General features: G+C 67.8%; 102 protein-coding genes (2 of these 102 cut by a window edge). 62 read left to right on the forward strand and 40 right to left on the reverse strand.

The annotated features are described in order from the left end of the window. A protein-coding gene (gene cysK, locus ACP7AB_RS00595) for a cysteine synthase A (RefSeq protein ID WP_425987872.1) crosses the window boundary here: on the reverse strand, positions 1–864 show its 5' portion. The gene continues 114 nt to the left of window position 1, outside the view; only the first 864 of its 978 coding nucleotides appear in the window; the start codon lies at positions 862–864; its stop codon lies off the left edge, out of view. Positions 865–1158: 294 nt separating this feature from the next. Between cysK and ACP7AB_RS00600 the strand changes: the two genes are divergently transcribed. The 4 genes from ACP7AB_RS00600 to ACP7AB_RS00615 all read left to right on the forward strand — a co-directional run bounded on the left by ACP7AB_RS00600 (position 1159) and on the right by ACP7AB_RS00615 (position 4255). Further along, positions 1159–1779: a LuxR C-terminal-related transcriptional regulator gene (locus tag ACP7AB_RS00600; RefSeq protein ID WP_425987874.1), complete on the forward strand. Its 621-nt coding sequence runs from the start codon at positions 1159–1161 to the stop codon at positions 1777–1779. A 160-nt stretch (positions 1780–1939) separates the two neighbouring features. Continuing rightward, a complete protein-coding gene (locus ACP7AB_RS00605) occupies positions 1940–2713 on the forward strand; it encodes a bacteriorhodopsin-like (RefSeq protein WP_425987876.1) in 774 nt (257 codons plus the stop codon). Between the two features lie 71 nt (positions 2714–2784). Then, the gene (locus ACP7AB_RS00610) at positions 2785–3714 is read left to right on the forward strand and encodes a Brp/Blh family beta-carotene 15,15'-dioxygenase (protein ID WP_426046053.1); all 930 of its coding nucleotides are present in this window, start codon (positions 2785–2787) and stop codon (positions 3712–3714) included. Between the two features lie 25 nt (positions 3715–3739). Further along, complete coding sequence (locus ACP7AB_RS00615; protein ID WP_425987882.1) at positions 3740–4255, forward strand: CBS domain-containing protein; 516 nt, start codon at positions 3740–3742, stop codon at positions 4253–4255. A 253-nt stretch (positions 4256–4508) separates the two neighbouring features. On the opposite strand, the gene ACP7AB_RS00620 is transcribed toward ACP7AB_RS00615, so the two are convergent. After that, the gene (locus ACP7AB_RS00620; RefSeq protein WP_425987885.1) at positions 4509–6038 is read right to left on the reverse strand and encodes a hypothetical protein; all 1530 of its coding nucleotides are present in this window, start codon (positions 6036–6038) and stop codon (positions 4509–4511) included. Positions 6039–6207: 169 nt separating this feature from the next. Between ACP7AB_RS00620 and fliI the strand changes: the two genes are divergently transcribed. Genes fliI through ACP7AB_RS00635 form a run of 3 tightly spaced genes read left to right on the forward strand, consistent with a single transcriptional unit; the run spans position 6208 to position 9044 of the window. Then, positions 6208–7551 carry a flagellar protein export ATPase FliI gene (gene fliI / locus ACP7AB_RS00625; protein ID WP_425987887.1) on the forward strand — a complete coding sequence of 448 codons (1344 nt, stop codon included), beginning with the start codon at positions 6208–6210 and terminating at the stop codon, positions 7549–7551. A 16-nt stretch (positions 7552–7567) separates the two neighbouring features. Continuing rightward, a complete protein-coding gene (locus ACP7AB_RS00630) occupies positions 7568–7978 on the forward strand; it encodes a flagellar export protein FliJ (RefSeq protein ID WP_425987889.1) in 411 nt (136 codons plus the stop codon). A 13-nt stretch (positions 7979–7991) separates the two neighbouring features. Then, entirely contained in the window at positions 7992–9044 is a 1053-nt protein-coding gene (locus tag ACP7AB_RS00635) for an endo-1,4-beta-xylanase (protein WP_425987892.1), read from the forward strand. A 19-nt stretch (positions 9045–9063) separates the two neighbouring features. Here ACP7AB_RS00635 and ACP7AB_RS00640 read toward each other — a convergent pair whose 3' ends face one another. Next, a complete protein-coding gene (locus ACP7AB_RS00640; protein ID WP_425987894.1) occupies positions 9064–9348 on the reverse strand; it encodes a hypothetical protein in 285 nt (94 codons plus the stop codon). A gap of 252 nt (positions 9349–9600) precedes the next feature. Between ACP7AB_RS00640 and ACP7AB_RS00645 the strand changes: the two genes are divergently transcribed. Then, positions 9601–10239 carry an SOUL family heme-binding protein gene (locus ACP7AB_RS00645; protein ID WP_425987896.1) on the forward strand — a complete coding sequence of 213 codons (639 nt, stop codon included), beginning with the start codon at positions 9601–9603 and terminating at the stop codon, positions 10237–10239. 102 nt (positions 10240–10341) lie between these two features. Here the strand turns inward: ACP7AB_RS00645 and ctrA are convergent, their stop codons facing one another. Continuing rightward, positions 10342–11055, reverse strand: coding sequence for a response regulator transcription factor CtrA (gene ctrA / locus ACP7AB_RS00650; RefSeq protein WP_303695213.1), 714 nt, complete (start codon positions 11053–11055; stop codon positions 10342–10344). A 341-nt stretch (positions 11056–11396) separates the two neighbouring features. Between ctrA and ACP7AB_RS00655 the strand changes: the two genes are divergently transcribed. Together ACP7AB_RS00655 and ACP7AB_RS00660 are read left to right on the forward strand one after the other, a co-directional pair. Then, a complete protein-coding gene (locus ACP7AB_RS00655; RefSeq protein WP_425987898.1) occupies positions 11397–11762 on the forward strand; it encodes a chromosomal replication initiator DnaA in 366 nt (121 codons plus the stop codon). Then, positions 11759–12475 carry a DUF6456 domain-containing protein gene (locus ACP7AB_RS00660; protein ID WP_425987900.1) on the forward strand — a complete coding sequence of 239 codons (717 nt, stop codon included), beginning with the start codon at positions 11759–11761 and terminating at the stop codon, positions 12473–12475. Before ACP7AB_RS00655 ends, ACP7AB_RS00660 begins: the two co-directional genes overlap by 4 nt. Before the next feature lie 86 nt (positions 12476–12561). Here the strand turns inward: ACP7AB_RS00660 and ACP7AB_RS00665 are convergent, their stop codons facing one another. Beyond that, on the reverse strand, positions 12562–12990 hold the full coding sequence (locus tag ACP7AB_RS00665; protein ID WP_425987902.1) for a SufE family protein: 429 nt from the start codon (positions 12988–12990) through the stop codon (positions 12562–12564). A 189-nt stretch (positions 12991–13179) separates the two neighbouring features. On the opposite strand from ACP7AB_RS00665, the gene ACP7AB_RS00670 reads away from it, so the two are divergent. Next, positions 13180–14883, forward strand: coding sequence for a sensor histidine kinase (locus ACP7AB_RS00670; RefSeq protein WP_425987903.1), 1704 nt, complete (start codon positions 13180–13182; stop codon positions 14881–14883). Here the strand turns inward: ACP7AB_RS00670 and ACP7AB_RS00675 are convergent. Continuing rightward, the gene (locus ACP7AB_RS00675; RefSeq protein WP_425987905.1) at positions 14880–15752 is read right to left on the reverse strand and encodes a hypothetical protein; all 873 of its coding nucleotides are present in this window, start codon (positions 15750–15752) and stop codon (positions 14880–14882) included. The genes ACP7AB_RS00670 and ACP7AB_RS00675 overlap by 4 nt on opposite strands. 55 nt (positions 15753–15807) lie before the next feature. Here ACP7AB_RS00675 and ACP7AB_RS00680 point away from each other — a divergent pair, with 55 nt between their 5' ends. The 3 genes from ACP7AB_RS00680 (at position 15808) to ACP7AB_RS00690 (ending at position 18235) form a co-directional block, all read left to right on the forward strand. Further along, the gene (locus ACP7AB_RS00680) at positions 15808–16134 is read left to right on the forward strand and encodes a DUF1491 family protein (RefSeq protein WP_425987907.1); all 327 of its coding nucleotides are present in this window, start codon (positions 15808–15810) and stop codon (positions 16132–16134) included. A gap of 114 nt (positions 16135–16248) precedes the next feature. Continuing rightward, on the forward strand, positions 16249–16629 hold the full coding sequence (locus ACP7AB_RS00685; protein WP_303695206.1) for a hypothetical protein: 381 nt from the start codon (positions 16249–16251) through the stop codon (positions 16627–16629). A gap of 76 nt (positions 16630–16705) precedes the next feature. Next, entirely contained in the window at positions 16706–18235 is a 1530-nt protein-coding gene (locus ACP7AB_RS00690; protein ID WP_425987909.1) for a hypothetical protein, read from the forward strand. A 5-nt stretch (positions 18236–18240) separates the two neighbouring features. Here ACP7AB_RS00690 and ACP7AB_RS00695 read toward each other — a convergent pair whose 3' ends face one another. Continuing rightward, positions 18241–18402 carry a hypothetical protein gene (locus tag ACP7AB_RS00695; RefSeq protein WP_425987911.1) on the reverse strand — a complete coding sequence of 54 codons (162 nt, stop codon included), beginning with the start codon at positions 18400–18402 and terminating at the stop codon, positions 18241–18243. A 181-nt stretch (positions 18403–18583) separates the two neighbouring features. Here ACP7AB_RS00695 and ACP7AB_RS00700 point away from each other — a divergent pair, with 181 nt between their 5' ends. Together ACP7AB_RS00700 and ACP7AB_RS00705 are read left to right on the forward strand one after the other, a co-directional pair. Continuing rightward, a complete protein-coding gene (locus ACP7AB_RS00700) occupies positions 18584–20215 on the forward strand; it encodes a peptide chain release factor 3 (protein ID WP_425987913.1) in 1632 nt (543 codons plus the stop codon). A 52-nt stretch (positions 20216–20267) separates the two neighbouring features. After that, on the forward strand, positions 20268–20966 hold the full coding sequence (locus ACP7AB_RS00705; RefSeq protein ID WP_425987916.1) for a hypothetical protein: 699 nt from the start codon (positions 20268–20270) through the stop codon (positions 20964–20966). Here ACP7AB_RS00705 and ACP7AB_RS00710 read toward each other — a convergent pair whose 3' ends face one another. Next, a complete protein-coding gene (locus ACP7AB_RS00710; protein ID WP_425987918.1) occupies positions 20967–21578 on the reverse strand; it encodes a YczE/YyaS/YitT family protein in 612 nt (203 codons plus the stop codon). A gap of 59 nt (positions 21579–21637) precedes the next feature. Between ACP7AB_RS00710 and ACP7AB_RS00715 the strand changes: the two genes are divergently transcribed. Beyond that, the gene (locus ACP7AB_RS00715) at positions 21638–23071 is read left to right on the forward strand and encodes a PLP-dependent aminotransferase family protein (RefSeq protein WP_425987920.1); all 1434 of its coding nucleotides are present in this window, start codon (positions 21638–21640) and stop codon (positions 23069–23071) included. 4 nt (positions 23072–23075) lie between these two features. Here the strand turns inward: ACP7AB_RS00715 and ACP7AB_RS00720 are convergent, their stop codons facing one another. Next, the gene (locus ACP7AB_RS00720) at positions 23076–24173 is read right to left on the reverse strand and encodes an alkene reductase (RefSeq protein WP_425987922.1); all 1098 of its coding nucleotides are present in this window, start codon (positions 24171–24173) and stop codon (positions 23076–23078) included. 161 nt (positions 24174–24334) lie between these two features. Here ACP7AB_RS00720 and ACP7AB_RS00725 point away from each other — a divergent pair, with 161 nt between their 5' ends. Further along, on the forward strand, positions 24335–25585 hold the full coding sequence (locus ACP7AB_RS00725; protein ID WP_425988276.1) for a hypothetical protein: 1251 nt from the start codon (positions 24335–24337) through the stop codon (positions 25583–25585). Here ACP7AB_RS00725 and ACP7AB_RS00730 read toward each other — a convergent pair. The 3 genes from ACP7AB_RS00730 to cysQ all read right to left on the reverse strand — a co-directional run bounded on the left by ACP7AB_RS00730 (position 25582) and on the right by cysQ (position 28737). Continuing rightward, positions 25582–26727 (reverse strand): hypothetical protein, encoded by a 1146-nt coding sequence (locus ACP7AB_RS00730; protein WP_425987924.1) that lies wholly within the window; start codon positions 26725–26727, stop codon positions 25582–25584. The two genes, ACP7AB_RS00725 and ACP7AB_RS00730, sit on opposite strands and share 4 nt — an antisense overlap. Then, the gene (locus ACP7AB_RS00735; RefSeq protein WP_425987926.1) at positions 26724–27863 is read right to left on the reverse strand and encodes a cache domain-containing protein; all 1140 of its coding nucleotides are present in this window, start codon (positions 27861–27863) and stop codon (positions 26724–26726) included. The genes ACP7AB_RS00730 and ACP7AB_RS00735 overlap by 4 nt, the downstream gene beginning before the upstream one ends. A 91-nt stretch (positions 27864–27954) precedes the next feature. Next, complete coding sequence (cysQ, locus tag ACP7AB_RS00740) at positions 27955–28737, reverse strand: 3'(2'),5'-bisphosphate nucleotidase CysQ (RefSeq protein WP_425987928.1); 783 nt, start codon at positions 28735–28737, stop codon at positions 27955–27957. A gap of 97 nt (positions 28738–28834) precedes the next feature. Here cysQ and chpT point away from each other — a divergent pair, with 97 nt between their 5' ends. The 7 genes from chpT to recA all read left to right on the forward strand — a co-directional run bounded on the left by chpT (position 28835) and on the right by recA (position 35678). After that, complete coding sequence (gene chpT, locus ACP7AB_RS00745; RefSeq protein ID WP_425987931.1) at positions 28835–29515, forward strand: histidine phosphotransferase ChpT; 681 nt, start codon at positions 28835–28837, stop codon at positions 29513–29515. Positions 29516–29603: 88 nt separating this feature from the next. Next, positions 29604–29975, forward strand: coding sequence for a response regulator (locus ACP7AB_RS00750; protein ID WP_425987934.1), 372 nt, complete (start codon positions 29604–29606; stop codon positions 29973–29975). Positions 29976–30007: 32 nt separating this feature from the next. Further along, positions 30008–30823, forward strand: coding sequence for a CheR family methyltransferase (locus ACP7AB_RS00755; protein WP_425987937.1), 816 nt, complete (start codon positions 30008–30010; stop codon positions 30821–30823). A 61-nt stretch (positions 30824–30884) separates the two neighbouring features. Further along, positions 30885–32768 carry a M20/M25/M40 family metallo-hydrolase gene (locus ACP7AB_RS00760; protein ID WP_425987939.1) on the forward strand — a complete coding sequence of 628 codons (1884 nt, stop codon included), beginning with the start codon at positions 30885–30887 and terminating at the stop codon, positions 32766–32768. Between the two features lie 58 nt (positions 32769–32826). Next, positions 32827–33519, forward strand: coding sequence for a methyltransferase domain-containing protein (locus ACP7AB_RS00765; RefSeq protein WP_425987942.1), 693 nt, complete (start codon positions 32827–32829; stop codon positions 33517–33519). Between the two features lie 78 nt (positions 33520–33597). Then, positions 33598–34419, forward strand: a complete 822-nt coding sequence (locus tag ACP7AB_RS00770; RefSeq protein WP_425987944.1) for a DUF4344 domain-containing metallopeptidase — start codon at positions 33598–33600, stop codon at positions 34417–34419. Between the two features lie 176 nt (positions 34420–34595). Beyond that, positions 34596–35678, forward strand: a complete 1083-nt coding sequence (gene recA / locus ACP7AB_RS00775) for a recombinase RecA (RefSeq protein WP_303695191.1) — start codon at positions 34596–34598, stop codon at positions 35676–35678. A 278-nt stretch (positions 35679–35956) separates the two neighbouring features. Here recA and ACP7AB_RS00780 read toward each other — a convergent pair whose 3' ends face one another. After that, positions 35957–36310, reverse strand: a complete 354-nt coding sequence (locus ACP7AB_RS00780; RefSeq protein WP_425987946.1) for a thiol-disulfide oxidoreductase DCC family protein — start codon at positions 36308–36310, stop codon at positions 35957–35959. A 103-nt stretch (positions 36311–36413) separates the two neighbouring features. Between ACP7AB_RS00780 and ACP7AB_RS00785 the strand changes: the two genes are divergently transcribed. The 3 genes from ACP7AB_RS00785 (at position 36414) to ACP7AB_RS00795 (ending at position 41379) form a co-directional block, all read left to right on the forward strand. Next, complete coding sequence (locus tag ACP7AB_RS00785; protein WP_425987948.1) at positions 36414–36614, forward strand: hypothetical protein; 201 nt, start codon at positions 36414–36416, stop codon at positions 36612–36614. A gap of 91 nt (positions 36615–36705) precedes the next feature. Beyond that, a complete protein-coding gene (gene alaS / locus ACP7AB_RS00790) occupies positions 36706–39375 on the forward strand; it encodes an alanine--tRNA ligase (protein ID WP_425987950.1) in 2670 nt (889 codons plus the stop codon). Between the two features lie 222 nt (positions 39376–39597). Then, positions 39598–41379 (forward strand): DUF885 domain-containing protein, encoded by a 1782-nt coding sequence (locus tag ACP7AB_RS00795; RefSeq protein ID WP_425987952.1) that lies wholly within the window; start codon positions 39598–39600, stop codon positions 41377–41379. An 81-nt stretch (positions 41380–41460) separates the two neighbouring features. Here the strand turns inward: ACP7AB_RS00795 and ACP7AB_RS00800 are convergent, their stop codons facing one another. From ACP7AB_RS00800 to ACP7AB_RS00810, 3 genes are all read right to left on the reverse strand, one after another. Beyond that, positions 41461–42045 carry a DUF2939 domain-containing protein gene (locus ACP7AB_RS00800; protein ID WP_425987954.1) on the reverse strand — a complete coding sequence of 195 codons (585 nt, stop codon included), beginning with the start codon at positions 42043–42045 and terminating at the stop codon, positions 41461–41463. Continuing rightward, positions 42042–42638, reverse strand: a complete 597-nt coding sequence (locus tag ACP7AB_RS00805) for a DUF2939 domain-containing protein (RefSeq protein ID WP_425987956.1) — start codon at positions 42636–42638, stop codon at positions 42042–42044. Before ACP7AB_RS00805 ends, ACP7AB_RS00800 begins: the two co-directional genes overlap by 4 nt. Before the next feature lie 116 nt (positions 42639–42754). Then, entirely contained in the window at positions 42755–43975 is a 1221-nt protein-coding gene (locus ACP7AB_RS00810) for an NADP-dependent isocitrate dehydrogenase (RefSeq protein WP_425987958.1), read from the reverse strand. Between the two features lie 192 nt (positions 43976–44167). On the opposite strand from ACP7AB_RS00810, the gene ACP7AB_RS00815 reads away from it, so the two are divergent. From ACP7AB_RS00815 to ACP7AB_RS00830, 4 genes are all read left to right on the forward strand, one after another. After that, entirely contained in the window at positions 44168–44305 is a 138-nt protein-coding gene (locus ACP7AB_RS00815; protein ID WP_425987960.1) for a hypothetical protein, read from the forward strand. A gap of 74 nt (positions 44306–44379) precedes the next feature. Continuing rightward, complete coding sequence (locus ACP7AB_RS00820) at positions 44380–44508, forward strand: HVA1 family protein (protein ID WP_425988279.1); 129 nt, start codon at positions 44380–44382, stop codon at positions 44506–44508. 30 nt (positions 44509–44538) lie between these two features. Continuing rightward, complete coding sequence (locus tag ACP7AB_RS00825) at positions 44539–45639, forward strand: DUF1176 domain-containing protein (RefSeq protein WP_425987962.1); 1101 nt, start codon at positions 44539–44541, stop codon at positions 45637–45639. Further along, complete coding sequence (locus ACP7AB_RS00830; protein ID WP_425987964.1) at positions 45636–46547, forward strand: NAD(P)/FAD-dependent oxidoreductase; 912 nt, start codon at positions 45636–45638, stop codon at positions 46545–46547. The genes ACP7AB_RS00825 and ACP7AB_RS00830 overlap by 4 nt, the downstream gene beginning before the upstream one ends. A gap of 446 nt (positions 46548–46993) precedes the next feature. On the opposite strand, the gene ACP7AB_RS00835 is transcribed toward ACP7AB_RS00830, so the two are convergent. Beyond that, positions 46994–48793, reverse strand: a complete 1800-nt coding sequence (locus ACP7AB_RS00835; protein ID WP_425987966.1) for a DUF885 domain-containing protein — start codon at positions 48791–48793, stop codon at positions 46994–46996. Positions 48794–48817: 24 nt separating this feature from the next. Further along, entirely contained in the window at positions 48818–50644 is a 1827-nt protein-coding gene (locus ACP7AB_RS00840) for a DUF885 domain-containing protein (protein WP_425987969.1), read from the reverse strand. Positions 50645–50995: 351 nt separating this feature from the next. On the opposite strand from ACP7AB_RS00840, the gene ACP7AB_RS00845 reads away from it, so the two are divergent. After that, the gene (locus ACP7AB_RS00845; RefSeq protein WP_425987971.1) at positions 50996–51946 is read left to right on the forward strand and encodes a LysR substrate-binding domain-containing protein; all 951 of its coding nucleotides are present in this window, start codon (positions 50996–50998) and stop codon (positions 51944–51946) included. An 86-nt stretch (positions 51947–52032) separates the two neighbouring features. Here ACP7AB_RS00845 and ACP7AB_RS00850 read toward each other — a convergent pair whose 3' ends face one another. The 7 genes from ACP7AB_RS00850 to ACP7AB_RS00880 all read right to left on the reverse strand — a co-directional run bounded on the left by ACP7AB_RS00850 (position 52033) and on the right by ACP7AB_RS00880 (position 62337). Beyond that, complete coding sequence (locus tag ACP7AB_RS00850; RefSeq protein ID WP_425987973.1) at positions 52033–53814, reverse strand: DUF885 domain-containing protein; 1782 nt, start codon at positions 53812–53814, stop codon at positions 52033–52035. Between the two features lie 257 nt (positions 53815–54071). Next, positions 54072–55901, reverse strand: a complete 1830-nt coding sequence (locus ACP7AB_RS00855) for a M61 family metallopeptidase (protein WP_425987975.1) — start codon at positions 55899–55901, stop codon at positions 54072–54074. Positions 55902–56167: 266 nt separating this feature from the next. Further along, on the reverse strand, positions 56168–58231 hold the full coding sequence (gene cckA / locus ACP7AB_RS00860; RefSeq protein ID WP_425987977.1) for a cell cycle histidine kinase CckA: 2064 nt from the start codon (positions 58229–58231) through the stop codon (positions 56168–56170). Between the two features lie 41 nt (positions 58232–58272). Beyond that, positions 58273–59343, reverse strand: coding sequence for a flagellar biosynthesis protein FlhB (flhB, locus tag ACP7AB_RS00865; protein WP_425987979.1), 1071 nt, complete (start codon positions 59341–59343; stop codon positions 58273–58275). Further along, complete coding sequence (gene fliR / locus ACP7AB_RS00870) at positions 59336–60109, reverse strand: flagellar biosynthetic protein FliR (protein WP_425987981.1); 774 nt, start codon at positions 60107–60109, stop codon at positions 59336–59338. The genes flhB and fliR overlap by 8 nt, the downstream gene beginning before the upstream one ends. Before the next feature lie 9 nt (positions 60110–60118). Continuing rightward, the gene (gene fliQ / locus ACP7AB_RS00875) at positions 60119–60382 is read right to left on the reverse strand and encodes a flagellar biosynthesis protein FliQ (protein ID WP_425987983.1); all 264 of its coding nucleotides are present in this window, start codon (positions 60380–60382) and stop codon (positions 60119–60121) included. Positions 60383–60528: 146 nt separating this feature from the next. Further along, on the reverse strand, positions 60529–62337 hold the full coding sequence (locus tag ACP7AB_RS00880) for a hypothetical protein (protein WP_425987985.1): 1809 nt from the start codon (positions 62335–62337) through the stop codon (positions 60529–60531). Positions 62338–62429: 92 nt separating this feature from the next. Between ACP7AB_RS00880 and ACP7AB_RS00885 the strand changes: the two genes are divergently transcribed. Then, positions 62430–63581 carry an acyltransferase family protein gene (locus ACP7AB_RS00885; RefSeq protein ID WP_425987987.1) on the forward strand — a complete coding sequence of 384 codons (1152 nt, stop codon included), beginning with the start codon at positions 62430–62432 and terminating at the stop codon, positions 63579–63581. Positions 63582–63587: 6 nt separating this feature from the next. Here the strand turns inward: ACP7AB_RS00885 and ACP7AB_RS00890 are convergent, their stop codons facing one another. Beyond that, a complete protein-coding gene (locus ACP7AB_RS00890; RefSeq protein WP_425987989.1) occupies positions 63588–63917 on the reverse strand; it encodes an SMR family transporter in 330 nt (109 codons plus the stop codon). Between the two features lie 172 nt (positions 63918–64089). On the opposite strand from ACP7AB_RS00890, the gene ACP7AB_RS00895 reads away from it, so the two are divergent. From ACP7AB_RS00895 to ACP7AB_RS00905, 3 genes are all read left to right on the forward strand, one after another. Then, a complete protein-coding gene (locus tag ACP7AB_RS00895; RefSeq protein ID WP_425987991.1) occupies positions 64090–65232 on the forward strand; it encodes a beta-ketoacyl-ACP synthase III in 1143 nt (380 codons plus the stop codon). A 150-nt stretch (positions 65233–65382) separates the two neighbouring features. Next, positions 65383–66069 (forward strand): iron-containing redox enzyme family protein, encoded by a 687-nt coding sequence (locus ACP7AB_RS00900; protein ID WP_425987993.1) that lies wholly within the window; start codon positions 65383–65385, stop codon positions 66067–66069. Further along, on the forward strand, positions 66066–67025 hold the full coding sequence (locus ACP7AB_RS00905; RefSeq protein WP_425987995.1) for a DUF6999 family protein: 960 nt from the start codon (positions 66066–66068) through the stop codon (positions 67023–67025). The genes ACP7AB_RS00900 and ACP7AB_RS00905 overlap by 4 nt, the downstream gene beginning before the upstream one ends. 47 nt (positions 67026–67072) lie before the next feature. Here the strand turns inward: ACP7AB_RS00905 and ACP7AB_RS00910 are convergent, their stop codons facing one another. After that, positions 67073–68908, reverse strand: a complete 1836-nt coding sequence (locus tag ACP7AB_RS00910; protein WP_425987997.1) for an AMP-binding protein — start codon at positions 68906–68908, stop codon at positions 67073–67075. A 128-nt stretch (positions 68909–69036) separates the two neighbouring features. On the opposite strand from ACP7AB_RS00910, the gene ACP7AB_RS00915 reads away from it, so the two are divergent. After that, positions 69037–69993, forward strand: a complete 957-nt coding sequence (locus ACP7AB_RS00915; RefSeq protein WP_425987999.1) for a winged helix-turn-helix transcriptional regulator — start codon at positions 69037–69039, stop codon at positions 69991–69993. Positions 69994–69999: 6 nt separating this feature from the next. Here the strand turns inward: ACP7AB_RS00915 and ACP7AB_RS00920 are convergent, their stop codons facing one another. Further along, positions 70000–72213, reverse strand: a complete 2214-nt coding sequence (locus tag ACP7AB_RS00920; protein ID WP_425988001.1) for a TonB-dependent receptor — start codon at positions 72211–72213, stop codon at positions 70000–70002. Positions 72214–72329: 116 nt separating this feature from the next. Between ACP7AB_RS00920 and ACP7AB_RS00925 the strand changes: the two genes are divergently transcribed. The 9 genes from ACP7AB_RS00925 (at position 72330) to ACP7AB_RS00965 (ending at position 83447) form a co-directional block, all read left to right on the forward strand. After that, positions 72330–73232, forward strand: a complete 903-nt coding sequence (locus ACP7AB_RS00925) for an SDR family NAD(P)-dependent oxidoreductase (protein WP_425988003.1) — start codon at positions 72330–72332, stop codon at positions 73230–73232. A gap of 65 nt (positions 73233–73297) precedes the next feature. Beyond that, positions 73298–74764, forward strand: a complete 1467-nt coding sequence (locus tag ACP7AB_RS00930; RefSeq protein ID WP_425988005.1) for a carotenoid oxygenase family protein — start codon at positions 73298–73300, stop codon at positions 74762–74764. A gap of 22 nt (positions 74765–74786) precedes the next feature. Next, on the forward strand, positions 74787–75935 hold the full coding sequence (locus tag ACP7AB_RS00935) for a thiolase family protein (RefSeq protein WP_425988007.1): 1149 nt from the start codon (positions 74787–74789) through the stop codon (positions 75933–75935). Continuing rightward, the gene (locus tag ACP7AB_RS00940; RefSeq protein ID WP_425988009.1) at positions 75935–77623 is read left to right on the forward strand and encodes an aldehyde dehydrogenase family protein; all 1689 of its coding nucleotides are present in this window, start codon (positions 75935–75937) and stop codon (positions 77621–77623) included. Before ACP7AB_RS00935 ends, ACP7AB_RS00940 begins: the two co-directional genes overlap by 1 nt. Continuing rightward, positions 77620–78846, forward strand: coding sequence for a thiolase family protein (locus tag ACP7AB_RS00945; protein WP_425988011.1), 1227 nt, complete (start codon positions 77620–77622; stop codon positions 78844–78846). Before ACP7AB_RS00940 ends, ACP7AB_RS00945 begins: the two co-directional genes overlap by 4 nt. Further along, the gene (locus ACP7AB_RS00950; protein ID WP_425988013.1) at positions 78843–80327 is read left to right on the forward strand and encodes a class I adenylate-forming enzyme family protein; all 1485 of its coding nucleotides are present in this window, start codon (positions 78843–78845) and stop codon (positions 80325–80327) included. The genes ACP7AB_RS00945 and ACP7AB_RS00950 overlap by 4 nt, the downstream gene beginning before the upstream one ends. Then, a complete protein-coding gene (locus tag ACP7AB_RS00955) occupies positions 80324–82039 on the forward strand; it encodes a class I adenylate-forming enzyme family protein (RefSeq protein WP_425988015.1) in 1716 nt (571 codons plus the stop codon). The genes ACP7AB_RS00950 and ACP7AB_RS00955 overlap by 4 nt, the downstream gene beginning before the upstream one ends. Continuing rightward, positions 82036–82989 (forward strand): NAD(P)H-dependent flavin oxidoreductase, encoded by a 954-nt coding sequence (locus ACP7AB_RS00960; protein ID WP_425988016.1) that lies wholly within the window; start codon positions 82036–82038, stop codon positions 82987–82989. The genes ACP7AB_RS00955 and ACP7AB_RS00960 overlap by 4 nt, the downstream gene beginning before the upstream one ends. Further along, entirely contained in the window at positions 82986–83447 is a 462-nt protein-coding gene (locus tag ACP7AB_RS00965; RefSeq protein ID WP_425988018.1) for a PaaI family thioesterase, read from the forward strand. The genes ACP7AB_RS00960 and ACP7AB_RS00965 overlap by 4 nt, the downstream gene beginning before the upstream one ends. Before the next feature lie 134 nt (positions 83448–83581). Here the strand turns inward: ACP7AB_RS00965 and ACP7AB_RS00970 are convergent, their stop codons facing one another. Beyond that, a complete protein-coding gene (locus ACP7AB_RS00970; RefSeq protein WP_425988020.1) occupies positions 83582–84799 on the reverse strand; it encodes an acetyl-CoA acetyltransferase in 1218 nt (405 codons plus the stop codon). 26 nt (positions 84800–84825) lie between these two features. Further along, positions 84826–86355: a carotenoid oxygenase family protein gene (locus ACP7AB_RS00975; protein ID WP_425988022.1), complete on the reverse strand. Its 1530-nt coding sequence runs from the start codon at positions 86353–86355 to the stop codon at positions 84826–84828. Between the two features lie 134 nt (positions 86356–86489). Between ACP7AB_RS00975 and ACP7AB_RS00980 the strand changes: the two genes are divergently transcribed. Next, a complete protein-coding gene (locus ACP7AB_RS00980) occupies positions 86490–87677 on the forward strand; it encodes an acyl-CoA dehydrogenase family protein (RefSeq protein ID WP_425988024.1) in 1188 nt (395 codons plus the stop codon). A gap of 87 nt (positions 87678–87764) precedes the next feature. Here the strand turns inward: ACP7AB_RS00980 and ACP7AB_RS00985 are convergent, their stop codons facing one another. Then, on the reverse strand, positions 87765–90092 hold the full coding sequence (locus ACP7AB_RS00985) for a TonB-dependent receptor (protein WP_425988026.1): 2328 nt from the start codon (positions 90090–90092) through the stop codon (positions 87765–87767). 356 nt (positions 90093–90448) lie between these two features. Between ACP7AB_RS00985 and ACP7AB_RS00990 the strand changes: the two genes are divergently transcribed. The 5 genes from ACP7AB_RS00990 (at position 90449) to ACP7AB_RS01010 (ending at position 95278) form a co-directional block, all read left to right on the forward strand. After that, positions 90449–91807: a spinster family MFS transporter gene (locus tag ACP7AB_RS00990; RefSeq protein WP_425988028.1), complete on the forward strand. Its 1359-nt coding sequence runs from the start codon at positions 90449–90451 to the stop codon at positions 91805–91807. Continuing rightward, positions 91804–93447 (forward strand): AMP-binding protein, encoded by a 1644-nt coding sequence (locus ACP7AB_RS00995; RefSeq protein WP_425988031.1) that lies wholly within the window; start codon positions 91804–91806, stop codon positions 93445–93447. Before ACP7AB_RS00990 ends, ACP7AB_RS00995 begins: the two co-directional genes overlap by 4 nt. 61 nt (positions 93448–93508) lie before the next feature. Beyond that, entirely contained in the window at positions 93509–94417 is a 909-nt protein-coding gene (locus ACP7AB_RS01000; protein WP_425988033.1) for a winged helix-turn-helix transcriptional regulator, read from the forward strand. Between the two features lie 94 nt (positions 94418–94511). Continuing rightward, positions 94512–94913, forward strand: coding sequence for a nuclear transport factor 2 family protein (locus ACP7AB_RS01005; RefSeq protein ID WP_425988037.1), 402 nt, complete (start codon positions 94512–94514; stop codon positions 94911–94913). Continuing rightward, entirely contained in the window at positions 94910–95278 is a 369-nt protein-coding gene (locus ACP7AB_RS01010; protein ID WP_425988039.1) for a nuclear transport factor 2 family protein, read from the forward strand. The genes ACP7AB_RS01005 and ACP7AB_RS01010 overlap by 4 nt, the downstream gene beginning before the upstream one ends. A 116-nt stretch (positions 95279–95394) precedes the next feature. On the opposite strand, the gene ACP7AB_RS01015 is transcribed toward ACP7AB_RS01010, so the two are convergent. The 5 genes from ACP7AB_RS01015 to ACP7AB_RS01035 all read right to left on the reverse strand — a co-directional run bounded on the left by ACP7AB_RS01015 (position 95395) and on the right by ACP7AB_RS01035 (position 100180). After that, complete coding sequence (locus ACP7AB_RS01015; RefSeq protein WP_425988041.1) at positions 95395–96900, reverse strand: AMP-binding protein; 1506 nt, start codon at positions 96898–96900, stop codon at positions 95395–95397. An 11-nt stretch (positions 96901–96911) separates the two neighbouring features. Continuing rightward, positions 96912–97745, reverse strand: a complete 834-nt coding sequence (locus ACP7AB_RS01020; protein ID WP_425988043.1) for a DUF1295 domain-containing protein — start codon at positions 97743–97745, stop codon at positions 96912–96914. Positions 97746–97775: 30 nt separating this feature from the next. Continuing rightward, on the reverse strand, positions 97776–98534 hold the full coding sequence (locus ACP7AB_RS01025; protein WP_425988045.1) for an SDR family oxidoreductase: 759 nt from the start codon (positions 98532–98534) through the stop codon (positions 97776–97778). 9 nt (positions 98535–98543) lie between these two features. Continuing rightward, complete coding sequence (locus ACP7AB_RS01030; protein WP_425988047.1) at positions 98544–99074, reverse strand: nuclear transport factor 2 family protein; 531 nt, start codon at positions 99072–99074, stop codon at positions 98544–98546. Positions 99075–99157: 83 nt separating this feature from the next. Beyond that, complete coding sequence (locus ACP7AB_RS01035) at positions 99158–100180, reverse strand: hypothetical protein (protein ID WP_425988050.1); 1023 nt, start codon at positions 100178–100180, stop codon at positions 99158–99160. A 138-nt stretch (positions 100181–100318) separates the two neighbouring features. Here ACP7AB_RS01035 and ACP7AB_RS01040 point away from each other — a divergent pair, with 138 nt between their 5' ends. From ACP7AB_RS01040 to ACP7AB_RS01060, 5 genes are all read left to right on the forward strand, one after another. Next, positions 100319–101281 (forward strand): SDR family NAD(P)-dependent oxidoreductase, encoded by a 963-nt coding sequence (locus ACP7AB_RS01040; protein ID WP_425988052.1) that lies wholly within the window; start codon positions 100319–100321, stop codon positions 101279–101281. Between the two features lie 39 nt (positions 101282–101320). Beyond that, entirely contained in the window at positions 101321–105022 is a 3702-nt protein-coding gene (locus ACP7AB_RS01045; protein ID WP_425988054.1) for a hydantoinase B/oxoprolinase family protein, read from the forward strand. A gap of 173 nt (positions 105023–105195) precedes the next feature. After that, complete coding sequence (locus tag ACP7AB_RS01050) at positions 105196–105921, forward strand: DUF969 domain-containing protein (protein WP_425988055.1); 726 nt, start codon at positions 105196–105198, stop codon at positions 105919–105921. Beyond that, a complete protein-coding gene (locus tag ACP7AB_RS01055; protein WP_425988057.1) occupies positions 105918–106883 on the forward strand; it encodes a DUF979 domain-containing protein in 966 nt (321 codons plus the stop codon). Before ACP7AB_RS01050 ends, ACP7AB_RS01055 begins: the two co-directional genes overlap by 4 nt. Before the next feature lies 1 nt (position 106884). After that, positions 106885–107904 carry a DUF2891 domain-containing protein gene (locus ACP7AB_RS01060; protein ID WP_425988059.1) on the forward strand — a complete coding sequence of 340 codons (1020 nt, stop codon included), beginning with the start codon at positions 106885–106887 and terminating at the stop codon, positions 107902–107904. A gap of 84 nt (positions 107905–107988) precedes the next feature. On the opposite strand, the gene ACP7AB_RS01065 is transcribed toward ACP7AB_RS01060, so the two are convergent. Then, on the reverse strand, positions 107989–110988 hold the full coding sequence (locus ACP7AB_RS01065; RefSeq protein WP_425988061.1) for a TonB-dependent receptor domain-containing protein: 3000 nt from the start codon (positions 110986–110988) through the stop codon (positions 107989–107991). Positions 110989–111235: 247 nt separating this feature from the next. Between ACP7AB_RS01065 and ACP7AB_RS01070 the strand changes: the two genes are divergently transcribed. Both ACP7AB_RS01070 and ACP7AB_RS01075 read left to right on the forward strand, forming a co-directional pair. Next, complete coding sequence (locus tag ACP7AB_RS01070; RefSeq protein WP_425988063.1) at positions 111236–111781, forward strand: hypothetical protein; 546 nt, start codon at positions 111236–111238, stop codon at positions 111779–111781. A 16-nt stretch (positions 111782–111797) separates the two neighbouring features. Next, the gene (locus ACP7AB_RS01075; RefSeq protein WP_425988066.1) at positions 111798–113147 is read left to right on the forward strand and encodes a putative 2OG-Fe(II) oxygenase; all 1350 of its coding nucleotides are present in this window, start codon (positions 111798–111800) and stop codon (positions 113145–113147) included. A 108-nt stretch (positions 113148–113255) separates the two neighbouring features. On the opposite strand, the gene ACP7AB_RS01080 is transcribed toward ACP7AB_RS01075, so the two are convergent. The 3 genes from ACP7AB_RS01080 to ACP7AB_RS01090 are packed head-to-tail and all read right to left on the reverse strand — an operon-like array spanning position 113256 to position 114442. Next, a complete protein-coding gene (locus ACP7AB_RS01080) occupies positions 113256–113555 on the reverse strand; it encodes a flagellar hook-basal body complex protein FliE (protein ID WP_425988282.1) in 300 nt (99 codons plus the stop codon). Positions 113556–113571: 16 nt separating this feature from the next. After that, on the reverse strand, positions 113572–114006 hold the full coding sequence (gene flgC / locus ACP7AB_RS01085) for a flagellar basal body rod protein FlgC (protein ID WP_425988068.1): 435 nt from the start codon (positions 114004–114006) through the stop codon (positions 113572–113574). Between the two features lie 19 nt (positions 114007–114025). Further along, a complete protein-coding gene (locus tag ACP7AB_RS01090; RefSeq protein WP_425988070.1) occupies positions 114026–114442 on the reverse strand; it encodes a flagellar basal body rod protein FlgB in 417 nt (138 codons plus the stop codon). A gap of 120 nt (positions 114443–114562) precedes the next feature. On the opposite strand from ACP7AB_RS01090, the gene ACP7AB_RS01095 reads away from it, so the two are divergent. Next, the gene (locus ACP7AB_RS01095; RefSeq protein ID WP_425988071.1) at positions 114563–114832 is read left to right on the forward strand and encodes a flagellar biosynthetic protein FliO; all 270 of its coding nucleotides are present in this window, start codon (positions 114563–114565) and stop codon (positions 114830–114832) included. A gap of 209 nt (positions 114833–115041) precedes the next feature. After that, positions 115042–115343 carry the 5' end (the start) of a flagellar type III secretion system pore protein FliP gene (gene fliP / locus ACP7AB_RS01100; RefSeq protein ID WP_425988285.1) on the forward strand. It continues 463 nt past the right edge of the window, so the window shows 302 of its 765 coding nt (coding positions 1–302); the start codon lies at positions 115042–115044; the stop codon falls past the right edge of the window.

Genomic DNA, 115343 nt, shown 5'->3' on the forward strand with positions numbered 1-115343 from the left:
CAGGGCGGCGCCGGACGAGATGCCGACCGGGATCCCCTCGACCCGGGCGACCTTGCGCGCCATTTCGAAACTGTCCTCATTGGAGACCTGTTCGACGCCGTCGATGATCGAGCGATCGACGATCGAGGGGATGAAGCCCGCGCCAATGCCCTGGATCTTGTGTGGTCCGGGCTCTCCGCCGCTGAGGACAGGCGAGGCGGTCGGCTCCACTGCGATCATGCGGATCGAGGGCTTGCGGGCCTTCAGGGCCTGACCGATGCCAGTGATGGTGCCGCCTGTGCCGACCCCGGCGACGACGATGTCCACTGCCCCCGCCGTGTCGTTCCAGATCTCTTCCGCCGTCGTGGACTTGTGGATGGCGGGGTTGGCGGGGTTGTCGAACTGCGCCGGGCTGACGGCGCCCGGCGTGCGTTCGAGCAGTTCGGCGGCCATGGCGATGGCCCCCTTCATCCCCTGCTCCGCCGGGGTCAGCACCAGTTCGGCGCCCAGCAGAGCCAGCATCTTGCGACGTTCGATCGACATCGACTCAGGCATGACCAGGATCAGCCGATAGCCCTTGGCGGCGGCCACGAAGGCCAGGGCGATGCCTGTGTTGCCTGAGGTCGGCTCGATCAGGACGCTGCCCGCCGATATCCTGCCCTGCGCCTCCAGCGCCTCGATCATCGCTACGCCGATCCGGTCCTTCACCGACGAGATCGGGTTGAAGAACTCCAGCTTGGCCAGCACACGGGCCTTTGGCGAATACTCCGCGGACAGGCGCGGAAGGCCGACCAGGGGTGTGTCGCCGATGGTGTCGATGATCGACGCATAGACCTTGCCGCGGCCTTGGGTGGTGCGGCCGTTTGGGGCGTCGTAGTCGGACATGAGTGAGTCTCCGGCTGGAAATATGCACCATCGAAAACAAGGTGCGGTTCGAGCGCATCATGCGGTTCGACAGGACGCGACCGAGACCGCGCACCTGGTGACATAGGCCGTCGTCCATGGCGCACAAGCCAGATTATCTGATCTCCACCCCGCGAAATGCTCGAACCGCTCCCTCACGGAGCCGCCCACAGGAATGCTGACCGGCTCTCTGATTTCGCCCAACCTGCGACGACTGGTTCGGCTTCGCTTTTGCTCTATCCGGGCTTATGCTGTGAACATGGGGACGGCGACGCGGTGATCGACTATGACTTGGACGAGGACGGCAGCGCGCTGTTGTCTTCTATCGTCAACAGTCCGATCGCCTCGGTGATCAGCAATCCTCGCCTGCCCGACAATCCGATTATCGCGGTAAATCAGGCCTTCTGTGACCTGACGGGGTATCGCGACGACGAAATCGTAGGGCGGAACTGCCGCTTCCTGGCAGGACCGGCGACAGAGCCGTGGCTGACAGAACGCATCCGTCAGGGCACGCGGGACCGGAAGCCGACCCTGGTCGAAATCCTCAACTACAAGCGCGATGGCCAGCCGTTCCGCAACGCCGTCCTCGTCGCACCGGTCTTCCTGCCGGATGGAGAGCTGGAATATTTCATCGGCTCTCAGGTCGAGCTGGATCAGGACGCCGTCGGCCCCTCGTCCAGTCGTCACCACCATGCGGTCGAGGTGGTGAGGACCCTGTCGCCTCGACAGCGCGAGGTGCTGCAACAGATCGCCGCCGGTTACCGCAGCAAGCAGATCTCGTTCAGCCTGAACCTCAGCGAGAAGACGGTGAAGATGCACCGCGCCCTGATCCTGGAAAAAGTCGGCACCCACAATATCGCGGACGCCATCCGGCTGGCTGTCGAGGCCGGTCTTTAGCAACCGATATCTCGATTGGGGCCTGAATACGGCCTAAAGGCCGTATGGTGCGACATCGCCCAACTGCCTAACCCTCTCTTACGGCCAGAATCCGGAGTTCGCTGCCTTCGCGCAGTTTCTGATCCGGAGCCAGAAACGCCGATAGGAGAGGATGACTTCAATGCCGACTGTCGAAATCGGGCAATACCTGCTCGTCTACAATGCCTTTTCATTCACATTCGCAACCATGGCGGCAGCGACGCTGTTCCTGTGGTTCGGCCGATCCCAGGTCGGACCCGCCTACAAGACAGCCCTGACGATTTCCGGATTGGTCACGGCCATCGCGGCCTATCACTATTTCCGCATCTTCGAGAGCTGGGAGTCCGCCTACGAAGTCCGTAACGGCGTGATCACCGTGACGGGTCTGGCGTTCAACGACGCCTATCGCTACGTCGACTGGCTCCTGACGGTGCCTTTGCTGCTGATCGAGCTGATCCTGGTCATGCGCCTCAGCCAGGAAGAGACGATGTCGAAGTCTCTGAAGCTCGGCTTCGCCGCCGCCCTGATGATCATTCTGGGCTATCCCGGCGAGATCGCCGACGACAACACGACCCGGGCTATCTGGGGCACCTTGTCGAGCATTCCCTTCGTCTACATCGTCTGGGAACTGTTCAAGGGTCTGGGCGCCTCAATCGAGCGTCAGCCTGAAAGCGTCCGCGGATTGATCAAGAAGGCCCGACTGGTGACGTTCGCGTCCTGGGGCTTCTACCCGATTGTCTACATGATCCCCTACACCAACATCGGTGGAGCCGCTGCCGAGACCTATGTCCAGATCGGATATACGATCGCTGACATCATCGCCAAGGCCGGCGTCGGCGTGATGATCTACATCATCGCCGTCCGCAAATCGCGGGTCGAGTACGGTGAAGCCACCCACGAAACCGCTTCGGTCTGATCGACCAAAGCATAACAGGTCCGGGCAGGCTGAGCGCCTGTCCGGGCTTTGTCACAACAGAAGGCGCAGTCATGACCTCGTCATCGGGCCACCCAGGCTCTGGAGCGAAGACGCCGCCCGGGGCGCGGCTTATGCTCGGCGCCCTGGGACTGACGCTCGTGGGATTGTGGCTCGGCGTGCCGCTGTCCGGACCGACGGCAACGACCCTGGCCTGCCTGGCCTTGCTGATTTTCGGACTGCCCCACGGCACTCTGGATCTTGAACTCATTCGCGCCCGCGCGTCAGGCCCCTGGACGGGGATGGTGGCGCTGGTGTCGATCTATCTGGCGCTGGCGGCCTCAATGTATGGCCTGTGGCGGGTGGAACCCGTCATGGCCCTGGCCGCCTTCATCGGCATCGCCGTCGTGCATTTCTCGGAAGACTGGCAGGGGGCGGGCTCGGTCCTGTTGAGAGCCGGTCTCGCCCTGGCCCTGTTGTCGGCCCCGACCCTGTTTCACCGTGCTGAGTTGGACACGATCTTCATCGGGCTGACCGACCGGGTCGAGGCGACCATCGTGACAGATGCCCTGATGCTGGTCCTGCCGATCACGATCGGAGTGGGCCTCATCGCCGTAGCGTCCCTGTGGCGCGCCGGCCGGCGTGCCCAGGCCCTGGGCGGACTGGCTGCGCTGACAGCCATGATCGTCTTGCCGCCCATCCTGGGGTTCGCACTCTACTTCTGCCTGTTCCACTCGCCCCGCCATTTCCACGAAAGCCTGACGACCCTGTCTTGGGTCAACCTTCGACAGTGGTGGGGGGTGGTCCTGCCGCTAAGTCTGGCAGCGGGCGGGGTCGCCGCTCTGATCTTCGGACTGGAACTGAGAACCGCACTCCCTGACCGGATCATGGCAGCCAGTTTTATGACGCTGTCGATCCTGACGGTGCCGCACATGCTGGCCCCGCTGATCGCCGCCCGACTGTCCCGCCAGGACACATCGCTGATTCCCAACCCAACCGCCTGAAACGGGCGCCCGACTGGAGAGAGACATGAAGATCAAGGATAGACCGGAGTTTCGAAGCAAGGCAGCCGTCCTGACCTTTGGTCCAAAGGCGATGGTTTCCGAAGCCATCGCGGTGATGAGCGAGAAGAATTACGGCGCTGCCGTGATCGTTGATGCCGATCGCAGACCGATCGGCATCGTCACGGAACGCGATTTCATGCGCCGTCTGCTGAACAAGCGGTTGAACCCTGACGAAACGACGCTTGAACAGATCATGACGATGGACCTGAAGATAGCGGGGGCCGACGACAACCTGCTGGACTGGTTGCGCCTGATGTCCAACGAGCGATTCCGCCACCTGCCGATCGTCGATGACCAGGGCGTCATCATCAGTATGATGAGCCAGGGCGACTTCGTCAGCTACACTTGGCCGGAGTTGATGGGACGGTTGGGAGAACAGGCCAGGGCCACGTTCGACATCAGCCCATCGATCGTGCTCATGATCGCCGGCGCCGCAGTCTTCGCCGCATCGGTCGTGACGATCTTCACCCAACTTCGCTGACCTTCTCCTGGGGTGACCCGGCGTGAAAGAGAGGAGAGCCTCGCTGAACGAAGCGCATTTCGGCGCCCGCCTTCAACCTTCTGCGTCCTCCTCTCGGCCGAGCCGCCGATCGGCGCAGTGGGGGGGGCCTGCTGCGTGAGCAACTCAGCAGTCTGCAATGACCGGCGGTCGCCAGCATCGTCGCGGCCTCGGTCGTGGCGATCCTGACGACCGGCCGGGATGAAACCGGCACGCCGGCTGGTCGTCGTGCAGCTCAGGGGGCGCCGAACTGGGGCCGGAACAGCTGGTTGAACACCGCAGGATGGGAGAAGCGGGCCTGGCCGCTGCGCCACTGCGAACTGTCGTCCAGCGAGTGCAGCCAGCCCAGCATGACGTTGGCTCCGCCCCGCGACCGGGGTCCGCCCAGCGCCCGCTCAACCGCCTCAAGTCCATCAGCGTCGAGGAAACCCAGTTTGGTCAGCTGCACCGTATTGAAGGCCGGCGCGAACCCATCGACCGTCCAGCGCTGGGCCGGGCTCGCATAGGCGTCGTCGGCGATGCCGAGTTGCTGATGATTGAAATCGGCCAGGGTCACCGAATGACCGTTCGGCTGGGCTGAGGTCCCGCTCATCACCTCGTCGAAATAGTGGTCCGGCCGGGCCATGTAGTCACGCCATTCCTCGGTCGTCAGACCCGTTGCGCCCCTGACCATATAGTCGAGCGGCTTTTGCAGCAGGGCGCCCAGGGCGTCGATCAGGACCTGCGGCAACAGGGCCTCGGCGATCTGCGATGGCGCATAGGCCACCGCGACAGCAAAGTCCGGCGCCCCGGCCATCGACCACAGATGTTGGCGGGCATAGCGATTCAGAACGCTCGCGGCCCCTGTGAAGTCGGCCTGGTCGGGGTAATAGATGATCTTCGCGGAAATCTCGGCGCTGACCGCCGGCCAGGCGCGCAGGCCGTCGTCGATGTCCTCGATCCAGGCCCGCTTGTAGGCGAGGGTCGCCCAGCTCTCGGTGCCTGCATCGACATCGGCCTGCAGCCTGTTCCTCAGCCGCGAGAAGATCAGGGGCGCGGACACGTTGGTCGCCTCCGCGTCGCCGAGCAGCAGCTGCCGCTCCAGCACGCTGCCCGGACGCGCCGCGATCATCTCGTCATGAATGAAGCCGTCGACGCCGCAGATGCTGACCGCGAGGTCGTGCCGGACCTCCGGCGCGCGCTTGTCCAGATAGCCCTCCATAACGATGTGCCGGATCGCGTTCTGGCGCGGGTCCAGGGTGAAGGCTCCGCCCGAATAATGGTTGACGTAGGTGTGGGCGAAACTGTCGCCGGCCGCATGGGTCAGGAAGCCGCTGACGAAGGCGCGCACCTCGGGAGAGGCGTCCGCGCCATAGGACCGGGTCCACATATGGTTCAGCCAGGCGTCGCTGCCGATCACGCGGCCGCTGTCATCCTTCGCGACCTCGGGGTGGATGATCTGCTGGCCGGTCATGATGTCCGGATAGGCGTCGGGGCCCAGAACGCCCGCCCGATATCGATCCGGCGCGGCTTTCAGGGCGGCGAGGATCTGGGGCGAGACCGGGAAGTCGCCGAGCGGACCGAGGATCCCCCCCGTGCGCGGATCGACCCGCATGATCGTCACCCGCCCGTCGTCGAGCGCGTCCTGCAGTGCGATCTCCGCCAACTGCATATGGGTGGTCGGCTTCCACGCCAGGGCTATGCTCGGCGGCAAGGCACTGAACAGAATCAACAAGATGCCGGCCGCCGCTCGCAGGGCGCGGCGCAGTCTGGCGCGTTCGAACATGACAGTACTCCCCTAACGCCGTTCGATGTTGCCCCGATCATGGCCCGATCACAACCTTCCGGCCCGCCTGATCATCGATCACCGTCCACAGGCGACCCGCCGGGCTTCACCCCGCGTTAACCACGTTGGACCAGAGGTTAACGCCTCCGTTTCCTCTCGCAGGCCCCCGTTGCTTAACCTCGTCACCGCCGTCGAAGCGATCGATCCGCTGGTCGTCACCGGCAAGGTGGCGGGCGTCAGCGGCCTGCTGATCGAGGCGCGCGGCGGCCTGTCGCGACTGGCCGTGGGCGCCCGGGCCGAGATCAGGCGGCGCGGCACGACGCCCCTGGCCGCCGAGGTCGTGGGCTTCCGAGATTCCAAGGCCCTGTTGATGCCGTTCGGCCCCGTCGAGGGCGTGGCCCCCGGCGCCGATATCCACATCATCGGCCAGGCGGCGGCAGTCAATCCGACCAAGGCCTGGCTGGGCCGCATCATCGACGCCTTCGGCCAGCCGATCGACGGCAAGGGCCCTCTGCCGCAAGGCCCGGCCCCGTACCCCCTCCGCGCCTCGCCGCCGCCGGCCCATTCGCGCGGCCGGGTGGGCGAGCGGCTGGATCTCGGGGTCCGTTCGATGGATGTCTTCACCACCACCTGCCGGGGCCAGCGCCTGGGCATCTTCGCCGGGTCCGGCGTCGGCAAGTCGGTGCTGCTGTCGATGCTGGCCAAACAGGCGACCTGCGACGTCGTCGTGGTCGGCCTGATTGGTGAACGGGGCCGAGAAGTCCGCGAATTCATCGAGGAGACCCTGGGCGAGGAAGGCCTGCGCCGCGCCGTCGTCGTCGTCGCCACCTCCGACGAGCCCGCGCTGAAACGCCGCCAGTCCGCCTATATGACCCTGGCCATTGCGGAATATTTCCGGGACCAGGATCTGGAAGTCCTGTGCCTGATGGACTCGGTCACCCGCTTCGCCATGGCCCAGCGCGAGATCGGCCTGGCCGCCGGCGAGCCTCCGACGACCAAGGGCTACACACCCACCGTCTTCACCGAACTACCCAAGCTGCTGGAGCGCGCCGGTCCCGGCCCCGTGCGCCCCGACGGCACGACGGCGGGGCCGATCACCGCCCTGTTCACCGTACTGGTGGACGGTGGCGATCATGACGAGCCCATCGCCGACGCCGTGCGAGGCATCCTCGACGGCCACATCGTCATGGACCGGAAGATCGCGGAACGTGGCCGATTTCCCGCCATCGACGTGCTGAAGTCTGTCAGCCGGACCATGCCTGCCTGCCAGACGCCTCCGGAGCGCGAGCTGAACAAGCGCGCCCGCCAGTGCCTTTCGGCCTACGCCTCGATGGAAGAGCTGATCAAGATCGGCGCCTATCGCGCCGGGGCCGACCCGATCACCGACCGGGCCATCGCCCTGAACCCCGCACTCGAGGCCTTCCTGGGTCAGGACAAGGACGACGCCACGCGTCTTTCCGATTCCTTTACCCGCCTGGAGGCAATTCTGAATCAGGGCATGGTCCCGCAGTAGTGACTGGATTTTACGCATGACCGCCTGGGCCCACTCGCTGATCCGCATCTCCAACTACGAGGTCGAGACGCTGCAGAAGCGCCTGGCCGAGATCTCCAGCCGCAAGGTCACCGCCGAGATGCGCCTGGCTGTCCTCGACGCCGAGGTCGAGGTGGAACGCGAGCGCGCCCGGGCCGACGCCGAGGCCAACCTCCTGCTTCAAGCCTATATGGCCGGCTGGAAGGCCCGAAAGGGCGCCGCCGAAACCGATCTGATCACCCTCGACGCTGAGGAAGAAGGCGCCCGCGACGCCCTGACCGACGCCTATTCCGAGCTGAAGAAGTTCGAACACGTCGCTGAAACCACCCGCCTGAACGCCCTCATCGCCGCCGGCAAGCGCGAGACCGCCGCCTTCGACGAGATGGGCCTGCGCCGCCGCAGCGCCTGATCGCCTGCGTGGCATGATCGACCGCCGCGCCCTCCTCGCCTCCGCCCTCGCGCTGGCCGCGTGTGAGAAGAACGCCGCCGCAGCCCCCGCCATCGCCGCGACACCACTCAAATCCATGGCCCCCTTTCCCATCGGGACCTCGGCCATGACCGGCCAGTTCGAGGACCGGGTCTGGGTCGACCTTTGCCTGACCCACATTTCCCAGCTCACGCCCGAGTGGGAGATGAAGATGGAATACATCCTGTCGGAGACCGGCGAGTACCGCTGGGACGCGCCCGACCGGATCGCGGAGTTCTGCACGACCCACGGCCTGCGCCTCTTTGGCACGACCCTGATCTGGTATTCACAGGACAGCGCCTTTTTCCGCTCGCTCGACCCGCAGCGGTTCCGCACCGAGTACGACCGCTACATCCAGACCGTCGCCCAGAGGTATCGCGGCCGCGCTACCGGCTGGGACGTCGTCAACGAAGCCGTCGCCGAGGACGGCAATGGCCTGCGCACTTGCCTGTGGTCCGAGGCCCTGGGCCAGGACGGCTACATAGCCCGCGCCTTTGAACAGGCGAAACTGGCCGATCCGGACGCGGTCCTGTTCCTCAACGACTACAATCTGGAGAACCTCCCGGCCAAGGGCGCGACCTTCCTGCGCTTGGTCGAACGGCTGTTGACGGCCGGCGTCCCTATCGGTGGCATCGGCACCCAGTCCCACCTCGACATCGAAATCCCCGCCGGCCAGACCGCCGCCTTCTTCCGCGAGGCTGCTCAGTTCGGCCTGCCGATCCATGTGTCGGAACTGGACGCGTCGCTTCGGTCAGAGGGCCGGATCGACACCCGCTCCCGGCGTCAGAAGATCGAGCAACAGACGGCCCGCGTCACCGAACTGACCGAAGCCTTCATGGCCCTGCCCCACGGGCAGCGGTTCGCCTTCACGCTCTGGGGGATGCGCGACACCGACAGCTGGCTGCGGCGTGACGCAAGGGATGACGGCAAGGACAGTCCCCTGCTGTTCGACCCGGCAGGTAGGCCGAACCCGATGTTCGAAGCGGTTGCTGGGGCGATCAGGCCCTGAGGTCTAGGGCCTTTGCCGCCTATTGCGGGCCGCTGGTCGTGCCGACCTGGGAGCCGGTGATCTGGGAACAGGGGACCGTGTCGGATCCTGAATGTCCGTTCTCGCAGGTGTGGTTCAACCAGACCGTCTTGTCGGTGTAGCTGTGGCTGTGGTTCAGAAGCGCGTCGCCGTGGCTTTCAATCCAGGCGGTTGCGGCCCCCACCCTGAAGTTGGCCTCCTGAGCATTCGTCTCGGCGCGTTCGAGACGCGCCGCAAGGGCTGCGATCCGGGCCTCCAGGTCGGCGATGCGCGGATCCTGGAGCACGGCGTTGTCCGGGAGGGTCCGGAGCTGCTGGCCGGGAAGAAGCCGGACCTGGGCCTGGGACCCGGTCGCCATAGACAGGAATGTACAGGCCAGGAGGAGTGTTGCGCCGCGTTTCATCGGAATGCCTTTCAAGGGCTGAATATCCGTCGGATAAGATATCACCGGTCGACGAGGAACCCTAACGCAGCGGAACCTTGATCCGTGCGTTAAGGGTGGCCGTGGTCGCCCCGCCCACCCGACGAGGACATGGTTGTGAAACATTCGCTGTTGGCCGTAGGTGCGGCCCTGATGACGACGGCCTGTTCGACGGTCGGCGTGCGATCCGGCACGGAAGAACCGGCCTATCAAAGCGTGGCCAGCGTCGGGGGGATCGACATCCGCCTGTATGGCGAGCGGATTGCCGCCCAAACCGAGGTTACGGGCGACAGCGACGCGGCCCGCAACCAGGGCTTTCGGCGTCTGGCGGGCTACATCTTCGGCGGCAATGCGCAGCGAGCCTCCATCGCGATGACAGCCCCGGTCTCACAGGCCGGCACGGGCGGGTCGCAGACGATCGCCATGACTGCGCCCGTGGCCCAGGAACCGTCCGGGGTCGACCGCTGGACCGTCCAGTTCTTCATGCCGGCGGCCTATGCGATGGCCGAACTGCCGGTTCCGAACGACCCGACGGTCGAGCTGGTCGTCGTTCCGGCCGAAACCTATGCGGTGGTGAGATTCAGCGGCGTCGGCTCGGTGCGCGCCGTGGAAACGCACAAGGCCCAGCTGTTGGCCGGACTGGCCGGCAGTGGATGGACCGTCCGTGGGGAGCCGGTCGTCTGGTTCTACGACCCGCCCTGGACCCTGCCGCCGATGCGCCGCAACGAGGTCGCGGTCAGGGTCGAGCCGAAATAGAGTCGGGCACGGCACGGACAGCTGCCCCACCGCTCCGGACAGCAAAACGCCCGCCGGTTTCCCGGCGGGCGTGGATGTTCTGGCAGCTTCTTCCCTGAAGGCTCAGGCGGCGGCGCTCTGCGGCGCGGGAGCCGACGTCTCCGACGGGTCCCGCAGCACATAACCGCGGCCCCAGACGGTCTCGATATAGTGTTTGCCGCCGGCGGCCGTGGCCAGCTTCTTGCGCAGCTTGCAGATGAAGACGTCGATGATCTTCAGCTCGGGCTCGTCCATGCCGCCGTACAGGTGGTTCAGGAACATTTCCTTGGTCAGGGTGGTGCCCTTGCGGAGCGAGAGCAGCTCCAGCATCTGGTATTCCTTGCCCGTCAGATGGACGCGGTGGCCGTGCACCTCGACCGTCTTGCCGTCCAGGTTCACGGCGATCTCGCCGGTATGGATGATGGCCTGGGCATGGCCCTTGGAGCGACGGACCACGGCGTGGGTGCGCGCGATAAGCTCGTCCTTGTGGAAGGGCTTGGTCATGTAGTCGTCGGCGCCGCCGCCGAAGGTCTTCACCTTGGTCTCGATCTCGGTCGAGCCCGACAGGATCATGACCGGGGTATTGATCTTGCCGACGCGCAGTTGGCGCAGGACCTCGAGGCCGCTCATGTCGGGCAGGTTCAGGTCCAGCATGATCATGTCGTAGTCATAGATCTTGCCCAGATCGATGCCTTCTTCGCCCAGGTCCGTCGTGTAGACGTTGAAGCCTTCGGACTTCAGCATCAGTTCGATGCTTTGCGCCGTCGCATGATCGTCTTCGATAAGCAGAACGCGCATTCATGCCCCCAGGCAAAAGCTTGACCATATGGCCCGGTGTGCAGCTCCGGGTAACCTTGTTCTGGAGTTAACCGGTCAAAACCTTAAGAACCGTTAACGGCACCCCATGAAGGCGAATCTAGGCTGATTTGCGAATCGGCGTCGAGAGTCACGAGTCAACGATTCGAATTATTTCAAAGGCCGGTGTTCGGCAGGCTGGATTCGCCTTGGTCCTGTCCATGCGCGCGCCGCCACGACTGGAGATACGACCGCTTCTGACGTCGAACAGGATAATGTTCCTACCATCCCGTTTTACGGCCCCAGAATGGGACGTCGCGCGCATCGGGATCGGGAGAGACGTCTTGAACACACCCTATCGGATCATCGTGTCGTCGGAGGATCGCGACCGGGCCGACCTGGTTCAGCAGATCGTGGCCCTGCGGCTTGGCACGCCGATGGAAACCCTGCAACGCAAGTCCCGGCTGACACAGTCGGCTCTCCGGACGCGGCGGGTGTCTCTGTACCTGGCCCATGTGGCGCTCGGCTGGCCGCTGGAACGGGTTGGTCATGCCTTCGGGATCAACCGCCAGACGGTCGGGACGGCCTGCACCCGGATCGAGCAGGCGCGCGACGCGCCGCATCTGAACGACTTGCTGGATCAGCTGGCCGAGACCATCCAGACCCTGTGCGAGACGCCGCCGGTCACCGATCTGCCGGAGGTGGCGTGAGCGGCCCGACGGCGCGGGCGCGAGGCCTTCTGGCGCGCGGTGGCTGGATCGACGTCGCGGGGCCCGACGGAACCTATGCCCTGCGCGTCGGCGGCGACCGGCGAGCGCGTGCGACGATGACGCTCAATGAAACCACCTTCCGGCACTTGATCGAGACCCCCGGCCTGAAGGCGCGCGCCGGCGGCGGCTGGATCGGGCGGCCGGCCCCGACAGTATCCTCGACGCCGCCTCCGGGCGCGCCCGGCCGGATCGAGGGCGAGCGGCCGATCATGGATCCCGACGGCCGCCTCACCCTCCGTCGCGCCAACCTGGGGGAAAGCCCCATCGTCTGGCTGGCCCGTCGCAAGGATGCCGCGGGCCGCCCCTGGCTGACCCCGGCCGAGATCGCCGCGGGTGAACGCCTCAGGCTGGACGACGAACTCGCCCGGTCCGGCCCCTCCCTGACCATGCGCTGGGACGCCCTCCCGCGCACGGGCGGCAGCGGCTCGTCGGCCCGCGTCGAACCCGGCGACCGGGCCATCGCCGCCGGTCGGCGGCTGGCGCGGGCGCTCGCATCACTGGATCCGCGAACGCACGCGATCATCGAACAGGTCTGCATCCGCCAGGGCAGCCTGCAACTCGCCGAACGGGAGGCAGGCCTTCGCCGACGTGAGGGGAAGACGGTTGTCAAGGCAGGACTGCGAAGGCTCGCGGACCACTACCGGATCGGGTGACCCGATGATCGGAAAGAGACGCCTTTGGTCACCCTGTATCGTGTCACTACGCCTCTGCGCCGACCGCCCGGAGTGCCTGCGGGAGCTTACCCGGCCGCCATGGCCTCCTGCCGGATCCGCCCCACCATGGCATTGAGGCCGTTCGCCCTCTGTCGGGTCAGGGCCTGGGGCAGGCCCAGCCGGTCCAGCGCCGCCCTGGCGTCGAAGGCCAGAATCTGGGTCGCAGGACGGCCCGAATAGAGTTTCAGCAACAGGGCGACATTGCCCTTGGAAATGGCGCTGTCCGAGTCGGCGTGGAACGTCAGCCGGTCGCCGTCTCGCCCCGACGCCAGCCAGACCTGCGCCGCACAGCCCGGCACCTTGTTGGCCTCGGTCCGGTCGGTGTCCGGCAGCGGGGCCAAGTCCTTGCCCAGGTCGATGACGTAGGCGATGCGCTGTTCCCAGTCCTCCAGCACCTCGAAGTCCTCGGCCAGTTCGTCCAGGGTCGCGTCGATGCTGTCGGCGGGTTCGGTCATGGGTCGCCAGATAGGCCGCGCGCCGGTTAACGACAACCTGCCCGTCCATCCCCAGTTGCGAGCCTCGCCCCCTACTGACGGAGTCGCCTCCTGCGGGTGCGGGCTTTAGACGACTCGGCTGCGACGCTAGTCTACGCGGTCGGCGCGCTCCCCTGACCGGCTCCTCGCCAAGGCCGCCCGGACACCTGTTTGAACCCTGTCTCCAACCCTGACCCGGACGTCTCTCCACCGCCCGCGCGCGCGGTGGGCGAGGGCCTGTCCGCCCTGACGGCCTGGCACGCGGCCTGGGCCGTGGGCGCCGCGCTGTCCGCCGCGGCGGGCGCGAGCCTGAGCTGGTTCGGCGGCTCAGCGATTTTCGGCGCGACGGCCATGGTCGTGCCCGGACTGGCGGGACTGGCTCTGCTGTGGCGAGATGGCACGGGCGAGCGGTCGCTGCTGCTGGTTGTCTGGACCCTGGCGGCCCTCGCCGCAGCCATGCTGTCGGGCGGGCCGGCCGGGCCGCTGGTGGGCTATGTGATCATGCCGTTCGTCGCGGCCCTGGCGCTGGGCGGACCCCGCCACGGCGTGCGGCTGGCACAGGCCGGCGCGATCGGCGCGGGCGTCGCGGCCCTCGGCGGCCAGCTGTCGGCCCTGCTGATCGGGCCGCCGGGAGGCCGGCCGCTGCCGGCCTCGATCTCCGTCGTCCTCGCCACGGTCGCCGCCGTCCTGGCCGTGACGCTGGCCTGGCGTCTACGCGAGAACAGGCTGAACGCCGCCGAGGCGATGACCCTGCGTGTCGAGACCCTGTTGGCCGCCCAGCCCGGCCTGACCCTGGTGCTGGAGCCGTCGGGCCGGGTGCTGGCCGCCTACGGCTCGGCCCCGCCCGCGCTGGAGCCTCGGACCCTGTTCCAGTCCGGTCTGTTCGCGGCGGTCCACGCCCCCGACCGCCCCGCGATCCTCACCGCCATCGACCGCGCCCTGGCAGGACAGGAGGGTCAGGCCCAGTTCGCCCCTCGCATCGCATTGGACCGCCGCGTCAATCTGATCATCCGCCGCATGGACGACGGCGACGGCGGCGCGCGCGTGATCGCCCAGGCCTTCGACGCCACCCGCCAGTTCGCCACCGAGATCGGTCTGGAAGCCGCCCGCGCGGAGGCCGAGGCTCGCGACACCGGCAAGACCCGCTTCCTCGCCAATATGTCCCATGAGCTGAGGACGCCGCTGAACGCCGTGCTTGGCTTCTCCGACATCATGCGCCAGCGCCTCTTCGGTCCCCTGCCCCAGAAATACGCCGACTACGCCGACAGCATCCATGAGGCCGGCGGTCACCTGCTGGACCTGATCAACGACGTGCTGGACGTGTCCAAGATCGAGGCCGAGCGCTACGAGCTCTCGCGCGAGTCCTTCGACGCGCGCGAAGTGGTCTCGGCGGCCGTCGCCCTCGTGCGGGTCACCGCGACGGACAAGGGTGTGGGTCTGTCCAGTCTGGTCCCGGACGAACCCCTGGCCGTCGAAGCCGACCGCCGCGCGCTGAAGCAGATCACGCTGAACCTGTTGTCCAATGCTATCAAATTCACTCCGGCGGGCGGATCGGTGACCCTGACGCTCGAGGTCATCGGCCCCTATCTGGAGCTGGTCGTCTCCGACACCGGCGTCGGCATCGCCGCCAAGGATTTGAAGCGGCTGGGTCGTCCGTTCGAACAGGCCGGCGCCGTCGAGCAGAAGGTGCAGGGCACCGGCCTCGGCCTGTCGCTGGTCCGATCCCTGGCCGAACTCCACGGCGGCCGGATGAGCCTGGACTCGACCCTGGGCGAAGGCACGGCGGTCACGGTGCGGCTGCCGGTCGCGGTGGCTGTCCGCCCGGAGGCGCCGGAAGGCGGGGCGGAGGTCATCCCGTTCAACGCAGGCGCCTAGACCGTCCCCAGCGCCACGAACGCTCGCGCCGCCGCGAAGTCCCCGGCCTCGAAGGTGGCCGTCGCCACGCTGCCGTCGCGGAACAGGAACTCGATCAGGAAGGGCTCGCGCGGGTCGAGGCGGGACAGGCGGTCGCCGGCAGCGGCGGGGAAGGTCCAGGTCTCGCCCTGGGTCTTGCCCGTGGCCAGCAGCGTCGCCGCGGCCGGGGCGGTTCCGGCGGACCAGACTTCCTGGCGCGCGCTCTCGGGCGGCAGGACGGCGCGGCCGGCGGCGGTCAGCCACGGACGCGCGGCCAGGGCCGGGTCGCGCATCACCATCCGCGCCGCATAGGGACGCGGGCGTCCGACGAAGGAGACGACGGCGGACAAGGTCTCTTGGCCCTCAGCCGAGGCGCCAAGGCCGAACCGCACAGGCGAGGCGCCGGTCACCGAGGTCTGCACCAGCCGCCATGTCGCGGTCTCTCGCCGGACGCGGTCGGCGGTCCAGGTGGCGCGGTCGCCGTTGTAGTCCCTGCGCGGGACACGCTGCCAGCCGGCGAAGGCGTCGGCGACCCGGTCGCGCACCATGGCAAGTTCGGGATTGGAGCAGGATACCGAGCGGGCTCGCGATTGGGCCCGCTGGGCGGTGGCGAGAAGCGTTGCCTCGGTCGTGCCGGCGCGCAGGGCCGCGCCGCGCGACTGCAGGGCGGCGGCCGACAGGGCTCCGGCGACGGGCGCGCGGAACAGGTGGCACTTCTCATGCGCGGCCAGGACGAAGGTCCGGTCGTAGAACGTCCCTGTGCCGTCGGCGAAGGCGGCCACGGGTATCCCCGCCATCATCACGGCGGCGGTGATGGCTCTGGCGATGCGGGTTGAAAGGCCTATCCTCATGAGCTCACCGTAGCGCCACGTCGTTCCGGTCCCGTTTCCGAGCAGGGTTACCGATTTGCTTCTGAACTCAGACCTGTGGGTCGGCGCCCTGATCCGCCGCGCCCAGATCGAGGGGGCCAACGCCACCGTCGTGCGCAAGGGCGACATGCGCGCCGGCACTGTGATCGTGAAGGCCTACAATACGTCGGAGCGGACGGCGCATCTCTATAGCGAGGCGTTCGGGAGCGAAGGCGAACGCCTGTGGATCCAGCCGGTGACCGGGACCGAGAGCGAGCTGGACGCCTATATCGAACGCCAGCGCGCATATGACCCCGACCTCTGGGTCGTCGAGATCGAGGACAGGCATGGCCGGCACTTCATCGTCGAGAAGGTCCAGGACTGAGCCGCCCGCCGCTGGTCGCAAATCCTTAACGACGTTCGGGAACGGAACCGAAAACCACTCGGGTCTAGGGTCAGGGTGTCGGCGAGAAACGTCGGCGTCAGGCGAGTGCCCAATATGCTGTTTCTCATGAACGACGTGGTGTTCGACCTGAACGAGGCCTCCCCGGTCACGTCGGCCGACGCGCGCCGGTTCGAGAAACTGGGCTTTGACTATCTGATGGAACTCGGTTGCGAGTTGTTCGCCGAGGACCCGCTGCTGCACCGCAACGATCCGGAACGGGCGCGGCGTCTGGCCTGGCTGATCCACGACCGCTCGCCGGACGTGAACGCCGCCCTGTTCGCGGCGCCGGAGACCGACTGCGACCCTGCGCTTGTCGAACCCCTGTTCTGCGCCCTGCCGGACAACGTGATGCGCCAGCTTCACGCTCGCGGCGGCAAGGGAAAGCTGGACGCGGTCGCCGCCGACCGCGCCGTCTGGGGTCGCATGGCCGCCTGAGGCCAGACCGGCAACGCCTACGCTTGTCTATCGGACACACGCCCCGCTAGGTTGAACCCTCTCAGGGAGTTCAGCCATGCGTATCTCGGTCGCCTTGCGAGGTCTTTCGCTCGCCCTGGGCCTCATCCTTTGCGCCGCCGCGCCGGCCCGCGCCGACTTCCTGCGCGCCGAGACCGAGCATTTCGTCATCCAGGGCGAGGTCAGCCGGGGCGACATCACCGAATACGCCCGCAAGGTCGAACGCTTCCACGAGATGCTGGAAATGTTCCGGCCGCCCGAGACCGACGAGCTCGAGGCGCCGAAGCTGTGGATCTATCTGGCGGCCAACAACGCGACGATGCGGCAGGTCTGGCCCGGCGTGCCGACGACCGTCGGCGGCTTCTACAGCCGCAACGACGGCCGGATCTATGCGGTCGTCGATCTGAGCAATGAGAACAGCGACACGATCCTGTTCCACGAATACGCGCACCACTACATGTTCCAGTACCACAACGAGGCCTACCCGGCCTGGTTCGTGGAAGGCTTCGCCGAATACCTGGCGCCCTCGGACCTGCGGATGGGGCGCATGCGGTACGGTCTGTGGAGCGAGGGGCGACTGAATTCCCTGGCCCAGACGAACGGCTGGATCCCGATGCGCACCGTACTGAGCGCGCGGCCCAATCTGGGCTCCCGGCAAGGTTCCGCCTACTACGCCCAAGCCTGGCTGCTGACCCACTACATGCTCGGCACGCCGGAACGGAAACGCCAGTTCAGCGCCTATCTGGCCGCCGTCGGACGAGGCGAGGAGTCCGTCGCCGCCTTCGAGGAACAGACGGGTCAGACCCCAGAGCAACTGACGACCAGCTTGCGTTCCTATCTGGGGCGCGGCGTGACGGTCTACACGCTGACCCAGGCCTTCCCGGTGGCGGAGGTGACCGTGACCGCCCTGCCGGCGAGCACGGAGGACGCGATCTGGCTCGACCTGCGATCAATGCGCCCGCTCGGCGATGACAAGGACGCCTTGCTCCAGCGAGTTCATGCGATGGCCGCGCGGCATCCGGGCGAGCGGCTGCCGACGGTGACCCTGGCCAAATATCTCATCAAGGCCGAACTGCCCGCCGAGGCGATCAGGACACTGGAACCGGTGATCGCCGCGGACCCTGCTGATGCGGAGGCGCTGTGGCTGATGGCCAGCGCGGAGATGGACGTCGCCGACGATACCGAGGACGCCGCCGCGCGCACGGCCCTGATGCGTCAGGCCCTCCGTCGTCTGGGCGCCGCCTACGAGGCCGATCCGTTCGACTTCAGGATCTACATGGCCATGTCGCGGAACCGCCAGGGCGCGCCCGGCTACCCGAGCGACAACGACCTCACGATCGCGGAGTCCGCCTATCGCCTGGCGCCCCAACTGGGTTCAACGGCGATGCGGGCTGCTCAGGTTTTGATGGCCAGGGAAAAGTATCTCGAGGCGGTTCAGGTCCTGTCGCCGCTGGCGAACAACCCGCACGACGGCGGCGACCTGACCTCGGTGCGCGATCTTCTGGCGCAGGCACGGGAGCGCGCCGGTCTGGAGCCGCTATCGACGGAGGCGCCGCCTGCGGTCGAGGAGACCGAACCGGCCGACTGACGTCCCTACATCAGGACGCTGAACACCACATGCACGAAGCCCGCCGCGCCGATGATGACGCCGAAGCCCGCGAGGAGGCAGATCGCAGGATGAAACTCGCGTTCCGTGAACCGCTTGGACGGCGCCCGGACGGTCGAAACGCGGTGGGCTGAATCCAGCAGAGCCATGGCCGTTTCCTTCTTCCCGGCGGCGTCCGGCTCATGTCCGGAACGTCTCGCATTCGAACGATGACTCCAAAGTCCCTGATTGGCGAGGGGAATTAGCCTGCATTATCGACACATCTTCGAGAGCCGGCGAAGGCGCCCGCCCGCGTGACTTTGGCGCCGTCGCGCGCTACCTCCCGCCCCCATGTCGAAACTGACCCTCGATCAGGAGGCCGCCCGCAGGCGGACCTTCGCCATCATCGCGCACCCCGACGCCGGCAAGACGACGCTGACGGAGCATATCCTGCTGTCTGGCGGCGCCATCCGGGCGGCCGGCGCGGTGCGGGCACGCGGCGAGAACCGTCGGACCCAGTCCGACTGGATGAAGATCGAGAAGGAGCGCGGCATCTCCGTCTCCGCCTCGGTCATGACGTTCGAGCACGACGGCAAGATGTTCAACCTGCTCGACACGCCCGGGCACGAGGACTTCTCGGAAGACACCTACCGCACCCTGACCGCCGCCGACTGCGCCATCATGGTGCTGGACGCCGCCAAGGGCATCGAGCCGCAGACGCTGAAGCTGTTCGAGGTCTGCCGCCTGCGCGACATCCCGATCATCACCTTCATCAACAAGCTGGACCGCGAGGCCCAGGACCCGATGGCCCTGCTGGACGAGATCGCCTCGCGCCTGCAGCTCGATCCCTCCCCGATCTGGTGGCCGGCCGAGAGCGGCAACCGCCTGCGCGGCATGGTCGAGATGGGAACCGGCCGGTTCCAGCCCTACGCCAAGAAGCCGGCTGGCTCGAAGGATGAGGTGCCGCATCCGGACGCCCTGCCGCTGGCCGACGCCGGTGAGTATTTCGAGGCGGGCGAGCATCAGGCCCTGATGGACGCCAAAGAACTGGTCGAGGGCGGCTACCCGGCGTTCGACCGCAAGGCCTTCCTCGAAGGCCATATGACGCCCGTGCTGTGGGGTTCGGCGCTGCGCCACTTCGGCATCGACGAACTGCTGGCCACCATCGGCGACTGGGCGCCGCCGCCCAAGACCATGCCGGCGCGCAAGGAAGCCCCGCCAGAGACCCGCAACGCCCCCGCCTCCGTGGAACTGACGGTAGAGCCGGGCAATGCCGAGGTCACCGGCTTCGTCTTCAAGGTCCAGGCCAATATGGACCCCAACCACCGGGACCGCATCGCCATGTTCCGCATGGCCTCGGGCAGCTTCAAGCGCGGCATGAAGCTGAAAGTCCAGAACACCGGCAAACAGCTGTCGGTGAACGCCCCCATCATGTTCTTCGCCTCCGACCGCGAACTGGCCGACGACGCCTTCGCCGGCGACGTGATCGGCATCCCCAACCACGGCGTGCTGCGCGTGGGCGACAGCCTGTCGGAGAGCGGCCTGATCCGCTTCGCCGGCCTGCCCAATTTCGCGCCCGAAATCCTGCAGCGCGTCCGGGTCAAGGATCCGCTCAAGGCCAAACACCTGAAGAAGGCGCTCGACGGCCTGGCCGAGGAAGGCGTCACCCAGCTGTTCCGCCCCGAGATCGGCGCGGACTTCATCGTCGGCGCCGTGGGCCAGTTGCAGTTCGAAGTCATGGCCGACCGGCTGGGCGAGGAATACGGCCTCGAAGTCATCTTCGAACACAGCCCCTATGCCGAGGCGCGCTGGATCGACGGCACGCCCGCCGACGTCGAGGACTTCATGGGCAAATACCGCGGCCAGATGGCCCGCGACATCGACCAGGCCCCGGTCTTCCTGGCCAAGTCGAGCTGGGAAACCGGCTATGTGATGGAGCGGTTCCCCAAGGTGGCGTTCACCAAGACGAAGGAACGCGGCTGAACCTCTGTCGCCCGCCATCGTTTTGTCGTTCAGGCATGATCGACAGGACGACATGATCGAACGAGCGAAGACCTGCCGAACGACCCTCGCCCTGGCGGGCAGCGCCCTGCTGATTGCGAGCGCCGCATCGGCTCAGCAAAGCCAAGGCTCGGCGACCACCCGGTCACTGAACACTGCACCGGCGCAATCGACCCTGTCACCCCGTCCCAACGCCCAGCCGCCGCTGACGGTCGCCGAACGCCCGCAACCCGCACCTCCCCAACCCACGCGGCCGGCGACCACGCCATCCAGCGACCGCACTCTGGAAGACCTGCTGGGTTCCACACGGGACCAGACCCCTGAAGTCGCCGAACGCCCCGCTGGCGTCACCCTGGCCCCCGGCCAGACCGAGCCGGAGCCTATCCCCATGACGCTCGGCTATTACGTCCGGGGCGACAAGGACTGCGACCAGGTCTGGCCCGGCGAGGGCGACCTGGCCTTCGTGACCCCGAACGCCTTCACCATCGACTTCGGCGGCTGCGAGCCGGGCCAGTTCCTCCAGACCGGGCCGAACAGCTGGGGCGAGGCCCAGCGTTGCAGGACCGAACGCGGCGGCGACGCGGGCGCCTACAACGTCACCTATGAGGTTATCGGCACGGACGTCATCAAGCGCACAGCCCGGCTGGGCGACGATGTCGACAGCGCCGAGGACGACCTGTGGAACTTCTGCCGTCTGGAAGACGTGCCGGAGAACGCCCGGTTCGGTTCCTGATCAGTGCCGAGTAGGGGCGGAGACGGGCGCTCTATCAAGTCGGATCTCGAACATCGGCAGGAAGATCTGCAGCAGCGGCCCGTTCGACAGGGCGTAGGCCACCGTGCCGACCCCGATCGTGCCGCCCAGCATCCAGCCCATGCTGAGCACCAGCCCCTCGATCGCCATCCGCACCCAGCGGACTTCCCAGCCCGTCAGTCGCACGCCGCCGGTGGTCAGGCCGTCGCGCGGCCCCGGTCCCAGTCCCGCGCCGATATAGGCCCCCGTCGCCACGCCATTCAGCAGGATGGCCCCGATCAGGAATCCGATCTGCAGCCCCAGCCCGTGGATCTCCGGCAGGAAATGCAGGCTCACATCCGCCGCCGTGCCGATGACCAGCACATTGCAGATCGTCCCCACTCCCGGCTTCTGCCTCAACGGGATCCAGATCAGCAGCACCAGGGCGCCGACGATATTGACGACCAGACCCAGGCTGAGCCCCGTCATCTCCGATAGACCCTGATGGAAGACGCTCCACGGGTTAAGACCGAGGTCGGCGCGGACCATGAGGGCCAGCGACACGCCGTACAAAAGGAGGCCGATCTGGAGCTGGATGGCGCGACGGATGAACATGCGGCTACGCTAGAACAACCGGCCTTGTAATCCATAGCCACTTTGGCGACGGTGGCCTCATGTCCGTCGTCAATCTCATCAGCCTGTCCCGCCACCTCGGCGACTGGCGCGCGTCCGGCGCGGAGGACGTCGCCTATCGCAGCCTTGCTGATGCGCTGAAAGGTCTGGTGCTGGACGGACGTTTGGCGCTCGACGCCCGCCTTCCCGGCGAACGCCGCCTCGCCGAGGCCCTCGGAGTCAGCCGCATCACCGTCAGCGCGGCCATGGACCGGCTGCGCGCCGACGGCTTCCTGACCAGTCGCGTCGGCGCCGGGACCTACACCGCCCTGCCCTTCCGTCGCGCCGAACGATTGGAGGGCCTGTTCCACGTCGCCCCGGGACCCGAAGTGGTGAACATGGCGACGGCGGTCCTTCCCGCCGGGGCGCATGTCCATGTCGCCTATGCCCGGGCTCTGGACTCGTTGCCTGCCCACCTGCCGGGACATGGCTACGACCCCATCGGCCTGCTGCCGCTCAGGCGCGCGGCGGCCGAGACCTATGACCGCGCGGGCCTGCCGACGACGCCCGATCAGATCGTTGTCACAGCGGGTGCCCAGAACGGTCTCGCCATCCTGCTGCGCGCCTTCGGGCGACCGGGCGACGCGGTGGTGATCGACCACCCGACCTACCCCCACGCCATCGAGGCCATCGTGCGCGCCGGCATGCGGCCCGTGCCCGTGGCCCTGACCCCCGCCGGCTGGGACATCGACGGACTGGTCGCCACCATCGAGCGGGTCCGGCCCCGACTCGTTTACCTGTTGGGCGCGCACCAGAACCCGACCGGCCACGTCATGGCCGCCGACGACGAGGCCGTGGTGGCCCGCGCGGTCGCCCGCGTTGGCGCCCTCATGGTCATGGACGACACCCAGCGCGAGCTCTGGTTTGACCAGCCGCCCCCGGCCCCTGCCGCGCCCGGCCCGCACGTCGTCCGCGTCGGGTCGATGAGCAAGACCTGGTGGGGTGGCCTTCGCATCGGATGGATGCGGGCGGAAACCGAGGTCGCCGACGCCGCCGTCCGGGCGCGGGCTTCGCTCGATCTGGGCGCAGCGGTGATCGAGCAACTCGCCGCCGCCCACCTGCTGGCCGGGGATCAGACGCCCGTCGTGGAACGTCGCGCCGCCCTGGCCGCGCGAGAAGCGGCGCTGCATGCCCGCCTTCAGCATGTTCTACCGGACTGGGAGACGACCCGGCCTACAGGCGGCCTCTCTCTGTGGGTCGCCCTGCCCCGCCCCGTCGTCGGGGCGCTCGTTGTCGAGGCTCAAAAGTCCGGGGTCATTATCGCGTCCGGCGCCCGCTTCGGCGTCGACGGCGCTTTCCAGCGCTTCGTCCGCCTGCCCTACTGCCTGCCGGTGCCGGAGCTAGAAGCAGCGATCGATACCTTGGCGGACGCCTGGAGCCGCATCGGCGACCGCCCGGCCAGGCGCGCGAAGACGCCGGAGCCGGACGTGTTCTGAAGGCCTACGCCTCCGCCGTCTCCAGGAACGGATAGTCGGTGTAGCCCTTGGCCCCGCCGCCGTAGAAGGTGGCCTTGTCGGGAGCGTTGAGAGGCGCGTTCCGCTTCCAGCGTTCGACCAGGTCGGGATTGGACAGGACCGGCACGCCCGAGCTGATCAGGTCGGCGCGACCCTCAGCGATGGCCTTCTCGGCCAGTTCGCGGGTCAGGCCCCCGTTCAGCATCACCGGACCGCCGAAGGCTTCGCGCATCTTCGCCGCCAGCTTCGGCGCGCCTTCCCAGCCGGCCATGGCCGTGCCGGGCTCGCCCTCGATGATGTGCAGATAGGCCAGACCGAAGGGTTTCAGGGCGCCGGCCGCGTGGACGAAGATCGTCTCCGGGCTGGAATCCCGTGTTCCGTTCGATCCGTTGGACGGCGACAGCCGCACTCCGACCCGGTCCGCGCCCCAGACGGCGACTACGGCACCGACCACTTCGAGCAGGAAGCGCGAGCGGTTCTCCACCGAGCCGCCATAGCTGTCGTCGCGCTGGTTCGAGCCGTCCTTGAGGAATTGGTCGATCAGATAGCCGTTGGCGCCGTGAACCTCGACCCCGTCGAAGCCGGCCTTCTTGGCCATCCCGGCGGCGTGGACATAGTCGCCGACGATGCCCTGGATTTCGTCGGCCGTCAGCGCACGAGGCGTCTCAAATGGCGTCATCGAGAAGTCGCGCTTCATCGCATTGCCGGCTGCGGCGATGGCTGACGGCGCGACGGCCTGGCCGCCGTCGGGCTGATAGTCGGGGATCGACACCCGACCCACGTGCCACAGCTGGGCGACGATCTTGCCGCCCTTGGCATGCACCGCCTCGGTGATCGACTTCCAGCCCGCGACCTGCACCTCGGTAAAGATGCCGGGCGTGTTGGGATAACCCTGACCCGACTGGCTGATCTGGGTGGCTTCGGAGATGATCAGGCCGACCGAGGCGCGCTGGGCGTAGTATTCGACCGCCAGCGGGTTCGGAACCTCGCCCTCGATCGCCCGGCTGCGGGTCAGGGGGGCCATGACGATCCGGTTCTTCAGATGGATCGCGCCGAGGTCGATGGGGTCGAAGAGGGTCGTCATGTGAAACACCTGGTGTTGCGGTCGCGAAGAGGTAGGCGCCCCAACTGTGCGGCGCAACAGGGCGGGCATGGAACCCGGTCGCGGCGTCGGGTTTGCTAGACAAGGGAATGAACGCCTGAGACGGTCCCGATGCGGGACGACCGGAGAGTAGTGACGTGGCCATGTTCGAGTTCGGCAAGGATCTGAGACGTCTCTTCGTTCAGGCGCGCGAAAGCGACGACCTGGGCTGGCTGGAGCTGATCGGCATCGACCTGCTGGCGCGCGAGGCGAAGGCGTTGACCACCGACGGTGGCCGCGTCTCCTGTTCGCGGCCGTCGCAGACCTGGCATCGCGCCTCGATCCTGTGGCGAGAGCATGCCCGTCGCAGCGGCTCCCCCGACAGCATCGCCCGAGCTCTATCGACCGCCGAGGACGCGCTGAAGGCCGCCCGCACCGAGGACGAACGCGCCCGCGCCCTGTTGTCCGGCGCCCAGGCCCAGATCACGAAATTCGACCTGTTCGGAGACCGCAACGCCATCGTCCAGGCGGCGGAGTGGGCCCGCGAAGCGACCTCGAAACGCCTGCCGACCCTGGCCTCCTGCGCCGGGGTCCATGCCCGGATCCGCGCGCGTCAGGCCCGTTTGAGCGAAAAGACCGTCGACCGTCAGGACGCCGCCGCCCTGATGGACGCGGCCCTGCACGCCCTCACCAAGCACAATCCGCTCGAGGCCGACGACCTGCGCCTCGACAGCGCGGCGCTGGCGCTGGAAGGCGGCATCATCCAGCGCGACGCCCGCCTGCTGGACCAGGCGGGACGCGACCTGACCGCCCTGGTGGAAACCTCCTCGCCGGACACCCGCCCCCTGACCCGCGCCCGGGCGCTCGCCTTGTGCGCCGCCGGCCTGTCCGCCCTCGCCGCCATGGCTGACGACGAAGCCGCAATGCAGACCGGGCATGAGATGTTCGACGCCGCCGCCGACCAGTTCTTCGTCGATCACAGCCCCCTGGACTGGGTCGCCATCCAGATCGCGCGTTCCATCGACCCGGTCGCCCCCATCGAACCGATCCGCCAGTCCGTCGCCCTGACGACCGGCCACGGCACGATCCTCGGCGCCCTCGCCCTCGACCTGCTGGTCGCGCGCGAGATCGAGACGGCCGCGACCGCCGGCGACCTCACCGAACTCACGAAGATCGAGACGCGCGTCCGTCGCCGCCTCGCCGACCGCACCGGCGCCCCCTCGGTCATCGACTGGGCCGTCGACCAGATCGCCATGGCCCGACTGATGATCGCCCGCAGCGAGCTGATGGGCTCCGACCCGGATCAGGCCGCCTTCGTCCTCGCAGAGGCGGCCGAGGCCGCCCGCGACCACGGGGTTCCGGTCATCGCCGACCGCGCCAGCGGCCTGATGATGAGCTTGCCCGTCCGGGCCTAGCTGACCGCCGCGATCAGCACGATCGCCGCCGCCGTCGCCGCTACAGTCAGCGGCATGGCCCAGGTGATGTAGAGGAAGACTTCGTGCTGGACATGGCGTCCGGCCAGGCTGCGCGCGACATTGAAGCGGAACAGGGCGATGTTGATCGCCAGAGCCAGCGCCAGGGTGATGTAGTTCAGCCCGAACAGCAGGGCGACCGTGTTCTGACCGTTGGCCAGGCTGGCGCGGTCGGTGTTCACCGTGAAGTTCAGGGCGATGACCGCGAACAGGCCGCCGATGACGATATTGGTCAGCTCGAACGCCTCGGTCTGGAATTCGCCGTCCTTGACCGAGTTCAGCCAGGTCGCCAGCAGCGGGATCAGCAGCGAAGCCAGCAGCGGGATGAACAGCCCCGCCACCGTCGATCCGGCAACCCGCCCGACGTCCAGCGAGGCGCGCAGCCGGGCATAGGTTTCGCCATACCAGCCGGCGATCGGATCCCGCGTCAGGCTGACCCGTCCAATATCCCAGCCGTCCAGCGCCAGACCGGCGCGTGCGCGGCTGAACTCCAGATCCTCCTGGCGATAATCCAGGGCGACGCGGTCCACCGGCTCGCCGCGCGACACCAGTTCGATGCTCAACGCCTGATGGTCGAAGGGGAAACGCGTTACGTCCAGCGGCACCTTGAACGTCGCGGTCACCCGCCGCAGCAGTTCGACACGACCGTCCGGGAAGATGCGTAACGAGCGGCTGTCGGCGTCCGCATCGCCGACCAGATTGGCGATATTGACGTCAGGCGTCCACATCGTCGCCAGTTGCTCGACGGCCGGCTCGCCGCGCCATTCGCGATAGCCGACGGCCGCCTCTGACGCCGCATAGCGCAGCCGCAGATCGGTCCAGCGCAGGCGCAGATCGACTGTGGCGACATAGGTCTGTTCGTTCTCGTCGATGGATTCAACATCGACGAACGAAAGCCCGGTACGCACGACGAGCGGCAGGCCGGTGCCCAGCGGGATCGTCGTCCCCTGAGGCGCGGGAGCGGACAGCGGCGGCTCAGGCAGCTGGGCGGCGTTCTGGGTCTGGCCCAGACCGGGCAAAAGCAGGCCGACGACCAGCAACCCGCCGAGAACCAGCAGGATCGCGATCAGACGCCGGACGCTCACGACCCCCGGCCTCGCTTGGTTGCGACCAGCGCCGCGATCCGCCTCTGCTCGGCTGCGAGCTCAGCCATCTCGACGGCCAGGTGATCGTCGTCCTCGTCTTCCTCGACGGTCTCGTCCGTGCCGATGGCGGCGAACCGCGCCGAGATGGCCCGCAGCGGACGCAGCAGGAATCCGCGCACCACGACCAGGACCACGCCGACCAGCACGATCATGGCGAACAGGGCGAACAGCATCTGCAGCACCAGCGACCGCCCCGCCGCCCCGCGCGTCGGAGCGAACGACTGGGTCACCGCCACGGCGCCGAGCAGTTCGCCCGACGCGCCGCGCAGCGGCACGATGATGACGCCGTAAGGCTTGCCGGCCGCCTTCCGAACATAGTCCGACGGCTCGTCGTGGACGCGCAGGTCGTCCGACGTGACAAGGGTCCGCATCAGGTCCCAGTCGGTCGAATAATATTTGATCGTGGAGCCGACGCGGTTCTGTTCCGCCAGCACGGTCGGATCCATCGCCGTCGCCGTCTGGCGCAGCGGCGCCTCGTCGAGGAACAGAGTCAGGTCCAGGCCATAGGCCGCCTTCAGTCGGTCCAGCACCGGACCGAAATCCATGCCGACCTCGACCGAGCCCACATGAGTCCCGTCGGGCGCCGCGATCGGGGCGACGCCGAAGATGGCGGGACCGGAACGTGCGGTCTCCATGCCCTTCTTGGCCGTCTGCTCGCGGTTCACTGCCACCACGATCGGCCGGAAGCTGGACAGGTCGTCGCCGAACCGCTCGGGCGCCTGAAGGCGAAGGAAGGAGGTCGCGGGCGCCCTGTGGAACTGCACCTGGGTAACGCTGTACTTGTCTTTCTGGGTGGCAAACATGCCCGATGTCGCGGCCAGCAGGGCCGGCCGGTCCTGACGCGCCAGCGCCGCACGCACCTCGGGCTCTGCGGCGATGATCTCGGCCCGGGCCAGGGCGTTGCCGGCCGCGCCGTCCAGGTTGAAGGTGATGATGGCGCTCATCAGCTGGACCTGGCTGCGCTCGACCGCCGTGGTCATGCCCCCGAACAGCAGGTTGGAGGCCACGGTCAGGATCCCGACCACCAGCACAACAGCAGTGATCAGGGCGACGGGCGCGTCACGGCGAAATTTCATGATCCCCCCGGATCGGCAACTTGAGTGAACTGTCTAGCTTTGCCGTGGCGGCTCTACAAGGACGGCGCGGCTGTCGATCCCTGACGAAAACCTACCCGCCCATCGCCACGAACGGCCCGTTCAGAAACCCCGGTTTGCCGTAGGCCAGCGGCTGGCCGTCCGGGCCCAGCACCCGCCCTCCGGCGGCCTCCAGCACCGCCTGCCCCGCGGCCGTGTCCCACTCCGAGGTCGGTCCGGTGCGCGGATAGGCGTCGAACCGCCCCTCGGCGATCAGGCAGAATTTAAGCGACGAATCCGTCCCCTGCCACTGGGTGCAGCCGTAGCGGGAGGCCAGGCGCCCCGCCTCCTCGTCGGTGACGCTGTGGCTCAAGAGGGCGAAGCCCTGATCCGGCCGGTTGCGCACCCGGATCGTCCGCCACGCGTCGCCATAGCGCCGCATCTGGGCCCCACCGCCGGGCGCGGTCCGCCAGGTCAGCGACGTCGCGGGCGCCGAGACAACGCCGACAGTGGGACGGTTTCCCTCGATCAGGGCGATGTTGACGGTGAAGCTCTCCTTGCCCTGGACGAACCCCTTGGTGCCGTCCAGCGGATCGATCAGCCAGAAGCGATCAGCGGCGCTCTCGGGCTTGCCTTGGGCCTCCGACTGCTCCTCGGCCACGGCCTGGACCTCGGGATAGAAGGCGGCGAGGCGCGACAGGATCAGGGCCTCGGCCTTCTGGTCCGCCAGAGTGACCGGGCTGTCGTCCGCCTTGGAGAACACCTCTCCGCCCGCCCGCCAGTAGGGCAGGATGACGGCGGCGGCCTCCTCCGCGATGTCGGCGAGGGTGTCGTGCAGGGCGCCGGAGGCGAGGTCGGAGGACAGTCTGTCGGTCATTTGCCGGGGGATAGACCATCGCGGGCGGTTTCGCGACGGCGCAAATCACGCGAGGGTGGCGGCCGATCTTGAAGCCCCTCGAGAGCCCGAGCCCCGCATGACCGACGCCGCCGTCTCCGCCCAGTCTGGTTCGCAGTTGGCCGAACTGCCCGTCGATGGCCAGGAACTGGCCAGCCTCATCGCCGCCAAGCTCTGCCACGACTTCATCTCGCCCTCGGGCGCGATCATGTCGGGGCTGGACCTGCTGGACGATCCGACGGCCCAGGACATGCGCGACGACGCCATGAGCCTGATCGCCGACAGCGCCAGAAAGATGGTCGCCCTGGTCCAGTTCTGCCGCGTCGCCTTCGGGGCCGCGACTACGGCCGAACGGTTCACGGGCGCCGAACTGACGGCCCTGGTCGATAACGTGGTCGCGGGCGGTCGGGCGACCCTGGCCTGGAGCCTCGGCGACGGCGACTTCGGCAAGCCCCAGGCCCGCGCCCTGGTCAATCTGGCTTATCTGACTGTCGGCGCCTTGCCGATGGGCGGCGCGGCGACGGTCGCTGTGCGGCGCGAGGGCGCCCAACTGGTGATCGAGGGCGTCGCCGAGGGCGCGCGGGCCCGGCTGAAGGCCGAGGCGGCGACGGGTCTGGCCGGCCTGCGGCTGACCGAAGGCCTCGCGGGCCAGTGGATTCAGCCTTACTGGCTGTGGCTCACAGCCGATCAGGCGGGCGGAACGCTCACGGTCGAAACTGTGGAAGGCCGCGTGTCGATGACCGTACGGATGCCGTCTTAATCCCGAATCCCAACGCCTCGTTAACCGCCCGGAAGCGATATTGACGGTTGAAGCGGCGCTTGATTCGAGCCGTTTGGAGAAGACCGCGTTGGACGTCCGTACCTGCCTCATCGTCGACGACAGCCGGATCATCCGCAAGGTCGCGCGCCGCATCGTGGAAGGCCTCGGGTTCGAGGTCGACGAAGCCGCCGACGGGATCGAGGCCTTGTCCTACTGCACCGGCATGATGCCCGACGTCGTCCTGCTGGACTGGAACATGCCCGTCATGGACGGGCTGGCCTTCCTGCGTCGGCTGCGCACCACCCCCGGCGGGGACAGGCCCAAGGTCCTGTTCTGCACCATTGAGACGGCGCCCGAACGCATCGCCGAGGCCCTGTCGGCCGGGGCGGACGACTATGTGATGAAGCCATTCGACTCGGAAATCCTGCACTCCAAATTCAGTGAAGTCGGAGCGGTCTGAAGCCCAGCCATGACCCGCGCTGTAGCCGTCACATGATCCAGGACGATTTCGACCGCCTGCAGGCCCTGATGGCCTCTCGCGCCGGCTTCCGGCTGGGGCGTGATCGGATCCACCTTGCCGAGCACCGCCTGGCCCCGGTCGCACGGCGCGAGGGCTTCGACAGCGTCGACGACATGCTGGCCAGCCTGTGGGCCAAGCCGGTGGCCAGCCTCGGCTGGGCGGTCATCGAGGCCCTGCTGAACCCCGAGACCTGGTTCCGCCGTGACCGGACGGTGTTCGACACCTTCGCGCGCGAGCTGCTGCCCGCCATCGCCCGCGCCCGGCCCGAGGGTCTGGTGCGCGTCTGGTCCGCCGGCTGCTCGCACGGCCAGGAGCCCTACTCCCTCGCCATGGCCGGCCTCGAGGTCGGGGCCAATGTCGAGATCGTCGCCACCGACCTGTCACAGCGCGCGATCGAGCGCGGCCGGGCGGGATCCTACACCGCCTTCGAGATCCAGCGCGGCCTGCAGGCCCAGACGATGCTGAACTGGTTCGATCCGGCGGACGACGCCTGGGTCGCCAAGCCGGCCCTGCGCGACGCCGTCCGCTTCGCCCGCCACAACCTGCTCGACGCCCCGGCCGACGCCGCCCGGTTCGACGTCATCCTGTGCCGAAACATCCTCTCGGAGATGGATCCGGCCAGGCGCGGCCAGGTCGTGGACGGTCTGGAGCGGCGGCTGGTGGACGACGGCGTCCTGATTCTGGGAGCCGACGAGCGAATCGACGCCGACACCGTCGCCTTCCGCCCCGTGACCGGCCGCAAGGGCCTGTTCGTCAAGGCGCCCTCAGCCCTCAGCCGCGCCGCCTGATCCCGGTCGACACGGCCACGCCCGGCCCCCTATGGTCGCCGCAACGTCGGAGGGGATGACGATGCGTTGGGCTCTGTTTCTCGGATCGCTGGCAGTCGCTCTGCTGATCGGCGTGTGGGCCCTTCAGGTTCCCGGCGCGCGCGGGACCGACACGCCCGCCGCCGACTTCTCCGCCGTCCGCGCCATGGCCGATGTTCGGGTCATCGGCGCCCGACCCCACCCCGTCGGCTCGGCCGACCACGCGCGGGTGCAATCCTGGCTGTTCGGTCGCATGGCGGCGCTGGGGCTCAACCCGGCCCTGCAGGCCGGGGTGCTGTCGCCCGAAGCCATCGAGCGTCTGCACCGTTGGGGCGGCGATCCGGCCGCAACAGGCAATATGGCTGTCAATATCGTCGGCGTCCTGCCCGGCCGCGATCCTTCGGCCCCGGCCGTGCTGCTGATGGCCCACTACGACAGCGCCTGGAACTCCCCCGGCGCCGCCGATGACGGCGCCGGCGTCGCGGCGATCCTCGAAGCCGTGCGCGCCATCAAGGCGCGTGGCCCTGCCGATCGCAGCCTGGTCGTTGTGTTCACCGATTCCGAAGAGCTGAATCTGGACGGCGCCCGCATCTTCTTCTCCGAACACCCCCTGCGCGACCGCATCGGCGCCGTGGTGAATCTGGAGGCCCGGGGCGGCGGCGGCCGCGCCTTAATGTTCGAGACCGGACGCGGTAACGCGGAAACCATCGAGCTGTTCAGCCGGGCTGCCCGGCGGGCCGACGGCGGCGCTTCGTCCAGCTCCCTGTCGATCTTCGTCTATGAAAACATGCCGAACGGGACCGATTTCACCATCCCGAAGAACCGGGGCATTGGCGGGGTCAATTTCGCCTTCATCGGCCGCCCGTCCCAGTACCACTCCCCCACCGCCACCCCGGACAACCTCGACCAGGGCGCGGTCCAGCATATCGGCTCCCAGGCGCTGGAGGCGACCGACGCCCTGCTCCGCGCCGACGCCTTGCCGGTCACGGGGCGCAATGTCGTCTACGGCGACTATCTGGGCCTGTTCACCATCGTTCATTCGCTCGATCTCGGCTGGATCCTGCTGGCGCTGACTGCGGTGCTCGGCGCCTTTGCCGCCTGGGGGGCGCGCCATGCGACCGGGTTGACCGCCCCCGACGTCGGACGCGGGATGCTGTCGGGCCTGTGGGTCGTGGCCGTGGGGATCGTCGTCGCCCACGGCGTGCGGGTGCTGGCCGGGCCGATGTCGTCACGCGCCGAGTCCGCCGACGTCTACTACACCCTGCTCCGCCGCCTGCCGTGGATGGAGGCCGGAACGGGCCTTGCCATGGCCGCCGTCGCCCTCGCCCTGCTGGCGGGTCGTCAAGCCTTCGGGCCGAAACTGCTGGCCGGCGTCATCATCGTGGCGGTCGCGGCCGTCCAGATCCTCGGGGGTTTCGATCCCGTGGTGCTCGGCGCCGGTGTCGTGCCTCTGGTCCTGACGGTCTGGTCGCAGAGTGCGCCCAGGACGGTCTGGGGCGGTTGGCTCGGCCTGATCGCCCTGATCTTCGTCTTCGGCTTCATGGCCCAGGCTGCGGCGCCGGAAGCCGCCCTGGTCTTCATCTGGCCGGGCCTGCTCGCGGCCATCGCGGCAGCGGCCTGCGCCCTCACCGGCGCGCGGCTGGAGAGCCCCCGCTCCCTGATCCCGGCAGTCGTCGCCACGGTCGTCGGCGGGGCCTGGATCCTGAACCTGTCGCACCAGGTCTTCCTCGGCGTCGGCATGGACCTGCCCGGCGTCCTCGCGCTCATGACTGTGCTGGTGCTGCTGTTCCTCGTCCCGCTCGCCCCGCGCTCGAAGGGCAGGCTGGCGGCGGCCGCGGCGGCCTGTCTGATCCTCGCCTGCGGCCTGTCGCTGACGGCCCGATTCGCCGAGCCCGCGCCCCCGCCTGCCGCCGACGGCCCCACTTAGGCTTCCGGTAACCCTGCCACTTAAGCGGACGGCAAAGCCGGTCCTGTACGAGGGGCGCATGAACCTGATCCACGCCCTCCAGGACAACACCGATCCCAACTCGCTGGTCTCGCGGTTCCGCCGCGCCCGCGCACGAAGGATCATTGCGATGATCACCAGGATCCACGCCGGGAAGGGCGCGGTGAACATCATCGATCTGGGCGGCGAGGCCAACTACTGGACCCTGTTCGATCGTCAGTTCCTGGACGCCTCGAGGGTCCGGATCACCCTTGTGAATCCGGGCGGCATCGACGAGGTCGCGGACCCCCGCCTGTTCACCGTCATCGACGGCGACGCCTGCGCCCTGCCGCAATACGAAGACCACGCGTTCGACATGGTCCACTCCAACTCGGTGATCGAACACGTCGGCGACTGGACGCGGATGGAGGCCTTCGCCTCCGAATGCCGCCGCCTGGCCCCGCGCTACTACGTCCAGACGCCCTATTTCTGGTTCCCGGTGGAGCCGCATTTCTCGGCCCCCTTCTTCCACTGGCGTTCGGAACAGAGCCGCGCCCGCTCCCTGCTCAGACGCCGCCACGGCTTCTCGCAGAAGGCCCCGGACATGGGCGCGGCCATGCGCGACGTCCAGCACGCACGCCTGCTGGACAAGGCCCAGTTCCGCTTTCTCTATCCCGACGCGGCCCACCACGACGAAGTCGTGGCCGGCCTGACCAAGTCCCTGATCGCGGTGCGCGACCCCACCTCGCACTGACGGAGTCTGACGCTCCGTTCCCGGACGTTGGCGTAGCGCGCCTGCGGCGCTAGACAGCCTGCGTTCAGGGGGAACACCATGTCCATGTCGATCGGGACGCACGCGCGTCGGTTCACGCTTATCGCCTTCGCGGCCCTGGCCATTTCCGCCTGCGAGGATGGGACCGCCTCGGCCGAGGCCTCTGCCGCCCGCCCTGCCCAGGATCGCGGCGACTTCGTCGTGCGCCCGGCCGTGCTGGAAAGCGATGACTACACCGATCTGGCCGCCCAACTGAGCGAGGAGCGCTGGCTGGAGGACGTCGCCGACGTTCTGAACGAGAGCCTGATCCTGCCCGTCGATATCGGCCTGCGCTTCGCCGAGTGCGGCGAGAACAACGCCTACTACATCCCCGAGGATCGCGAGATCCAGATCTGCATCGAGATGTTCGAGGGCGAGCGCGAGAACTTCGCCGCCTACTACGAAACCGAGGAAGAGATCGAGGACGCGGTCAACGGCTCCTTCCTGTTCACCGTCTTCCACGAAGTCGGCCACGCCCTGGTCGACGTTCTCGAAATTCCCTTCACCGGCCGCGAGGAAGACACGGCTGACAGCCTGGCCGCCTGGTGGCTGATCGACGGCGATGACGGCGAGGAATCGGCCATCGCCGGTGCCCTCAGCTTCTACACCGACCCCGAAGAGGCGGCCGAGGTCGACGAGAGCGACTTCGCCGACGAGCACTCCCTCAGCCAGCAGCGCTACTATACCCTGACCTGCCTGGTTTACGGCTCCGACACCGACAAATACGCCAACCTCCTCGAAGAAGAGTGGCTGACCGAGGCGCGCGCCGAACAGTGCCCGGCCGAGTTCGAGCGCCTGACCTCGACCTGGTACACCCTGCTGGATGCCCATCTCAAGGAGTAGGCGTCAGAAACGGACGTAGCCTCACGGCTGCGTCCGCCGTTCCGAAAAGAACATATTGGCAACCGGAACAAAACGTGTACTGTCCAGTCTCACAGGGAGCGGGTCACGGTCATCGGACCGAAGGCGGGCCTCTCCCCAGGGTCTCAACGGGAATCATGGCAAGGGAGAGTGGCAAGGTGGCAGCTCAGGCGAATCTGAAATTGGTGGGCAAGGACGACGGCGACAAGCAGCGCGCGCTGGAGGCGGCGATCGCCCAGATCGACCGCGCCTTCGGCAAGGGCTCGGTCATGAAGCTGGGCAAGGGCGGGGTCGCCGACGTGATCCCCTCGGTGTCCACCGGCTCGCTCGGCCTCGACATGGCGCTCGGCATCGGCGGCCTGCCACGCGGTCGGGTCATCGAGGTCTTCGGTCCTGAATCCTCCGGCAAGACGACCCTGGCCCTGCACACCGTGGCCGAGATCCAGAAGGCCGGCGGCACCGCCGCCTTCGTCGACGCCGAACATGCGCTGGACCCCGGCTATGCCCAGAAGCTCGGCGTCAACCTGGACGACCTGCTGGTGTCGCAGCCCGACACGGGCGAACAGGCGCTGGAGATCGTCGACACCCTGGTGCGTTCGGGCGCCGTGGACATCGTGGTCATCGACTCGGTCGCCGCCCTGACGCCGCGCGCCGAGATCGAGGGCGAGATGGGCGACAGCCTGCCGGGCCTTCAGGCCCGTCTGATGTCCCAGGCCCTGCGCAAGCTGACCGCCTCGATCTCCAAGTCGAACTGCATCGTCCTGTTCATCAACCAGATCCGTCACAAGATCGGCGTCATGTACGGCTCGCCGGAAACGACCACGGGCGGCAATGCGCTGAAGTTCTATGCCTCGGTCCGTCTCGATATCCGCCGCACCGGCGCGATCAAGGATCGCGACGAGGTCGTCGGCAACACCACCCGCGTGAAGGTGGTCAAGAACAAGGTCGCCCCGCCGTTCCGCGAGGTCATCTTCGACATCATGTACGGCGAGGGCATCTCCAAGCTCGGCGAGATCATCGACCTGGGCGTCAAGGCCGGGATCATCGAGAAGTCTGGCAGCTGGTTCTCCTACGACTCGACCCGCATCGGTCAGGGCCGCGAGAACGTCCGCGCCTTCCTGAAAGCCAACCCCGACATGGCCGACGCCATTGAGGACAAGGTCCGCAAGTCGACCTCCAGGATCGCCGACGAGCTCCTGGGCACGCCCGAGCCGGACGAAGGTCAGGATCTCGACGGCTAGATCCTCCCCCATCGGGGGAGGGGGACCGCGTCTTCGCGGTGGAGGAGGCAACCCCAGACACCGAGTCCGCGGCCGACCCCCTCCGTCACGTCGCTCAAGAAGCGACGCGCCACCTCCCCCGACGGGGGAGGACCAACGAGACACTCCGCCCGGCCGGTCCCTGCGACCCGCCGCCGACCCCCGCGGGGCTCGGGCTGGACGGAGCCGCCCGCCCGGTTCGTCCGGGCGGGCTCTTTTCTGTTCCGGTCAGCTGACCGCCTGCCTCTGCAGACCGGCGCTCAGCCCCGTCCCCCCAGTACGCGCTGCAAGCCCGGCCGCACCCTCAGAAACACCAGATAGAGCCGCTCAAGAACGGCCAGCACGTGCCGGTTTCTCGCCAGGCGGCCAAGAGGGGCCAACAAGGGGATCGCCCGCCACATCGCCGCGAAGGCCTCGGCGCCGGACACCAGACGCCCGTCCTCCCGTGCGTGAAACCGGCTGAGCAAGACGGCGCGATCGATAGGACAGTGTCCCTCACCCGTCGCCACATCGGTGAAAGCGATCGCACCCTGTCGATCGAGACGCCGCAGCAGGGCGATCTCCCGCCGGCAAAGCGGGCAATCGCCATCGAACCAGACTTCAAGCGTGGACATTTCCCAGCATAGCACCCCACCTCGTCATTGCCCCGCGTCACGCCGACGCCCTAGAACGCCAGCCTTCCGCCTGCCGGCGGTTCATTCGCCGAGGAGAGTCCCCATGGCCGAAGAGATCCCGACCCTGACCCAGTTCAACCTGGCCGAAAGCGACGATGGCTACCTGCTGGAGATCGCCGGCAGCGACGGCGCCATACTTCGCGTCGCCGCCAGCGCCGAACAGATCGACGCCATCATCGAGGCCTTGGACGCCCTTCTCTCGGACGAAGACGACGCGGTGGACGAGACCGTCACGCCCGACTGACCCGCCTTGACCGGAAACTCTTGGCTCGCGGCCCCGCCAGTCTCTATATGCGCGTTCCCCGATATCCGACGCGCAAACGACTGAACCGACCATGGCCAGCCTGAAACAGATCCGCTCGACCTTCCTCGACTATTTCGCGGCCGACGGGCACACGAAGGTCCACTCGGCCCCGTTGGTGCCGCAGAACGACCCGACGCTGATGTTCGTCAACGCGGGCATGGTGCCGTTCAAGGATTACTTCACCGGCGCCGCCGTGCCGCCCTACCCGCGCGCCACCTCCTCGCAGAAGTGCGTCCGCGCCGGCGGCAAGCACAACGACCTGGACAATGTCGGCTACACCGCCCGCCACCTGACCTTCTTCGAGATGCTGGGGAATTTCTCCTTCGGCGACTATTTCAAGGAACACGCGATCGAGCGCGCGTGGAACCTGGTCACCAGGGACTACGGCCTCGACCCGAACCGTCTGCTGGTCACCGTCTACATCGACGACGACGAGGCCGCCGCGATCTGGAAGAAGATCACGGGCTTCGGCGACGACAAGATCATCCGCATCGCCGGCTCGGACAATTTCTGGGCCATGGGCGACAACGGCCCCTGCGGCCCCTGCACCGAGATCTTCTGGGACTACGGCGACCATATCGCCGGCGGCCCTCCCGGTTCGCCGGATGAGGACGGCGACCGCTATGTGGAGATCTGGAACAACGTCTTCATGCAGTTCGAGAAGGAGAACGACGAGATCGTTCGCAGCCTTCCCAAACCCTCGGTCGACACCGGCATGGGCCTGGAGCGGATGACCTCGGTGCTCCAGGGCAAGAACTCGGTCTTCGACACCGACCTGTTCCAGATCCTGATCGCCGCCTCCGAAGACGCCACCTCGACGAAGGCTGAAGGGGCACAGGCCGCCAGCCACCGCGTGATCGCCGACCACCTGCGCTCATCGTCCTTCCTGATCGCCGACGGCGTGACCCCCTCGAACGAGGGGCGCGGCTATGTCCTGCGTCGCATCATGCGTCGCGCCATGCGTCACGCCCACCTGCTCGGCGCCGCCGATCCCCTGATGCACCGCCTCGTCCCGACCCTCGTGGACCAGATGGGCGAGGCCTTCCCCGAACTCGCCCGCGCCCAGGCCTCTATCGAAGACACGATGAAGCAGGAGGAAATTCGCTTCCGCACCACCCTGGGCCGCGGCATGGGCCTGCTGGACGAGGCGACCTCGGGCCTGTCCGAAGGCGGCGTCATCTCCGGCCAGACCGCCTTCAGCCTCTATGACACCTACGGCTTCCCCCTCGACCTCACCCAGGACGAGGCTCGGCGTCGCGGCCTGACCGTCGACAACGACGCCTTCGAAGCCGCGATGGCCCAGCAGCGCGAACGCGGCAAGGCCAACTGGAAGGGCTCCGGCCAGACGGCCTCGGCCGGCGAATGGCTCTCCCTGCGCGACCGCCTCGGACCCACCGTCTTCACCGGCTATGACGCCATCGAGGGCTCGGGCGAGGTCCTGGCGCTCGTCCGCGGCGGTGAATCCATCGACGCCCTTGAGCCCGGCCAGACGGCCGAGGTCCTGTTCGACCAGACCCCCTTCTATGGCGAAGGCGGCGGCCAGACCGGCGATCGCGGCGAGGTCGAATGGACCGACGCCAGCGGCCAGCAGGGCTTCGGCGTGGTGCTCGACGTGCAGAAGCACGCCGGCGGCGACCTCTATGCCCACAAGATCGAGATCGAGTCCGGGACCCTGACCATCGGCGCCCGCGCCCAGCTCCGCGCCCATGCCGAACAGCGTCTGACCACCCGCGCCAACCACTCCGCCGCCCATCTTGTGCATGCGGCGCTGAAGAATGTGCTCGGTCCGCACGTGGCCCAGAAGGGTCAGCTGGTGGATGCCGAACGCATGCGTTTCGACTTCAGCCACAACGCCCCGGTGACCGAGGACCAGCTGGCCGCCATCGAGACCGAGGTGAACGCGGTCATCCGCCAGAACGTCCCGGTCACGACCCAGCTGATGACGCCCCAGGACGCCATCGAGGCCGGCGCCGTCGCCCTGTTCGGCGAGAAATACGGCGAAGAGGTCCGCGTGGTCACCCTTGGCCGCGCCCTGACTGACAACAATGGTCCCTACTCCGTTGAACTGTGCGGCGGCACCCATGTCGCCCGCACCGGCGACATCGCCCTGTTCAAGATCACCGGGGAAACCGGCATCGCCGCCGGCATCCGCCGCGTCGAGGGCGTGACCGGCGAGGCCGCCCGCCAATACCTGCTGGCCCAAGCCGGCGTCGCCAGGACGCTCGCCCAGTCGTTCAAGGTACAGCCCCTGGACGTCCCCGCCCGCGTCGAGGCTCTGTCGGCCGAACGCAAGGCGCTGGAGAAACAGGTCGCCGAGCTGAAGAAACAGCTGGCCCTGGGCGGCGGCGGCGCATCGGCCAATGCCGCGCCTGAGGAAATCAACGGCATCAAGCTGATCGCCCGCATCCTCGACGGCGTCGACGGCAAGGGCCTGCGCGGCGTGGCCGAGGAGTTCCGCACCCAGGTCGGCTCCGGCGTCGTCGCCCTGATCGGCGTCACCGACGGCAAGGCGGCGGTCACCGTCGCCGCAACCTCTGACGTCACCGACCGCGTCAACTCGGCCGACCTCGCCCGCGCCGCCGTCATCGCCATGGGCGGCCAGGGCGCCGGCGGCAAGGCCGACTTCGCCCAGGGCGGCGCGCCGGACGGGTCGAAAGCCGAGGAAGGCCTCGCGGCCATTCGCGCGGCGCTGGCGGGGTGAGACGATAACGTCTCCTCCCTGTTCGCCACTTGGCGAAGGGGGAGGTGGCGGCGAGCCCTTCGCGAGCCGACGGAGGGGTTCTGGACGGCGGTAAAAACCCCTCCGTCTCCTCCGCTTCGCTACGGATCCACCTCCCCATCGTTTCGTGACAGGGAGGAGACCTTGGGCATTGACGCCCGGCCCCTCTTCATCCCCCATGCCGCCGTCAGTTCGGGGGTCTCCATGAATCGCTTCGTCGTCGCCGCAGTCGCGGGTCTGCTTCTTTCCACCTCGGCGATGACCGCCTCCGCCCAGACCCCCGCACCCCCGGCCGTCATGGCCGGGAACCCCGCCCTCGCCTCGATCATCGCCGACTACGACGCCTGGCAGCTCAGCCTGAACCCGATCCAGGCCGGCCGCGAGGGCGACCAGGCCGCCAAGTCCCGCCTGTCCGACCAGTCACGCGCCGCCGAGCTGGCCCGCCTCGAACCGCTGAACGCCTTCAAGCGCCGCCTCGCCGCCGTCGACGTCTCGACCCTGTCCTCGAACGACGCCCTGAACCGCGACTTCCTCGCCATCATCGTCGACCGGTCGATCGAGTCCATCGGTCTCGACGGCGGCCGTCTCGCCTTTAACTCCGAGGGCGGGCCCGGCCAGAGCGCGGGCTTTCTCGCTGCCGGGACGCGCATCACCAACCGCGCCGACGCCGACGCCTGGCTGAGTCGCCTCGAAGGCCTGTCCGCCTGGTACGACGAAGGCCTCGCCGACGCCCGCCGGGGTCTGGCGACCGGCTTCGTCCAGCCGAAGTCCGTGGTCGAAAGCGCCCTCGCCATCTTCCGCAACGAGGCGGCCTTCACGCCTGCGACCGACCCCCTGCTGCGGACCTTCGCCAGCCTGCCCCCGTCCATTCCTGCGGCCGACCAGGACGCTCTGCGCACCCGCGCCGCCGCCATCGTCGCCGCCGAGATCGTCCCCCGTCGCCAGGCCTGGGTCGATTTCACCGCCAACGAATACCTGCCGGCCGCCCCCGCCGAGGTCGGCATCGGCTCACGGCCCGGCGGCCGCGACTTCTACGCCTTCGAGGCGCGCCGCTACACCACGACCGACCTGACCCCCGACCAGATCCACCAGATCGGCCTGGACGAGGTCGCGCGCATCCGCGCCCGCATGGACGCGGAGATGATCGCCTCCGGCTGGACCGGCGACTTCGCCGGCTTCCTCAACCACCTGCGCACCGATCCGCAGTTCTACGCCACCTCCCGCGAGGACATGCTGGAGAAGGCCTCGGAGATGGCCAAGCGGGCCGACGGCGGCCTTCCCGCCCTGTTCCGCACCCTGCCGCGCCTGACCTACAACGTCCGGCCCGTGCCCCTGGACATCGAGGACAACTACACGACCGGCCGCTACAACGGCGGCTCGCTCGAGGAGGGGGTGCCCGGCGGCTATATCGTCAACACCGGCAAGCTGGACCAGCGGCCGCTCTACGAACTGCCGGCCCTGACCCTGCACGAGGCGGTCCCCGGCCACCATCTCCAGATCGCCCTGCAGCAGGAGGCGGCGGCGGGTCCGGCCTTCCGCCGCAACGCCGGCGTCACCGCCTTCACCGAGGGCTGGGGCCTGTATTCGGAGTTCCTCGGCGAGGAGATGGGCTTCTACCGCACGCCTGAGGAGCGGTTCGGCCGCCTCAGCTACGAGATGTGGCGCGCCTGCCGTCTGGTCGCCGACACCGGCATGCACTGGATGGGCTGGACCATCGAACAGGCCCGCGCCTGTTTCACCGACAACTCCGCCCTGTCACCGCACAACATCGAGACCGAGTTGCAGCGCTACATCGGCTGGCCGGGTCAGGCCCTGGCCTACAAGATCGGTGAAATCCGCCTGCGCGCCGTCCGCACGCGGGCGGAACAGGCCTTGGGCGAACGGTTCAACTTGCGCGACTTCCACGACGCCCTGCTGGTCGACGGCCCCCTGCCGCTCGACCTGCTCGACCGCCGCATGGACGCCTGGATCGCGACGCAGCAGTAATCCTCCCCATCGGGGGAGGGGGACCGCGAAGCGGTGGAGGGGGCTAGCCGCAGACGCGGAGTATGGGGCGAGCCCCCTCCGTCACTCCGCTGCGCTCCGTGCCACCTCCCCCGACGGGGGAGGATTGGGCAGGTCGATCCCCGCCAACTTCCAGCCGAACAGTCCCTGGCGCTTGAACAGCAGCTTCAGCTTCTGGTCCGGCCGGTCCGGATCGGTCAGGCCCAGCACGAAGGTGTTCAGGTCGCGATAGGCGTAGCTCTGGCGAATGTCCCGGTCCTCGCTCTCTGGCTCGGGCGTCGTCGCCGTTGCGGCGTCGATCGGATCGGGCGTCTCGGCGGTGCGCACCATGGCGGCGATGGTCGGGGCGTTGACCAGGGCGTCCACCGCCCCGCCGACCAGCATCGGCGCCAGCATCATGCCGAGCCCGCCCAGGCCGCTGTTGCGCACGTCCGGATCGGCCTGGGCCTCGGCCATCAGGCGCGCGGTCAGTTCATCCTTCAGGCTGTCGCGGAAGGCCGGGAAATCGACCATCCGCTCCAGCGCCGCCTCATCGCCTGCCTTGGCCGCCGCGACGATGGCGTTCACCGTCAGGATCGGCGAGGCCAGATAGGCGACGAGGAAGGCGAGGACCGCCAGCACGACAACCCCCTTGATGAAGCCTTTCATCGTGTCGTCTCCGGGGCGGGCGTGACAGGCGCGGCAACTGCCGCGACGGGTTGCGGCGTCGAGCCGTCCGGCAGGCCGATGTGGACCAGCTTCCACTCGAACGGCCCCTTGCGCTCGAAGGTGAAGACCGTGTCCGACCCGCCCTCGTCCGTGACCGCCATCCGGGCGCGGTTGATCCCCCAGTAGATCGGCCTCGGCCAGGGCGCCGAGGCGTCATCCGTGCCCGGCCGGGCCGCGCGCACGGCGGCGTAGCGGCCTTCGGCGCGCGTCAGGCCGTCGATGGCGTCGGGCGTCAGATAGGCATCCGGGTTCGGCCCCTGGGGCGCGGCGGCCTCCTCGAACTGGCGGCGGACGGCGCCGATGGGGTCGTTCATGAAGGACGGCGGCGGCGTCAGGGCCTCCGGCCGCCCCGACAGCTGGGGCCGCAGCGAGGCCCGCACCGCGTCGAAATCGACCAGTCTCTGCAGCCCCGCAACATCGTCCGACTGAGCCGCCGAGCGGATGCCGAAGAACGCCACGGCCGGGGCCGAGAAGAAGCTGACCACCGCCAGAGCGATAGCGACCAGCACCAGTTTGCCGAATACGTTTCTCACGCGGTGGTCTCCCCTCCTCCGACGTAGACGCCATCAATGCACGTCGAGGCTCACCGCTCAAACGAAACCCCGCCGGAGAAGCTCCGGCGGGGTCGAAAGATTCGAACCGGGTTCGCTTAGCCGACCGACGGCAGCGCCTTCTTCAGGTTCTCGGCCACCTTGTCGAGGAAGCCCTCGGTCGTCAGCCACGACTGCTGATCGCCGACCAGCAGGGCCAGGTCCTTGGTCATGAAGCCGGCCTCGACGGTTTCGACGACGACCTTCTCAAGGGTCTCGGCGAACTGGGCCAGTTCGGCATTGTCGTCCAGCTTGGCGCGGTGCTTGAAGCCGGCCGTCCAGGCGTAGATCGAGGCGATCGAGTTGGTCGAGGTGGCCTCGCCCTTCTGGTGCTGGCGATAGTGGCGGGTCACGGTGCCGTGGGCGGCCTCGGTCTCCATCACCCTGCCGTCCGGGGTCAGCAGCACCGAGGTCATCAGACCCAGCGAGCCGAAGCCCTGGGCGACGATGTCGGACTGCACGTCGCCGTCGTAGTTCTTGCACGCCCAGACGAAGCCGCCCGACCACTTGATGGCCGCGGCCACCATGTCGTCGATCAGACGGTGCTCATAGGTCAGGCCGGCGGCCTTGAACCTGTCGGCGTATTCGGCGTCGAAGATCTCCTGGAAGATGTCCTTGAAGCGACCGTCATAGGCTTTCAGGATCGTGTTCTTCGTCGACAGATAGACCGGATAGTTGCGCGCCAGGCCGTAGCTGAACGAGGCGTGGGCAAAATCACGGATCGAGTCGTCGAGGTTGTACATGCCCATGGCGACACCCGAGGACGGGAAGTCGAAGACATCGTAGTTCAGCTCTTCGCCATTGGCGCCGACCCACTTCATGGTCAGCTTGCCGGGGCCGGGCACCAAAAAGTCGGTGGCCTTGTACTGGTCGCCGAAGGCGTGACGGCCGACGACGATGGGCTGGGTCCAGCCCGGAACCAGACGGGGCACGTTCTGGCAGATGATCGGCTCACGGAAGACCACGCCGCCCAGGATGTTGCGGATGGTGCCGTTCGGAGACTTCCACATCTTCTTCAGGCCGAACTCGGCGACGCGCGCCTCGTCAGGCGTGATCGTGGCGCACTTCACGCCGACGCCGTGCTTCTGGATGGCGTAGGCGGCGTCGATCGTCACCTGGTCATCGGTGGCGTCGCGGTGCTCCATGCCCAGGTCATAGTAGTCCAGCTCGACGTCCACGAACGGGAAGACCAGCTTGTCCTTGATCCATTGCCAGATGATCCGGGTCATCTCGTCGCCGTCGATGTCCACGATGGGATTGGCGACCTTGATCTTGGCCATGCGGCTTCGTCCTGTTCTGCAAGTTTCCGGAGGTGGCGGCGGTATAGCGAGAGCGAGCGCGCGAGGCAAAGGGGCAGACGCCGGCGATTAACCCTGCCTGAAAAAAGCCGCCTGCGGTCAAGCTGAACCCGATCCTGACAGGTGGGTTTTCCGCGGTGGAAGGGCGTGCCCTGCTCCAGAGGGATACGCGACGTGGACACAGAGACCGAACGCCTGATTCAACGCTGGATCATCGCCTTTTGCGAAGTGCCGATCCTGGTCGACGCGGATCTGATGCGGACTGTGCTTGCCGAAGTCGAAGCGAAGCAGGAGACACGGACCCATGACTGAAAAGACCTTCAGGCCGGCGAACGGACAGAACAGGCCACAGCCAGGGGGCCGCGACCGGCAGGATCGTCCACAAGCTGACCCGGCCCGCAGCCGTCAAGGCCCGCAAGGTTGCGGCCTCCCGCGATAACCCCGAATATCTGGTCGAAAGCGGCAAGACCGGCGCCCGCGCCGCACACAGGACGTCGGAACTGCGCAAGGCCTGAGGCAGCCTCTGCGCATTGGGGGGAAGAACGATGCGTATGATCCCACTGACGGCCATGGCCGCCTTGCTGACCTCCTGTGGCGATGGCCAGTCCGCCATGGCGGATCCCGGAGGCGGCGTGCGCGGCGCGTCGGCGGGCGCCGAGGCTGATGCCCCCAACCCGAACCAGCGCACCTTCCGCGACTGGCTGGTCGTCTGCGACAACATCGGGACCTGCCACGCCTTCGGCCATGCGACCGAGGGAACCGGCTGGGTTCGGATCACCATGGCCGCCGGACCGGAGGCGACGCTCCGGATCGCCGTCGGCTTCTGGCCCGAGAACGGCACATTCGGCGGGCCGGTGACGGTGCGCGTGGACACGACCACCTTCGACGGCTTGACGGCGGCGACCGGCGAAGACGCTCCCTCCCTCGCCACGGTCGGTCCCGGGATGGCCCGCGCCCTGGTCGATGAGATGGCTCAGGGCCAGACCATGACCCTGAACGCCGGCGCCGAGACCGTACCGATCTCCCTGAGCGGCGCCGCCGCCTCCCTCTTGTGGATCGACGAACATCAGGGGCGGCTGGACACGACCACCGCCCTGATCCGCAAGGGGTCGCGCCCCGCCTCCGCCGTCCCCGCGGCAGCTCCCGTCCCCCGCATCACGCCGGCGCCGGCCGTGTCCCAGACGGGATACGGCGATCAGGAGGGCCAGACCCTGCCGGCCGCGATCGAGGCCCTGCCTGCCGTGGTCCAGTGCCGCGCCGACACCGACTTCAACCTCGACCTGCAGAAGGTGATCTCTTCCGCCCGGCTGGACGCGAACACCATACTATGGAGCGTGCCGTGCGGCGCCGGGGCCTACAACTTCTCCAGCGCCTGGTTCACCGCGACGCCCCAGGGCGCAAACCCGCGCCGGGTCACCTTCCCCACCGCGTCCGGCGAGCCTCAGGATCAGTTGGTCAACGCCGCCTATGACCCGGCGACGCGGGTTATCGACGCCTTCAACAAGGGGCGCGGCCTCGGCGACTGCGGCATGGCCGACAGCTGGACCTGGACCGGCCAGGGCTTCGTCCTCAAGTCGTCGTCGGAGATGTCCGAATGCTGGGGCGTGCCCGGCGACTACTGGCCCACAACCTGGGTCAGCGAGTGACAGCTCGCACGGACATCGACGTCCTCGTCATCGGCGCGGGCCCTGGGGGACTGACGGCCGCCAACTATCTCGCCCGCTTCCGTCGCTCGGTCCTTGTCGCGGACGGAGGCTGCCCCCGAGCGAGCTGGATCCCCCTCAGCCACAACACGCCGGGATTTCCTGCCGGGATCAGCGGCGACGCCATCCTCGCCCGGATGCGCGAACAGGCCGAGGAATATGGGGCGCGAATCGAGCCCGGCTGGGTGCAGGGCCTCGTCCGCGACGGCGCGGGGTTCACTGCGTCGATCGACGGCCGCGAGGTCCGGGCCCGGGCTGTGTTGCTGGCGACCGGCGTCGTCGACCATCACCCCGATCTGCCAGGCGTCGAGCGCGCCATCGAGCGGGCGCTCGTCCGCATCTGTCCGATCTGCGACGGCTATGAAGCCACCGACAAGGCGGTCGCGGTCCTCGGCCACAGCGACAAAGGCGCGAGCGAGGCGGCCTTTCTGCGCACCTATTCGGACCGGGTGACCCTGATCCACGTCGGACCGCCCGGCGACCTGACCGAGCGCGAGGCGCTGGTGCGTCTGGGCATCGAACTGGTCGAGACGACGATCGAAGCCGTTCGGCTGGAAGGCGACCGGGTCACCGCCTTCTGCTGGGGCGGCGCCGACCGATCGTTTGACCTCGTCTATTCGGCGCTGGGCACGTCGCCGAACGCCGGGCTGGCCCAGGCGCTGGGCGCACGACTGGCCGACGACGGCCGCCTCGAGGTCGATCTGCATCAGAAGACCAGCGTCCCCGGCCTCTACGCCGCTGGCGACGTCGTGCGCGGCCTCAACCAGATCGCCGTCGCCACCGCCGAGGCCGCCGTCGCCGCCACGGACATCCACAACACCCTTCGTCAGGCGGATGGGCAGACGGTGTAGAACGTTCGACGGGCGAGTTGCGGCGCTCTTGGAGCGCGGACCTCCAGGTCCGCTCTTTGCGCCGCCGAAGAGCGGACCTGGAGGTCCGCGCTCCTTTGAGTCTCTTTGACCGCCGAACGCTCCAGTTTCTCTGCCAAAAGCGGGATAAGGAATTTATTCTTACCTGCCCCTTGCGCAGCTTGACCCTGCTCCCCACGTCCGGGATCGATCTTTGACAGTTAAATCCAGCACCGGTGGCAAATGCCGGGACTGCGGTCGAAGCGGACATTCGAGGCCGCACAAGTCGTTGATTTCTCTCAACCGACTGACCGGTTCGTCCGTTTCGTCATCCTGTTTTTCGTCCGGATGATCCGGACAAAGCGCTCAAGCAGCGAGACAGAGCCTGTCCTCCGGCCGATCGGAGATCGGACCGGGTGGCGCGTCGAGCGGTAGCGCTCCAGGAAGCATCAGGCGAAGGCTGCCCTCACCCGGCGCTCCAGGACCGTCAACGGCATCCGCCCGCCGTCCAGCACGGCCGAGTGGAACCGCTTCAGGTCGAAGCCCGGACGGCCCTTCACATCCTCGCGAAGGGCCGTAATCGCGATCTCGCCCATCTTGTAGGAACAGGCCTGACCCGGCGCGGAACAATAGCGGTCGATCTCCGTCTCGTTCGGATCGCCGACGTTCTCGGCCATGAAGCGGATCGCCTGTTCGCGGCTCCAGCCCCTGGAATGCAGGCCGGTGTCGACCACCAGACGGCAGGCACGGAACAGGAAGCTCTCCAGATAGCCGATGCGGCCGAACGGATCGCCGTCATACAGACCCAGCTCATCGGCCAGCCGCTCCGCATACAGACCCCAGCCCTCGCCATAGGCGGAGAAGCCCACCGTCTTGCGATACAGCGGCAGGTCCGCCGACTGCAGCGCCAGCGCGCCCTCGAACAGGTGACCCGGCGCCGCCTCATGATAGGTCAGGGTCTTCAGCGTCCAGCGCGGCCAGTCCGCCGTGTCCTTGAGGTTGATGAAGTAGATGCCCGGCCGCGTCCCATCCAGGCTGCCGCCCTGGGCATAGCCGCCGGGCGCCCCGGCCTCGATCGCGGGCGGGACCCGGTTGACCAGGAACTCGCTGGTCGGAACCCGGGCAAAGACCTCGGGCATGCGCGCGCGGACGCGGGCCATCTCGGCATTCACGTAAGCCAGCAGGTCCGCGCGACCGGCGTCGGTATTGGGCCACACGAACCGGGCCTCGGTCCGCAGGGCCGCCATCCGCTCGGCGACCGACCCCTGGGAATAGCCCTCGCCCTTCAACAGCTCATCGGCCTGGGCCTGAATCTCGGCGACCTGTTCCAGACCCAGCTGGTGGATCTCGGCGGCGGTCGAGGTCGTGGTGGTGAAGGCCTTCAGGTTCAGGGCGTAGTAGGCGTCGCCGCGCTCCAGCCGTCCGATGCCCGCGTCGTGGACGGCGCTCACGCGCTGGATCTTCAGGGCCTCGATCTGGCGTTCCAGCGCGGCGCGCACCGGTCCGTCCAGCAGGGTCGTCGCCCGCTCGACGTGGTCACCTTCGATCCTGGCCTCCGACATCTTGCGGGCCAGGCTGCTGACCATGGCCTGGTCTGCGCCCTGCTGGTCCCGCAGCGCCGTCAACTGCCGGATCGTTGTGTCGAGGATGAAGTCAGGCGCGACCACCCCCATCCCGGCGTGGGCGACGCTGCGTTCGGTGTCGCCGTCCAGCGCGCCTGCAAAGGCGTTCAGCCGCTCGATGAAGGCGTCGGCGTCTTCGCGGGTTTTCACCGGATGGGTCGTGTCGAGGAAGCTCGGCACGTCGATATAGGCGCCGTTGATCTGGCTGACCGCGTAGGGGGTTCGCCGCCAGCCGCTGGCCGTGTGCCACGGGAAGTCGGCAGCGGCCGCGGCAACCTCCTTCTGGAAGCCCAGGATGTCGTAGCTCAGTCGCCCTGCGTTCGAGAGGGCGGCCGGATCGATGGTCTGGAGTTCGGCCAGCTGCGCCCGCGCCTCGGACCGGCCGGCCTCGGCATGGGCGAGGGAGCGATCGTTCAGGCGGGCGCGCTGGCCGGCCCGCGCGCCGACATCCAGACCGAGCGATGTCGCCTGCTGCGGGGCGTCGTTCAGGTCGGCCTCGAACTGGCGGGACAGGATTGCGTCCAGGCGCGCGTCCTCATCCGCAGGACGAGCAAAGGCAAGGGTCGGCAGGGCGGCGAGCCCCGCCGCGGCGGCGGCGGAGCCGAGCAGGCGGCGACGGTCGATCATGTCGGTATCCTTGAGTTTCGAGGATCAGGCGGCCGCCTGGGCCGCCGTCCATTCGGTGATGACCCGCTCGAGCACCGTCAAAGGAACCCCGCCGGTGTTCATGCCCGTGTCGTGGAAGGCCTTGATATCGAACCTGTCGCCCAGCGTCGCCTTCGCTGTCTCGCGCAGCTCGACCCATTTGGTGTGCCCCAGCTTGTAGGAGCAGGCCTGGCCCGGCCAGACGCAGTAGCGTTCGATCTCCGTGGTCACCGCGCTCTCGGCGTCGCCCAGGGCATCAACCATGAAGCGGATCGCCTGTTCGCGGCTCCAGCGCTTGGCATGCATGCCGCTGTCGACCACCAGACGCGTGGCCCGGAACATCAGCGACTGCAGGTATCCGATCTTCCCGGTCGGATTATTCTCGTACATGCCGATCTCGTCGGCCAGCTGTTCGGCGTACAGACCCCAGCCCTCCGAATAGGCCGAGAAGCCCAGCACCTTCATCAGCAGCGGCGTGTTCGCCTTCTCCTGCGCCAGGCTGATCTGGTGGTGATGGCCCGGCACCGCCTCATGATAGGTCAGGGTCGGAAGCTGCAGCTTCGGCCACTCCGCCGTGTCGCGCAGATTGATGTAGTAGATGCCCGGCCGCGACCCATCCAGCGCGGGCGCGTTGTAGTAGCCGCCAGGCGCACCGGCCTCGATCGCCTTGGGCACGCGCCGGATCTCCACGGCGGCCTGCGGCAGGCGGCCGAAATACTGCGGCATGCGGCGGCGGACCTCCTCCGTCTGCGTATTGAGGTCGCGCAGCAGCTGCTCCTTGGCCTCGTCCGTATTGGGATAGCGCTGGGCCGGCTCTTCGCCGAGCGCCTTGATCCGCGCGCCCACCGATCCCTGCGTCAGCCCCTGGGCCTTCAGCAGTTCGTCGGCGCGGGCCGACAGCTCGGCCAGCTGGGCCAGGCCGATCTCGTGGATCTCGTCGCCCGACAGATTGGTGGTCGTGTAGCTCTGGATGCCGAAGCGATAAAAGTCCTCGCCGTTCGGCAGGCGCCAGACGCCGGCGTCATGGGTCGCCCCGGCCTGGCGCGCCCGCAGCGCATCCGCCTGACGGCTCAGGGCCGGGAAGACGGCGTCGTTGACGATGGCCTCGGCGCGCGAGCCCCAATCGCCGGAGATCAACTTCTCACCCGTCCGGCGGACGACCGACTGGACCAGGGTCGTCCCCGCCGCGCCAGGCGACATAAGCGACTCCATCTGGCTCAGGGTGCGGGCGATGATGAAGTCGGGCGGGACCGCCCCGGCCTCGAACTCGGCCTCGATTCGCGCGGTCTCCTGATCCAGGGCCGTGGCGAAGGCCGAGACGCGGCTGAGGTAGGCCTCGGCATCCTCCGACGTCTCGATCGAGTGCTGGCTGTCGAGGAAGTCGGGAATCCCCTGATAGGAGCCGGTCAGTTGGCTGACGCTATAGGGCGAGGGGCTAAATCCGCCGCCGTAGGGGAAGTCGTAGCCGATCATGGCCGTGTCGCCGAAATACTCGAGCGAATCGTACCAGACCTTTTCGTCGGTGCTCAGGGCGCCGCGGTCGACGGCCTTCAGCTCGGTCATCTGCCGGCGGAAGGTCGCCTTGTCCGCATCGATCTTGGCCTGGGACCGGTCGTCGAGCCGGGCCTTCATCGGCGCGTTCGGACCCTTGTCGAAGCCGAGCGAGGTCAGCAGCTCTGGAGACGTCATCAGCGTCTCCTGAACGATGGAATTCATGACCGCCGTGAAGGCCGCCGATGCCGTTCCGGCCTGGGGCCGGGCGATGACCTGCCCGGCCGCCAGCAGGCTGGCTCCGGCGGCGGCGGTGAACATGAGGCGGCGGCGGTCGATCATGGCGGGCTCCCGAAAACGTCGGGCTGCATTGGTCACCAACCGCGCCCTCTGGACAAGCGCTCTGTCGTTACAAATCCGTCAGGCCGACCAGCCGCTCGGCGAATTGTGGTTCCACGGCGTCACCACCTCCGAAGCCCGGCGACGCGCCGTCCGGGCCCGGGGGCGGTGCTTGGGGAAACCGTCCAGAACCGCGAGGACCACGGCGAGCCATCCTCATGCGGCTTCCTTATGTGTACGATGAACCTCTTCCATGGCGGACTCCTGTGCCGATTGCCTTTGATGTATGACATATCAGCTTGACAACGCTCGTTCGCAAACCAGTAGTATAACGGGTCAGCCCTAGGTGACCTTATGCGTGACTCCCTCTCCGGCCTGCCGCTTTCGTCGATTCGCGTGTTCGAGGCGGCTGCGCGTCTGAACAGCTTCACCCGCGCGGCGGAGGAACTGGGCATGACCCAGGCGGCGGTCAGCTGGCAGATCAGGGCGCTGGAGACGCGGCTGGGATTCAGCCTGTTCCGGCGCCTGCCGAGGGAGGTGCAGCCGACGGAACCAGGCGAGCGGCTGTCGCGGGCCGCGACCGAGGCCATGACCCTTCTCCGCCGCGCCTTCGCCGAGGTGACCGAGGCGGATCAGGGCGTGCTGTCGATCACCACCCTGACGACCCTCGCGACCCAGTGGCTGGCGCCCCGGCTGGGGGCGTTCCAGGTCGCTAATCCGGGGCTGGCGGTGCGGCTGGACACCAGTCCAACGATCATCGACCTGGCGCGCGAAAACATGGACATCGCCCTGAGGTCCGGTGACGGCGACTGGCCGGGCGTCGAATGCGCCATGCTGATGCCCAGTGTGTTCACCCCCCTTTGCAGTCCGGCCCTGTGCGAGCGGCTGGGGCTGGAGACTCCAGCCGACCTGGTCGATGCGCCCCGCGTCGGGGATGAGAAGGAGTGGGCGGCCTGGTTCGTCTGCGCCGGGGTCACGACGGCCGCGACGCCCGCGTCCCGGCTGCGGGCCGACATCCAGGGGCTGGAGGTCGCGGCGGCCATGGGCGGTCAGGGCGTCGCCCTCGGGTCGCCCATTCTGTTCGCCCGGGAGATCAGGGCGGGCCTGCTGGTCCGGCCGTTCCGGCAGACGGTGAGACTGTCCGAAGGCTATTTCATCGCCTGGCCGGAAGACCGCCGGCGATCGCCCAAGATCGCCCGCTTCCGCGACTGGCTGCTCGCCGAGGCGGCGGCCGATCCCGACATCGCCGCCGAGATCGCTCTTATTCCTCCCCCGTCGGGGGAGGTGGCTCGAAGCGAAGCGTAGAGACGGAGGGGGCTCGCCCCAGACGCCAGAGTTTGAGGCCGGCCCCCTCCACCACTTCGTGGTCCCCCTCCCCCGATGGGGGAGGATTATGCCCGCATGATGCCCTGAAGCACCGCCAGCGGCACCGAGCCGTTGAGGAGCATCCGGTCGTGGAAGGCCTTGATGTCGAAGCCGGGCTTCGCCTGCGCCTCCTGACGCAGGCCCTCGATCACGGTCTGGCCCAGCTTGTAGGAACAGGCCTGGCCCGGCCAGACGATGTAGCGATCGACCTCGGACTGGGCCGAGTTGGCCGGGGTCGCGGCCTCGGCGATCATATAGGCGATGGCCTGTTCGCGGCTCCAACGCTTGTCGTGCAGGCCGGTGTCGACGACCAGCCGAACGGCGCGGAAGAGGTAGGCCTGGAGGTAGCCGATTCGACCCAGCGGGTTGCCCTCGTACATGTTCAGGTCGTCGGCAGCGACGCGTTCGGAATACAGGGCCCAGCCCTCATTGTAGGCCGAGAAGCCACTGGTCCGACGATAGATGGGCAGGGTCCCGGCCTCGCGCGCGACCGAGATCTGGAAGTGATGGCCCGGCACCGCCTCATGATAGGTCAGGGTCGGCAGCGACCATTTCGGCCGGTTCGCCGTGTCGCGAAGGTTGATGTAATAGGCGCCCGGCCGCGAGCCATCCAGCGACGCCGCCTGGTAGTAGCCGCCCGGCGCCCCGATCTGGATCGAGACCGGCACGCGCCGGATCTCGACCGGCGCCTGGGGCAGGGTCGAGAAGACTTCCGGAAGGCGCGGCGTGATGGCCGCGACTATGTCGTTCAGCGAGGCGATCAGGGCGACCTTGCCCTCGTCGGTGTTGGGCCACAGGTGCTGCGGGTCCTGGCCGAGCGCATTGACCCGTTCGCCGACCGTGCCCTCGGTCATGCCGAGGCTCTTGAGGATGGTGTCGATCTCGGCCTGGATCGAAGCGACCTGCTGCAGGCCGATCTCGTGGATCTCGGCCCCGGTGTAGGTGGTGGTCGTGTAACCCCGGATGCCGAGGTTGTAGAGCCGTTTGCCCTGCGGCAGCCGCCACACGCCGACGTCGGTCGAGGCGTTCGGGCGCTGGGCCTCGAACACCGCGATCTGGCGGGTCAGGGCCGGCCTGATCTCTTCGTCGACGATGACGGCGGCGCGGGCGCCCCAGTCTCCGGCCAGCGACTTCTCGCCGGTCTTGCGGACCAGGGCCTGGACCATGGCCATCTCGGCGGCGGGCGTATCGCGCAGCGTCTTCAGCTGGGTCTGGGTCTTGTCCATGATCACGGCCGGCAGGGTGATGCCCGCCCCGGCGTCCGCCTCAAGCCGGGCGTTCTCCTGATCCAGCTGGACCGCGAAGGCCTTGAGCCGCGACAGGAAGGCCTCGGCGTCGGCCGTGGTCTCCAGCCGGTGCTGGTTGGTCATGAAGTCGGGGACGCTGAAATAGGCGCCGCCGTTCTGTGCGACGATATAGGGCGAGCCGACGAAGGGCAGTTCGGCGCGCATCGCGGCCGTCTCGGCCTGGAATTGCGAGACCGCCAGGGTGACTCTCATGCTGTCCGAGAGGCCCTCGCTCGACCAGGCCTTGAGCCGCTCCCAGCGGGCGATGTCGCGGGCCTTGTCCTCAGCTTCCGCCTCGAGGCTGAGGTCGCCGAGACGGCCCGCCAGATGGGCGCGGTCGTCCTTGTCGATCCCCAGGCTGGTGGCGAAGGTCGGGCTGCGTTCGACGTTGTCGTAGAACCAATCGGTCAGCAGGGCGTCGAGCGCAGCGTCCTGCTGCGACCGGGCGAAGGCCGCGACCGGCAGGGCGGCGATGAGGCCGGCGCCGGCGGCGGAGAGCATGAGGCTACGACGATCAAGCATGGGAGAACCTTCCAGAACGCGGGTCCGGCGGCTTTATCCGGACCAAAAACAGGGTGACGAAACGGACGAACTGACGAGCCGTTTTATTAAAATCAAAGACTTGGCCGAGCGCGAAGGGGCCTGCGGCGGAATTATCCGAAATTTTCGGACGAAACGGACAGACGGAAAACCTTGGGACGTTTCAAAGATCACTCGCCTTCAGATGGCTGTCGGTCCCAGTCGGCGCAAGGGTGGAAGCGGAATAAAATCCTTACCCGTCATTCCGTCGCGGCGCCGAGCCAGGCTTCGCGGAAGGCCAGTTGTGCGGGCGTAACAAGCCCGCCGCCAGCCTCGACGCGCACCAGGGTGAACGACGGATCGGGGGCGAAGCGCAACATGGCGGATCGCTCCACCCCGCGCTGGAGGAAGCGGATCGAGACCTCGTCGCCGGGCTTCGCGACGGCGAGCGCGGCGGTCCAGTCCGCCTGGCCGGCGATGGCCTTGTCGCCCACCGCGACGATCTGGTCGCCACGATCCAGGCCGGCGGCGTACAGCGGCGTGCCGGGCGCGAGGGCGGCCGCGATGACGGGAGCGCCCGTTGCCGGAAGGCGGACCGCTCCCGCCCAGGCGGCGGTCGGACGGACGGGCTGGATCAGGATGCCCGCCTGGGCCAGCAGCGGGCCGAAGTCGGGCAGGTCGCTGCCCTCGATCGTGCGGGCGAACCAGTTCCGGGCGAAGCCGGGATCGCCGGTGACCTCGGCCAGAGCGGCCTCGATGTCGGCGGGCGCATAGGGCCGCTCGGGCACGCCGTGGGTGCGCCACATCGCGCGCATCAGGTCGTCCAGCGTCACGCCGGGGAACCGCTGGCGCAAGGTCAGATCCAGACCGAAGCCGATGACCGCGCCATAGGGATAGTAGGAGACGAAGATGTTCGGGTTGGTCGGGTCGATGGAGGTGGCCGCATCGACGAACGGCGCGCGCAGGCTCATCTCCTGGGGCGAACCGAAGCGACGGCCGGCCGCGTTCTGAACGACGTCCAGCTGGCCGCCCATCTCACCGAGGAAGGCGTCGGTGTTGGCCACGCCCGCCCGGCGGATCGTCAGAGGGCCGTAGTAGCTGGTGAAGCCTTCGGCGAACCACAGGGACGGGGTCGGATTGGCGCGGGTGAAGTCGAACGGTTCCAGTTCGTCGGGGCGGATACGCTCCACATTCCAGGAGTGGAAGAACTCGTGGCTCAGGGTTCCCAGCTGGTCGAAATTTGCGTCCTTCAGGGAACGGGTGTCGTTGATGATGGTGGAGTTGCGATGCTCCATCCCGTCGCCGTTCACCCAGGGCAGGTAGTCGGCGATGAAGGTATAGGTCCCGAAATCGTAGTCGGGCACGTCGCCGAAGACGGCGATCTGCTGGTCCACGATGCGGCGGGCGCGCTCGGTGAAGGTGTCCATCTCCGCGTCCGTGCCGGCATGGTGCATGGCGATGCGGATGGTGCGGGGAACGCCCGCGTCATCGACCGTCCACTCGCGCACCATGTGAGCGCTGAGCTCGGTCGGACTGTCCATCAGATACTGCAGGTTCGGGGCGGCGAAGGTGTGGGGCTCTGCCTGCGGCTGGAGCTGGGTCGCAACGATCCAGTCGGGCGAGAACGGCTTGAACCGCACGGTGACCGGCCGGTCGTCGAAGCCCGTCGCCCAGGCGAGGGTCGAGGGCATGTTCAGGTGGGCGTGACTCGCGTCGATCTGGGAATAGGTGCCGTCCGAGCGATCGGCGAACAGGGTGTAGGAAAGGCTGACCGTGCCGTCATGGCCCGGAACGGTCCAGCCGTAGGGATCGGTCCGATCGATGGTCAGCGGACGACCGCGCCCGTCGACCGCGGAGACGGAATAGATGTTCTTGGCGAACTCGTGGATCGCATAACGGCCGGGCGAGGAGCGCGACATCTGGAACCGCACCGGGGCCGAACCGACCTCGCGATAGGTGACGGTGATCCGCGCCTCGTGGTGAACGGCGTTGTCGAAGCTGACGTCGTAATCCTGGGCGTGTGAGAGGCCGGCCCCGAAGGTCAGGGCGGCAAAGCAGGCGGACGCGGTCAGCAGGCGACGAACGGACATGGGAACTCCGGAACTGGGACGGGCGCATAGGGGCGCAAGCGGAGCGGCGAGGCAAGGGGGGCGGTGCATGTCTCCTCCCTGTTCGCCGCTTGGCGAATGGGGAGGTGGCGCGACGCCGCTTGGCGTCGTGACGGAGGGGGCGAGGTGACGTGTGAAGTGAGAGGGCCGGTGCTCGCTCGTGGAGACCCGATCGCCCCCTCCGTCAGCTCGCGAAGAGCTCGCTGCCACCTCCCCATCGCTGCGCGACAGGGAGGAGACATGAGGCCTCACCCCGGCCGAAGTTCCTGCTTCACCCGTTCGGCGAGCGTCTTGATGTCCAGCGGCTTGGGCAGGAAGGAGACGCCAGCCTCGTCCTGCAGCAGGTCCGAGAAGTCGCTCTCGGCATAGCCGGAGATGAACATGACCGGGGCGTCGCCGAGGTACTGGCGCGCCTTTTTCAACAGGCTCGGCCCATCAAGGCCCGGCATGATGACGTCGGAGATCATCATGTCGATCTGGCCGGCCCACTCCTCGGCGAGCAACAGGGCCTCCTCGCCGTCGGCGGCCTCGATGACCTCGTAGCCGCGCTGGCGCAGCAGGCGGGCGGCAATGCCGCGCACGGCGGCTTCGTCTTCGACGAACAGGATGCGGCCGTTGCCCGACAGGTCGCGGGGGGCGCTCTTGACCTTGGCCTCGACCGGGCCGACCTCGATCAGCTCCTGTTCCGAGGCGGCGGGCAGGAAGATGCGGAAGGCCGCGCCCGCCCCCTCCAGATTGGTCACACCGATATGGCCCCCGGCCTGCTGGACGATGCCGTAAACGGTGGCCAGGCCCATGCCGGTGCCCTCATTGACCGCCTTGGTGGTGAAGAAGGGTTCGAAGATCTTGTCCAGCAGCTCGGGCGGGACGCCGGGGCCGGTGTCGGAGACCTCGATCAAGGCGCTCTCGCCGTCGGGCGCCTCAAGCCAGCCGAGGGTCCGCGCATCGGCCTGGGTCAGACGCAGGGTCTTGATGGTGACGACGCCTGCGCCGGGCTCGACCACGCCGCGCATGGCGTCGCGGGCGTTGACGGCAAGGTTCATGACCGCCGTCTCCAGCTGGGACTTGTCGGCCATGACCACTGGCAGGTCGCGGCCATAGTCCGTCTCCAGCCGCACGTCCTCCCGCAGCAGGCGGCGCAGCAGGACCGCAAACTCCCCGACCAGCTCGCCGAGATCGAGCCGCTCGCGACGCACCGTGGACTTGCGCGAGAAGGCCAGCAGCTTGCGCACCAGGTCGGCGGCGCGGATGCCCGTCTGGCGGATCTGGTTCAGGCCGTCATAGGACGGATCGCCGACCGGGTGACGTTCCAGCAGCTCGGACAGCTGGAGCTGGATCGCGGTCAGCAGGTTGTTGAAGTCGTGGGCCACGCCGCCGGCCAGCTGACCCACGGCCTGCATCTTCTGGGCCTGCGACAGCTGCAGCTCCATCGACTTCTGGGCCGAGACGTCGAACAGCCAGACGCGGCGCTTGTCGCCTTCCGGGGCGACATAGAGGTGCAGCATCCTGTCGGGATGGGCGCGAGCGACCAGCTCGATCGGGCCGGTCGAGCCGGCGGCGATGCGGGCGCGGGCCTCGGTCACTCCGGCGGGATCGAACAGATGGCCGAAGGCGGCGTCGCGGGCCGAGGCGGGGCCGGTCAGGGTCGCCAGCGCCGGATTGGGCTCCTCCGCGCGGCCGGCGAAGATGTCGTCCCCCGCGATGACGGCCGAGCCGAACGGAGCGCCGGCGGCCATGGCGCGCGCGTCTCCGTTCGAGGCGGCATAAGCGGGCGCGGGGACGGCGGTCAGGGTGTTGCTGAGGGTCGCCTCGGGCGCCTCACGGACCAGGAAACGCCCCTCCCCGGCCTGGCCGATCAGGACCTCGATCTCACGGTCGCCGATCAGGACGATGGCGCGGCCCTGCTCGCCTTTGCGGGCCTGGGCGAAGGCCATGTAGAGGGCCTGGGCGGACTTGCCCTTGGGCAGATTGACGGTCGCGCCATTCTGGGAGGCCCAGGCGCCATTATAGGCCAGCACGGCGCCGGAGGCCCAGACCAGGGCGGCGGGCTCGGCCATGGCGTCCAGCATCTCCACCGCCACGTCGCCGTCGGGCCGGTCGCTGCGGCTGTGGACATCGATCCGGTTGAAGGCGAACAGGCCCATCAGGGCGACCGCGGCCACCGTGACCAGCAGGATCATGTGCGGCGTCGTCAGGGGCCCGGCCTGGAAGGCGGGCCAGGCCAGGGCGGCGATGGCCACGGCGAAACCGACCGCCATCAGGATCACGGTGATGTCGAACTTCGGCGCCGACGGCGCGTTGGAAACGGTCATGGCAAGTCAGCCCCGCGAATCAGTGGGCTGATCATACAGCGCTATCGCCGCTTCCGCTTCTGCATGACGAAGCCGATGATCCTGGCCGCCGCCTCGAAATGTTCGCGCGGGATGGTCTCGTCGATGTCGACGGCGGCGTAGAGGGCGCGGGCCAGGGGCACGTTCTCGACGATCGGGACGTCGTGCTCGCGCGCGACCTCGCGGATGCGCAGGGCCAGGGCGTCGACGCCCTTGGCGACGCAGACGGGGGCGGCGTCGCCGGCCTCATAGCGCAGGGCCACCGAATAGTGGGTCGGGTTGGTGACGATGACCGTGGCTTTCGGGACGTTCTGCATCATCCGCTGACGGCTGCGCTGCATGCGGATCTGTTTCAGCTTGGCCTTCACATGGGGGTCGCCCTCGGTGTTCTTGTACTCCTCCTTGACCTCTTCCTTGGTCATGCGCTGACGCTTGGCGAACCGCATCCGCTGCCAGATGAAGTCCGCGCCGGCGCCCAGAACCAGGAAGACCAGGGTCGAGGCCATCAGGGCGATCATCAGGTCGCGCGCGAGCGGCAGGATCGCGGCGGGCGACATCGCCGCCATGTTCTCGAACTCGCGCATATGCGGCTCCAGGACCATCCAGCAGATGATCGACACGGCGATCAGCTTGGCGAAGGTCTGGGCGAACTGCATCAGGCCGTCGGGGCCGAAGATGCGTTTGAGCCCCCCCATCGGGCTGACCTTCTCCCATTTGGGCTTCATCTTCTCGGCGGAGAACAACAGTCCGTGCTGGAAGACGTTGCCCCCGACCCCGCCGATGATGGTGGCCAGCATGACCGCGCCGAGGAAGGGCGCCACGGCCCAGACGGCGTTCATGCCGATCTCGACGCCGGCGCCCGCCTCCAGCCCGCCGATCAGCAGGTGGGGCGAGGCGATGAAGGGCATGAAGGCCTCGCCGATCGAGGTGGCGAAATAGCCGCCGCCCATGACGATGACGGCGGTGGCGCCGAGGAGGCTGAGGGCCGGGGCGACGTCGGCGGATTTCGCGACGTCGCCCTTTTTTCGCGCTTCCTCGAGTTTCTGGGGTGTCGCCTCTTCTGTCTTCGAGTCGGGATCCTTGTCGTCAGCCACCGACCCCTCCCGAGACGAACAGGTTGGCCAGGTTGCGGTAGCGGTCGATGAAGACCGTTCCCAGCACGCCGAGCGACAGGGCGAAGATCGACAGGCCCAGGATGATGCTGAGCGGGGCGGCGGCGAAGAAGATCTGGAACGCCGGCATCACCCGCCCGACCAGGCCCGCCGCGAGGTTGAAGATCAGGGCGAAGACGATCACCGGCGCCGACAGCTGGACGCCCAGCATGAAGCTGTCGCCTACCGTGCGGATGGCCAGCTCGGCGAAGTCGGCGGCGATCAGGGGACGCGCCGGGGCGATCAGCTCGTAGGACCCCACCAGCCCGGCGATGAACAGGTGATGGGTGTTGGTGGCGAAGACCAGGACCGTGCCGAACAGCATCAGGAAGGCGGCGATGGTGGTGTTCTGGCCGCCCATGAGCGGGTTGGCGGTCTGGGCGAAGCTGAGCGTGGTCTGCAGCGAGACGATCTCGCCGGCGGTCGACAGGGCGCTGGTGAAGATCCGCAGGATGGAGCCGATCATCAGGCCGGTGATCACCTCGCGGATGACCCAGCCGACCGTGGCGCCGAGGCTGTCGGGCAGGGCCGGAAGGGACCCGCCGATGACAGGCCACAGGCAAAGCGAGATGACGAGGGCCAGGGACAGGCGGATGCGCGGCGGGACATAGGTCTCGCCGATGCCCGGCAGGGTCACGATGATCGCGCCGATGCGGGCGAAGATCAGCCCGCCGGCCCAGACCTGATCGGCGGTGGCATAGGGCTCCATTCAGCCCCGCTACATGCCCGAGATGCGCGCCGCGATGGTCCGCATGAAGGCGCCGAGAAGGCCTCCCATCAGCGGCAGGAACAGCAGCAGGGAGATAAAGATGGCGATGATCTTGGGGGCGTAGACCAGGGTCTGTTCCTGGATCTGGGTCAGGGCCTGGAACAGACCGATGCCGACGCCCACCACCAGACCGACGAGCAGCACGGGCGCACACAGCTGGATCGTCAGCCACAGGGCGTCGCGGCCCACATCCAGAACTTCCGCGCCGCTCATTGTCCAACCCTGGAAAAACTACTGGGCAGAAAATGCCGGGAGCGTGGTTAACGGGAGGTTAGCGTGACGAACGACCAGACTCCGAAAAACGAGGCGGACGACACACGCTTCCTCGTCGGCCTCAATGCCTGGTTATAGCCGGAGCGCTAACTCGCCGCCTTCTCGCGTTGCGCTTCGGCGTCCTGCCGTCGCCCGAGCCGGTCCAGCGCCGCGGCGTGGGCCAGATGCAGCTCCCGCCATTCGGGGGCGAAGGGTTCGGCCTGGGCGTATTTCGCTGCCGCCTCGGCCCAGCGGCCCTGGGCGGCCAGGGCATCCCCCCAACCCTTGAGAGGATCGGCCCAGCGCGGGCCGCGCTCGTGGGCGTCCCGGAAGCGGGTGACGGCGCGGGCCGTGTCGCCACGCCCCAGCAGGGCCAGCGCCCGGCGCTGGTAGGCGAACGGCAGTGAAGGGGCGAGTCGGATGGCGACGCCGTACTGGCGGTCCGCTTCGGCGTGCAGACCCCGCGCCTCCAGCACATCGGCGCGGAAGGCGGCGCAGGCGACATAGCGGTCGCCGCGCACGAAGGCGGCCTCGGCCTCGGCATAGCGGCCCGACAGCCCTTCGGCGAGACCGAGGAAACAGGGCGCCTCGTAGAAGGTGAAGGCGACATCGTCGTCAGCCTGCCAGAGGGCGTCCAGAGCCTCGGCCGCCGCCACGGCGCCCTCGCGATCTTCGTTCCCGAGCGCGCGATAGGCCTCCACCATGTGACGCGTCGCCGTCGTCATGACCGCATCCGGAGACGCAGCGGCGAGATGGCGAAGCGCTCCGGCGAAATCGTGCCGCCGCCCCTCGGAGTCGGCCAGACTGATTTCCTGACCGCCCAGCACGCCTTCGCCGCCCGTTTCATCGATGTCCGCCTGCGCGTCCTCGATCGTCTGCGTCCAGTCCTGAAGCAGGATCAGATAGGCCGCGCTTTGCATCGGCCGGTCGTTCTCGTCCTTCAACCGCACAAGTTGCCGGCCCGCGCGCGCGGCGGCCTCCTCGCCTTCTGCCTCGAACAGGTTCGCAATCAGCATGTCCCAGACGGCCTGATCCTTCGGCAGATCGCGCAACGCGAGCCGCAGCTTCTCGACCGCCTCGGCTTGACGTCCTGTGCTGGTCAGAAGGAGCGCCCAGTCATAAGCGAGCTCGCCGCGCGACCCGGGGTGGCCGGCATAGGCGCCGGGAATGAACCGTTCGGCGTCCTCGTAGCGCTGGGTCTCCAGCAGGTAGCTGGCAAACAGCCGGGGTTCGAACCGGCCATAGATGTATTCCGACGCCTCGATGATCAGGCGCGGCATCTCCGATTCCGGCCCGGTGAATGTTCGGCCACGCACGCCGTCGGCGCGGATGGTCAGGGAGACCTCGCCGTCGATGCTGACTGTCACTGCCCCCCCGATATGGGTCTCCTTGCCGAACCAGCCCCGCAGCAGCTTGTCGATCTCGCCGATCGACACGCCTGTGGAGGGCACGACCACAGGCACGTCGCGCGTCCAGTTCAGGGCGACGCTGCGGTTCTGGGACGAGTTGCGGGCGTCGGCGCCGATCGTGGTGATCGCGTCGGAGACGCTGCGGGCGATCACCTGACCGGTATGGCCGCGTCGCGTCAGGCCATAGGGGCTATCGAACGGATCCACGACCACAGCGCGCGAGTGGGCAGCGGTCCAGACCATCATGGCCAGGCCCGCGACGAAGGCGACCCCGACCAGGGCGGTCATGACCCGCAGGACGAATCCCATCCGCTCGTTGGACACCTGGGCCTTGATCAGGCGGCGCTGTTCCTCGACCAGAAGCACGGCCGGGTCGGGCGGACCCATGGCCTCTTCCGTGGCCTCCATGGCGTTCTCGGCCATCTCGATGGCGTCGAGGCTTTCGGTCGCCTTGTCGCGACGCCGGCCCAGCCGGATGCGTCCCTCGCGCGGATCTTCGTCGGTCATCCAGCCCCCTGAAGACGCCAGACTAGACCGATGTTCGGCGGCGGCAAAGCGGCCCGGTCCTTGCGGATTTCGCCTCGGAAGAGAGATTTCCCATGGTCTGGACCGCGATTTCGACCCGAAACGAGACACCGCCCATCGCGCGCGGCGGGTGGCTCGACGCCCTGCGTTTCATTGTGGCCTCAATGATCATCCTGCATCACTTCCAGGCGGCGGGCCCGGTTCCGCTGGCGGAAAGCCTGCATCCGGTGTTCGAGCGCGGCGGCTTCCTGCTGACCAACTTCTTCCTGATCGACAGCGGCTATGTGCTCATGCGCGTCTATGGCGGCGCCGTGGGACGCGGCGCGATGTCGCCGGGCGACTTCTTCATCAAGCGGCTCCTCAGGGTCTATCCGGCGCACCTGATCATGGGTCTGGCGCTGGTGGCGCTGGTGTTGCTGAGCGCCGCCTTCGGCATGTCGCCGCGCAATCCGGAATGGTTCGCCTGGGACCAGTTGCCGGCGCAGCTGACCCTGACCCAGGCCTTCGGCATTCACGGCGGCCTGGGCTGGAACGCACCGAGCTGGTCGGTCTCGGCCCTCGTGGGCTGCTATGTCCTGTTCCCCTATATCCTGCGGGCGCTGAAGAGCGTCGGGCCGTGGGGCGCGCTGGCGGGCGTCATCCTGCTGTATCTCGTCGCCAACGAGGCCTGCCACGCCTTCCTCGGCTACCCCGTCTATCAGATGCCCCTGAAGTTCGGCTTCCTGCGGGCCCTGCCCCTGTTCATTCTCGGCATGGGGCTGGCGGTGTTTTCGGAGAAGGTGTTCGTGGCGCCGCGCCTGGCCCGGATCGTCGGCGTCGTGGCGGCCGTGGGGCTGGCGATCGTGCAGTTCTACGGCAAGAACGCCCTGATCAGCCTGACCTTCATCTCCCTGATCATCCTCGCGGCGGGCGCCATCCCGGTGCTGCGTCCGTCGAAGCTGGTCGAGCGGGCCAGCGTGGTGTCCTTCTCGATGTTCATCACCAACGAGGTGGTTCGCATCGCCTGGTTCGGCGTCGCCAATGTCATGATCGCGAAATACGCCCTGTCGACCGAGATCCAATGGGCCATCTGGGGCGCGGGAGTGCTGGCCGCCGTCGGCTTCGCCTTCGCCTTCCACGCCGTGATCGACGACCCGATGCAGACCTGGATCAAGCGCCGGCTGGCGCGCGGCCGGACCTCGCGCCGACCGGTCGAACAGGGCGCGGTGGTCTCGATCGAGGGATGATCGGCTTTAGTGGGAGGACATCTTTGAGAAGACGTTCATCACCACCACGCCTGAGATGATCAGCGCCATGCCGATGACGGCGGGCGCGTCCAGCTTCTGGCCATTGAAGGCCCATGCGGCGGCCGAGATCAGCACGATGCCGGCGCCCGACCAGATGGCGTAGGCGACGCCGGTCGGAATCGACTTCAACGTGATCGACAGGAAGTAGAAGGCGACCGCGTAGCCGACGACGGTCACCACGGTCCACAGCGGGCGGCTGAAGCCGTCCGACTGCTTCATGGCTGTGGTGGCGATGACTTCGGCGACGATGGCTGTGGCGAGCATGATGTATTTCATGCCCGCCCGGCTAGCACACGCAATGCGGCGCAAATCGGGCGGGCCGCGCGCGCGGGGCGGCTTCTTCGGCTTCACAACTGATAGCGTTCGGCCTGTGTCTGACGTTCCACTCATGGCCTCGTCAGGGATCGTCGGCTTGCGGGCGGATGCGCAATCGTGCGCATTGGGAGCCATGTCTCCGGGTCTGCTTCGCGACGTCTACATCACGGGAACCGGCGCGTTCCTGCCCGGCGAACCTGTCGGCGTCGAGGCGATGGAGGACTTCATCGGCCGCATCGGCGGGCGCAGCTCCGCCGTCGGTCGGCGGGCCCTGCGCTGGAACGGGGTCGAGACGCGCCACTATGCCCTGGCGCGCGAGGGGCGCCCGCTGCATTCCAACGCCTCGATGACGGCGGAGGCGACGAAGGCGGCGCTGGAGGATGCAGGGTTGTCGATCGGCCAGCTGGGCCACCTCGCCACGGCCACGACCCAGGGCGACTATATCGTGCCCGGCCACGCCAGCGCCGTGCACGCCGAACTGGGCGCCGGCCCCATCGAGATCGCCAGCTACCAGTCCGTCTGCGCCTCCGCCCTGATGGCGGCCAAGGGGGCGTGGCTGCAGGTCCGGGCCGGAGAGGCCGAGGTCGCGGCGGCGGCGGCGGGCGAGTTCTCGTCTCGCTGGTTCCGGCCAGAGTTCTATGAGGGCACGTCGCTGGTCGACGCCAAGGGTCGGGCGCGGGTCGAGGCGGACTTCCTGCGCTTCACCCTGTCGGACGGCGCGGGCGCTGTGGTGATGGAGCCGAGGCCGAAGCCCGACGGCCTGTCGCTGAAGGTCGAATGGATCGACCTGACCTCGCTCGCAGGACGGTTCGATCCCTGTATGTGGGCGGGCTCCACCTTCGCCGACCGGGCCGATATGAAGTCAGCGTGGAGCCACGCGGGACCCGTGGCGGCCCATGCCGCCGGGTCGATCGCCCTGGTGCAGGATTTCGAGCTGTTGAAGATCGTCATCCGCGCCTGGATCGGGGTCTGGCTGGAGAAGGTGGATCACGGGCGGATCGTGCCGGACGCGGTCGACCACCTGCTGTGTCACTATTCGGCCCGGTCGCTGCGGGAGGAGATCGTCTCGGTCCTGAACAGCACCGCCGCCATGATCCCCGAGGAAAAGTGGTTCTCGAACCTGCCGACCGTGGGCAACATCGGCGCGGCCTCGATCTGGGTCATGCTGGACGCATTTATGAAATCGGGGCGGGCGAAGCGGGGCGAGAAGGTCCTGCTGATCGTGCCCGAGAGCGGACGGGCCATGGTGGGGTTCATGATGTGCGAGGTGGTGTGATGAACCACAATGTCCGCTCATCCCCGCGAAAGCGGGGACCCAGTTCTGTGGACGTTGACCATTGGTCCGCGTGCGTTGCTGTTGATCCCCGACGCCGTGCCTCACAAAAACACTGGGTCCACGCCTTCGCGGGGATGCACGGAGAAAAGAATGGCTGACGGGCAAACACCGGCAGTGGATCAAGTTTCAGACACCCTGCGCAAGCTGGCGGTGGTCTTTGCTGACTTCGAACAGCGGCTGGAGGCGACGCCGCTGATCCGAAAGCTGACGCGCGGCCGGTTCGAACTGGCCGACTATCAGCTGTTCCTGATCAACCTGCGCCAGCAGGTGAAGGACGGGGCGCTGTGGATGAGCCGGGCGGCGTCGAACGTCGGCGAGGCCCATCTGGAACTGCGCTCGACCCTGATGCGCCATGCGGTGACCGAACATCGCGACTTCCGCCTGCTGGAAGCCGACTTCGTCTGTTCCGGCGGCGAGGTCGAGGTGATCCGCTCGGCGCCCAAGAACGTCGGCTCCGAGGCCCTCTCGGCCTGGATGTTCCATGAGGCGTCGAAGCCCGATCCCTTCGGCCTGCTGGGCGCCATGTTCATCATCGAGGGGCTGGGCTCGATCAAGGCCGCGCCCTGGGGCCGGCTGGTCAAGGAGCGGCTGAGCCTGCCCGACGAAGCGGTGCGGTTCCTGCTCTACCACGGTGAGAACGACGCCGAACACATGCAGGAATTCGAAGAGATGCTGCGCATGGTCCTGCCGGACGCGGCCGTCGCCGAGCGGATCGTCATGACCGCCAGGGTGACCGCCCGCCTCTATGCCCTGCAGATCGAGGAGATCGCCGCGTGAGCCTGTCCGACGGGGGCGACACGGCGGAGTGGAAGACCGATCCGTTCGACGCGCGCCGCTATGACGCCAACGATCCCGACCCGTGGCTGGCGCTCTATCTCGACCACTCCCTGCCGATCGATCCGCAGGCCAAGCGGGCGCTTCTGCTGGGCGCGCGGTCGTGGTCCCGGCGCTGGCTGTTCCCGGTCTCGCGGCCGCTGGTCTTCCTGTTCTTCGGCCTCGTGAAGGTGCTGAGAGCGATATCGCCGCGCTACCCGAACCTGAACGGCCTGCTCCACAAGTCCATCCACTGGGGCCTGCGGACCTTCGGGTCGCCGGAGTGCAACACATTGATCCTGCGGCACTTCCACGTCGGGACGGAGCTGCTGGCCTTCATGAAGGCCAATGCCGGGATCGACCCGGCCCTGGTCAAGACTGTGCCGCTGAAGCCTCTGACGCTGAAGGATCTGGAGGATAATGTCTTCCTCCAGCACGACCTGAACATCTTCAACTTCATCATCGAGCTGAACATGGCGCTGCGGGCGGCGGGCAAGGAAATCACCCCGCCGGAGCGGGTCGACTTCTCCATGCTGTCGGACATCGAGCCGGACTTCGAGACCTTCCCGACCGGCTTCCTGAACCGCATCGACATCCAGACGGCGGTGGAGTTCTACACACCTCTCTATGCCCTGATGCTGCCCCGCGCCGACTTCATGCGGGCCAGCCATTCGCTGCAGCTGGACGAGATCGTCGGCATCTATATCGGGCGGATCCTGGGCACCGACTACCACATACATTTCGTCAAGAACGGCCACCCGCTGGTGACGTTGTCGACGCTGCAGGCGGGGTTCCGGCTGATGATGCACGGTCTGGACTGCGAGGCCATGCACGGCTGGCTGCGGGTGCTGAAGGCGAGACAGGCGGCGGGGCTGCCGCTGGATCCGAGGGACCCGACGGGCGGACCGGAGCTGGGTTAGGCTCTTTCAATCCGTGCATCCCGCAAAGGCGAGGATGCACGGGACATCTAGGGCGCGGGCGAGATGCAGCCGGGCCGATTCGCGAACAGCCGCGCCAGGTCGTCCGCCCGACGGTTCAGCACCATGCGGCGATTGATCGAGCCCTTGTCGGAGACCTCGTGCGCCTCGGGGTCCGGCGGGTCGGCGAGGAAGAGCAGGCGGGCGATGCGACTCGACTGGCCGGGATTGTCGCGGTTGTGGGCGGCAAGCGCCCCGGCGACGGCCGACACGACGGCGGGGTGTCCGGTGTCCGTCCCGCCGGTCAGGCGACGCACGCCCTCCCCGTCCGCCCAGGCAAGGACGGCGACCTCGGCCTGGCCATCACCGCAGATGACGACCTCGCGCACCACCCCGGCGAGCCGGCCGATCAGGGAATCCCTCAGGCGACCGGCGATGACGAAGGTGCCGTTCATAAGCTTGAACTGTTCGGCGCGGCGGCCGGCGAAATACAGTCCGCCCTCCGGCCGGTCACGGTCGTGGAAGTCGGCGAGGTCCTCCATGCGCAGGAACCCCTCCTCGTCGAAGGCCGCAGCGGTCTGGTCCGGGTCGGCGAAATAGCCGGGCGTGACGGACGGCGCCTTGACCCGCACCTCATAGACGCCGTCGCAGGGCGCCAGCTTGAACGCCGCGCCCGGGACGGGCAGGCCGATGCCGACGCGGGTGTCCTCCCACCAGGTGTAGCTGATCGCCGAACCGGTCTCGGTTGAGCCGTAGCCGGAGACGAAGACGAACCGCCGTCCCGTGGCGCGCACCGCGATCCGTTGCAGCCGGTCATGCAGCGCCTGGGGCAGGCCCGCACCGCCGAACAGCATGGCGCGCAGCTCGGTGAAGAAGTGGCGAGCGAAGTCCCCATCGGCCTCCAACGCATCGGCCAGCATCGCATAGCCGTTCGGCATGGTCCCGTAGTAGCGAAGCGGAATCTCCTTCAGATTCCGGATCGTCTCGTCGAACTTGCCGGGCATCGGTCGCCCGTCGTCAATGTAGAGGGCGCCGCCGAGGCAGGTGATATTGGTCATCAGCGACGAGCCGGCGATGTGGCTCCAGGGCAGCCAGTCGAGCGCCTGACGGTCCCAGGCGAAGGCGTCGCCCATGGCCTGGAAGCCCGAATGGGTGTTGCCCGTCGCCATGGCCATGGTGTGGATCACCGCCTTGGGCCGTCCGGTCGAGCCGGAAGTCAGGAGGTAGCGGGCCGGTTTCGTCGGATCGAGGGCGGCGATGTGAGCGGACAGGTCCGGCGCCGGGAAGCCGACAGCCTCGCTCCAGTCGACGGCGCCCGGAATCCCCGGCGCGGCGGTGACAATGATCGCGTCATCGGGTGCGACGGCGGCGATGGCTGCGGCGAAGAGCCCGCCCTGTTCCGCGTAAACCAGGCCTGGCCGGATCAGGTCGACGACGTGACGCAGCCGCTCGAAGTCGGTCGACAGCAGCGAATAGTTGACGCTGACCGAGGTGACCGGGACGCCCGCCGCCATTCCGGCGAAAATCAGGACCGCATGGTTCAGCGAATTCTCCGACAGGACCAGGATCGGCCGGTCGGCGGTCACCCCGCGATCCATCAGCCAGGCGGCGACCGAGGCCACGCGCGACCAACCCTCGCCGTAGGTCAGTCGGGTCCAGTCCCGCTCCGGACCCTCTCGCCTCGCCAGCCACAGCCTGTCCGGCGTCGCATCGGCATGACGCCGGAAGGTGGCGGCCAGGTTGGGGTCGTAGGGTTTCAGCAGCGCCCTGGCAGAGACGATGACCACCCCGTCGGGACGACGCTCGATCTCCACCCCCACCTCTCCGAACCGCACCGGGCGACAGGGCGCGGCGGTCAGGTCGATGGCGGAAAGCGCGTCGGTCATGGCGCGATCCTAAGCCCGGCCAAGTCACTTGCAAATCAGGATTTATCGACGGGCGACGCGTGGCGCGATCTGGTGCTAGGATCGACTCGGCCCAGCGCAGATCGGGTTGAAGACAAAGACCAGTCCGCGTGACGCTTCCCCCCACCCGCAACCTGATCATGGGCAACCCCGTGGCCCGCGCCTTCGCCGTGACCGGCGACGCCTGGACCCAGTTGATCCTGCGCGAGGCCTTCTATGGCGCGCGGCGCTTCTCGCACTGGCGCGATCGGCTGGGCATGCCGCGCAGCGTCCTGACCGACCGGCTGAACCGGCTGACGGCCGCGGGCCTGCTGGAACAGCGCGAGGCCAGGGGGTCGGCGACGCGGATGGAATACCGGCTGACCGAGATGGGTCTCGACATGTTCGGGGTCGCGGTCATGCAGGGTCAGTGGGAGCGGAAATGGGCGCGTTCGCCGCTGCAGGAACGCTACGCCATGGCCTTCTTCGACCGGGAGACGGGCGCCCGGGTCACGCCAGCGGTCTTCGACCATGAGGGCGGTCGACCGATCGAGCCGCATCACGTCCGCTGGGAGGCACGCGAGGGCCTGGTCCCCATCGCCCCGCCGACCTCGCGGCGGCGGCGTACCCAGCCGATCGAGACCGACCGGGCGATCATCGATCGCTCGACCGACATCATGGGCGACTACTGGAGCTGGGCCGTGCTGGCTGCCGCCTTCTTCCGCCTGCGGCGGTTCGACGAAATCCACGAAGCGCTGGGCGTGGCGACCAACATCCTCGCCGACCGGCTGAAGATCATGGTGTTGCAGGGGGTGCTGGAGAAGCGCCTCTATCAGCAGGCGCCGCCGCGGTTCGAATACCGGCTGACCGAGGCGGGCCGCGACCTCTATCCGATGATCATGGCCATGCACGGCTGGTCGGAACGATGGCTGTGCCCGGACGGCTCGCCGCTGCGGCTGATCGAAACCGGGACGGGCGACCCGATCTCGGCAGTGGTCTGCGACATCGCGACCGGGCGGAAGATTGACCCGCGCAACATCCGCTGGGAGGTCGAGGCGGCGGCGCCGGTCGAGACCAGCGCCGCCTGAGTCCGATCAGAAACTACGGCTGATCGCGATGCCGTAGGAGCGTGGCGGGCCGAAGACGCTGAAGCCCACCCCGACGTTCTTGATGATGTGCTGCTGGTATTCCTCGTCGCCCAGGTTTTTGCCGTAGACGGCGATCTTCACCCCGTTCGCGGCCTCCCAAGACGCATAGGCGCCGACCAGGCTGTGGGCCGGCGAGCGGACCTCAGGATTGTTCGACGGGTCGAAGAAGAAGTCGTCCGTCCATTGATAGTCGATGCGGGCAGCCAGCTCGCCGCCCCACATATCCCACTCGCCGTCGGCGTACAGGGTGTACTGGCTCTCCGGCGAACGCGGCAGGATCAGGCCGTTGTAGCGGAGGATCGAAGCGCCAGAGACGGCGTTGGACGTGTAGTGGGCGTCGAGCGAGGTGTAGGAACCGCCGATCGTCAGGTTGTTCGTGACCGCGAAGGCGCTCTCGATCTCATAGCCATTGACCTCGGCCTGGGCGTTGGACGTGACCAGGTTCAGACCCAGCAGCTCATAGACCTGCAGATCGTCGTACTCGAGCTTGAAGGCGGCGGCGTTGAAGCGCAGCCGGCCGTTCATCACAGTCGACTTGATTCCGAGCTCGTAGTTGTCGAGCAGTTCCGAGCGCAGCGGCGTGCCGGCCTGGACGCCCGTCTGGGCGCCTGACGGGAAGGACCCGGCCTTGTAGCCCCGGTCATAGGAAGCGTAGAGGCGCACGTTGTCGAACGGCTCGACCGCAAGGGCGATCTTCCAGGTCGGCTCCTCGAAGCTGGCCTCGGCGCGGACGTTATAGGGGGACCCGGTCGGCCCCAGGGGGATGCCGACGGGCGGGTTGAGACCGAGGTCATTGTCCAGCGCGACCTGATGGATCTCGCGCTCGTCATGGGTCCAGCGGGCGCCGAGGGTCAGTTCCCAGATATTGGCGAACGGAATGGTCGCCTGACCGAAGGCGGCGTAGCTCGAGTTCGCGGCCGTCTGGTTGAAGGTAGTGTCACCGCCGAACGACGGCGGCGCGATCGGCAGGGCGGCCTGGACGATGAAGCGCTCCGAGCGGTCCACGTCCTCGCTGAAGTAGTAGACACCGGCGACCCAACTGACAGCCGAGTCCGGCTTGGAAACCAGGCGGAACTCCTGGCTGAACTGGCTGGCGTCTTCCGTGGCGCGGTCATCGACCGCCAGCGGGAAGTTAGGGAACGGCAGCCCGCCGAGGTTATCGCGCCAGCTGTATTCGTTGTTGCGATAGGAGGTCAGGGAGACGACGTCGAACGCCTCGGCGGCATACTCGGCCCGCACCGTGGCGCCCCAGTTGTCGCGGTCCTGATAGTTGTCGGGCGAGGAATAGCTCTGGCGAACATCCAGCCCGGTGCGAAGGCCGTTGATGAGGGCGACAAAGGCCGGAGCCGTGCTCGGCGTCGTGACCGGAATACGGGCGTGACCGTCCATCCGGTCGCGAGAAACATCGACCGATCCGGTCAGGGTCCAGGGACCGGCCTCGGTCATCAGCGAGACTCGCGCACCGAACTGGTTGCCGCCCTCCAGCCCTCGCCCTGAGGGCACGTTCTCGGCATAGCCGTCGTTGGAGTTGACTCGGACGGCCAGGCGGGCGGCCGAAGCCTCGCCCATCATGCGGTTGATCACCGCCTCGCCGCCCCATTCGTTGAAGCTGCCATAGCGCAGCAGCGCCATCGTCGTGTCTTCAAGCTGGGGCTTGCGGGTATAGACGTTCAGCGCGCCGCCCGAGGCGTTGCGGCCGTAGAGGGTGCCCTGGGGCCCGCGCAGGATCTCGACCCGCTCGATGTCGAGGAAGGCCAGGGAACTGGCTCCAGCTCGACCGATGGACACCTCGTCAATGGAGACCCCGACGGACGGGTCGCTGGCGGCCGAGTCGCTCGTGGTGCCGACACCGCGGATGTAGAGCTGGGGCTCGCCGATATTGAACTGGGTCAGGGTCACGCCCGGCGCCTTGGACGCCACATCCTGGATGCCCTGGGCCGCCGTACGCTCCAACGTCTCGGCGTCGAAGGCTGTGATGGCGATCGGCACGTCCTGCAGCGACTGTGCGCGACGCTGGGCGGTGACGATGATGTCGTCCAGCGAGGCGGCCTCGTCCTGCGGCGCGGGCGTTCCAGTACTTTGGGCGAAAGTCGGCGTGGCCAGGCCGGCGGCCAGAATCAGCACGGCGGCGGACGCGGTCTTCCCGATGATGGTCTTCATGTTGGCGGTCCCGTTCCCATGATTGGCCCCCTGTTGCCGGAAGCTCTGCCGAGAGGCTTGCGCCAACAGACCAGATTTGCAAGTCCTTTTACGCAAGTGTTGAGCGAGGAGAGTTCATGGCCGACCGATCGCTGGAGAACCGTGTTATCATCGTCACGGGCGCTGGGCGCGGCCTGGGTCTGGCCTATGCGCTGGATCTGGCGGCGCGGGGCGCGAGTGTGGTGGTCAACACCCGACCCAGGGCTCAGGGCCAACCGGCCTCAGCCGATGCGGTAGCCGCCCGAATCCGAGCGGAGGGCGGCAAGGCCGTGGCCTGCGCCCTGGCCGTCGAGCAGGACGGAGCCGGAGACCGGCTCCTTGCGGCGGCGCTGGACGGGTTCGGTCGCATCGACGGGCTGATCAACAACGCCGGGGTGCCCGAGGCGATGAGCCTGCACAAACAGAGCATCGAACAGGTGCGGGGCGTCTTCGACATCAACTTTTTCGGAACCCTGACGGCGACCCTGCCGATCTATCGGCACATGCGCGAACAAGGGTCGGGCCGAATCGTGATGACCACCTCGGCAGCCGGCCTGCACGGAGTGCACGGCATGGCGGCCTATTCGGCGTCGAAGGCGGCAGTGATCGGCCTGATGCGGGTCATCGCCCTGGAGGGCGGGCCCAAAGGCGTCCACGCCAACGCTGTCGCCCCCTACGCCCTGACCGCCATGACCGAGAAATACGTCGACGAGGCCACCGGCGCAGCCATGCCGACCGAACTGGTCGCGCCTGTGGTCAGCTGGCTGGTGAGTGCAGGTTGTCAACTGAACGGCGAGACCCTGGTCGCCGGGGCCGGCAAGGTACGGCCCGCCTGGCGGATCGAGGGGCCGGGACTGGATTTCGGACGGGATCCGGACATGCTGCTGGAGCGGTTCGACGCGGGCCGCGAGGCGATGATGTCTGTCGAGACCTGGACGCGTCCCCATGACGGCATAGCCGCTCTCAAGGAGTTCCTGGCCGCCACGCCTCCCAGGGCGTGAGACCTGACTTGCGTTAAGATACCACCACGCGTAACTTGCCTTTCTGGATGGATGGAGCTTGAGCCATGGCCGACGACGCCGCCGTAGCCCGCAGGATCTCGACCGGCGAATTGACCGGCCTTAACACCCTGAACCCCTATCTGCAGGGCCTGTACGAGCCCGTCGCGACCGAGACGACGGCGCTGGAACTGCCGGTCATCGGCGAGATCCCGAAGGATCTGCACGGGTCCTTCGTCCGCAATGGCCCGAATCCACATGAGGCGCCAGAGGGGATGCACCACTGGTTCGACGGCGACGGCATGATCCACGCCGTCTATTTCGAGAACGGCAAGGCGGAGTACCGCAACCGCTATGTCGGCACCGACGACTATCGCGCCGAGAAGGCCGGCAAGGCGATCGGTGCCGGCGGCGTCCTGATGCCGTCGTCGAAGTCGCGGCCGGATTCGACGCGGGGCGAGCTTGTCTACAAGGACACGGCCAACACCGACCTGGTCTTCCATAACGGCTCGCTGATGGCCCTGTGGTACATCTCCGGCAAGCCGGTGCGGGTCGATGCGCGCACCCTTGAGACGCTCGGCAACGAGACCTTCGGCGGCGCCCTGTCACGCCACGTTTCGGCCCACGGCAAGGTCGATCCGAGGACGGGCGAGTTCTGCTTCTTCGACTACTCCCTGACCGAGCCGTGGATGACCTGGGGCGTGGTGTCGAAGGACAACGTCCTGACCAATTTCCAGCGCGTCGACCTGCCCGGGCCGCGTCTGCCGCATGACATGGGGCTGACCGAGAACTACGTCATCCTGCACGACCTGCCGGTGGTCTTCACCGAGGGCGGGCTGCGCAACCACATGTGGCAGATCAAGGTGGCGGACCAGCCGGCGCGGTTCGGCATCGCGCCCAAATACGGCACGGGCGACCAGATCAAATGGTTCGAGACCGAGACCTGCTACATCTATCACGTCGTCAACGCCTGGGAGGACGGCGACGAGGTCGTCATGACCGCCTGCATGATGCAGCCGAACGGCTTCCCGCCAAAGCCGGCCTATGGCCCCTACGCCTCGATGGTCAACGTTCTGGCGCTGAACGCCGTGCCGGTCGAGTGGCGGATGAACATGGTCACGGGCGAGGTGAAGAAACGCCAGCTCGACGACCGCATCGGCGAATTCCCTGTGATCAACCTCGACCACACCGGCGCCAGGTCGAAATGGTCCTACCACGTGTCGATGGCGCCGGAGGAACTGCAGCGGTTCGATGGTCTGCTGAAGTACGATCTCGGCACCGGTCAGGCGCAGGAATACAAGTTCGGCGGCGGCATCGGCGGGTCCGAGCCCGTGTTCGCACCCCGCGTCGGATCGACGTCCGAAGACGACGGCTATGTCGTGGTCTTCGCCACGGCGCCGGACGGAACCTCGGAGGTGCAGGTCCTGAACGCCCAGGACTTCGACAAGGGCCCGATCGCACGCATCCCCCTGCCCGTGCGCGTGCCGGCCGGATTCCACGGAACCTGGGCGCCCGGCGACCAGATCGCGGCCTGATCCGAACCTCGGGGAGTAGCTTGTGACCGCATACATTCTGGACGCCGTGCGCACGCCGCGCGCCAAGGCCCGCCCCGACGGAGGCCTGGCCTCGATGAAGCCGCATGAGCTGATCGGCGGTTTGATCGACGCCCTGGACGCCCGCAACGGCGGCGCGGCGCGGAAGGTCGACGCTCTGATTCTGGGAGCCGTCGGCCAGGTCGGGGCGCAGGGGGCGAACGTCGCCCTGGTGTCCAAGATGTACGCCGGGCTGCCGGACGAGGCCTATGCCTGGTCGATCAACAACTACTGCGTCTCGGGCCTGACCGCGATCGGGCAGGCGGCGCAGATGATCGAGGCGGGCGGGGCGAAAACCGCTCTGGCCGGCGGGGTCGAGATGATGTCGCGCGTGCCTTTCATGGGCGACAAGGCCGACTACTACGAGGACGCCAGCTTCCCGCCGCGCACCCGCTACATCCCCGTCGTCGTCGCCGCAGACCGGTTGGCGGAGGACCTCGGCGTCAGCCGCGAGGAGATGGACGCCGCGGCCCTCACCTCGCAGCAAAGGACGGCCGCTGCCGAGGGCACGCCACTGGTCAAATCCCGAATCCCGCTCAACGGCCTCGACAAGGAGGAACCGGCCCGGGGCTCGACCACCGCCGAGAGCCTGGCCGCCATGCCCGCCGCCTTCGGCGCGCTGGGCGAACAGTATGCCGAGGCTCTGGAAGGCAGGGTCATCGACCACCGACACACCGTCGCCCACGCCCCGCCGATGTGCGACGGCGCCGGCCTCGCCATCGTCACCGGCGAGGCGGCCGGGGCGCGCGCAAAGATCGTCGCCTATGCCGAGGCAGGCGGCGACCCGGCCGCGTCCCTGACCGCCGGGTTCACGGCCATGGACCGGGCGCTGGCCAGGGCGAACCTGAGCCTCGACGACATGGACCGGATCGAGTTCATGGAGGCCTTCGCCGTCACCATCGTCAAGTTCATGCGCGAGCGGAAGGCCGACCCCGACAAGGTCAATGTCGGCGGCGGCCACATGGCCAAGGGCCACCCGATGGGGGCGACCGGCGCCATCCTGCTGTCGTCGCTGCTGGATGCGCTCGACGCCTGCGAAGGACGCTACGGCATAGTCGTGGCGCACGGAGCCCAGGGCGTCGGCTCGGCGATGATTGTCGAGCGACTGGGCTGATGGACGGGTCCGCGACCAGTCTGGACGACCGTCGCATCGCGCTGATCGCGCGTCATGCGCCGACGCTGGCGTCCGCCATCGACGCGGTCGAGACCCGCAAGAGCTGGAGCCCCTACAGCGACAGTCCGTCCACGAAGATCCACGGCCCCGACAAGCCGGGCGCGGGCAAGGCGGCGTTCGAGGCGCGTCTGGGCACGACCTTCGACCTGGGCCAGCCCGGCGTCGTCGGCGAGGTCGGCGAGGAGGTATCGCCCTTTACCCAGAAGCCGCTCGGCATCCTCTATCCGAAGAGCGATCCGGAGGCCCTGGTCGCCGCCGCCGTCGGTGCCATGGGCGACTGGCGCGAGGCCGATTTCGAGCTGCGCATCGCCCTCTGCCTGGAGATGGCGGCGCGTCTGTACGATCGAAATTTCGAGATGGCCCACGCGGTCATGCATGTCGCCGGCCAGAGCTATACCCAGGCGTTCAGCGGCTCCGGCCCCAATGCGCTGGACCGGGGCGTCGAGGCCCTCGCCTATGCCGCCAAGGCGATGCGCGATGTGGCGCCGTCGGCGACCTGGCGCCGCACCTTCGCCGGTGAGCAGGTCACCCTGGAAAAGACCTATGTGCTGGTCCCGCGCGGCGTGGGGCTGGTGATCTGCTGCGCCTCCTTCCCGACGTGGAACGCCTATCCGGCGATGTTCGCCAGCCTGGCCACCGGCAATCCGGTCATCGTCAAGCCGCACCCCATCGCCATCCTGCCCATGGCCATCGTGGTCGAGACCAGCCGCGCCGTGCTGACCGAGTTCGGCTTCGATCCCAACCTGGTGACGCTCGCCGTCGATACCCTCACAGATCCTGTCGCGCAGACGTTGGTCGACGACCCGCGGGTGCAGATCATCGATTTCACCGGCAGCCCCCGCTACGGCGGCTATCTCGAACGCACCGTCGTCGGCAAGCAGCTGTTCACCGAGACGGCGGGCGTAAACACGGTGGTCATCGAGAGCGTCGCCGATCTTGATGCCGTCGCCCGCGCCGTCGCCCGTTCGTCCAGCCTGTTCTCGGCCCAGATGTGCACCAGCCCGCAGGTGATCTACATCGCGCCCGATCTTTTCGAGCCCATGTCCGCCGCCATCGTCGAACAGATCGACGCCATCGCCTCCGACCCGGCGCAGGCGGCCGGCATCATGGGCGCGATCCAGGGCGAGGTGTCCCTGACGGTCGTGGCCGAGGCGCGCGCCGCCGTCACAGACCTGGCCGGGGTGCGGACGCTCCGCGAACCCGCGCCCTACGCCCATCCGCAGTTCCCGGACGCCCGCACCCTGACCCCGCTGGTCATCGCCGTGGAGGACGGCCAACACGTCGATCTGTATGCGGAGGAACGGTTCGGTCCGGTCCTGTTCCTGGTAAGGAAGGACGCCGGCGCGGCGGTCATGGAGGCGACCTGGCTGGCCCGCACCAAGGGCTCGATCTCGTCCTACCTTTATTCGACCGACGAGGAATTCATCGACAGCGCCACGCCGGCCTATGAAGCGGCTGGAGCCAATCTGTCGATCAACCTGACCGGCGCGATGTGGATCAACTTCGCCGCCGCATACAGCGACTATCACGTCACCGGGCTGAACCCGGCGGGCAACGCCTGCCTCGCGGACCTCGCCTTCGTCGCCTCGCGTTTCCGCATAGTCCAGCGAAGACGGCCCGGGGCGTGAGCGGCGACGTCTTCATCGCCGGGATTTCGATGACCCGCTTCGGCAAGCGGCCGGACGACAGCGTCAAGTCCCTGACCGCGGAGGCCGTAAGAGCCGCCCTTGCCGACGCGGGCGCAGCCGTCGGCGACATCGAGGCGGCCTGGTTCTCCAACACGCGCCAGCCGATGCTGGAGGGCCAGAACACGGTGCGGGGCCAGATCGCCCTGCGGCCGCTGGGTCTGACCGGTATTCCGGTCGTGAACGTCGAGAACGCCTGCGCCTCGGGCTCGACGGCGCTGCTCTCGGCAATCCACTGGATCAAGGCCGGTGCGGGCGATATCGCCCTGATCGTCGGGGTCGAGAAGATGGTCTGGCCGGACCGCCCCGAGCGCGTCGCCGCGGCCTTCGCCGGGGGCACGGACATCCACGACCGCGAGGGGGTCGTCGCCTATATCCGGTCGATGGGCGGCGAGGACCCCGGGCCCGACCGCAGCCTGTTCATGGACCTCTATGCCGCCCAGGCCCGCGCCCATATGGCTCGCTACGGCACGACCCAGGAAGACTTCGCCCGTATCGCGTCCAAGAACCACAGCGTCGGCGCCCTGAACGAGCGCGCCCAGTACCGCACGCCCATGACGGTCGATCAGGTCCTGGCCGACAAGCCCGTGGTCTTCCCCTTCACCCGCGCCATGTGCGCCCCCGTCAGCGACGGTGCGGCGGCGGCGGTGGTCTGTTCGGCGGCCGGTCTGGCGCGCCTGTGCGGGCCTGGCCGGGCTGTCCGCGTGCGCGCCTGCGTCCTCGTCAGCGCCAGCGACCGGGCGGCGAACGCACTCGAGAATCATATCGGCCGCCGCGCGGCGGCGAAGGCCTACGAACAGGCCGGCATCGGGCCGGTCGCCGTCGATCTCGTTGAGGTCCATGACGCCACCTCCTATGCCGAGGTGCAGCAAATCGAGAACCTGGGTCTGGCCGAACCGGGCGCCGTCGGCGCCCGCCTTCGCGCAGGCGACTTCGCCCTGGGCGGCCGGACGCCGGTCAATCCGTCGGGCGGTCTCGTGTCCAAGGGGCATCCGGTCGGGGCGACCGGGATCGCCCAGCTGTTCGAGTTGACCACCCAGTTGCGCGGCGAGGCCGGGGCGCGGCAGGTCGAGGGCGCGCGCATCGCCGCGGCCGAGAACGGCGGCGGCTTCCTCGGCGTCGAGGAAGCCGCGACCGTCGTGACCATTCTGGAGCGGGCGGCATGACCCACCCGATCCGCGCCCTCTATGACAACCGGGCCGCCAAGGCCGATCGTCCCGCCCTGTTCGATGGCGATGTGACCCTGAGCCACAGCGAATTGATCTCACAGGTCGAGGCGGCCGCCGGCGACCTGGCGGCGCGCGGCGTCGGACCGGGCGACCGTGTCGGACTGTGCGCGCGGAACAGCTGGCGCCACGTCGTCGCCTATCTGGCCATCCTGCGGGCCGGGGCGGTGTGGACGCCGCTCAATCCCCGCAACGGCGCCCGTTTGAACAGCGACTTCCAGGCGCGCGCGAATCTGGCCCTGACCCTGATCGACGCCGCATCGAGCGAGTCCGCCGGCGCCTCAGCCAACCCCCTGTCGCTGGAGACCTGGCTGGATGGCGTGGGCGCCGCGACGCCGCCTCCGATCACGGATGATCCCCGCGCGCCGTTCGCCCTGAAGTTCACCGGCGGCTCCACCGGCGTGCCCAAGGGCGTCGTCCAGAGCCAGGCCAGCGGCGCGGCGGCGTTGCGCTCGCTGTCCGAGTTCTACGGTTTCAATGCCGGCGATGTGAACCTCGCGGTGGCGCCCCTGACCCACGGGTCATCCCACTACGTCCTGCCGGTGCTGGCGGCGGGCGGAGCTCACGTCCTGCTGGCCGAACCCGACCGCGCGGCGATCCTGACCGAACTCAAGGCGAGGGTGACCACCGTCTTCATGCCGCCGACCCTGATCGCCTTGCTGATGGGCGAGGCCGAGTTCCAGCCCGACGACTTCCCCCGCCTGCGCCACCTGACCTATTCCGCCGCGCCCATGTCGCCGGACCGGATCGCCCAGGCTATCGCCCGTTTCGGTCCCGTCGTCTCCACCCTGTACGGCCAGACCGAGGCCCCCATGACCATCACCGGCCTGTCGCCCGCGGAGATGGCCAATCCCGATATGAGGGCCAGCGTCGGACGGCCGTTCGCGGACACGCCTGTGCGCCTGCTGACGACCGACGGCCATCTGGTCGAGCGGGGCGAGGGCGAGATCATGGTCGGCGGCGACCTGACCCGGACCCATTATCTGGACGCGCCGGACCTGACCGCGGCCTCGCGTCAGGACGGCTGGCTGAAGACGGGGGACATCGGGCGGATCGGCGAGGACGGCCTGTTGCATCTGATCGGCCGGTCGAAGGACCTGATCATTACCGGCGGCTACAATGTCTATCCGGGCGAGGTCGAGGCGGCGCTGAACCTGCATCCGATGGTGCGCGAGGCGTGCGCCTTTTCCGAGCCCGACGACGTCTGGGGCGAGCGGCTGGAGGCGGCGGTCTCTGTAGCCCCCGATGCGGACGCCGCCGCCATCACCGCCTTCGTCCGGGACCGGATCGGCCCGGTGCGCACGCCCAAGCGGCTGCACCTGCTGGACGCCCTGCCCCGCAATCCGGTCGGCAAGGTGGTGCGAGACGACGTCCGCGCCCTATGTCGAACCACGCAACGACCGCTGGAGCTTGCCCGATGATCGTGATCCCGAAGGACCGCATCAAGGAGATGAAGTCGAAGGGCTGGTGGGGCGACCAGACGCTGGACGACCTGTTCCAGAAACATGTCGCCGCCCATCCTGACATCGAGGCTCTGGTCGATCCGTTGAACGCTGCCGATGTCGTCGGCGGCCAGCCCGACCGCCTGACCTGGCGCGAGACCGCCCATGCCGTCGATCGGCTGGCGGCGGTCCTGGTCGCGCATGGGATCACCAAGGACAAGGTCGTCGTCATCCAGCTGCCCAATATCGCCGAACTCAGCATCGCCTATCTGGCCTGTCTGCGGCTGGGCGTCATCGCCAGCCCGGCCCCGGTCCAGTACCGCGAGAGCGAGCTTGCCTACATCATCGACAGGACCGATGCCGTCGCCGCGATCACCGCCGACCGGATCGGGAAGCAGCAGCACGGCCAGATGATCGTCGCGCTCAAGGCCCGCTGCCCGACGCTGAAGACCGTTTTCGTCCTGGGCGAGACCTGCCCGGCCGGCGCGCTCGATCTCGAACCCCTGATGGACGGGGTCACCGGCAGACAGCACCGCGCGGCGCAGAAGGCGGCCAGGGAGGCCCGCATCACCGCCGACGACATCTTCACCATCTGCTGGACGTCCGGAACGGAGGCCCAGCCCAAGGGGGTTCCCCGCAGCCATAACGAATGGATCATCATGGGCGCCGGCGTCATCGACGCAGCGGACCTGGAGCCGGGGGCGCGGCTTCTGAACCCCTTCCCGATGGTCAATATGGCCGGCATCTCGACGGCCTTCATCGGCTGGCTGCTGCTGGGCGGCGTGCTGATCCAGCACCAGCCCTTCGACCTGCCGATCCTGCTGCGCCAGATCCGCGAGGAGAGGATCGACTACACCGTCGCCCCGCCCGCCGTTCTGAACCTGCTGCTGCAGAACGAGGCGCTGCTGGAGGGCATCGATTTCAAACGGTTGAAGTCCATCGGCTCGGGCTCGGCGCCCCTGTCGGAATGGATGGTGCGGACCTTCCACGAGAAGCATGGCGTGCAGATCGTCAACTATTTCGGCTCCAACGAAGGGGCCTCCTTCCCCAGCGCCCTGAAGGACATTCCGGACCCGGCCGAGCGCGCCACCCTGTTTCCGCGCCTGGGCGACGGGTTCAAATGGAACTGCCTGCTCCATGACCGGATCTTCACCCGGCTGGTCGAGCCGGAGACGGAGCGGGAGATCACGCAATCGGGCCAGCCCGGCGAGCTGCGGGTCAAGGGCGCGACCATCTTCTCGGGCTACTGGCGTGCTCCGGAGATCAATGCCCGGGCTTTCGACAAGGATGGCTGGTTCCGCACCGGCGACCTGTTCGAACTGGCCGGCGACCGGCTGCAATATCTGAAATTCGTCGGGCGGCTGAAGGACATCGTCATCCGGGGCGGGATGAACATCTCGTCCGAGGAGATCGAGAACCACCTCGTCGCCCACCCGACCGTGGCCGAGGCCGCCGTCGTCGGGGCGCCCGACCCGAACCTCGGCGAGCGTCTGGCGGCCTTCGTCGTCTTCCGGCCGGGCCAGACGGCGACGATGGAAGAGATCAATCGCTTCCTGACCGTCGAGCGCCAGGTCGCCGTCTACAAGCAGATCGAGCGGCTGGAAACGCTGGACGCCCTGCCCCGCAATCCGGTGGGCAAGGTGCTGAAACGCGACCTGCGCGCCGCCTTCAACCAGACCGAGACCGTATGACCCCCCCCTTCGACACGCTTCGCCTGCCCGTCTTCGCCGCGCCCATGTTCCTGGTCTCGGGACCGGAGATGGTCATCGCCGCCTGCAAGGCCGGGATCGGCGGGGCCTTCCCGACCACCAACTGCCGCACGGTCGAGGACCTTGACGGCTGGATGGCCCGGATCACCGGAGCCCTGAAGCCCGGCGACGCGCCCTGGATCGCCAACCTGATCACTCATTCGACCAATGCGCGTCTGGCCGAGGATCTGCGCCTGGTGGCCCAGTACAAGCCGCCGGTCGTGATCACCGCCCTGGGGTCGCCGAAGCCGGTGATGGAGACGGTCAAGGCCTACGGCGGGCTGGTGTTCGCCGACGTCATCTCCATGACCCTGGCGAAGAAGGCTGCAGCTGCCGGGGTCGACGGCCTGGCCTGTGTGAGTGCGGGCGCGGGCGGACACACCGGGCACCTGTCGCCCTTCGCCTTCATCTCGGCGGTGCGCGAGTTCTTCGACGGCTATATCGCGGTCGGCGGCGGCGTGGGCGACGGGGCCGGGATCGCGGGTGCGGTCGCGGCCGGGGCGGACTTCGTCTACATGGGCACCCGCTTCCTCGCGACGACCGAGAGCATGGCCCAGCCCGCCTACAAACAGATGGTCATCGACTCCGGGCCGGACGATCTGGTGGTGTCGGACTCGGTCACCGGCACTGCCGCCTCCTGGCTGAAGCCGTCGTTGCGGGCCGCGGGTCAGGACCCGGACAATCTGGGCGGGCCGGCCGTGCGCGACTATGCCTCCGGCGGCGACACCAAGCGCTGGCGAGACATCTGGGCCGCCGGCCAGGGCGTCGAGTCGGTCAAGGCCGTGGAGCCGGTCGCCGACGTCGTCAGCCAGCTTGAGAGAGAGTACATCGCCGCAATCGAGCGCTTCGAACGCAAGACGTCCAGGCGCCCGGCCCTGCGCGGGGCGGCGTGAGCGAACCCGTCCGGTTCAAACTGGACCCGACCGTCGACGGGCTGGACCTGCTGCGGCGCTGGATGGCGGCGGGCGACGGCGTCGGCGGCTTCCTGAAGCGCCTGGGCGCGCATCCGGTCGAGGCGCGCGAAGGCTTCGTGCGGGTGGCGCTCGACATCGACCCGGGCCACGCCAACTTCATCGGCCTGGTCCACGGCGGGGTGACGGCGGCCCTGATCGACATGGCCGGCGGGGCGGCGGTGATGAGCATTCTGAAGCCCGGCGAGACCCTCGTGACGAGCGATCTGACAATGCGGTTCCTGAACGCCGCGCCCAGCGACACGGCGCGGCTGGAGGCGACGGGAACGGTCACCTGGCGGGACGACCGCAAAGCCGTGGTCGCGGCCGAGGTACGCACCGATACGGGCGTGGTGGTGGCTCAGGGGACCGTCGGCGTCGCGATCCGGGCGGCGAGATAAATCCTCCCCCATTGGGGGAGGTGGCGCGTAGCGCAGCGAAGTGACGGAGGGGGCTCACCCCAAACGCCGTATTCGCGGCGAGCCCCCTCCACCGCTTCGCGGTCCCCCTCCCCCGATGGGGGAGGAATGGCGCGCTAAATCCCGACCACGAAACTGACCGTCGTCGTGGTCGACCCGCCGATATTCAGGGTCTGGACGTTCCTCGCGCCCTCGACCTGATAGTCGCCGGCCGTGCCCGTGGTCTGTTTGAAGGCATCCAGCGCCATCCGCACGCCCGTGGCTCCCACCGGATGCCCGCAGCCGATCAGCCCGCCCGACGCATTGATCGGCAGTTTCCCGCCCATCTCGATGTCGCCGGCCTCGATGGCCTTCCAGCTCTCGCCCGGGGCGGTCAGGCCCAGGTGGTCGATGGCCATATATTCGGTCATGGAGAAACAGTCGTGGGTCTCCACCGCGTCGATGCCCGACAGGTCGAGACCGGCCCGGGCGCGGGCGTCGTCGATGGCGCGCTTCACCTGGGGGAAGACGTAGGGCTGGCCCTCGCTGGCCTTGATCTTGCGGCCGTAGTCGATGGGGGCGTTGCGGTGGCCCCAGCCCTTGATGCGGGGGATGCTCTCCAGCGGGATGCCGCGTTTCCGGGCATACTCAGCGGCGCGCTCGGGTGAGGCCAGGATGACCGCGGCGGCGCCGTCGGTGACCTGGCCGCAGTCAGTCTTGCGGACGCGGCCCTCAATGACCGGATTGGCCTCGTCGTCGTCGGTGAAGCTGGCGTTCGAGAAGCTGTAGTTCCGGGTCTGGGCGTTCGGATTGCGCCGGCCGTTCTCGAAATTGATTTGCGAGATGCGACGCAGATGGGCCTCGTCGATGCCGTAGCGGCGATCATACTCTTCGGTCAGGTCGGAGAAGGCGCGCGGCCAGGCGTAGGTCGCGTCCAGATATTCGTGCCCGGCCCAGGCCGCAGCGCCCAGATGCTCGGCGGCGGTGACGCCGGGAACGTTGCGCATCATCTCCAGACCCAGGACCATGGCCGTGCCGTAGCGGCCGGACTCGATATCGGCCGCAGCGGCCATGATGGCGAGGCTGCCCGAGGCGCAGGCGGCCTCGTGGCGCGAGGCGGGCATGCCGGTGAACCGCTCGTCGGTCATGGCGAAGAAGCCGCCCAGCATCCCCTGACCGGTGAACAGGTCGCCGACGAAGTTGCCGACGTGGCCCACGTCGATGTCCTCGGGTTCCAGACCGGTCTCGGCCAGGGCGCCGTGGACGGCCTCCGCGAAGCCGTCGCCGATCTCCAGCCCCTCGCGGGCATAGTTGCGCGCGAAGTCCGACTGCCAGCCCCCAAGAATGTAAGTCATAGGATATAGGTCATGTCAGGCTATCCTTACGCTGCCTTGGCCGCCAGCATCGCCTTCGAGGCCCGGATGGTCTCGCCCTGTTCCCAGGTCGCATGGGTGCCGCTGGAGATCCGCCCCGGCAGGATGATGCGCGCCACCGGACCGTCGGCCAGTTTGCGCGCATCATAGATGACGCATTCGGACCGGTCTTCAATCATGTCGGTGACATAGGTGATCAGGTAGCCGTCGTCCTCCTCGGTCGCCCCGACGCGCGGCGCGAAACCGGGCTCCGAGCCATACCGTTCCGGCCCGAAGTCGATGGCCCAGCTCTCGAGCGAATCCATGTCGTGCTTGACCAGGCCGGTGAACAGGAACCAGCCCGGCTTGGACACGGCGGAATAGGCCCAGCGATATTTCACGCCCGCGAACTGGTTGTTGATGATGCCGAACTCCAGCACCCGGTCGTCGAGCCGCTGCTCCGTCGTCTCGCCGGTCGTCAGGTTGAAGCGCCAGCGGTGCAGCTTGGGCTGCAGCATGTTCTGATCGAGGAAGGTCATGATCCGCTCATGCCCCGGCCAGGCGTCCGGACTGGTCTTGGGCACCGGATTGTCCTGGAAATAGCCGTCCAGAACGACTGTATCGCCGTCCTCCCAGGCATTCAGGAAGTGAAGCACATAGGTGGCGTCACCCTCGAACCATTGGACGTCGGCCTCGCCGCCGAAGCGGGGGATCAGGCCAAAGCGGGACTTCATGTCGGGGTGGAAGCGGGCGACGTGGAAGCCCTTGGGCAGCAGATCCTGCTCCCAGAACAGGGGGAAGTCGTTGAGGATCGACCAGTTCGTCGTGAAGGCCATGTCATGCGGCAGGCGCGGCCCAGGCAGGGGCACGGGCGTGAGGTGCTTCAGTCGATTATCGGCGCCGACGACGCCGTAGTGCATGTAGGGCGCGGCCTTGGAATAGTTGAAGAACAGCAGTTCGCCCGTCTTCGGATCGACCTTCGGATGGGCCGAGATGCCCTCCGGCGGGCACCAGCCGTCCGTGCCCATCGGCTCCAGCGTATAGGGATCCAGCCGATAGGCCTCGCCACACTGGTAGAAGGTCGAGAGAATGGCGCCGGCGTGAATGATGACGTCGGTCGAGGACGAGTCCTTCAGCCCGCCGTGCGCGCCCCAGCCGGGCTTCTCGGACAGCGACGGATGCTCGGCCAGACCGGCCCACAGGGCGCGACCCGCCTCCTGCTCCGCCTCGAAACCCCGGGTACGGACGAAACGGTTGCGATAACTGGCCTTGCCGTCCCTGAACGAGATCGCATGCAGCATGCCGTCGCCGTCGAACGGATGATAGCGGCCCAGAGGCTGGTGCACCGGGTTTTCGGTGTTGCGCACATAGACGCCGTCGATATCGGTCGGGATCACCCCGATGACCTGCATGTCGTCGACGGTGTGCTCCTCGTGCTGAGGCGTCCAGGCGCCCTGCATATAGGGATGCTCGTGGTCGGTCAGTGTGATCTTCAGCGGCGCCTGCCCGACGCCATCCTTGAAGGATGTGCGGGCCTCGCCCGTCTGTTCCAGTCCCATCGGTCGCTCCTCAAGCCGCCGGACTGTCGCCCAGTGGGTTGCGTTAGCATACCATGCTTGCGGCGAATGGCGAGGGGGGATTAGTATGAAAGTGAAAGCGATGCCGGACACGCCGGCGCATGAGGGAAACGACCATGGCCGATCATACCCCGCCCGCGCTGGATTTTGACGGCCTCAGGCCGCCCAGCCCCTTCATGACGCCGGAGCATGACGCCTGGCGGAGCCAGCTGCGCAACTTCGTGAACGGCTATATCGCGCCGCATCTGGACGAATGGGACGCGGTCTCCGACTTCCCCGACAGCCTCTACAACGACGCCGCCCGGGAAGGGATCAGCGGCATGGGCTTCCGTGAGGACCTGGGCGGCACCGGCGAGAACGTCGACCTGTGGCATCGGATCATCTTCGCCGAGGAGTTCTTCCGCATGGGCTCAGGCGTGGTTTTCGCCGACCTCGCCACGCCCTGGATCGCCCTGCCGCCCATCATCAACGGTGGAACGCCCGAAATGCTGGACCGCGTCGCCCGGCCCGTGCTGGCCGGGGACAAGAAAATCGCCTTCGCCGTGACCGAACCCGGCGGCGGGTCGGACGTGTCGGGCTTCACGACGACCGCCGAGCGCAAGGGCGACGTCTTCGTTGTCAACGGCGGCAAGACCCTGATCTCCGGCGCCATGAAGGCCGACTATCTGCTGACGGCGCTTCGCACCGGCGGCCCGGGCATGGGCGGCCTGTCGATGCTGCTGATCGAGACCGACCGGCCGGGCGTGACACGCGGCTCCCTGCCAGGCCTGCAATGGTACAACCGCAACAACGGCTGGCTGAACTTCGAGAACGTCAAGGTGCCCGTGAGCAATCTGGTCGGCGTCGAGAACCGCGGCTTCGCCGGCCTCGCCAGCCAGTTCAACATCGAGCGGTTCTCCGGCATCGCCGCCACCCTGGCCATGACCCGGACCTGCGTCGCCGAGGCCATCGCCTTCGCCCGCGAACGCCAGACCTTCGGCAAACGGCTGATCGACCACCAGGTCATGCGCCACAAGATCGTGGACATGGTCCAGCGCATCAAGGTCGCCTACGCCATGCTGGACATCCTGGTCTGGCGCTTCGGCCGGAGCGAGGTCCCGGTCGCGGACCTGGCCCTGCTGAAGGTCCAGGCGACGACGACGCTGGAGCACTGCGCGCGTGAGAGCCTGCAGGTTCTCGGCGGCCGCGCCTATACCGGCGGCAACCGCGTCGAGCGAATCTACCGGGAGGCCCGCATCTTCGTCATCGGCGGGGGTTCGGAAGAGATCCTGCGCGACCTGGCGGCGAGGCAGATGGGGTTCTAGCCACCCCGGCATCGCACAAAAATAGGCCCCGCTGCTCACACAGCGGGGCCCAGGTGTCTCAGGTCAGGAAAAACCGGAAGAAGCGGCTCAGAAGTTGCGCCGCAGGGTGACCCCGTAGGTGCGGGGGTCGCCTAGGAAGGCCGAGTAGGATCCTGCCTGGAAGGTCGCGGGGATCACGCGGCGATAGTAGTCCTGGTCGAAGACGTTCCGGGCGAAGACGTCCAGCTGCCAGGCCTCGTTCGCGTCCCGCAGGGAGAAGCGGACGTTGGCGGTGGTGAAGCTGTCCTGTACGCGGTTCGGGTCGAAGCCGCCGGAGAAGAACTCGGACGAGTAGCGGGCGTCGGCATAGGCGACCCCGGTCAGGCTGTCGCCGATCGGGAACTCCCAGGTGATCGACGAGACGTTGACCCAGTCCGGCGACTGCTCCAGCTCCCGGCCGGAATACTGACGGTTCAGGACGTTCGTCGGATAATAGGCGTCCGTATAGCTGAGACCGTTGGTCAGGGTCAGGCCGGGGGTCGGCTCCCAGGTGACTTCCAGCTCGGCGCCCTTGGTGATGACCTCGGCCAGCGAACGGACCACGAAGCTGACGCCGGTGAACTCGATCAGCTGAAAGCCTTCGAACGTCTGGTGGAAGGCGGCGAAGTTGGCGCGCAGGGAGCGATTGAAGAACTCGCCCTTGATGCCGATCTCATAGGCGTCGACCGTCTCCTCGACGAAGGCCAGATCGCGGGCGTTCGGCGTGGCCGGTGTGGTGAAGGCGGCGCGGTCGAAGTTGTAGCCTCCCGACTTGTAGCCCCGCGAGTAGGACGCATAGGTGTTGAGCGACTGGCTGACCCGATAGGCGATGTTCACCGTTCCGGTCGTGGCCTCTTCGGTGCGCGCGTCCGTGTCGCCCGAGGGGTTCAGGCGCGTGTCCCAGAAGGGGGCGCAGAACCGGGTAATGCCGGCGGCGTCGCTGGTGCGGACGGCGCTGTCGCAGGCCGGGTTGAAGTTCTCGCCCCGGTAACTGATCTCCTTGTCGTTCTGCGTGTAGCGCAGGCCTGCAGTGATGCTGAGCGCATCCGTGACGCGGAAGACGTTGTGGGTGAAGAAGGAAAGGTCCTGCCCGCTCTGCTCACCGATGCCGCGCGCGCCGTCGCCGGGCCGGAAGGCGGCCAGGGTCGAGGCCTGGAAGGTCGCCGCGCCGCCGTAGATCAGCGGATAGTCGGCGCCCATGCGGAAGGCGCTGTCGTTCAGGACGGTCTCGTCCGAGTAGAACAGCCCCACCAGCCAGTCGAGCCGGCCGTTCTCACCCTGCAGACGCAGTTCCTGGGTCAGGACGTCGAAGCCCTGGTGCAGACCGTCGGGTGCGAAGAATCCGAGGTCGGCGCCCGAGTGGTCGAAATCCTGCGAGCGGAAGGCTTCCCAACTGCGGAAGGCGCTGACCGAGTTCAGGGTGGCCCAGCCCAGATCCCACTCCGCCGAGGCGGACACGCCCATATCCTCGATGTCCTCCTGGTTCTGGCGGATGTTGTTCTTGGAGGCGCGCCGGTCGAACGGATTGGTCGAGGGATACCCAATTCCGCCGCGCGCGGCCGCCAGCTGGTTGACCAGATTGTAGGTCGGGCCGGCGATGGCCAGAAGCGCGACACAGCAGTTCTCGTTGCGGTTCGTATAGTCGGCCGTGAAGGTCCAGCTGAGGGTCTCGGACGGACGCCACAGCAGCTTGCCGCGCACGAACTGGCGGTCGAGGTTGTCCAGGCTCTCGCCCGAGTTGGCGTCGGAATGGAAGCCGTCACGCAGCTCGTAGCTGCCCTCGATGCGCAGGGCCAGTTCATCGTCGACCAGCGGGAAGTTCGCGGCGCCCGAGATCCGGCGATCGTTGAAGCTGCCGTAAGACCCGGTGATATTGCCGCTGATACCGTTGAAATCCGGCTGTTTCGTTGTGACGTTGATGATGCCTGAAGAGGTGTTCCGCCCGAACAGGGTGCCCTGCGGCCCCCGCAGGACCTCGATGCCCTGCAGGTCGCCCAATTCCGAAAGGGCGACCCCCGTGCGGGCCCTGATGACGCCGTCGATGATGACGCCGACGGAGGATTCCAGACCGGGGTTGGTCGAGGTGGTGCCCACGCCCCGGATGCGGATCGAGGAGTCCGAGCCGCCGCCGGGCGTCTGGAACTGAACGCTGGGGGCCAGGCTGGTCAACTCACGGATGTCGCTGACGCCGGAGTTCTCCAGCTGCTCGCCGCTGACTGCGGTCACGGCGACCGGCGCCTCGATCAGACGCTGCGCGCGGCGTGTGGCGGTGACGATGATCTCATCGACGACCGTCGCCTCCTGCCCGGCGGGGGCGGTCTGGGCCAGGGTCGGCGTCGCGGAAAGCGTCGCGGCGATGACCAATGCGGATACGCTGACTGTGCCTCTGATATTCACGCCCAATCCTCCCATGAGCCCCCGTTAGCCGAGGTGCTTCTGGGGGCAATGTGTCACTGGTGAATTGAGACTGTCAAATAGCTTTTGTAATCAGACCGACTTGTGTGCTTCAGTGTGAGCAAGGTGACACGGTCCAGCCAAACGGAGGTTGTGCCGGTCGCGACCGAACGGGGATTCGGCGGATTTTCGGGCGATACCTTGTGCGACAACAGGGAGTTGCGAGTGCATTATCGCTGTTCATGCACCTTCGCGCCGCGATCGACCGACAGGATCGGTGACGCGAGTGCGAAACGAACGGGCGGTCATCTCGCAACTGCGAAAGTCACTTTCATCTTGAGATTGAACGGGGTCGCGACATGAGCGTGGGTGATGGTGTGACGGGCGCAGGGCAACCGGCGGCGGCGAGGATATGGCCCCATTCCGGCTGGGCCTGGTTCGCGGTCGCGGCCCTTATGGTGGCCTACACCTCCAGCTTCATCGACCGTCAGATCCTCACCCTTCTGGTTCAGCCGATCCGGGCCGATCTGACCATCACCGATACCCAGTTCAGCCTGCTGGCCGGGATCGCCTTCTCCCTGTTCTACACCGTCATGGGCGTGCCCCTGGCGAGGCTGGCGGATCGGGGCAGCCGACGCTGGATCATCTTCTGGGGCATCGTGGTCTGGAGCGTGATGACCGTGGCCTGCGGTCTGGCGAACAGCTTCTGGGCCCTGTTTGCCGCGCGCATCGGCGTCGGCATCGGCGAGGCAGCCCTGTCGCCCGCCGCCTATTCGATGATCTCCGACTATTTCCCGCCGCGTCAGCGCGCACGCGCCCTGGCCGTTTATTCGATGGCCCCCTACCTCGGCGCCGGGCTGGCCCTGATGATCGGCGGAGCGGTGATCGACGCCATAGCCCAGGCGGGAGCGATGCAACTGCCCTTCGTCGGCGAACTGGCGCCCTGGCAGCAGACCTTCGTCCTCGTCGGCGCGCCGGGCCTGCTGATCGCCGCCCTGTTCATCATCGTTCGAGAACCGCCGCGTCACGGCGTGACCAGGTCGGGCGTCCAGGCCGGGGTCCTCAAATACATGTGGTCCCGCAAGTCGACCTTCTACGTCCTGATCATGGCCTTCTCGATCTTCGGCATGGCCGGCATCTCCTATCTGGCCTGGGCGCCGGCGGTGCTGATCCGCCAGCACGGCATGACACCCGCCGAAGTCGGATTCGCCTACGGGGTCGTGCTGCTGGCCGCCGCCACGCCGGGCGTTCTGGTCGGCGGCTGGATGACCGACTGGCTCGCCAGCAAGGGCCGGACCGACGCGCCGGTCCGGGTCGCCATCCTGGCGCTGATAGCCAGCCTTCCCTTTGCCATCGCCATGCCGCTGATGCCGACGCAGGGCATGGCCATCGCCGCGCTCGCAGGCTTCAGCTTCTTCGCCGGCGTTATGAACAGCCTCCCGGCCACGGCGCTGCAGGCCGTCGCCCCGAACCAGCTGCGAGCGCAAATCACGGCCATCTATTTCCTGATCGGCAACCTGGTCTCCCTCGGCCTCGGCCCCACCATCGTGGCCGCGATCAGCGACAATTTCCTGGGCGGCGGCGAGAATATCGGCCTGTCGCTGGCCATCGTCAGTGGCGTCACCATCGCCATCGCCTCCTTCCTGCTGGGCCGGGCGCTGAAACCCTTCCGGGACAGCGTCGAGGAGGCCCGTGAGTGGCAGGAGCCGGCCCGATGAGCGGCCTGACCGAGGATAAGCGCCTCTCCCTCCCCTGGTTCGACCCGGCGCCGCCCTCGGCCGAGGACTGTGTCATTCCCCGGCTGATCGACCGCTGGGCGGCCGAGACGCCCGACGTGGTCTTCATCCGCTTCGAGAGCGGCGAGACCTGGACCTGGGCCGAGACGCGCCGGCGAGCGTTGTCAACCGCCGCCGCCCTGCAGGCGCGCGGCGTCAACGGCGGAGACATCGTCGCGGCCTGGGCCCCGAATGGGCCGGCCCTGCTGCGGGCCTGGTTTGGCGCCAACTATGCGGGCGCGGTCCTGGCGCCCATCAACACCAGTTTCCGCGGCAAGCTGCTGGAACACGCCGTTGGCAAGACCGGCGCGAAGGTGATGATCGTCCACCCCGACCTCGCGCCACGTCTGGAGGGGCTGTCGCTGGGCGCCGCCGAACGTCTGATCCTGACCGGGCCTTCCGAGCCCCTGAACCTGCCCTTAACGATCGAGGGCGCGTCCGCTCTGGACGGCGATCCCGCCGCCTGCACCCCCGTGCCCCAGCATCCCTGGGACCCCCCGGTGATCATTTTCACCTCCGGCACCACCGGTCCGTCGAAGGCGGTGATCACCTCCTATGTGCAGGAGTGGACCACGGCCAGGGTGACCTACGGCTATATGGTCCAGTCCGACCGGATGCTGGTGAACCTGCCGATGTTCCACGTCGGCGGCATCGCGGCGATCACGGCCGCAGTGGCCTGCGGCGGCTCGGTGGCCCTGTTCGAGGCCTTCGACACCCGCCGGTTCTGGGAAACGGTGCGCGAGACGGGCTCGACGGTCTGCTCCGGCCTGATCGGGGCCCTCACCTCCTTCCTGATGAAGGAGCCGCCGAAGGCCGACGACGCCGATAATCCCCTTCGCATGGTGACCCTGTCGCCGATCAACGAGGATACGGTCGCGCTCGGAAAGCGGTTCGGTTTCGACTACCTTTCCGGGTTCAACATGACGGAGGTGTCGGGCCCGCTGATCAGCGCTGTCAACGATCCGGTGATGCGCTCCTGCGGACGGGTGCGCGTCGGCATGGAGTGCCGCATCGTCGACGACCAGGATAACGAGGTTCCACACGGCCAGCCCGGCGAACTCGTGATCCGCTCGGACAATCCCTGGACGCTGTTCAGCGGCTACCTCGGCGATCCGGAGGCGACGGCCCGGGCCTGGCGCAACGGCTGGTTCCACACCGGCGATCTGATGTGGCGGGACGCCGAGGGCTGCTTCTTCTTCGTCGACCGCAAGAAGGATGCGATCCGCCGGCGCGGCGAGAACATGTCCTCGCTGGAGATCGAGATCGAGGTCGTCGCCCACCCGTCCGTCCGCGAATGCGCCGCCTACGGTATCGACCTCCCAGGCGGCGAACAGGAGGTCATGGTGGCCGTGGCGCCTGTCGATGGAGCCCGGATCGATCCGCGCGAACTGGTCGAATGGCTGATCCCGCGCATGACCCATTTCATGGTGCCCCGCTACGTCCGGGTCGAAACCGCACTGCCCAAGACCCCGACCAACAAGATCCAGAAGACCGGCCTGCGCGACGAGGGCGTCACCGCCGCGACCTTCGACCGGGAGCCGGCCGGGCTGGTGGTTCGACGTCAGAAATTGACGGTTGCTTGATAAGACCTGACGGCGTCGCCTAATAGGGGGCATGTCCCGCGTCGCGCCGAAAATTCGTCTGGTGCCAAAGAGCTCCGTCAACCGGGCCCTCAATGCCCTGGGCGATCGCTGGAGCCTGCTGGTCGTGCAGGAGGCCTTTCTGGGGGCCACACGGTTCGAGGAATTCCACGCCCGTCTGGGCGGCGCCCGCTCGACCCTGTCCAGCCGTCTGGCGGCGCTGGAGCGGCACGGCATCCTGGTCAGGAAGCCCCACCGCGACGAGGGTGTGCGCATGGCCTATCACCTGACGCCGCGCGGCCTCGGCCTGTTCGATTCCATGATGCTGATGTGGGGCTGGGGCGTGCGCTGGGGCGTGACCGGCGGCCGGGCCCCGACCGTCTTCACCCACACGGAGTGCGGCAAGCCCATGCTGCCCGAACTGCGCTGTGGCGGCTGCGGCGAGCCCCTCACCCTGCACACCTGCACCTACACCGAAGGTCCCGGACAGGGGATGGAGCGGTTGCCGGTGCAGCGGATGCATCGTCGCCGCCAGCCGAACGACGAGGCGCCGACCATCGAACTGGTCGATCTGCTCGGCGACCGCTGGACTGCCCTTGTGGTCAGCGTCCAGTATTTCGGCCTCCACCGTTTCGACGAGATCCAGGGCGTTCTCGGCATCGCGTCCAACATCCTGACCGACCGTCTGCGAACACTGGAGATGTCGGGGATCTTCGAGCGACGCCTCTATGAGATGACGCCGCCCCGCTATCAGTACCGGCTCACCAAGAAGGGCCAGGACCTCTATCCCCATGCCCTGGCCATGATGACCTGGGCCGACACCCACCTGAAGGATCGGGCCGGGCCGCCCGTCAAGATCCGGCACGTCTGCGGAGAGCCGCTGAATCCGCAGATCAGTTGCAGCGCATGCAAGGGCCGTCTGACACTCGAGACGGTGGTGATGAAGGCGGGGCGGATCAAGCCTTCGGCATGAGATCAGTCCGGGTTTGAAAGCAGCCTTCTAGCGCTTGCATTAGCAGACTTATCGTCCTAGCGTTTCTCCAGCGAGAACGCATGGGAGACGACGCGTGGCCGAGAACATGAAGGTCGTGGAGGCCATGATGGCCGCCTGGAAGAAGCGCGATGTGGAGGGCTTCATCGCCACCCTCGCCGACGACATCGAATACCACTGGCACCCCACAAAACGTCCGGCCGTCGGCAAGGACAAGATGCGGAAATTCCTCTCCAACTACGAGGCCGGCTTCGACCAGCAGGAGTGGCGGGTCACCCATTCGGCCGAGAACGGCGAGGTCCTGTTCGTCGAGGGGATGGAGGTCCTGGTCGACCGCGCGTCGGGCGTGAAGATCGACAACCCCTTCGTCCAGGTCTTCCAGGTCCGCGACGGCCTGATCTACAGGATGCGCGACTACTACGACACCTCGCAGGTTCATGCCCCGGCGAGGCCCGAGGCCGCAAAGGCGACGGCGTGAGCGCGCCGATCGATCGCCTGCGGGCGCTGATGGTCGTGTCGGAGGCGCGCGACAAACCCGCCTTCCTCGACTTCTTCGCCGACGACGTCGAGTACCACTACCACGTCGGCACCCGCCCCCTGGTCGGGAAGGAGTGGGTCGACAGGTTCATCACCAAATACTGGGCCAACCACTCGGCGACCAAGTGGACGCTCGTGAACTGGGCCGAGAACGGCGACAAGGTGCTGACCGAGGGGCAGGAGGACTACGTCAACGCCGACGGCGTCAGCGTCTCCCATCCCTATATGGGAATCATCGAATTCCGGGACGGCAAGATTGTCGCCTGGCGCGACTATTTCCAGATGAAGGATCCGGCCGCGTCCTGACGCTGACTCAGTTCGACTTTAGCCTATTAAACCAATAACTTGCATCCTTTTGATGCGAGATCGCGTTCGGAATTGCACGCGCTGGACTCGGTGTTCTCCGAGTGCAATTCGCACCCTTAAACGGCCTGCATCCGCTCGGCCCGCAAGGCCGAACGCCTCACCTTGCCGGCGTCGTCGCGCAGGCGTTCGGTCGTGACCTCCAGCGACCGAGGCCGCTTGTAGGGCGCGATCCGCTCGGCGAGTAAGGCGTTCAGCCCAGCCTCGTCGAGCACCCCGTCCGCCGTCTCGACGATGGCGTGCACCCGCTGACCGAAGTCGGCGTCGGGCAGGCCCACCACCACGCTGCACAGGACGCCGGGGAAGCTGTCGATCGCCGCCTCGACCTCGGCCGGATAGACGTTGGCGCCCCCCGAGACGATCATGTCCACGCGCCGGTCGGCCAGATACAGCCAGCCGTCCTCGTCGACATAGCCCATGTCGCCCAGGGTCTCGAACGTCCCGTTCGCGCGCGGTTCGGCGCCGAGGTATCTGTAGGTCGTCCCCTGCCCCCGCAGCGGCATGAAATAGATCTCGCCGACCTCGCCTGGCGCGCAGGGCTCGCCCGCCTCGTCCAGCACCTTCATCTCGTAGCCGGGCAGCACCTTGCCGACCGAGCCGGGGTGATCCAGCCATTCGACGCCGCGAATGCCGGTGCCGCCCAGGGCCTCGGTGCCGGTGTAGATTTCCCAGACTGTTTCCGGTCCGACCCAGTCGATCCACTTCTGCTTCAGCCACGGCGGACAGGCGGCGGCGATATGCATCACGGCGTCGACCGACGACATGTCGTACTTCGCCTTCACCTCGTCCGGCAGCGACCAGATGCGGTGCATCATGGTCGGCACCTGGAACAGCCAGCTGACCTTGTACCGGTCGACCAGCCGCAGCGTTTCCTCCGCGTCGAAGCGCGGCATCAGGATGATGTGCACGCCCCAGCCCATGGCCAGACAGGTCATGCCGAACGGCGCCGCGTGATAGAGCGGGCCGGGGTTCAGCAGCACGTCCTCGGGGATCATGCCGAGCAGCAGGATGTCGGGATCCGCCATGGCCGGGGCCATGTCGACGATCACCTTGGGCCGCCCGGTCGAACCGCCGCTGGCGATGGCCTTGAGGTGTTTCGATGCGATCTCCGGCAAGGGAGAGGCGTCGGCAGAGGCGTCCCAGGTCTCCGCCTCCGACAGCCGCCTTGTCGCGCCGGCCTTGGCCGCATCGTCGATGACGATCAGGCGCGGCTGGAGCAGTTCGATTATGCCCGCCAGCTCTGCTGCCGGCAGCTTGTGCGACAGGGGCGCCGGCGTGGCGCCGAGCGCCCACACCGCGAACGCCAGCTCCAGGAACGCCGGACAGTTGGGCAGGGCGATGGCGACGAAGTCCCCCTCGACCACCCCCGCCCTCTGCAACGTCCGCGCCCGCCGGTTGACCCGGTCCGCCAGCTCGCGCCGCGTCAGGGTCACGCCTTCGAAGGTCAGGGCCGGGCGGTCCGGATCACGTTCCGCATGGATGTTCAACAGCATGCCGACCGCCCGCACGCCGGACAGGTCCGTCATCGCCGTCGACAGGGTGCGGGGGCGGTTCGGACGACGCATCGCGGATTCCATCAGGCGGGGTTCGTCCCGTCAGCCGCCGCGCGCCTGGGCGGCCACGGGATCAGAGGACTGGTCCGGGCAATGTAGTCCGCATATCCGGGCCGATGATAGGTCAGCCGCTTCTCGTACGAAGGACCACCCGAATATTTGAGGAACAGCACCAGCAGCAGCAGTGGCCCGACGATGCCGAACAGGCCCAGCGTCGTCTCGGCGGCGATGCCGAACAGACCGAACCATGTGCACAGATCGCCGAAATAGTTGGGGTGCCGCGTATAACGCCACAGGCCGCTGTCGAACACCTTGCCTGCGTTGGCCGGGTCCGCCTTGAACTTCACAAGCTGATAATCGGCCAGGCTCTCGAAGCAGACGCCGAACACCACGAGCCCGGCGCACGCCCAGCCCAGGGTCCCGACCTCGACCGGCGTCGACGACATCTGACCCAGTTGCACAGGCAGGCTGGTCGCCCACAGGATCGGGGCCTGGGTCATGAAGACCAGGCGCCAGGACGCCTTGCCGAAGCTCCAGCCCTTCCCCTCCATGGCCCGGTCCAGCATCTTCACATAGCGCCTGTCCGGCCCGTGCGAGCGCCAGCGCCACAGGATGTAGAGACCCAGCCGCAGCCCCCAGACGCAGGTCAGGACGGTGATCAACTGCATCCGCTCGGGCGCGCCGTCGGCCATGAAGAAGGTCGTCACCGCCATCAGGGCCAGGCCCAGCGCCCACCAGGCGTCGATGAAGGACACGTCCTTGATGGCGCACCCGACCCGCCACAGGATCACGAAGGACGCCAGGGCGATCAGGAAGTTGATCCCGAGAATGCTCAGGATTTCGGTGATGGGCGGCATGGTCTCGTCTCCCCGTTATTGATCCGGCGTCTAGCGGCCGGTCGACAGTTCCTTGGCATGCAGCATCTTGGCCATGCCCCGCTCCATCCCCTTGGGATCGCGGGCCAGGGCGGCGCGGCTCTCGATCGCGAACCGGTCGGTGTCGATCTCGTCGATGCCCCGGGTGATGCCCTTCATGGCGGCGCGGGCGATATCCTCCGGCGCCGCCTTGGCGCCCTTCACATGCGAGGCCATCCGGGTGTCGACCGAGCCGACGATCAGGGAGGTGACGCTCGTCCCCTGCCCGGCCAGCTCGGCGCGGATGCAGGATCCGGCGGCGCGCATGGCGAACTTGGACGGGCTGTAGCCGCCCATGTTGGGCACGGCGACGATGCCCCCGACCGACAGCACGTTCAGGATCGCGCCCCCGCCGTTGGCCTTGAGCGCCGGAGCGAAGGCCCGCGCCATCAGCAGCGGCCCGAAATAGTTGACCTCCATCTCGTCGCGCGCAGCGGAGATGTCGTCGGAGCCGATCAGCAACCTGTTGTGGAACGCTCCGGCGTTATTGACCACCACAGAGACGTCGGGACAGGCGGCGGCCGCGGCGACGATCTGGTCCGGCTTCGAAACATCGAGGCGCACCGCGACCACCTTGCCGGGATACTGCTCCTCGAGGTGTCTGGCCGAGGCCGGGTCGCGGGCCGCCGCATAGACCCTGGCCGCCCCCTCGGAGATCAGCACATGGACGAAGCCTTCGCCGATGCCACGGTTGGCCCCGGTGACGATGGCGACACAGCCCTGGATGTCCATGCGCTCGCCTCAGGCCGCAGTGTAGATGATGTCGTCAGGCTTCTTGGCCCCGCGCCGCAGCACCGAGGCGTCCCGGGTGATGGCGCCCCGAGCCCAGGTCTCGGAGAGCTCGTGCTCCTCGTTCCATTCCCAGCACATGGTGCGGCGGAAGATGCGCCATTCGGCGCCCCGCTTCTCCATCTGATCGACGCAGCGGGCCAGTGTCCGGGTGTCGAACTCCTGTCCCTTTACCGTCAGGCGCGAGGCGGTGAGGATGTAGCATTCGGCCGTCGCCGTGGTCGCCGACTTCAGATCGATGATCAGGTTCACGGCCATATGGTTCATCAGCCCGGCCTTGGGCAGTCGCTCCTTGATCACGGCCACCCATTCGGACGCTGGCCCGTCGAAGGTACCGCCATGATCCTCCCAGCCGTCCGGCCAATAGGCGCGTTCAACGAGGTCGAGGTCGGCACGATCGCAGCCACGAAGAAACTTCAGCAGCACCTCCTCGATCGCCTTCTTTTCGAGCAGAGCCTGCACCTCAGAGTCGCGGTCGGCCATCTTGATATCCTCCGATGACTGTTATTAAGTCTTGAAACAAAAGTGACATGGCTTGCGTTAGCAGGCAAGCCGGCCTGGCCGCTTTAGAGCCTCAGCAGGCCCGGCGCCGCCGCGACGACGCGCGGGAGGGCCTGGATCACCATGGCCGCCACGGCGAACTGTTCGGGCCGGGTGCGGACCCCATCAGGGGCCGTGTCGACCAGATCTATAGCGATCCGGACGCCAGGCAGGCCGTCGACCTCGATCTCCCAGTGCGGCTTGCCGGCGAACGGCGCCTGGGCCGGATCCATGATCCAGTTGACCTCATGGGTGATGCGCCGGACGCCGTCGATCAGGCCGTGCACGCGCCAGGTCGTCGCCGAGACCGTGCCCTTGGGAATCAGCCCCGCCGCAATGGTCAGGTCGCGCTCGGCCAGGCTGACTGCATGGTCCGGTTCGAACCGGTCGAGCGACAGGCCGAGCCTCTGGGCCAGCCCCTCGACGCTCTGGGAGAACATGGCCGTGAAAGTCTCCGCCAGCGGCCCGTTCGTCAGATCGATCTCTCCCGCCGCAGAGCCGAAACCCAGGGCTCCGAAGACGTAGTCGGGGTTAGGAACCGTTGTGCAGTCGATGATCTCCCGGGTCGCGATGTTGCTGTGCGACAGGCACAGGGCGACGGCGTTGGCCGCCATCCGCTCCGCCACCCAGCCCGGATTGACGCCGGTCCCCGCCAGGGTCACCCCGCCCTTGTGCGCACTGTCCGCCAGCCCGTTCGCATAGTCGAGACCCAGGGCGGCGGGCTCGAAATAGTGGTTGATGCTGACGACGTTCTTGCCGGATTCCAGCAGCCGCTTCACGTCGGTATCATGTCCGACATAGGGGGCGGACAGCATCGGGGCGTGGATCACCACGTCGGCGTCGAGCGCCAGGATCTCGTCGATCGAACGGGTCGCGATCACCCCCGTCTCGGGCCGCCGCGCGATGTCGCCCGCGTCGCGTCCGGCCTTGGCCTCGCCGTAGACGAGCAGGCCGACCAGCTGGAACCGGTCGTCGTCCAGCACGGCCCGCAGACAGGCCTTGCCCATCGAGCCGGTCGCCCACTGGATCACCCGGATGGGTCTGGTCATCGCGCCTCCCGACGCAGTCGACGCGCCTTCTGCATCAACGGTGAAGCGATAAGTCCAGAAACGCAAGCTGCTTGCCAAGCGCCTCCGAACGATTAGTGTGCTTACGCAAGCGACAGCGGGTCGCGCGGAGAGACGTCCATGGCCGAGCCCCCCTTCTGGCAGGCGCTGATGAAGTCGGTGAATTTCTACGCCCGCTTCGCGCCGTCCTTCACCCGCGTTGGCTATATCGCGCGCGGCCTGCCGTTCAAGCCGGTGAAGGCGAACTACGCCGGCCAGAACTGGCTGGTGACCGGCGCAACGGGCGGCCTCGGCAAGGCCACGGCGCTGCGCGCCACCGCCAAGGGCGCGACCGTCTACGCCGTCGGCCGCAATGTGCGGGCCCTCGGCGACCTGGTGCGTGAGGCCAAAGGTCCCGGCAAGATCGTGCCCGTCACCTGCGACCTGTCATCGATGGCCGCCGTCGCCGGCCTGTCGAAACGGCCCGAGATCGCCGCGGTGAAGTTCGACGTCGTCGTCAACAACGTCGGCCTCCTGTTGCGCCACTATCAGGCGACCCACGAGGGGCTGGAGACCTCCTACGCCACCAACCTGCTGAGCCACTGGATCCTGACCGAGGACCTGCACAGGGCCGGCGAACTCAAGCCCGGAGCCGCGATTATCAACGTCGTCTCCGGCGGCCTCTATAACCTCGCCCTCAACAAGAAGATGCTCAACATTCCCGAGGAGCATTTCAACGGTTTCGCCGCCTATGCCGCCCACAAGCGCGCGCAACTGGCTCTCGCGGAGCATTGGCGCGCGGCCTGGGCCGCCGACGGGATCAGAACCTACGCCGTCCACCCCGGCTGGGCCGACACCGCCGGGGTGAAGACCAGCCTGCCGAAGTTCCGCAGAATCCTCGCCCCGATCCTGAGGAACGACCACGAGGGCGCCGACACCATCGACTGGCTGGCCGCGACCCGTCCGCCCGAGGTCGTCGACGAGATCTGGTTCGACCGCAAACCGCGCACCGCCCATGCCTATCCGCACACCCGCAACCCACGCACGACCATCCCCGACATCGTCGCCTTCCTAGAGGCCGACCGGCAGCGTCTGGCGGTCTGAAGCCTTGCCGCCGCCGTCCCGATCCGCGATGGATCGGGGATGGCGAGCGACACGACATCGACCGAGGGTTGGCGGTTCTGGATCGACCGGGGCGGCACGTTCACCGACATCGTCGCCCGCGCGCCCGACGGCGCCCTGACCACGGCCAAGCTCCTGTCGGACAACCCGGATCAGTACGAGGATGCCGCCGTCGAGGGCGTGCGGCGCATCCTCGGCGCCGGTTCCGGCTCCCTGCCGGCGGGCGTCGTCTCCGACATCCGCATGGGCACGACGGTGGCGACCAACGCCCTGCTCGAACGCAAGGGCGAGCCGACGGTCCTGGCCATCACGCGCGGCTTCGGTGATGCGCTGCGTATCGGCTGGCAGGCCCGACCCGACATCTTCGCCCGCCATGTCGTCCTGCCCGAACCTCTGCACGACCGGGTCATCGAGATCGACGAACGCGTCCGTGCTGACGGGGCCATCGACCGCCCGCTGGACGAGGCTTCGGCTCGCCAGGCCCTGACCGCCGCCTTCGCCGACGGCTACCGCGCCCTCGCCATCGTCCTCGTCCACGGCTGGCGCTTCACCGATCACGAGACCCGCCTCGCCGGGATCGCCCGCGAGATCGGCTTCACCCAGATCTCGGTCAGCCATGAGGTCGGCGCCCTGATCAAGCTGATCGGACGCGGCGACACGACGGTGGCCGACGCCTATCTGTCGCCAGTGCTCGACGCCTATGTCGCCCGCGTCGGCAAGGCCCTCGGCCCCGACGTCCCCCTGATGTTCATGCAGTCGTCCGGCGGCCTCGCCAGCCCCTCCGCCTTCCGGGGCAAGGACGCCATCCTGTCCGGCCCGGCCGGCGGCGTGGTCGGCATGGGGGCGACGGCCGAGGCCGCCGGCTTCGACCACGTCATCGGCTTCGACATGGGCGGCACCTCGACCGACGTCTCCCACTATTCCGGCAGTTTCGAGCGGACCTCGGACGCCGTGGTCGCGGGCGTCCGACTGCGCGCCCCCATGCTGTCGATCCACACGGTGGCGGCCGGCGGCGGGTCCATCTGCCGCTTCGACGGATCACGCCTGCGGGTCGGGCCAGAATCCGCCGGCGCCGTGCCTGGCCCCGCCGCCTACCGCCGCGGCGGCCCCCTGACGGTGACCGACTGCAACGTCCTGCTCGGCAAGCTGCGTCCCGAGTTTTTCCCCGCCGTCTTCGGCCCCGACGGCGACCGGCCGCTGGACCACGCCGCCGTCGCGCAGAAGTTCGACGCCCTCGCCGCCGAGGTCGCCGCCGCCACCGGCCGCCCGACGGATCCGCTCGACCTCGCCGAGGGCTTCATCGCTATCGCCGTCCAGAACATGGCCGAGGCGATCAAGTCGATCTCCATCCAGCGCGGCCATGACCTGACCGGCTATGTCCTGAACTGTTTCGGCGGCGCGGGCGGCCAGCATGCCTGTCTCGTCGCCGACGCCCTGGGCATGACGACGGTGATGCTGCATCCGTTTGCAGGCGTCCTCTCCGCCTACGGAATGGGCCTGGCCTCGGTGCGGACCATCCGCCAGACCACCGTCGCCGCCCCGCTGGCCCCCGCCTCAGACGCCGCGTTGGCCAACCGCGTCGCCGCCCTCGACGCCGAGGCCCGCGCCGATCTCCTGGCCCAGGGTCTGCCCGCCGCCTCCATCACCACCGAGGCCCGCGCCGAGATCAAGTTCGCCGGTAGCGACACCCCCCTGACCGTCGCCTTCGGCCCTGCTGCGGACATGGCCGCCGCCTTCGGGACCCTGCACCGCCAGCGCTTCGGCTTCTTCGCCGAGGACAAGCCGCTGATCGTGGAGATGCTGGAAGTCGAGGCCGTATCTTCTCCCTCCCCCTCGGGGGAGGGTGGTCGGAGCGCAGCGAAGACCGGGTGGGGGCGGCAAGGCAATACAGAGTCAGTCGTACGGGGCGTAGCCTTGCCGCCCCCACCCGGCGCTTCGCGCCTGCCCTCCCCCGAGGGGGAGGGAGAGGCCCGGTCCGTGTCCGTCCGCCTCGCCGGCGCAGACCACGACACCCCCGTTCACCACCGCGACCATCTGGCCCCCGACGCCCGCATCGCCGGCCCCGCCGTGATCCTCGAATCCACCGGCACCACCATCGTCGAACCCGGCTGGTCCGCTCGCGTCGACGCCTCGGCCAACCTGATTCTCGAGCGCACCACCCCGCTCGCCAACCGCGCCCCCGTCGGAACCCACGCCGACCTCATCCTGCTGGAGGTGTTCAACAGTCGCTTCATGGCCTGCGCCGAACAGATGGGAGAGGCCCTGCGCGCCACCGCCTGGTCGGTGAACATCAAGGAGCGGCTCGACTTCTCCTGCGCCATCTTCGACAGCGCGGGCGCCCTGATCGCCAACGCCCCGCACATTCCGGTCCACCTCGGCTCGATGGGCGAGAGCATCCGCGTCGTCATCGCCTCGCGCGGTGCGGCCCTGAAGCCGGGCGACGTCGTCATGCTGAACGCCCCCTACAATGGCGGCACCCATTTGCCCGACATCACCGTCATCATGCCGGTCTTCCTCGACGCAGAGGCCGCGCCCGCCTTCTTCGTCGCCGCGCGCGGCCATCACGCCGACGTCGGCGGCATTACGCCCGGCTCCATGCCCGCCTCCTCCACCACGGTCGAACAGGAGGGCGTCCTGATCGACGACTTCCTGCTGGTCGAGGGCGGCCGCCTCCGCGACGCCGAAACCCGCACCCTGTTCGCCTCGGGTCCCTGGCCGTCGCGCAACGTCGATCAGAACATGGCCGACCTGAAGGCCCAGGTCGCCTCCTGCCAGCGCGGGGCCGATGAACTCAACCGCATGGTCGTCGAGTTCGGCCGCCCGGTGGTCGAGGCCTATATGACCCACGTCCAGTCCAATGCCGAGGAAGCCGTCCGTCGCGCCATCGCCGCCCTGAAGCCGGGCTCATTCGCCTATGAGATGGACGACGGCGCCGTCATCTGCGTCCGCATCGACGTGGACCCCGACGCCCGCACGGCCGTCGTCGACTTCACCGGGACCAGCGGCCAGCGCCCGACCAATTTCAACGCCCCCCTGTCGATCACCCGGGCGGCGACCCTCTATGTCTTCCGCACCCTGGTCGACGACGCCATCCCGCTGAACGAGGGCTGTATGAAGCCCATCACATTGATCGTGCCGGAGCGGTCGATGCTGAACCCCCGCTATCCGGCGGCGGTCGTGGCCGGCAACGTCGAGACCAGTCAGGCCGTGGTGGATACGTTGTACGGCGCGCTGGGCATCCTGGCCGCCAGCCAGGGCACGATGAACAACTTCACCTTCGGCGACGCGACCCGCCAGTATTACGAGACCATCGCCGGCGGCGCGGGCGCCGGCCCGGACGCCCCCGGCGCGAGCGCGGTCCAGAGCCACATGACCAACAGCCGGCTGACCGATCCAGAGGTGCTGGAAACCCGCTTCCCGGTGTTGCTGGAAGAGTTCTCGATTCGCCGAGGCTCCGGCGGCGCGGGCGCGGCGAAAGGCGGCGACGGCGCGACCCGGCGGGTGCGGTTCCTCGAATCGATGACCGCCGCCATCCTGTCCGGCCACCGCCGCATCGCGCCGTTCGGGGCGGCGGGCGGCGAACCCGGCTCGGTCGGGGCCAATTCGATCGAACGCGCGGACGGGTCAGTGGAAATCCTGGGCTCGACCGCCGAAACGTCCATGCAGCCCGGCGACGTCTTCGTCATCCAGACCCCAGGCGGCGGCGGATTCGGCCACAAATAACCCTCTCCCGGTGGGAGAGGGATTGAGTGCCCGGGAGCGTAGCGATCGGACTTGCGCGAAAGGGTGAGGATCGGATCTCGCCGGAAGCGCACGGCCCTCACCCTTTCGGCTTGACGCATCGCTACGCTCTGCGAGCCTCAAGCCCTCTCCCACCGGGAGAGGGAGGGACAACAATGCTCGTGCTGCTCGGAATACTGGTCGTGGTCGCGGGCTTCGTGGCGCGGATCAATCCGCTGCTGGTCATCCTGGCCGCGGCCATCGTCACCGGCGTCTGCGCCGCCATTGCGCCCGGCGTCAGCGCGAGCGCCCTGTTCCAGGCCGGCGTCGCGACCCTGACCGCCTTCGGAGACGCCTTCAACGACAACCGCTATTTCCACGTCGTCTGGCTGATCCTGCCGGTCATCGGCCTGCTGGAGCGCGCCGGTCTGCAGGAGCGCGCGCGCATGTCGATCGCCCGGGTCAGGGCCGCCTCGGCTGGACGGCTGTTGATCGCCTACCTCTTCATCCGTCAGGCGACCTCCGCACTCGGCCTGACCTCGCTCGGCGGCCACCCCCAGATGGTTCGTCCCCTTGTCGCCCCCATGGCTGAAGGCGCCGCCGAGGTCGAGGCCGGCGGGACCCTGCCCGACGCGGTCCGTCACCGTATCCGGGGCATGTCGGCCGCGACCGACAACATCGGCCTGTTCTTCGGCGAGGACATCTTCATCGCCATCGGCTCCATCATCCTGATGGTCGGCTTCCTCGAACAGGCCGGCATCATCGTCGAGCCGCTGCAGCTGTCGGTCTGGGCCATCCCCACCGCCATCGCCGCATTCCTCATCCACGGCGCCCGCCTGCTGATCTTCGACCGGTCGATCCGCAAGGCGATCTCTGACGCCCGCACGGAGACGGGCCAATGATCACCCTGGATCAGGTCTATATCCTCGTCGGACTGATGTTCCTGGCCTTCGCCATCCTGACATTGCGCGACCCCGCCCACCCGACGCGGATCCGCAGCGCCCTGTTCTGGGGCCTGCTGGCCGGGTCCATGCTGTTCGGGTCGTATCTCGGCGGCCTCGGCAATGGCCTGCTGGTCGTCGCCCTCGTTGCGCTCGCCGGCCTGTCGAAGCTCGGCGTCGGCAAGCCCGAAACCACCACGACGGAGCAACGTCGCGAGGGCGCCGCCCGGCGCGGCGACGGACTGTTCCTGCCCGCCCTGATCGTCCCGGTCGTCGCCGTCGGAGGCACACTCGCGGCCAAACATACCGGCTGGGGCGAGGCCCTGTTCTCCTCGACCCAGACGACCCTGATCGCCCTCGCGCTCGGCTGTCTGATCGCCCTCGGCGCCGCCATGGCCTGGCTGCGGCCGCCGGTCGCCGCGCCGCTCCATGAAGGGCGCCGCTTGATCGATTCCATCGGCTGGGCCGTCCTCCTGCCCCAGATGCTGGCCGCCCTGGGCGCCATCTTCCTGGCCTCCAACGTCGGCGGCGTCGTCGGAGAGGTGGTGACCCAGGCCGTGCCGATGAGTTCGCCCCTGATCGCCGTCCTCGCCTACTGTCTCGGCATGGCCCTGTTCACCGTCATCATGGGCAACGCCTTCGCCGCCTTCCCGGTCATGACCGCCGCCATCGGCCTGCCCTTCGTGGTCGGACAGTTCGGCGGCGACCCGGCCATCGTCTGCGCCATCGGCATGCTGGCCGGCTTCTGCGGCACCCTGCTGACGCCCATGGCCGCCAACTTCAACGTCGTGCCGGCGAACCTGCTGGAGCTGCCCGACCGCAACGCCGCCTTCAACGGCGTCATCCGCGCCCAGGCCCCGACCGCCCTGATCCTTCTCGGGGTCAACATCGCCCTGATGTATTTCCTCGCCTTCCGGTTCTGACATGTCCCAGGCTCTCGACGCCGCCACGGCAGCCCGCTTCGCCCGCACCGCCCTCGGTCATGTGACGAAGGCATATCCAAACAAGCTGGATCACGTCCTGAACGGGCCGGAGGACGCGCTTGGCCCGCGCGCCCTGCACCCGGTCTTTTTCGGCAGTTTCGACTGGCACTCCTGCGTCCACGGCTGGTGGACCCTGTTCACCCTGCGCCGCCTGTATCCGGACATGGCCGAGGCCGTCGCTATCGCCGATCTGGCGGACGAGCTGTTCACGCCCGCCAACGTCGCGGCGGAGGTCGCCTATCTCGACCGGCCCAACGCCCGAGGCTTCGAGCGCCCCTACGGCTGGGGCTGGCTGCTGATGCTGCAGGCCGAGCTGCGTCGCCACTCTGACCCGCGCGGCCGCGCCTGGGCCGAGATCCTGCGACCACTGGCCGAGGCCTTCGCCGACCGGTTCAAGGCCTTTCTGCCGATCTCGACCTATCCGGTGCGGACCGGGACACACTACAACACCGCCTTCGCCCTGCGGCTCGCGCTCGACTACGCGGAGAGCGCCGCCGACGCGGAGTTGGCCGACCTGTGCCACGCCGCTGCCCTGCGCTGGTATTCCGGCGATCGCGACTGCCAGGCCTGGGAACCGTCGCAGGACGAGTTCCTGTCGCCGACGCTGATGGTGTCGGAACTGATGCGTCGCGTGATGCAGGATCAGGACTTCGGATCCTGGTTCGATCTCTATCTTCCGCGCCTCGAGCATCGCGAGCCCGCGACCCTGTTCGCTCCCGCCACGGTCAGCGACCGGTCGGACGGCAAGATCGCCCATCTGGATGGGTTGAACCTCAGCCGGGCCTGGTGCTGGCGCGGCGTCGCATCGTCCCTGGCGTCGGATGACCCGCGTCGCCCGGTCGCCCTGAAGGCGGCAGAGGTCCACCTCAACGCCGCCCTGCCCCATGTCACCGGCGACTATATGGGCGAGCACTGGCTGGCCAGTTTCGCCCTCCTGGCCCTGCTCGCCGAACCGGATTGAGCCAGGCTTCCCCAGACTTCCGGACAAAAGAAAGGGGCGGCCGATACCATCGGCCGCCCCCAACGTTTTAGCTTCGACGCGCCTCTAGAAGCGGGCGCTCACGCCGACGTAGTAGCGGCGGCCGAGCACGTCATAGGCGGACGGATCGGTGTTGGCCGCGACGGCCGGCGCATAGACGGGCGCCATCTCGTCGGTCAGGTTGTTGATGCCGGCGCGGATCGCGACGGTGTCGTTCACGGCCCAGGAGCCGTTCAGGTCGAAGTAGTCGATCGCGTCGATGACCTGGGCGCGGTTGTTGAAGTTCGCGGCCGAGCCCTGGTAGCGCCAGCGAACGCCGAGGCCGAAGGAGCCCATGTTCCAGTTGACGGAGGTCAGCGACTTCCACTCAGGCAGGGTCAGGCCGAACGAGTTCGACAGGGTGCCCGTGCGGTCCGTGAAGGTGCCGCCCGGCAGGTCCTGACGCTTGTACTCTTCCAGCTTGGTGCCCGTGACGTTGACGGCCAGCGAACCCCAGTCCGGCAGACCGAGGTCCACCAGAGCGGCGCGCCAGTCGACCTGGAAGTCGATGCCCGAGGTCACGAGCGCGCCCAGGTTGGCGTTAGTTTCGAAGGTGTTCGTAACCTGGCCCGAGGCGCGGTCGCGGCTGAACAGCTGGCAGTAGACGTTGTTCGGATCGTAGGTCGTGTTGGACGCGCCGTCGAAGTTGAAGCAGCGACGCAGCTGCTCGGTGACCGACACGGTGCCGACCACGTTGGCGATCTCGATGTTGTAGTAGTCGACCGAACCCGAGAAGCCCGAGAGCCAGGGGTTCTGGAACGGCGACTGCAGCACGACGCCGACGGTGTAGGAGTCGGCGGTTTCCTCGAACAGGTTCGGGTTGCCGCCCGACAGACCCTGAACCTGCTGGTTCGGGTAGGTGTAGGTGTCGATGACCTGGCTCGGAACGCCCTGCGTGAGGCAGAGGGCGCGGACTGCGGCGTTGGTCGAGGCCGCCAGGTTGGAACCCGAGGTCGAGCGATAGGCGGTGCGGATATCGCAGGGATCCGCCGACAGGGCCGGAGCGCCGCCCGAGGTCGGCGAACCGATCGACGGGAAGTTCGTGTTCTGCGGGCTGAACAGTTCGCCGATCGACGGAGCGCGAACGGCGCGCTGGATGCCGCCGCGAACGGTCAGGCCGTCGACGACGATCCAGTTGGCGTCTGCCTTGTAGGATTCGACCAGGCCGACCGAGCCATAGCTGGAGACGCGGTAGCCGAGGTTGGTTTCCAGGCGCTGGATGAACGGCAGATCGGCCAGCAGCGGGATCAGGATTTCGCCGTAGCCTTCGTACACCTGGTCCGAACCGGACAGGGAGTTCTGGGCGTTGAAGCCGGCGATGTCGTTCTGGGTCGTCAGGACCGTGGTCGTGCCGTTGAACGACGGCAGCAGCGCCGTGGCCGACAGCGCGGAGTCGGCGATGAAGTCGAAGTTCTGCTCGCGGTAGGTGCCGCCCAGGGCGACGCGGACTTCACCGGCCGGCAGGTCGAAGACGCCGCCTTGCAGGTTCACTTCAAAGACGCGCTGGTCGTTGACGGTGGTGTTCTTCGATTTCCGGCCGATGTAGGCTTGGCAAGCGGCGCTCAGGGTGGATTGACCGAACGGGTTGAAGCCGCCGGCGCAGAGCGACGCGCCGCCGTCAGCGGCATCGAGCAGACGCTGAACCGCCGAACGCGAGACGTTGCCGGTCTGGGTCGTGGTGTTGTCGACGCGGCCGTAGGACAGATAGGCGTCGTAGGTCCAGTCACGCGTGCCTTCCAGATCGCCGCGGACGCCCGTGGTGAACTGGTAGACGCCGGTGGCTTCGTTGCCGACGCGCGAGCCCAGGGCGCTGAAGCGCTTGTCCAGACGGAAGGTGCCGGCCGGGTTCGGACGGCTGTTCAGGACCGCGCGCAGCTCGGACGAGATGAACGGGTTGGTCGACGGAACGCGGAAACCGGTGCCGGCGGCAGCAGGCGAGGCGGCCAGCAGGTTGGAGCTTTCGTACTGCGAGAACAGGAACTCGGTGTAGACCTCAACCGACGGGTTGATCTCATAGGAGACCGCAGCGAAGGCGTTGTAGCGGTTCTGCGGCAGGACGCCGTAGTTCAGCGGGCCCGTGTTGTAGGCGAAGTCTGTCTGCTGCAGCGGGCCAGCGGTGCGGAAGCCCTCAAAGTCGATGCTGCCCGGCGAAACGTAGTCGCGGGCGCCCTGATATGTGAACAGCGTGCCGTTGTTGTTGAAGCCGAAGGTGTTGGCGGCGATGGCGCCGGTGATGAAGCCGCTGACCACTGCCGTCGTCGGCAGGTTCTGGGCGTCGAAGACGGTCGAACCCAGGGGCGAGGCGCCCGAGAAGCCCGAGATCCTCGAGAACGGGCGAGCCGCGTTGAAGATCGGCGAACGGTGCGAATAGTCGAACGACAGGACGGCGTGGCCGCGGTCGTCGCCGAACTTGCCGCCGATGGTCAGGTTGACCGAGTTGGAGTCGGCGTCGTTACGGTCGCTTTCGCCGTACTGGAAGTCCATCCGGACTCCCTCGAAATCGTCGTCGAGCAGGAAGTTGAGCACGCCGGCCACGGCGTCCGAGCCGTAGGTGGACGAGGCGCCGCCCGTGATCGTTTCGATCGAGCTGATCAGCGAGGTCGGCAGGACGTTCAGGTCGACGACCGAAGAGGCGTTGGAGGCCACGACACGGCGGCCGTTCAGCAGCACCAGGGTGCGGCCGGTGCCGAGGCCCCGCAGCTGCACGTTGGCCTGACCACCGGCCGAAGGGTTGTTCGACGTGGCGTTCGCGGCGGGCGTGAACTGCGGCAGGTCGTTGATCAGGGTGTCGATGTTGACCGAACCCGTGGCCTGGAAGTCCTCGGCGGTGACCGTGACGATCGGCGAGTTGGCGACATAGTCCTGACGGGCGATGCGCGAGCCGGTGACGACGATATCGTCGACCTGGTCGTCATCGTCCTGTGCGCTCTGCGCCATGGCGGGCGCTGCCATCAGGGTCGCGGCGATCATCGCGCCGGCGAACATCGAGGTGCCGAGAAGTCGGCGACGGTAGGTAGTGTCGGTCAAAGGGGCTTCTCCATGAGCAGTGTGTTTTTAGGCCGGACCTTGGGCCCGCCCGTCCCGAAACCCGCGCGGACGCAAATCTGGAACTTGAGCGGAGCGTTACCGCACACCGGCGCTCGGTCAATGAGGATGGCCGAAACACGACGCTTTAGTAAAAGATTGTCACATTCAGACCACGCACCGGCCCCATTGCCGCTACGGGGAAAATATCGCGTAAGAAGGGGGGATCACTCTTCTCGGGGATACGAACATGCGCAAGAAAGCTCGGCCTCTGACAGTGTCGGGGCTCATCCTGGCCGCGGCGGCTTTCGTGGCCCCTTTGACCGGCCATGCGCAGGACGCGGCGACCGCCAGACCCGCGCTGCTTGAGGGTTTGCTGGCCTGCCGGGCGATCACGGCGACCGACGCGCGGCTGGCCTGTTTCGACGCCGCGGCGGCCGCGTTCGACACCGCCGAACAGCGGGGCGAGGTCACGGTGATCGACCGGGTCCAGGCGCGCGAGACCCGCGCCCGCCTGTTCGGTCTCGACCTCGCCACCGCCAATCTGTTCGGGCGCCTGCGACAGGATGACCCGGTCGACGCGATCGAGACGACTTTGACCAGCGGACGCCAGGATGGACGGGGCCAGTGGACCTTCGTCCTCGCCGACGGTGCGATCTGGCGTCAGATCGACATGGAGCGCGTCACCGCCCGTGTCGCGCCGGGGGCCGTAGTGCGCATCCGTCAGGGCGCAGTGGGCAGCTATCTGCTGAGCGTCGGCGGTGCGCGGTCGGTGCGCGTCCGTCGCGAACGCTGAGCCTGCCGTCAAAGCCGTGAACGGCCATGGCCCCGAATCGACGGCGCGTCTCCAGACCCTGGAGCAGGCCGTCGCAGCCCGTCCCGCGAGCGCCGTGGCCGAGCACAATCTGGCCGCCGCCCTTGGCGACATGGGTGACGCCGAGGGAGCTCTGGCGGCTGTCCGGCGCGCCTTCGCCAAGGGCGGCGACGCGCCTGAGACCTGGCTGGTGTTCGCCCGCGCCCTGATCTCGTCGAGCCGGCTCGCGGAGGCCGAAGAGGCCCTGCGCCAGACCCTGATGCGTCGCCCGGACTATGCCGACGCCCTGCGGGACCAGGCCCAGCTGATCTGGATGCGGAGCGGTGACGCCCGTGCGGCTCTGGCCGCGATCGACGCCCGGCTCCAGTCGGCGCCGACCGCGCCGCTGGCCGGCCTGCGCGCAGGGATCGTGCGAGACATCGTGGGCGACGAGGCGGCCTATCGCGGGCTGGAACCGTGGCTGACCGGGCCCCACCCTGCGTCTCTCGACGCGACAGCCTCGGCCGCCGCCTCGGGCTTCGATCCGGCCCTGGCCCTGAAGCATGCCGAGGCTGCGGCAGGCGCCGCACCGGGCGATGCCGACGCCCGGGTGGCGCGGCTGGCGGCCCTGATGGCCTGCGGTCGATCCGGCGAGGCCCTGCCGGGACTGGATGCGCACCTTGCGACCACGCCGGGCGATCAGTACGCCCTCGCCCTGCGCTACGTCGCCTGGAGGGTGGTCGGCGATCCGCGCGCGCTCTCCGACGACGACTATCGCCGGCTGACCGCCTCGTTCGATCTGGCCGGGCCCGTCGGCCAGGATCGCGAGGCGTGGCTGGCCGAAGCGACCGCCGGTCTGCGCGCCCTTCATCCTTTCCGGGCCCAACCCCTGGGCCAGTCGATCCGCTCCGGCGTGCAGGCTGCGCTGGACCCGCGTTTCGCCGGCGATCCGGCCATCGACGCGATCTTCAGCGCCCTGACAGACCCCATCGAACGCTACATCGGCGCGATGGCCGGCCGGGACGACCCGATGAGCCGCCGTGCGGGTGGAGGCTTCGAGATCATCGGCTCCTGGTCCGTGCGGCTCACCGCCGGAGGGCGCCACAGCGACCACATCCATCCGAACGGCTGGGTCTCCTCGGCCCTGTATGTCCAGACCCCGGAACTGTCGCCGGAGCAGCCCAGAGCCGGCTGGTTGCGATTCGGAGCCTGTCGGCTGGGCGTCGGGCTGGAACTGGCGCCGGAACACTGGATCGAGCCGGAACCCGGCCGCGTCGCCCTGTTCCCGTCGTGGATGTGGCACGGCACCGAGCCGTTCACGGGCGGCGGCGAGCGCCTGACCGTCGCCTTCGACGTGCAGCCCAGGTGAGGCTGCCGCGCCGACCCTGCGCTCAGGCAGCGAGGCTCCGCGAGCCGAGCGGTAGCGCCCTGAAGAATGGTCGCGAGGCTCCGCGCGGCGAGCGATAGCGGCCTGCCCTTAAATGGGCATCCGCATGATTTCCTGATAGGCGGAGATCACCTGGTCACGCACCGCGATCACGGTCTGCAGCGAGGCCTCGGCGCTGGAAATCGACGTGACCACGTCGATCATCGAGCCCTGCCCCTGGACGGCCTGGGTCATGTTGGTCTCGGCCACGCGCGTCTGTTGCGTCATGTCGCCCATGACGTTGGATAACAGCTGCGAAAACTCGGGACCGCCCGCGACCTCGGCGCCGGCCGTCGCTCCGCCGGCTCCCTGGGCCTGGGCATAGGCCCGGGCGGCCATCAACGGGTTCATCGACATCGATCAGGCCCTATCGCTTGAGGATATCGAGGGTGCGGCTTTCCATCGACCGCGCCGTCTCGATGACGTTCAGATTGGCTTCGTAGGCCCGCTGCGCCTCGCGCATGTCCATGGCCTCGATCAGGGTGTCGACGTTGGGTCGCAGGACATAGCCTTCGCCGTCGGCCGCCGGATGGGTCGGGTCGTATTCGCGCCGGAAGTCGCTCTGATCCGGCCGAACCTCGGCCAGCGACACCCCGGTGGCGCCGTCGATGCCCCGCGCCTCGAAGACCGGAATCTGGCGGCGATAGGGATTGCCTCCGGCCGTCGGAGCCGTCGAGTCCGCGTTGGCGATGTTCTCGGCGATGATCCGCATGCGCGACTGCTGCGCGGTCAGGGCGGAGGCGGCGACCGCCATGGCGCTGTTGCGCGGCGTGCCGTTGCGGCCGTTGATCGGATCACTCATCGGGCGCTTCCCTTACGGCTCATCGACCCGGAACCTTGGCCGCCAGGCCGATCATGGCCATCGACTTGGTGTAGAGGCCGATCGCGGCGTCATAGGCCATGCGGCTCTCGGCCATCTTCAGCATCTGCTCCTCGACCACCACCGCATTGCCGTCGAGCGTGGTTTCGGAATCCGGCGAGGCCTCCGACGTGAAGCGGGCCACCGGCGCGCCGTTCGGTCCGCCGACAGGCATGTGGCCGGCCGAGGTCTGGACCATGCGCAGTCCTCCCCCGTCCCGCATGGCGGCGGCGAAGTCCGTCGGGGCTCTCAGGTCGCGACCGACGTAGCCGGGCGTATCCGAGTTGGCGACGTTCTGGGCGATCAGACGCTGGCGTTCGTCCAGCCAGGTCATGCGGCCCTTGATCTGGCTCAGAAGAGGGATGTCGGCGACGCCCATCGGGATCGTTTCCTTGATCGATGGGCAGAAAATGCCGCCTGTATGGTTAACGAGGGCTTATCTAAACGCGACGTTAACCACGTTGGTTAAAGTTCCCCGAGTTCTCCGGGGCCCTTCAGAATGAACTTCCTCGATCTCGCGCGCGCCATCTTCGGCCTCGCCTTCACTCTGGGCCTGATCGGCCTGGCCGCCTGGGCCGCGCGTCGCTATGCGCCCCAGTTGATGGCCAGGCTCAACGCCGAGCGCGGCGAGCGCCGGCTGAAGGTCGTCGAGACCCTGGTGCTGGATCCCGCCCGCCGCCTGGTCCTGGTCAGGATCGACGATGAGGAACGCCTCCTCCTGCTGGGTGAAGGCCGCGAGTTGATCGAGCCGAGGGGCGTCGAGAAATGAGCGGACCGCACGATCTTCTCCCTCCCCGTTCGGGGAGGGTGGCTGAGCGAAGCGAAGGCGGGTGGGGACGTCAAGGCAGGACAAACTCCGCCCTTAGTCGTTCAGCCTTGCCCCCCCCACCCGGTCGCTCCGCGACCACCCTCCCCCGCAGGGGGAGGGAGACGTGGTTCGTCGTCCCCACCCGCGCGGAGTTCCTCAACGCGCTCAAACTGTCCGCGATCACCACCCTGCTCTGCCTCCTGTGGCCTCTGGCCGCCTTCGCCCAGGATGCGGCGGCCGCCGGCGGCGCGGGCTCTGCGATCAATGTCGATCTCGGCACCGGCGCCGGCCTGACCGAGCGCGTCGTCCAGCTGGTCGGTCTGATGACGGTCCTGTCGCTGGCGCCGTCGATCGTGATCATGACCACCAGCTTCGTGCGCATCATCGTGGTGCTGTCGCTGCTGCGCACCGCGCTCGGCATGCAGCAGTCGCCGCCGAACGCCGTCCTCGTGTCCCTGGCCCTCTTCCTGAG

Source organism: Brevundimonas sp. TWP3-1-2b1, from assembly GCF_049896165.1.
Classification (GTDB): domain Bacteria; phylum Pseudomonadota; class Alphaproteobacteria; order Caulobacterales; family Caulobacteraceae; genus Brevundimonas; species Brevundimonas subvibrioides_B.

Coding starts and splice junctions, on each gene's coding strand:
- ACP7AB_RS00605 (WP_425987876.1), top strand. CDS start 1,940: ATGCCGACTGTCGAAATCGGGCAATACCTGCTCGTCTACAATGCCTTT.
- ACP7AB_RS00610 (WP_426046053.1), top strand. CDS start 2,785: ATGACCTCGTCATCGGGCCACCCAGGCTCTGGAGCGAAGACGCCGCCC.
- ACP7AB_RS00615 (WP_425987882.1), top strand. CDS start 3,740: ATGAAGATCAAGGATAGACCGGAGTTTCGAAGCAAGGCAGCCGTCCTG.
- ACP7AB_RS00620 (WP_425987885.1), bottom strand. CDS start 6,038: ATGTTCGAACGCGCCAGACTGCGCCGCGCCCTGCGAGCGGCGGCCGGC.
- ACP7AB_RS00630 (WP_425987889.1), top strand. CDS start 7,568: ATGACCGCCTGGGCCCACTCGCTGATCCGCATCTCCAACTACGAGGTC.
- ACP7AB_RS00635 (WP_425987892.1), top strand. CDS start 7,992: ATGATCGACCGCCGCGCCCTCCTCGCCTCCGCCCTCGCGCTGGCCGCG.
- ctrA (WP_303695213.1), bottom strand. CDS start 11,055: ATGCGCGTTCTGCTTATCGAAGACGATCATGCGACGGCGCAAAGCATC.
- ACP7AB_RS00665 (WP_425987902.1), bottom strand. CDS start 12,990: ATGACCGAACCCGCCGACAGCATCGACGCGACCCTGGACGAACTGGCC.
- ACP7AB_RS00675 (WP_425987905.1), bottom strand. CDS start 15,752: ATGAGGATAGGCCTTTCAACCCGCATCGCCAGAGCCATCACCGCCGCC.
- ACP7AB_RS00685 (WP_303695206.1), top strand. CDS start 16,249: ATGCTGTTTCTCATGAACGACGTGGTGTTCGACCTGAACGAGGCCTCC.
- ACP7AB_RS00690 (WP_425987909.1), top strand. CDS start 16,706: ATGCGTATCTCGGTCGCCTTGCGAGGTCTTTCGCTCGCCCTGGGCCTC.
- ACP7AB_RS00695 (WP_425987911.1), bottom strand. CDS start 18,402: ATGGCTCTGCTGGATTCAGCCCACCGCGTTTCGACCGTCCGGGCGCCG.
- ACP7AB_RS00700 (WP_425987913.1), top strand. CDS start 18,584: ATGTCGAAACTGACCCTCGATCAGGAGGCCGCCCGCAGGCGGACCTTC.
- ACP7AB_RS00705 (WP_425987916.1), top strand. CDS start 20,268: ATGATCGAACGAGCGAAGACCTGCCGAACGACCCTCGCCCTGGCGGGC.
- ACP7AB_RS00710 (WP_425987918.1), bottom strand. CDS start 21,578: ATGTTCATCCGTCGCGCCATCCAGCTCCAGATCGGCCTCCTTTTGTAC.
- ACP7AB_RS00715 (WP_425987920.1), top strand. CDS start 21,638: ATGTCCGTCGTCAATCTCATCAGCCTGTCCCGCCACCTCGGCGACTGG.
- ACP7AB_RS00720 (WP_425987922.1), bottom strand. CDS start 24,173: ATGACGACCCTCTTCGACCCCATCGACCTCGGCGCGATCCATCTGAAG.
- ACP7AB_RS00725 (WP_425988276.1), top strand. CDS start 24,335: ATGTTCGAGTTCGGCAAGGATCTGAGACGTCTCTTCGTTCAGGCGCGC.
- ACP7AB_RS00735 (WP_425987926.1), bottom strand. CDS start 27,863: ATGAAATTTCGCCGTGACGCGCCCGTCGCCCTGATCACTGCTGTTGTG.
- cysQ (WP_425987928.1), bottom strand. CDS start 28,737: ATGACCGACAGACTGTCCTCCGACCTCGCCTCCGGCGCCCTGCACGAC.
- chpT (WP_425987931.1), top strand. CDS start 28,835: ATGACCGACGCCGCCGTCTCCGCCCAGTCTGGTTCGCAGTTGGCCGAA.
- ACP7AB_RS00755 (WP_425987937.1), top strand. CDS start 30,008: ATGATCCAGGACGATTTCGACCGCCTGCAGGCCCTGATGGCCTCTCGC.
- ACP7AB_RS00760 (WP_425987939.1), top strand. CDS start 30,885: ATGCGTTGGGCTCTGTTTCTCGGATCGCTGGCAGTCGCTCTGCTGATC.
- ACP7AB_RS00765 (WP_425987942.1), top strand. CDS start 32,827: ATGAACCTGATCCACGCCCTCCAGGACAACACCGATCCCAACTCGCTG.
- ACP7AB_RS00770 (WP_425987944.1), top strand. CDS start 33,598: ATGTCCATGTCGATCGGGACGCACGCGCGTCGGTTCACGCTTATCGCC.
- ACP7AB_RS00780 (WP_425987946.1), bottom strand. CDS start 36,310: ATGTCCACGCTTGAAGTCTGGTTCGATGGCGATTGCCCGCTTTGCCGG.
- ACP7AB_RS00785 (WP_425987948.1), top strand. CDS start 36,414: ATGGCCGAAGAGATCCCGACCCTGACCCAGTTCAACCTGGCCGAAAGC.
- alaS (WP_425987950.1), top strand. CDS start 36,706: ATGGCCAGCCTGAAACAGATCCGCTCGACCTTCCTCGACTATTTCGCG.
- ACP7AB_RS00795 (WP_425987952.1), top strand. CDS start 39,598: ATGAATCGCTTCGTCGTCGCCGCAGTCGCGGGTCTGCTTCTTTCCACC.
- ACP7AB_RS00800 (WP_425987954.1), bottom strand. CDS start 42,045: ATGAAAGGCTTCATCAAGGGGGTTGTCGTGCTGGCGGTCCTCGCCTTC.
- ACP7AB_RS00810 (WP_425987958.1), bottom strand. CDS start 43,975: ATGGCCAAGATCAAGGTCGCCAATCCCATCGTGGACATCGACGGCGAC.
- ACP7AB_RS00825 (WP_425987962.1), top strand. CDS start 44,539: ATGCGTATGATCCCACTGACGGCCATGGCCGCCTTGCTGACCTCCTGT.
- ACP7AB_RS00835 (WP_425987966.1), bottom strand. CDS start 48,793: ATGATCGACCGTCGCCGCCTGCTCGGCTCCGCCGCCGCCGCGGCGGGG.
- ACP7AB_RS00840 (WP_425987969.1), bottom strand. CDS start 50,644: ATGATCGACCGCCGCCGCCTCATGTTCACCGCCGCCGCCGGAGCCAGC.
- ACP7AB_RS00845 (WP_425987971.1), top strand. CDS start 50,996: ATGCGTGACTCCCTCTCCGGCCTGCCGCTTTCGTCGATTCGCGTGTTC.
- ACP7AB_RS00850 (WP_425987973.1), bottom strand. CDS start 53,814: ATGCTTGATCGTCGTAGCCTCATGCTCTCCGCCGCCGGCGCCGGCCTC.
- ACP7AB_RS00855 (WP_425987975.1), bottom strand. CDS start 55,901: ATGTCCGTTCGTCGCCTGCTGACCGCGTCCGCCTGCTTTGCCGCCCTG.
- cckA (WP_425987977.1), bottom strand. CDS start 58,231: ATGACCGTTTCCAACGCGCCGTCGGCGCCGAAGTTCGACATCACCGTG.
- fliR (WP_425987981.1), bottom strand. CDS start 60,109: ATGGAGCCCTATGCCACCGCCGATCAGGTCTGGGCCGGCGGGCTGATC.
- fliQ (WP_425987983.1), bottom strand. CDS start 60,382: ATGAGCGGCGCGGAAGTTCTGGATGTGGGCCGCGACGCCCTGTGGCTG.
- ACP7AB_RS00880 (WP_425987985.1), bottom strand. CDS start 62,337: ATGACCGACGAAGATCCGCGCGAGGGACGCATCCGGCTGGGCCGGCGT.
- ACP7AB_RS00885 (WP_425987987.1), top strand. CDS start 62,430: ATGGTCTGGACCGCGATTTCGACCCGAAACGAGACACCGCCCATCGCG.
- ACP7AB_RS00890 (WP_425987989.1), bottom strand. CDS start 63,917: ATGAAATACATCATGCTCGCCACAGCCATCGTCGCCGAAGTCATCGCC.
- ACP7AB_RS00895 (WP_425987991.1), top strand. CDS start 64,090: ATGTCTCCGGGTCTGCTTCGCGACGTCTACATCACGGGAACCGGCGCG.
- ACP7AB_RS00900 (WP_425987993.1), top strand. CDS start 65,383: ATGGCTGACGGGCAAACACCGGCAGTGGATCAAGTTTCAGACACCCTG.
- ACP7AB_RS00910 (WP_425987997.1), bottom strand. CDS start 68,908: ATGACCGACGCGCTTTCCGCCATCGACCTGACCGCCGCGCCCTGTCGC.
- ACP7AB_RS00920 (WP_425988001.1), bottom strand. CDS start 72,213: ATGAAGACCATCATCGGGAAGACCGCGTCCGCCGCCGTGCTGATTCTG.
- ACP7AB_RS00925 (WP_425988003.1), top strand. CDS start 72,330: ATGGCCGACCGATCGCTGGAGAACCGTGTTATCATCGTCACGGGCGCT.
- ACP7AB_RS00930 (WP_425988005.1), top strand. CDS start 73,298: ATGGCCGACGACGCCGCCGTAGCCCGCAGGATCTCGACCGGCGAATTG.
- ACP7AB_RS00940 (WP_425988009.1), top strand. CDS start 75,935: ATGGACGGGTCCGCGACCAGTCTGGACGACCGTCGCATCGCGCTGATC.
- ACP7AB_RS00950 (WP_425988013.1), top strand. CDS start 78,843: ATGACCCACCCGATCCGCGCCCTCTATGACAACCGGGCCGCCAAGGCC.
- ACP7AB_RS00955 (WP_425988015.1), top strand. CDS start 80,324: ATGATCGTGATCCCGAAGGACCGCATCAAGGAGATGAAGTCGAAGGGC.
- ACP7AB_RS00960 (WP_425988016.1), top strand. CDS start 82,036: ATGACCCCCCCCTTCGACACGCTTCGCCTGCCCGTCTTCGCCGCGCCC.
- ACP7AB_RS00970 (WP_425988020.1), bottom strand. CDS start 84,799: ATGACTTACATTCTTGGGGGCTGGCAGTCGGACTTCGCGCGCAACTAT.
- ACP7AB_RS00975 (WP_425988022.1), bottom strand. CDS start 86,355: ATGGGACTGGAACAGACGGGCGAGGCCCGCACATCCTTCAAGGATGGC.
- ACP7AB_RS00980 (WP_425988024.1), top strand. CDS start 86,490: ATGGCCGATCATACCCCGCCCGCGCTGGATTTTGACGGCCTCAGGCCG.
- ACP7AB_RS00990 (WP_425988028.1), top strand. CDS start 90,449: ATGAGCGTGGGTGATGGTGTGACGGGCGCAGGGCAACCGGCGGCGGCG.
- ACP7AB_RS00995 (WP_425988031.1), top strand. CDS start 91,804: ATGAGCGGCCTGACCGAGGATAAGCGCCTCTCCCTCCCCTGGTTCGAC.
- ACP7AB_RS01015 (WP_425988041.1), bottom strand. CDS start 96,900: ATGCGTCGTCCGAACCGCCCCCGCACCCTGTCGACGGCGATGACGGAC.
- ACP7AB_RS01020 (WP_425988043.1), bottom strand. CDS start 97,745: ATGCCGCCCATCACCGAAATCCTGAGCATTCTCGGGATCAACTTCCTG.
- ACP7AB_RS01025 (WP_425988045.1), bottom strand. CDS start 98,534: ATGGACATCCAGGGCTGTGTCGCCATCGTCACCGGGGCCAACCGTGGC.
- ACP7AB_RS01030 (WP_425988047.1), bottom strand. CDS start 99,074: ATGGCCGACCGCGACTCTGAGGTGCAGGCTCTGCTCGAAAAGAAGGCG.
- ACP7AB_RS01035 (WP_425988050.1), bottom strand. CDS start 100,180: ATGACCAGACCCATCCGGGTGATCCAGTGGGCGACCGGCTCGATGGGC.
- ACP7AB_RS01040 (WP_425988052.1), top strand. CDS start 100,319: ATGGCCGAGCCCCCCTTCTGGCAGGCGCTGATGAAGTCGGTGAATTTC.
- ACP7AB_RS01045 (WP_425988054.1), top strand. CDS start 101,321: ATGGCGAGCGACACGACATCGACCGAGGGTTGGCGGTTCTGGATCGAC.
- ACP7AB_RS01050 (WP_425988055.1), top strand. CDS start 105,196: ATGCTCGTGCTGCTCGGAATACTGGTCGTGGTCGCGGGCTTCGTGGCG.
- ACP7AB_RS01055 (WP_425988057.1), top strand. CDS start 105,918: ATGATCACCCTGGATCAGGTCTATATCCTCGTCGGACTGATGTTCCTG.
- ACP7AB_RS01060 (WP_425988059.1), top strand. CDS start 106,885: ATGTCCCAGGCTCTCGACGCCGCCACGGCAGCCCGCTTCGCCCGCACC.
- ACP7AB_RS01070 (WP_425988063.1), top strand. CDS start 111,236: ATGCGCAAGAAAGCTCGGCCTCTGACAGTGTCGGGGCTCATCCTGGCC.
- ACP7AB_RS01080 (WP_425988282.1), bottom strand. CDS start 113,555: ATGAACCCGTTGATGGCCGCCCGGGCCTATGCCCAGGCCCAGGGAGCC.
- flgC (WP_425988068.1), bottom strand. CDS start 114,006: ATGAGTGATCCGATCAACGGCCGCAACGGCACGCCGCGCAACAGCGCC.
- ACP7AB_RS01090 (WP_425988070.1), bottom strand. CDS start 114,442: ATGGGCGTCGCCGACATCCCTCTTCTGAGCCAGATCAAGGGCCGCATG.
- ACP7AB_RS01095 (WP_425988071.1), top strand. CDS start 114,563: ATGAACTTCCTCGATCTCGCGCGCGCCATCTTCGGCCTCGCCTTCACT.